This window comes from Microvirga puerhi, assembly GCF_020089865.1.
GTDB lineage: Bacteria > Pseudomonadota > Alphaproteobacteria > Rhizobiales > Beijerinckiaceae > Microvirga > Microvirga puerhi.
Genome location: NZ_JAIRBM010000003.1, coordinates 226,783 through 342,125 on the forward strand (window position 1 = coordinate 226,783; position 115,343 = coordinate 342,125).

104 protein-coding genes, 2 tRNA genes and 1 pseudogene (2 of these 107 only partly in view) are annotated in these 115,343 nt (G+C 61.1%); 76 read left to right on the forward strand and 31 right to left on the reverse strand.

The window, feature by feature from the left end:
- From hemC to K9B37_RS05465, 5 genes are all read left to right on the forward strand, one after another.
- Positions 1–373, forward strand: the end of a protein-coding gene (hemC, locus tag K9B37_RS05445; protein WP_224311889.1) for a hydroxymethylbilane synthase. It extends 554 nt beyond the left edge of the window; 373 of the gene's 927 nt are visible here — the last part of the coding sequence; the start codon falls outside the window, past its left edge; it ends in the stop codon at positions 371–373.
- Positions 370–1,062 carry a uroporphyrinogen-III synthase gene (locus K9B37_RS05450; RefSeq protein ID WP_224311890.1) on the forward strand — a complete coding sequence of 231 codons (693 nt, stop codon included), beginning with the start codon at positions 370–372 and terminating at the stop codon, positions 1,060–1,062. The genes hemC and K9B37_RS05450 overlap by 4 nt, the downstream gene beginning before the upstream one ends.
- A gap of 90 nt (positions 1,063–1,152) precedes the next feature.
- Positions 1,153–2,496, forward strand: a complete 1,344-nt coding sequence (locus tag K9B37_RS05455) for a COG4223 family protein (protein ID WP_224311892.1) — start codon at positions 1,153–1,155, stop codon at positions 2,494–2,496.
- 13 nt (positions 2,497–2,509) lie between these two features.
- Positions 2,510–4,090, forward strand: a complete 1,581-nt coding sequence (locus K9B37_RS05460; RefSeq protein WP_224311894.1) for a heme biosynthesis HemY N-terminal domain-containing protein — start codon at positions 2,510–2,512, stop codon at positions 4,088–4,090.
- A 95-nt stretch (positions 4,091–4,185) separates the two neighbouring features.
- Positions 4,186–4,261: transfer RNA gene (locus K9B37_RS05465), tRNA-Thr, on the forward strand.
- A gap of 591 nt (positions 4,262–4,852) precedes the next feature.
- On the opposite strand, the gene K9B37_RS05470 is transcribed toward K9B37_RS05465, so the two are convergent.
- From K9B37_RS05470 to K9B37_RS05485, 4 genes are all read right to left on the reverse strand, one after another.
- Positions 4,853–5,125 carry a hypothetical protein gene (locus K9B37_RS05470; protein ID WP_224311895.1) on the reverse strand — a complete coding sequence of 91 codons (273 nt, stop codon included), beginning with the start codon at positions 5,123–5,125 and terminating at the stop codon, positions 4,853–4,855.
- 517 nt (positions 5,126–5,642) lie between these two features.
- Positions 5,643–6,026: a winged helix domain-containing protein gene (locus K9B37_RS05475; protein ID WP_224311897.1), complete on the reverse strand. Its 384-nt coding sequence runs from the start codon at positions 6,024–6,026 to the stop codon at positions 5,643–5,645.
- 741 nt (positions 6,027–6,767) lie between these two features.
- Positions 6,768–6,938, reverse strand: coding sequence for a hypothetical protein (locus K9B37_RS05480; RefSeq protein WP_224311899.1), 171 nt, complete (start codon positions 6,936–6,938; stop codon positions 6,768–6,770).
- 255 nt (positions 6,939–7,193) lie between these two features.
- Positions 7,194–7,475, reverse strand: coding sequence for a hypothetical protein (locus tag K9B37_RS05485; RefSeq protein ID WP_224311901.1), 282 nt, complete (start codon positions 7,473–7,475; stop codon positions 7,194–7,196).
- 293 nt (positions 7,476–7,768) lie between these two features.
- Here K9B37_RS05485 and K9B37_RS05490 point away from each other — a divergent pair.
- A pseudogene (locus tag K9B37_RS05490) lies at positions 7,769–8,092 on the forward strand (DUF1214 domain-containing protein); the annotation flags it as partial.
- A gap of 86 nt (positions 8,093–8,178) precedes the next feature.
- Here the strand turns inward: K9B37_RS05490 and K9B37_RS05495 are convergent.
- Both K9B37_RS05495 and K9B37_RS05500 read right to left on the reverse strand, forming a co-directional pair.
- Entirely contained in the window at positions 8,179–8,553 is a 375-nt protein-coding gene (locus K9B37_RS05495) for an Ig-like domain-containing protein (protein WP_224311904.1), read from the reverse strand.
- A gap of 131 nt (positions 8,554–8,684) precedes the next feature.
- Positions 8,685–10,289 carry an arylsulfatase gene (locus K9B37_RS05500; RefSeq protein ID WP_439651686.1) on the reverse strand — a complete coding sequence of 535 codons (1,605 nt, stop codon included), beginning with the start codon at positions 10,287–10,289 and terminating at the stop codon, positions 8,685–8,687.
- 1,227 nt (positions 10,290–11,516) lie between these two features.
- Between K9B37_RS05500 and K9B37_RS05505 the strand changes: the two genes are divergently transcribed.
- Together K9B37_RS05505 and K9B37_RS05510 are read left to right on the forward strand one after the other, a co-directional pair.
- Entirely contained in the window at positions 11,517–12,353 is an 837-nt protein-coding gene (locus tag K9B37_RS05505) for a hypothetical protein (protein ID WP_224311908.1), read from the forward strand.
- Positions 12,354–13,009: 656 nt separating this feature from the next.
- Entirely contained in the window at positions 13,010–13,903 is an 894-nt protein-coding gene (locus K9B37_RS05510; protein ID WP_224311909.1) for a hypothetical protein, read from the forward strand.
- A gap of 773 nt (positions 13,904–14,676) precedes the next feature.
- Here the strand turns inward: K9B37_RS05510 and K9B37_RS05515 are convergent.
- The gene (locus tag K9B37_RS05515) at positions 14,677–15,261 is read right to left on the reverse strand and encodes a site-specific integrase (protein WP_369414221.1); all 585 of its coding nucleotides are present in this window, start codon (positions 15,259–15,261) and stop codon (positions 14,677–14,679) included.
- 205 nt (positions 15,262–15,466) lie between these two features.
- Between K9B37_RS05515 and K9B37_RS05520 the strand changes: the two genes are divergently transcribed.
- Together K9B37_RS05520 and K9B37_RS05525 are read left to right on the forward strand one after the other, a co-directional pair.
- Complete coding sequence (locus K9B37_RS05520; RefSeq protein ID WP_224311910.1) at positions 15,467–16,312, forward strand: HD domain-containing protein; 846 nt, start codon at positions 15,467–15,469, stop codon at positions 16,310–16,312.
- A 324-nt stretch (positions 16,313–16,636) separates the two neighbouring features.
- Positions 16,637–17,167 carry a Spy/CpxP family protein refolding chaperone gene (locus K9B37_RS05525; protein ID WP_224311911.1) on the forward strand — a complete coding sequence of 177 codons (531 nt, stop codon included), beginning with the start codon at positions 16,637–16,639 and terminating at the stop codon, positions 17,165–17,167.
- Positions 17,168–17,364: 197 nt separating this feature from the next.
- Here the strand turns inward: K9B37_RS05525 and K9B37_RS05530 are convergent, their stop codons facing one another.
- From K9B37_RS05530 to K9B37_RS05540, 3 genes are all read right to left on the reverse strand, one after another.
- Positions 17,365–17,721, reverse strand: coding sequence for an AI-2E family transporter (locus tag K9B37_RS05530; protein WP_224311913.1), 357 nt, complete (start codon positions 17,719–17,721; stop codon positions 17,365–17,367).
- Positions 17,722–17,959: 238 nt separating this feature from the next.
- Complete coding sequence (locus K9B37_RS05535; RefSeq protein ID WP_224311915.1) at positions 17,960–18,214, reverse strand: hypothetical protein; 255 nt, start codon at positions 18,212–18,214, stop codon at positions 17,960–17,962.
- Between the two features lie 462 nt (positions 18,215–18,676).
- Positions 18,677–19,651 carry a LysR family transcriptional regulator gene (locus tag K9B37_RS05540; RefSeq protein ID WP_224311917.1) on the reverse strand — a complete coding sequence of 325 codons (975 nt, stop codon included), beginning with the start codon at positions 19,649–19,651 and terminating at the stop codon, positions 18,677–18,679.
- A 173-nt stretch (positions 19,652–19,824) separates the two neighbouring features.
- Here K9B37_RS05540 and K9B37_RS05545 point away from each other — a divergent pair, with 173 nt between their 5' ends.
- The 25 genes from K9B37_RS05545 to K9B37_RS05665 all read left to right on the forward strand — a co-directional run bounded on the left by K9B37_RS05545 (position 19,825) and on the right by K9B37_RS05665 (position 45,228).
- Complete coding sequence (locus tag K9B37_RS05545) at positions 19,825–21,417, forward strand: ABC transporter substrate-binding protein (protein WP_224311918.1); 1,593 nt, start codon at positions 19,825–19,827, stop codon at positions 21,415–21,417.
- Between the two features lie 51 nt (positions 21,418–21,468).
- Positions 21,469–22,191 carry a maleate cis-trans isomerase family protein gene (locus tag K9B37_RS05550; RefSeq protein WP_224311920.1) on the forward strand — a complete coding sequence of 241 codons (723 nt, stop codon included), beginning with the start codon at positions 21,469–21,471 and terminating at the stop codon, positions 22,189–22,191.
- Positions 22,192–22,218: 27 nt separating this feature from the next.
- Positions 22,219–23,103, forward strand: a complete 885-nt coding sequence (locus K9B37_RS05555) for an ABC transporter permease (protein ID WP_224311921.1) — start codon at positions 22,219–22,221, stop codon at positions 23,101–23,103.
- A 3-nt stretch (positions 23,104–23,106) separates the two neighbouring features.
- The gene (locus tag K9B37_RS05560; protein ID WP_224311923.1) at positions 23,107–24,057 is read left to right on the forward strand and encodes an ABC transporter permease; all 951 of its coding nucleotides are present in this window, start codon (positions 23,107–23,109) and stop codon (positions 24,055–24,057) included.
- Complete coding sequence (locus K9B37_RS05565) at positions 24,054–25,106, forward strand: ABC transporter ATP-binding protein (RefSeq protein ID WP_224311925.1); 1,053 nt, start codon at positions 24,054–24,056, stop codon at positions 25,104–25,106. The genes K9B37_RS05560 and K9B37_RS05565 overlap by 4 nt, the downstream gene beginning before the upstream one ends.
- Positions 25,103–26,134 carry an ABC transporter ATP-binding protein gene (locus K9B37_RS05570; protein WP_224311926.1) on the forward strand — a complete coding sequence of 344 codons (1,032 nt, stop codon included), beginning with the start codon at positions 25,103–25,105 and terminating at the stop codon, positions 26,132–26,134. Before K9B37_RS05565 ends, K9B37_RS05570 begins: the two co-directional genes overlap by 4 nt.
- Positions 26,131–27,618 carry an aldehyde dehydrogenase family protein gene (locus tag K9B37_RS05575; protein ID WP_224311927.1) on the forward strand — a complete coding sequence of 496 codons (1,488 nt, stop codon included), beginning with the start codon at positions 26,131–26,133 and terminating at the stop codon, positions 27,616–27,618. The genes K9B37_RS05570 and K9B37_RS05575 overlap by 4 nt, the downstream gene beginning before the upstream one ends.
- A gap of 27 nt (positions 27,619–27,645) precedes the next feature.
- Positions 27,646–28,674, forward strand: coding sequence for a dipeptidase (locus tag K9B37_RS05580; RefSeq protein ID WP_224311929.1), 1,029 nt, complete (start codon positions 27,646–27,648; stop codon positions 28,672–28,674).
- Positions 28,675–28,744: 70 nt separating this feature from the next.
- Positions 28,745–29,563, forward strand: a complete 819-nt coding sequence (locus tag K9B37_RS05585) for an ABC transporter permease (protein ID WP_224311931.1) — start codon at positions 28,745–28,747, stop codon at positions 29,561–29,563.
- Positions 29,564–29,580: 17 nt separating this feature from the next.
- A complete protein-coding gene (locus K9B37_RS05590) occupies positions 29,581–30,387 on the forward strand; it encodes an ABC transporter ATP-binding protein (protein WP_224311932.1) in 807 nt (268 codons plus the stop codon).
- Positions 30,384–31,361: an ABC transporter substrate-binding protein gene (locus K9B37_RS05595; RefSeq protein WP_224311933.1), complete on the forward strand. Its 978-nt coding sequence runs from the start codon at positions 30,384–30,386 to the stop codon at positions 31,359–31,361. The genes K9B37_RS05590 and K9B37_RS05595 overlap by 4 nt, the downstream gene beginning before the upstream one ends.
- A gap of 79 nt (positions 31,362–31,440) precedes the next feature.
- A complete protein-coding gene (locus tag K9B37_RS05600) occupies positions 31,441–33,084 on the forward strand; it encodes a phytoene desaturase family protein (protein ID WP_224311934.1) in 1,644 nt (547 codons plus the stop codon).
- 10 nt (positions 33,085–33,094) lie between these two features.
- Complete coding sequence (locus K9B37_RS05605; protein WP_224311935.1) at positions 33,095–33,388, forward strand: muconolactone Delta-isomerase; 294 nt, start codon at positions 33,095–33,097, stop codon at positions 33,386–33,388.
- Positions 33,389–33,430: 42 nt separating this feature from the next.
- Positions 33,431–34,792, forward strand: a complete 1,362-nt coding sequence (locus K9B37_RS05610; protein WP_224311936.1) for an MFS transporter — start codon at positions 33,431–33,433, stop codon at positions 34,790–34,792.
- Positions 34,793–34,821: 29 nt separating this feature from the next.
- A complete protein-coding gene (locus tag K9B37_RS05615) occupies positions 34,822–35,706 on the forward strand; it encodes a LysR substrate-binding domain-containing protein (RefSeq protein ID WP_224311937.1) in 885 nt (294 codons plus the stop codon).
- 96 nt (positions 35,707–35,802) lie between these two features.
- Complete coding sequence (gabT, locus tag K9B37_RS05620) at positions 35,803–37,080, forward strand: 4-aminobutyrate--2-oxoglutarate transaminase (RefSeq protein ID WP_224311938.1); 1,278 nt, start codon at positions 35,803–35,805, stop codon at positions 37,078–37,080.
- A 21-nt stretch (positions 37,081–37,101) separates the two neighbouring features.
- A complete protein-coding gene (locus K9B37_RS05625) occupies positions 37,102–38,589 on the forward strand; it encodes an NAD-dependent succinate-semialdehyde dehydrogenase (protein WP_224311939.1) in 1,488 nt (495 codons plus the stop codon).
- Between the two features lie 526 nt (positions 38,590–39,115).
- Entirely contained in the window at positions 39,116–39,868 is a 753-nt protein-coding gene (locus tag K9B37_RS05630) for a FadR/GntR family transcriptional regulator (protein WP_224311941.1), read from the forward strand.
- Positions 39,869–39,894: 26 nt separating this feature from the next.
- Positions 39,895–40,800: an NAD(P)-dependent oxidoreductase gene (locus K9B37_RS05635; protein WP_224311942.1), complete on the forward strand. Its 906-nt coding sequence runs from the start codon at positions 39,895–39,897 to the stop codon at positions 40,798–40,800.
- Positions 40,801–40,812: 12 nt separating this feature from the next.
- The gene (locus K9B37_RS05640; RefSeq protein ID WP_224311944.1) at positions 40,813–41,496 is read left to right on the forward strand and encodes an amino acid ABC transporter permease; all 684 of its coding nucleotides are present in this window, start codon (positions 40,813–40,815) and stop codon (positions 41,494–41,496) included.
- Positions 41,497–41,506: 10 nt separating this feature from the next.
- Positions 41,507–42,175: an amino acid ABC transporter permease gene (locus K9B37_RS05645; protein ID WP_224312146.1), complete on the forward strand. Its 669-nt coding sequence runs from the start codon at positions 41,507–41,509 to the stop codon at positions 42,173–42,175.
- 19 nt (positions 42,176–42,194) lie between these two features.
- Positions 42,195–42,932: an amino acid ABC transporter ATP-binding protein gene (locus K9B37_RS05650; RefSeq protein WP_224311946.1), complete on the forward strand. Its 738-nt coding sequence runs from the start codon at positions 42,195–42,197 to the stop codon at positions 42,930–42,932.
- A 39-nt stretch (positions 42,933–42,971) separates the two neighbouring features.
- Complete coding sequence (locus K9B37_RS05655) at positions 42,972–43,766, forward strand: transporter substrate-binding domain-containing protein (RefSeq protein WP_224311948.1); 795 nt, start codon at positions 42,972–42,974, stop codon at positions 43,764–43,766.
- Between the two features lie 71 nt (positions 43,767–43,837).
- A complete protein-coding gene (gene rpiB, locus K9B37_RS05660) occupies positions 43,838–44,284 on the forward strand; it encodes a ribose 5-phosphate isomerase B (protein WP_224311950.1) in 447 nt (148 codons plus the stop codon).
- 35 nt (positions 44,285–44,319) lie between these two features.
- Entirely contained in the window at positions 44,320–45,228 is a 909-nt protein-coding gene (locus K9B37_RS05665) for a ribokinase (protein WP_224311952.1), read from the forward strand.
- On the opposite strand, the gene K9B37_RS05670 is transcribed toward K9B37_RS05665, so the two are convergent.
- The 5 genes from K9B37_RS05670 to K9B37_RS05690 form a co-directional block, all read right to left on the reverse strand.
- Positions 45,225–45,854: an aspartate/glutamate racemase family protein gene (locus K9B37_RS05670; RefSeq protein ID WP_224311953.1), complete on the reverse strand. Its 630-nt coding sequence runs from the start codon at positions 45,852–45,854 to the stop codon at positions 45,225–45,227. The genes K9B37_RS05665 and K9B37_RS05670 overlap by 4 nt on opposite strands.
- Positions 45,851–48,427, reverse strand: a complete 2,577-nt coding sequence (locus tag K9B37_RS05675) for a TRAP transporter permease (RefSeq protein WP_224311955.1) — start codon at positions 48,425–48,427, stop codon at positions 45,851–45,853. The genes K9B37_RS05670 and K9B37_RS05675 overlap by 4 nt, the downstream gene beginning before the upstream one ends.
- Before the next feature lie 63 nt (positions 48,428–48,490).
- Complete coding sequence (locus K9B37_RS05680; RefSeq protein WP_224311957.1) at positions 48,491–49,456, reverse strand: TAXI family TRAP transporter solute-binding subunit; 966 nt, start codon at positions 49,454–49,456, stop codon at positions 48,491–48,493.
- Positions 49,457–49,493: 37 nt separating this feature from the next.
- A complete protein-coding gene (locus tag K9B37_RS05685) occupies positions 49,494–50,861 on the reverse strand; it encodes an aspartate aminotransferase family protein (protein WP_224311958.1) in 1,368 nt (455 codons plus the stop codon).
- A complete protein-coding gene (locus tag K9B37_RS05690; protein WP_224311960.1) occupies positions 50,858–51,751 on the reverse strand; it encodes a MurR/RpiR family transcriptional regulator in 894 nt (297 codons plus the stop codon). Before K9B37_RS05690 ends, K9B37_RS05685 begins: the two co-directional genes overlap by 4 nt.
- A 467-nt stretch (positions 51,752–52,218) precedes the next feature.
- Here K9B37_RS05690 and K9B37_RS05695 point away from each other — a divergent pair, with 467 nt between their 5' ends.
- Entirely contained in the window at positions 52,219–54,666 is a 2,448-nt protein-coding gene (locus tag K9B37_RS05695; protein WP_224311962.1) for a sensor domain-containing protein, read from the forward strand.
- 63 nt (positions 54,667–54,729) lie between these two features.
- Here the strand turns inward: K9B37_RS05695 and K9B37_RS05700 are convergent, their stop codons facing one another.
- The 4 genes from K9B37_RS05700 to K9B37_RS05715 all read right to left on the reverse strand — a co-directional run bounded on the left by K9B37_RS05700 (position 54,730) and on the right by K9B37_RS05715 (position 61,907).
- Positions 54,730–55,620 (reverse strand): cation diffusion facilitator family transporter, encoded by an 891-nt coding sequence (locus K9B37_RS05700; RefSeq protein WP_224311964.1) that lies wholly within the window; start codon positions 55,618–55,620, stop codon positions 54,730–54,732.
- 136 nt (positions 55,621–55,756) lie between these two features.
- Positions 55,757–57,733 carry a CHASE2 domain-containing protein gene (locus tag K9B37_RS05705; RefSeq protein ID WP_224311965.1) on the reverse strand — a complete coding sequence of 659 codons (1,977 nt, stop codon included), beginning with the start codon at positions 57,731–57,733 and terminating at the stop codon, positions 55,757–55,759.
- A 1-nt stretch (position 57,734) separates the two neighbouring features.
- Positions 57,735–61,373, reverse strand: coding sequence for a FecR domain-containing protein (locus tag K9B37_RS05710; RefSeq protein WP_224311967.1), 3,639 nt, complete (start codon positions 61,371–61,373; stop codon positions 57,735–57,737).
- Between the two features lie 156 nt (positions 61,374–61,529).
- Complete coding sequence (locus K9B37_RS05715) at positions 61,530–61,907, reverse strand: response regulator (RefSeq protein WP_224312147.1); 378 nt, start codon at positions 61,905–61,907, stop codon at positions 61,530–61,532.
- Between the two features lie 415 nt (positions 61,908–62,322).
- On the opposite strand from K9B37_RS05715, the gene K9B37_RS05720 reads away from it, so the two are divergent.
- Positions 62,323–62,793, forward strand: a complete 471-nt coding sequence (locus K9B37_RS05720; RefSeq protein ID WP_224311968.1) for a tellurite resistance TerB family protein — start codon at positions 62,323–62,325, stop codon at positions 62,791–62,793.
- Complete coding sequence (locus tag K9B37_RS05725; protein WP_224312148.1) at positions 62,786–63,526, forward strand: glutamine amidotransferase; 741 nt, start codon at positions 62,786–62,788, stop codon at positions 63,524–63,526. The genes K9B37_RS05720 and K9B37_RS05725 overlap by 8 nt, the downstream gene beginning before the upstream one ends.
- A 9-nt stretch (positions 63,527–63,535) precedes the next feature.
- Here the strand turns inward: K9B37_RS05725 and K9B37_RS05730 are convergent, their stop codons facing one another.
- On the reverse strand, positions 63,536–64,969 hold the full coding sequence (locus tag K9B37_RS05730; protein WP_224311970.1) for a helix-turn-helix domain-containing protein: 1,434 nt from the start codon (positions 64,967–64,969) through the stop codon (positions 63,536–63,538).
- A 188-nt stretch (positions 64,970–65,157) separates the two neighbouring features.
- Here K9B37_RS05730 and aceA point away from each other — a divergent pair, with 188 nt between their 5' ends.
- The 11 genes from aceA (at position 65,158) to K9B37_RS05785 (ending at position 77,272) form a co-directional block, all read left to right on the forward strand.
- Positions 65,158–66,477: an isocitrate lyase gene (gene aceA, locus K9B37_RS05735; RefSeq protein ID WP_224312149.1), complete on the forward strand. Its 1,320-nt coding sequence runs from the start codon at positions 65,158–65,160 to the stop codon at positions 66,475–66,477.
- A gap of 33 nt (positions 66,478–66,510) precedes the next feature.
- Positions 66,511–66,720 carry a DUF4170 domain-containing protein gene (locus K9B37_RS05740; protein WP_224311972.1) on the forward strand — a complete coding sequence of 70 codons (210 nt, stop codon included), beginning with the start codon at positions 66,511–66,513 and terminating at the stop codon, positions 66,718–66,720.
- A 184-nt stretch (positions 66,721–66,904) separates the two neighbouring features.
- On the forward strand, positions 66,905–67,816 hold the full coding sequence (gene osmF, locus K9B37_RS05745; protein ID WP_224311974.1) for a glycine betaine ABC transporter substrate-binding protein OsmF: 912 nt from the start codon (positions 66,905–66,907) through the stop codon (positions 67,814–67,816).
- Between the two features lie 58 nt (positions 67,817–67,874).
- On the forward strand, positions 67,875–69,077 hold the full coding sequence (locus tag K9B37_RS05750; protein ID WP_439651687.1) for an ABC transporter permease: 1,203 nt from the start codon (positions 67,875–67,877) through the stop codon (positions 69,075–69,077).
- On the forward strand, positions 69,074–70,012 hold the full coding sequence (locus K9B37_RS05755; protein ID WP_224311976.1) for an ABC transporter ATP-binding protein: 939 nt from the start codon (positions 69,074–69,076) through the stop codon (positions 70,010–70,012). The genes K9B37_RS05750 and K9B37_RS05755 overlap by 4 nt, the downstream gene beginning before the upstream one ends.
- The gene (locus tag K9B37_RS05760; RefSeq protein WP_439651688.1) at positions 70,009–70,752 is read left to right on the forward strand and encodes an ABC transporter permease; all 744 of its coding nucleotides are present in this window, start codon (positions 70,009–70,011) and stop codon (positions 70,750–70,752) included. Before K9B37_RS05755 ends, K9B37_RS05760 begins: the two co-directional genes overlap by 4 nt.
- A 67-nt stretch (positions 70,753–70,819) precedes the next feature.
- Entirely contained in the window at positions 70,820–71,386 is a 567-nt protein-coding gene (locus K9B37_RS05765) for a biliverdin-producing heme oxygenase (protein ID WP_224311977.1), read from the forward strand.
- Entirely contained in the window at positions 71,383–73,626 is a 2,244-nt protein-coding gene (locus K9B37_RS05770) for an ATP-binding protein (RefSeq protein ID WP_224311979.1), read from the forward strand. The genes K9B37_RS05765 and K9B37_RS05770 overlap by 4 nt, the downstream gene beginning before the upstream one ends.
- A complete protein-coding gene (locus K9B37_RS05775; protein WP_224311981.1) occupies positions 73,627–74,079 on the forward strand; it encodes a response regulator in 453 nt (150 codons plus the stop codon). It begins immediately after the preceding gene.
- Positions 74,080–74,117: 38 nt separating this feature from the next.
- The gene (locus tag K9B37_RS05780; RefSeq protein WP_224311982.1) at positions 74,118–75,140 is read left to right on the forward strand and encodes a sensor histidine kinase; all 1,023 of its coding nucleotides are present in this window, start codon (positions 74,118–74,120) and stop codon (positions 75,138–75,140) included.
- Positions 75,137–77,272: a sensor histidine kinase gene (locus K9B37_RS05785; protein ID WP_224311983.1), complete on the forward strand. Its 2,136-nt coding sequence runs from the start codon at positions 75,137–75,139 to the stop codon at positions 77,270–77,272. Before K9B37_RS05780 ends, K9B37_RS05785 begins: the two co-directional genes overlap by 4 nt.
- Positions 77,273–77,313: 41 nt before the next feature.
- On the opposite strand, the gene K9B37_RS05790 is transcribed toward K9B37_RS05785, so the two are convergent.
- The 7 genes from K9B37_RS05790 to K9B37_RS05820 all read right to left on the reverse strand — a co-directional run bounded on the left by K9B37_RS05790 (position 77,314) and on the right by K9B37_RS05820 (position 83,761).
- Complete coding sequence (locus K9B37_RS05790) at positions 77,314–78,279, reverse strand: isoaspartyl peptidase/L-asparaginase family protein (RefSeq protein WP_224311984.1); 966 nt, start codon at positions 78,277–78,279, stop codon at positions 77,314–77,316.
- A gap of 4 nt (positions 78,280–78,283) precedes the next feature.
- Complete coding sequence (locus K9B37_RS05795; protein ID WP_224311985.1) at positions 78,284–79,342, reverse strand: DmpA family aminopeptidase; 1,059 nt, start codon at positions 79,340–79,342, stop codon at positions 78,284–78,286.
- Entirely contained in the window at positions 79,339–80,238 is a 900-nt protein-coding gene (locus K9B37_RS05800; protein WP_224311986.1) for a polysaccharide deacetylase family protein, read from the reverse strand. Before K9B37_RS05800 ends, K9B37_RS05795 begins: the two co-directional genes overlap by 4 nt.
- A gap of 70 nt (positions 80,239–80,308) precedes the next feature.
- A complete protein-coding gene (locus K9B37_RS05805) occupies positions 80,309–81,064 on the reverse strand; it encodes an SDR family NAD(P)-dependent oxidoreductase (RefSeq protein WP_224311987.1) in 756 nt (251 codons plus the stop codon).
- On the reverse strand, positions 81,061–82,077 hold the full coding sequence (locus K9B37_RS05810) for a ketopantoate reductase family protein (RefSeq protein WP_224311988.1): 1,017 nt from the start codon (positions 82,075–82,077) through the stop codon (positions 81,061–81,063). Before K9B37_RS05810 ends, K9B37_RS05805 begins: the two co-directional genes overlap by 4 nt.
- Positions 82,077–82,772, reverse strand: a complete 696-nt coding sequence (locus K9B37_RS05815) for a creatininase family protein (RefSeq protein WP_224311989.1) — start codon at positions 82,770–82,772, stop codon at positions 82,077–82,079. The genes K9B37_RS05810 and K9B37_RS05815 overlap by 1 nt, the downstream gene beginning before the upstream one ends.
- Positions 82,769–83,761 carry a GntR family transcriptional regulator gene (locus K9B37_RS05820; protein ID WP_224311991.1) on the reverse strand — a complete coding sequence of 331 codons (993 nt, stop codon included), beginning with the start codon at positions 83,759–83,761 and terminating at the stop codon, positions 82,769–82,771. Before K9B37_RS05820 ends, K9B37_RS05815 begins: the two co-directional genes overlap by 4 nt.
- 177 nt (positions 83,762–83,938) lie before the next feature.
- Here K9B37_RS05820 and K9B37_RS05825 point away from each other — a divergent pair, with 177 nt between their 5' ends.
- The 8 genes from K9B37_RS05825 (at position 83,939) to K9B37_RS05860 (ending at position 92,659) form a co-directional block, all read left to right on the forward strand.
- Positions 83,939–85,519, forward strand: coding sequence for an ABC transporter substrate-binding protein (locus K9B37_RS05825; RefSeq protein ID WP_224311993.1), 1,581 nt, complete (start codon positions 83,939–83,941; stop codon positions 85,517–85,519).
- A 120-nt stretch (positions 85,520–85,639) separates the two neighbouring features.
- Positions 85,640–86,614 (forward strand): ABC transporter permease, encoded by a 975-nt coding sequence (locus K9B37_RS05830; RefSeq protein ID WP_224311995.1) that lies wholly within the window; start codon positions 85,640–85,642, stop codon positions 86,612–86,614.
- Complete coding sequence (locus K9B37_RS05835; protein WP_224311997.1) at positions 86,611–87,504, forward strand: ABC transporter permease; 894 nt, start codon at positions 86,611–86,613, stop codon at positions 87,502–87,504. The genes K9B37_RS05830 and K9B37_RS05835 overlap by 4 nt, the downstream gene beginning before the upstream one ends.
- A complete protein-coding gene (locus K9B37_RS05840) occupies positions 87,501–88,520 on the forward strand; it encodes an ABC transporter ATP-binding protein (protein ID WP_224311998.1) in 1,020 nt (339 codons plus the stop codon). The genes K9B37_RS05835 and K9B37_RS05840 overlap by 4 nt, the downstream gene beginning before the upstream one ends.
- The gene (locus tag K9B37_RS05845; protein ID WP_224311999.1) at positions 88,472–89,476 is read left to right on the forward strand and encodes an ABC transporter ATP-binding protein; all 1,005 of its coding nucleotides are present in this window, start codon (positions 88,472–88,474) and stop codon (positions 89,474–89,476) included. The genes K9B37_RS05840 and K9B37_RS05845 overlap by 49 nt, the downstream gene beginning before the upstream one ends.
- An 18-nt stretch (positions 89,477–89,494) precedes the next feature.
- A complete protein-coding gene (locus tag K9B37_RS05850; RefSeq protein ID WP_224312001.1) occupies positions 89,495–91,018 on the forward strand; it encodes a carboxypeptidase M32 in 1,524 nt (507 codons plus the stop codon).
- A 67-nt stretch (positions 91,019–91,085) separates the two neighbouring features.
- Complete coding sequence (gene gph / locus K9B37_RS05855) at positions 91,086–91,772, forward strand: phosphoglycolate phosphatase (RefSeq protein ID WP_224312003.1); 687 nt, start codon at positions 91,086–91,088, stop codon at positions 91,770–91,772.
- Between the two features lie 602 nt (positions 91,773–92,374).
- The gene (locus tag K9B37_RS05860; protein ID WP_224312004.1) at positions 92,375–92,659 is read left to right on the forward strand and encodes a hypothetical protein; all 285 of its coding nucleotides are present in this window, start codon (positions 92,375–92,377) and stop codon (positions 92,657–92,659) included.
- A 193-nt stretch (positions 92,660–92,852) separates the two neighbouring features.
- On the opposite strand, the gene K9B37_RS05865 is transcribed toward K9B37_RS05860, so the two are convergent.
- A tRNA-Ala gene (locus tag K9B37_RS05865) sits at positions 92,853–92,928 on the reverse strand.
- Positions 92,929–93,105: 177 nt separating this feature from the next.
- Between K9B37_RS05865 and K9B37_RS05870 the strand changes: the two genes are divergently transcribed.
- From K9B37_RS05870 to folD, 3 genes are read left to right on the forward strand one after another with little or no spacing between them, the layout of a single operon-like run.
- Positions 93,106–93,408: a YggT family protein gene (locus tag K9B37_RS05870; RefSeq protein ID WP_224312006.1), complete on the forward strand. Its 303-nt coding sequence runs from the start codon at positions 93,106–93,108 to the stop codon at positions 93,406–93,408.
- Between the two features lie 8 nt (positions 93,409–93,416).
- Positions 93,417–93,728 (forward strand): DUF167 family protein, encoded by a 312-nt coding sequence (locus K9B37_RS05875; RefSeq protein ID WP_224312008.1) that lies wholly within the window; start codon positions 93,417–93,419, stop codon positions 93,726–93,728.
- Positions 93,728–94,621 (forward strand): bifunctional methylenetetrahydrofolate dehydrogenase/methenyltetrahydrofolate cyclohydrolase FolD, encoded by an 894-nt coding sequence (gene folD, locus K9B37_RS05880; protein ID WP_224312009.1) that lies wholly within the window; start codon positions 93,728–93,730, stop codon positions 94,619–94,621. The genes K9B37_RS05875 and folD overlap by 1 nt, the downstream gene beginning before the upstream one ends.
- Before the next feature lie 39 nt (positions 94,622–94,660).
- On the opposite strand, the gene K9B37_RS05885 is transcribed toward folD, so the two are convergent.
- Both K9B37_RS05885 and K9B37_RS05890 read right to left on the reverse strand, forming a co-directional pair.
- Positions 94,661–95,344 (reverse strand): hypothetical protein, encoded by a 684-nt coding sequence (locus K9B37_RS05885; RefSeq protein ID WP_439651689.1) that lies wholly within the window; start codon positions 95,342–95,344, stop codon positions 94,661–94,663.
- A 138-nt stretch (positions 95,345–95,482) separates the two neighbouring features.
- Positions 95,483–96,370, reverse strand: coding sequence for a LysR family transcriptional regulator (locus K9B37_RS05890; protein WP_224312011.1), 888 nt, complete (start codon positions 96,368–96,370; stop codon positions 95,483–95,485).
- Positions 96,371–96,563: 193 nt separating this feature from the next.
- Between K9B37_RS05890 and sdhC the strand changes: the two genes are divergently transcribed.
- The 15 genes from sdhC to K9B37_RS05965 all read left to right on the forward strand — a co-directional run bounded on the left by sdhC (position 96,564) and on the right by K9B37_RS05965 (position 113,024).
- Positions 96,564–96,959, forward strand: coding sequence for a succinate dehydrogenase, cytochrome b556 subunit (gene sdhC / locus K9B37_RS05895; RefSeq protein ID WP_224312013.1), 396 nt, complete (start codon positions 96,564–96,566; stop codon positions 96,957–96,959).
- A gap of 14 nt (positions 96,960–96,973) precedes the next feature.
- Entirely contained in the window at positions 96,974–97,390 is a 417-nt protein-coding gene (gene sdhD / locus K9B37_RS05900; RefSeq protein WP_224312014.1) for a succinate dehydrogenase, hydrophobic membrane anchor protein, read from the forward strand.
- 11 nt (positions 97,391–97,401) lie between these two features.
- Complete coding sequence (gene sdhA, locus K9B37_RS05905; RefSeq protein ID WP_224312015.1) at positions 97,402–99,216, forward strand: succinate dehydrogenase flavoprotein subunit; 1,815 nt, start codon at positions 97,402–97,404, stop codon at positions 99,214–99,216.
- A gap of 116 nt (positions 99,217–99,332) precedes the next feature.
- On the forward strand, positions 99,333–100,115 hold the full coding sequence (locus K9B37_RS05910; RefSeq protein WP_224312016.1) for a succinate dehydrogenase iron-sulfur subunit: 783 nt from the start codon (positions 99,333–99,335) through the stop codon (positions 100,113–100,115).
- Between the two features lie 158 nt (positions 100,116–100,273).
- Positions 100,274–100,867: an AprI/Inh family metalloprotease inhibitor gene (locus K9B37_RS05915; RefSeq protein ID WP_224312017.1), complete on the forward strand. Its 594-nt coding sequence runs from the start codon at positions 100,274–100,276 to the stop codon at positions 100,865–100,867.
- A gap of 73 nt (positions 100,868–100,940) precedes the next feature.
- Positions 100,941–102,101: a cell division protein ZapE gene (gene zapE, locus K9B37_RS05920; RefSeq protein ID WP_224312018.1), complete on the forward strand. Its 1,161-nt coding sequence runs from the start codon at positions 100,941–100,943 to the stop codon at positions 102,099–102,101.
- On the forward strand, positions 102,098–102,730 hold the full coding sequence (locus K9B37_RS05925) for a TetR/AcrR family transcriptional regulator (RefSeq protein WP_224312019.1): 633 nt from the start codon (positions 102,098–102,100) through the stop codon (positions 102,728–102,730). The genes zapE and K9B37_RS05925 overlap by 4 nt, the downstream gene beginning before the upstream one ends.
- Positions 102,731–102,958: 228 nt before the next feature.
- On the forward strand, positions 102,959–103,921 hold the full coding sequence (gene mdh, locus K9B37_RS05930) for a malate dehydrogenase (protein ID WP_224312020.1): 963 nt from the start codon (positions 102,959–102,961) through the stop codon (positions 103,919–103,921).
- A gap of 109 nt (positions 103,922–104,030) precedes the next feature.
- Positions 104,031–105,230, forward strand: a complete 1,200-nt coding sequence (sucC, locus tag K9B37_RS05935; protein WP_224312022.1) for an ADP-forming succinate--CoA ligase subunit beta — start codon at positions 104,031–104,033, stop codon at positions 105,228–105,230.
- 13 nt (positions 105,231–105,243) lie between these two features.
- A complete protein-coding gene (gene sucD / locus K9B37_RS05940) occupies positions 105,244–106,131 on the forward strand; it encodes a succinate--CoA ligase subunit alpha (RefSeq protein ID WP_224312024.1) in 888 nt (295 codons plus the stop codon).
- A gap of 16 nt (positions 106,132–106,147) precedes the next feature.
- Positions 106,148–106,636 (forward strand): DUF1579 family protein, encoded by a 489-nt coding sequence (locus tag K9B37_RS05945; RefSeq protein ID WP_224312026.1) that lies wholly within the window; start codon positions 106,148–106,150, stop codon positions 106,634–106,636.
- Between the two features lie 12 nt (positions 106,637–106,648).
- Positions 106,649–109,609, forward strand: coding sequence for a 2-oxoglutarate dehydrogenase E1 component (locus K9B37_RS05950; RefSeq protein ID WP_224312028.1), 2,961 nt, complete (start codon positions 106,649–106,651; stop codon positions 109,607–109,609).
- Positions 109,610–109,669: 60 nt separating this feature from the next.
- A complete protein-coding gene (odhB, locus tag K9B37_RS05955) occupies positions 109,670–110,905 on the forward strand; it encodes a 2-oxoglutarate dehydrogenase complex dihydrolipoyllysine-residue succinyltransferase (RefSeq protein ID WP_224312029.1) in 1,236 nt (411 codons plus the stop codon).
- A gap of 106 nt (positions 110,906–111,011) precedes the next feature.
- Complete coding sequence (lpdA, locus tag K9B37_RS05960; protein ID WP_224312031.1) at positions 111,012–112,412, forward strand: dihydrolipoyl dehydrogenase; 1,401 nt, start codon at positions 111,012–111,014, stop codon at positions 112,410–112,412.
- A 6-nt stretch (positions 112,413–112,418) separates the two neighbouring features.
- Complete coding sequence (locus K9B37_RS05965; RefSeq protein WP_224312032.1) at positions 112,419–113,024, forward strand: thymidine kinase; 606 nt, start codon at positions 112,419–112,421, stop codon at positions 113,022–113,024.
- A 21-nt stretch (positions 113,025–113,045) separates the two neighbouring features.
- On the opposite strand, the gene K9B37_RS05970 is transcribed toward K9B37_RS05965, so the two are convergent.
- On the reverse strand, positions 113,046–114,026 hold the full coding sequence (locus tag K9B37_RS05970; RefSeq protein WP_224312034.1) for a tyrosine recombinase XerC: 981 nt from the start codon (positions 114,024–114,026) through the stop codon (positions 113,046–113,048).
- Positions 114,027–114,082: 56 nt separating this feature from the next.
- On the opposite strand from K9B37_RS05970, the gene K9B37_RS05975 reads away from it, so the two are divergent.
- Positions 114,083–115,343, forward strand: the 5' portion of a protein-coding gene (locus tag K9B37_RS05975; protein ID WP_224312036.1) for a primosomal protein N'. 902 nt of this gene lie beyond the right edge of the window; the window shows 1,261 of its 2,163 coding nt (coding positions 1–1,261); its start codon is at positions 114,083–114,085; its stop codon lies beyond the right edge, outside the window.

The window sequence follows — 115,343 nt, forward strand, 5'->3', positions numbered from 1 at the left end:
TGTGACGGCTGTTCTCGACGTGGAGGATTTCCTGCCGGCCGTCGGGCAGGGGGCGATCGCCATCACGATTCGGGCCGACGACGAGAAGGTCGCAAGAGCCGTTCGGCCGATCCTGCATGCCGAGACCGGCTATGCGCTGGCGGCCGAGCGGGCTTTCCTGACGGTCCTCGATGGGTCCTGTCGTACACCGATTGCCGGCCACGCCCGTCTGGTGGACGGAGAGCTTGAAATTCGTGGGCTCGTGCTCCGTCCGAATGGGTCCGGCAGTCTGGATGTCGTGCGGCGCGGAGCGCCGGAAGATGCCGCGGCTCTCGGTCGGGAGGCCGGGCTCGACCTGCGTGCCCGCATGCCGGACGGCTTCCTCGATCCATGATGCGCATCCTTCTCACCCGCGCAGAGGAAGACGCGGCACGCACGGCCGAGCGCCTCCGGGCGGATGGCCATGAAACGGTCGCGGCACCGCTGACGCGGATCGTCGACACCGACGATCCTCAGCCTGCCGGCGCATGGGACGCTCTGATCGTGACCAGCGCTCATGCGGAAAATGCCCTCATGTCGATCGCGGCCAAGCATTGCCCGGTCTATGCGGTCGGCGAGCGGACGGCCCAAGCGGTGCGGCAGGCCGGCTTTCAGACTGTCCTCCCCGCCGAGGGTGATGCGGTCTCGCTGTCCCGCCTGATCTGTAATCGGCTCGAACCGGGGCGGCTCCTGCTCCATGTGACGGGACGGCACCATAAGGATGAGCCCGCTTTGTCCCTCAGGGCCAGCGGCTTTCAGATCGAAACCTGGGAGGCCTACGAGGCCCGCGCCGTCGAAAGCCTTCCTCCGTCCGCAATCGAGGCACTGCGCTCTAGTCAGCTTGATGCTGCGCTCCATTATTCTCGGCGCCACGCCGATCTGTTCCTGTCTCTGACGAAGGAGGCGCATCTGTCATCGACCCTTTCCGCCCTCGTCCATGTCTGCCTTTCGGCAGACGTTGCGGCTCCCTTCGAGTCTCTCGGGTTGCCGGTGAGGGTTGCCGAGCGACCCGACGAGGATGCCCTTCTGGCGACGCTCCGGTGACGCCGGAGCGGTCTTCCTCTAGGATGCATCTCCTGGACGGAACGAATGGCCGTGCTCAAGCTTGCCTCATTTGTTCATCAAGAGTGACCCGTGACCGATTCTTTTGATCCCCAGGCCCCGAAATCCTCTTCCCGAAAGAACCGGCGCGAGCCGGCGACGATCGACCTTGAGGCGCGGGTCGTCGATGATGGCCGGCGCCCGGACGATACGATTGCGGACGGCGAGACGGAGCGCCTGGTGAGCGAGGCCATGGCCGAGACCGAGGCCAATGTCGATTCCGCGATCGGCACGGATTCGATCGCAGGTGCACTGCCGCCCGAATCTGAGACGCTGTCTGGTAGCCACGGTTCGACCGAGCGGTCGCCCCCTCCGCAGCCCGTCCAGCCGGACCGCAGGGCCTCATTGGGTGCATTGCTCGGTGCCGGCCTGATCGGCGGTATCATTGGCGGCGGGCTCGTCTACGGGCTCGGGGTCTGGCAGAAGGCGCCTGCCCCGAAGGACGATCCCCGTGTGTCGCAGCTGGAGCAGCGCGTGGTGTCGCTGGGACAGCCCGCCAATACGCAGGCTCTGGAGAATCGCCTCAAGACGCTGGAGGACGCTCGTGCCGCTCTCGACCGGCGTCTTCAGGCGGCCGAAGGCACCGCACGCCAAGCCGAGGCGCGTGCCGGCGAGGCTCTGAGCCGTCCGGCGAACACAGCTCCTGCTCCGCAGGACGAGGCGGCCCTGAAGGGCCTGGCCGATCGCCTTGCGGAGCTCGAACGGGAGGTCCAGGCTCAGGCCCAGGCAACCCAGCAGGCCGGCAGCTCCGCCCAGGCCCTGCAGCAATCCGTGCAATCCCTCGAAGGCCGCGTAACGGACGACAGCCAGCGTCTGGCGGCCCTGGCGCAGCACGTCGGCGAAGGGCCCGATCCGGCGACGCTTGCGGCCCTTCGGCTTTCCCTGACGGCTCGGTTGAACGAAGCCTTGCGCCGGGGCGTTCCCTATGCGGATACGCTTTCGGCGTTGGAGAAAGTCACGAAGGATCCCGGCCGTCTGGCGCCGCTCGCTCCGTTCGCTCAGCAGGGGGCGCCGACGGCGGCGGACTTGTCCCGGACTTTCGCTCCTCTGCGCACGACGATCCTGCGGGATGATCGTGCCGCGTCCGGTGGCAGTTGGAGCGACCGATTCTGGCGCATGACGGAAAAGGTCGTGACCGTTCGTCCGGTCAACGATGCGGCGGCGGCAGGCGTACCGGGCCTTGTCGCCCGGATCGACAATGCCCTGGCGCGTGGTGACATGGCCCAGGCGGCTGGGGCATGGCGGAGCCTGCCGGAGCCGTCCCGGCGCCTCTCCGAGGACTGGGGGCATCAGGTCAAAGCCCGCGCGGACGCGGAGGCTGCGGCGCAGGCAGCATCCGACGAAGCTCTTTCAGCGCTTCCGACGGCGCAACAGTAAGGATCAGGCCAGCATGTGGCGTGCACTTGTCTTCATCGGTCTTCTCTGCGTCGCGGCTTTTGCGGCCGTGTGGCTGGCCGATCGCCCCGGGACGGTTCTGGTCACCTTCGGCGGTTACGAGATGCAGACCTCCGTCGCTGTCGCGGCGGTCGCCCTCGCGGGCCTCGGCTTGGCCCTCGCGGTGCTCTGGGCCGTGGTGACGGCGGTTCTGCAGTTGCCGTCCCGTCTCACCTTCGCATCGCGCGCCCGGCGGCGCGCCCGAGGCTATCAGGCGGTTTCGCGCGGTATGGTGGCCGTCGGTGCCGGTGATCCCATTGCGGCCCGCCGCTACGCGGGGGAGGCCGAGCGGTTGCTCGGCCGTGAGGCCTTGACCCTCCTTCTCAAGGCTCAGGCGGCGCAGGTCTCCGGGAACCGTCAGGCGGCGGAAGCTGCCTTCACGCAGATGATGGAGGAGGACGAGACTCGCGTTCTCGGTTTGCGTGGTCTGTTCGTCGAGGCCCGCCGGCGGGGTGACGTGCCAGCCGCACACGAATACGCGGCGGAGGCCGTCCGCCTCGCGCCGGCAGCCACCTGGGCAAGCGATGCGGTTCTGGAATCGCGCTGCGCCGAGCGGAACTGGCGCGGAGCGCTGGAGGCCGTGGAGCGACGGACGTCCCTTGGTCTCCTGGACAAGGCGACCGCCAAGCGCCACCGGGCCGTGCTCCTGACCGCTGATGCCCTCGACCGGGTCGAGCATGACCGGGAAGGTGCGCTGAACAGCGCCCTGGACGCGCTGAAACTCGCGCCGACCCTCATCCCTGCCGCCGCTCTTGCGGGCCAGATCCTGTCCCAGCGCGGAGATCTTCGCCGCGCTGCCAAGACGGTTGAGACGGCCTGGCGCAGCCAGCCCCATCCGGACCTCGCGGAAGTCTATCTCAATCTGCGCCCCGGCGATTCGGCGCTCGACCGGCTCAAACGCGCCGAAACACTCATGAAGCTGTCTGGAGGAACTCCCGAAGGTCGCTTGGCCGTCGCCCGTGCAGCGCTCGAGGCCCGGGAGTTCGACCGGGCCCGCGATGCCCTCGAACCCCTTCTGGCCGACCGCCCGACCATGCGGGTCTGCCTGCTCATGTCGGACCTGGAGCAGGCCGAGCACGGCTCCACGGGGAGAGGTCGCGAATGGCTTGCCCGTGCGACGCGCGCCCGCCGTGATCCGGCCTGGATCGCCGATGGCATCGTGTCCGACCGCTGGGCTCCCATCTCGCCCGTGACGGGGCGTCTCGACGCCTTCGTCTGGGAAGCGCCGCCCGATGTCCTCGTTGGTCCCGAGATCGCCTTGAGCGATGATGTGACCGCCGATCTCGACGACACGGTCAAAATGCTTCCGATCGCCCCTGAGGCGGACGGCGGTTCCGTGCCCGAGTGGACGCTCGCTCATGAGACGCCCGTTCCGGAGCGCGAGCCGCCCCCGGCACTTTCGACGCAGGAGCCGGGCAAGGACGATGCTCCTGCGCCCAGGCCGGAGCCGGTCGTGTTTCCCGCGACGCCGCCGGACGTCCCTCGACCGAAGGAAGAGGCAGCTCCGGCCCGCCGCAGCGCCTTTTCGATCTGGTAGGGAGGGGCGCGCGACTTTGATCGCCGATCCTCCCTTGCCAAGCGCCCGACGTGAGGGTATGAGGTCGCGCTCTCCGATCACAACATGATCGCGACGCCGCAATAGCTCAGCTGGTAGAGCACCTCATTCGTAATGAGGGGGTCGGGGGTTCGAATCCCTCTTGCGGCACCATTTCTTTTCGTTGCAGAGCAAGGGTTTCACACAAAAGCCGCCTGAGGGCGGCTTTTGTGTTTTGGGTCTGGGGAAACACCAGGGAAACACGAGCCAAAAACGTGAAGCTGTTTGGCGCGTGCTTTTAGGATTGTCTCGTTGTCGGCCTCGTTGTCGGCGTAGATTCACCTCTCCACATCAGTGTGGCGGTTCCACCCTTCTGAAAATTCTGGACAAGACCCGGCCAAAATGCAGCCAAGCACATTCCGTCCGGGGCACAAACGGACGGATAGACAATGCCGTTTAAACCATCGCTCGAGCTTCGGCTGCGAGGCTTTAGCCAGCAAGGTAGCCAATCAAGCCATCGGCATGTAGGCAGTCTGAAGTTGGGTCGATATTACGAAGATCGGCAAATTCAGCGTCAAAATTGGAGCGAAGAGCAACATACGAACTCGCCGATTGCCTTAAGCGCTCTGATTTAATGAAGGGAAACCTTGTTCAGGGCAGTTTCGGCCTCTAAGGCAAATCACCCGCTGTCGCTGAGCAAAGCCCATTAGCGGCCCAAAGCCACTAACGGGCCTCTTAGAACTTCAGTTGGTGCCAAATGGGTCGTTAACGATGAACCGTTTGCTTCTTAATCTTCGTATGGTGCCGCTGGACGCTCCCAGTGTTCTGAGGGATCCCGAGCACACCCTTGACGCCGCCGACTACACCACCCGTCACACCACCCACCGCACCCCCGACAGCTCCCCCAACGGGGCCAGCCGCACGGTTCCCGACGGCTGCTCCCTGCTCGGCGCCACGTACAATTCCCTGCGCCTGAGCCGCAGCGGGCATAGAGAGAACAGCCGCGCCGAAGGTAGCCAACAGAATATATGATTTCATCGACCGCTCCTTTAGGTGTCTGAGAACATCAATTCCGGCGCGCAAGGCGGGTTCCTTATGGGTTGGCTGCTTGGCGTCTAGATCAAAGCGAGGGTTGCCACTCAGCTGCTCAACAGAAGCTTGAGTGCGTGTTCGAGGTCAGGCCTTCTGGAAGAAACGCTGCGGCACGACCGCGTTTGAACTGAAGGTGTCATCCAGTCACATCTGCGAGCGCTGCGCACGCCAAGACAGACCCATTGTGGAAACTGGATAACCGCTTGCCGGGAAATGGCCCGCAGACGGGCGAGCGCGTCAGGGGCATACAAGGGTGCCTTCCGTCCTTCCGACCGGCCTCTAGCCGCCTCTGACGCCATTTCTAAGGCGAAGTGGATGTCGGGAAGAGGCCTGGTGTCAGAATTGGACCTGCCGTCTGCTAGGGCCTGATGTCTCCAATGTACAGGCAGAGCCCCATGATCCTGTATGGCAGCGGCTCTTGGCCGACTCACGGCCTCAGTCTCGTGCGACGTGAGAGAGTGCTTCACGAGCGTCCAGCAAAAGCGCTCGGATCTGCCGGCACTCCTCTGTTGCGTACGAACTTGCGCGACGTGATTCGCACGCTGGCACGCGTTATCTTCACAACACCGGGTGGCGACCCGAGGACATAGCGTGCGTGTCGGTCGGCGAAAGGGCCGCTATGCGGTTCGTCAATGGTTTCGATCACGATCCCGCTCCGGCGCAGCAAAAATAGGTAGTTGCTCCAGCGCGGACCGACGGCATCGATCGGCGTTGCACCCAGCTCACCCCGCACAATCAGGATGTGCAGTGCCCAGGCTTCCCTGCCGTGGACAGTGATCACTCTTCCATCGAAATCGATGGACAATGCGACGACGGGATCGTCGTGGGACCGTGCGAGAAAAGTCATCGGCTTAACTCCTGATGCCCGGGAAATTGATTTTGCTTACGGGGCTTTCTCCTCTTGGAGACGCCCCAGGATCCGGATGCTGAGCCGCCGACCTCGAACCGACTCCGGATTCTACGTACTGGTCGATGGCTACTGCTCTTCCTGCCAACGTCAAAAACCCACCAAACCTATCCAGCTTGGTGGGGTATTACTTACACCGATGTTGTATTTGCGCGCTTATGCTGAGCCCACCAGGAGTCAAGGTCGTCGGGATCGTAGAGGACGCGCTTTCCCAACTTGATGTACCTGGGGCCGCCCATCAGGCGGCGTTTGTCCATAGTTGATTTACCGAGATGACAATATTTGGCGGCGCAAGGCGTGTCCATCATAGGGCGACGCCCTGCGCCGTAGTCCTGGGGGTAGAATCCGAGCTCATGGTGCTGTTCTCTCATCGGAACAAATGGGGAGCAGCGAGAATGTGATATGGCTTGCAGGGAAAATAAAGCGAGCAGAAGAGAATGACGCATTTGCAAAAGTCAAAACGCATGCGTCGTTCAATTTGAACCGTGGAACGTTTGCGGTGCGTCAAAGGTTTCGAAGTGCGAGACGGACTGGCTCTCGGCGCCAGACCGAGGCGGATCAACCGGCATCGCATTGCGCATGTCAAGCGGTTGCACGGATCAGGTACATGCCCGCGTAAAGGAGCGACGCCGATCCTTCGCGTTCGACCATGCCATTCAGTGAATGGACGGTGGAGCGGTCCTAGAGCTTGGCGATCCAGGCGGCGGCCACTGCTCCCACCAACCCGATGATTGCAACCACTACTGCCAGTACGACCGGTCCCATCGCGCTGATCAGTCGAGAGGTGTTGGATGGCATGCCCATGGCGGTCACGGTGACCGGCAATGCAATGTCATCGTTGCCGATAGGCACCGTTGACACTCAGATGCAGCCCGCTCACGCCTTTCAGGCGCAGTGTCAGTGCAGCTTCTCCCGTCTGTGTCGGCTGAGCAAACTAAATCAACTCCGCGGGTGTCGGCGTGCCGACACGGAGATGGCATTCATTGCCGTTGTTGCTGAATTTGAAAAAGGCTGACGCCGGCGCTATGCGAACCTGGGCAGTGAGTTGTGATAGCGCCGATCGCTCCTGCTGGCCCTGGAACGCCGACGTGGGCGACAGGTTTCTGATCAGTTCGGCTTGATCGACGAGAGCCTTGACGTGGTATACTGGTCGTCGGTGATTTTGGTCGCGTAGGTGATCTTGATTGAAGTGATGATCGTCTTGTGCACCGGACTCACGAGCGGACCTTCGTCTGCCGGTTCCTCGTAGGTGATAAGCACCTCGCTCCGTGGCACGTTTGGATCAGGAGGTTTGCCAGCTTGCTTCCATGACTCAAGCAGAAAGAGCGCGGATAGCATCAGGGCAAGGCCCAACAGAGCGTACGGAAGCCAAGTCAGAGCGCGCCTCATCGGTCCCTCCCCCGAGCACTCCGTCAAGTCATCGTAAGCGCTACGATAGGCCCGTGGAGACACTGAAACAATCAATCTCCAGAGCCCTTCCATCACTCATCGGGGGAAACCCCGGCGGGGGCATCGCAGAAATCTTTCCCAAGCGGGCGGAATCATCATGACCAGGACCGTGACGCCGTTTGTCAGGAGGAGCGAAGGCCAAGTGCTTTCATGTCGGACAAAAGGGGCTTGCTCGACCATGAACCGGTCCGAGGTTCCCCAGGCGATGCAGTTCGTGACGTCTTGTCGGGACGTCGTCCTATGCCGTGACTTTCCCGAAGGGGCAGGTTCCCCCTGTGAGAGGCTTCTGGTCGTTGATGATCTACAACCCCGACCACCTCTTTGCCCCGAACGCATTGAACCGCTTTGCGCTCAGCACGAAGAACAAGACACTGAAATACAACCCCGACGGCTCGCTAACCCTCTGCCTTGGCAATCAATCGCCGGGCCAGGACAAAGAATCCAACTGGGTGCCCGCGCCGAGTGGGAATTTCTCAATCTGGCTCAGGACCTATTGGCCCGACGACGCGATGCTCAACGGACGGTGGAAGCCGCCTGTCGTCAGCCGCTTGCAGTGAGCGGGCGCGATCGACGGCGACCATCACCGCAGGAACGTGACCGTGTGCCACGAGACTGACCTTGGCCGACTCGCGGGCGTCCGCCGCTACCGGACATTCACTCGATAGTTGAGCATGGATGTACCGGGCTTCTCGTCGATGCTCTGCCCCTGTGCGGTGATCACGAAGTTGTCGGGACCGCGGTAACCCGGCGCGGGGGTGTATGTCCATGTGTCCTTATCGATCATCTGAAGAGTGCCGTGCTGGGGACGCTGGCTGATTTCCGAACTGCTGAGCGTGCCGCGGGGTGTGATGTCGTACATGCATCCTTGCCCCGCCTGGACATCGAAGTCTGCAGTCATGTTCGCGCCCATGATGGGCTGGTTGCCTGCGACGATGCACATGGCCTGCGCCTGAGCGAGAGCCGGACCGACGGACAGAAGCATCATTGGGAATGCTACGATCGAAACTGACGGCTTCATGACGATTTCCTCTCGAGTTTCCCGACAAGCGGTCGAAGCTAGCCCCCTTTTCGAGGCCTTTGGCCTTCGCCTTGCGATCGGCGGACACCTGATTGGAAATGCCCGCCGACGTTAAAACGCGCCCGCTCAGGTTACTGGCTTGGGTTCGTCGTTCCCTTCCTGATCTGCTCGGTGACCTGATCCAGGTTCCAGCTCGCCGGATCCTGAAGGGGAGGGAACTCCTTGTAGCTCTCGAGCTCCTTGAGCCATAGCTGTTGGCCGATGGGCAGAATGTTCCAGTTGTAGACCCAGGACGTAACCGGACCCGCGATCGACCCGGCGTAGGCAAAAGGAGCTGCCTTGTTCCATTCGCCAACCGACGTCTCGAATGGATCGCGCCTGAGGTTGACCATGCTGGCCATGAACTGGGTCTGAACTCCCGGAACGTTGAAGCCAAGGGAAGTTTCGGGCGCGATCGCGAAATACAGCTTCCAGTTCCCGTAGCGCACTGCCGACGGACGCGGGCCGGAATAGTAGAAGAAGGTGTCGCGCGCGGACGTCTCCGAACGTCCCGAGAGGTACTCGGTCTGGTCGATGCCATCGAGCGTCGTTTTCACGATGCCGGGATACTGGCCCGCCTCGATCTGCTTCTTCAGTCCGTCACCCTTCGGCCCGCCGGCGATGTCGACCAGCGTCGGCAGCCAATCGAGCGAGGCGAAGATGCCGTCCTTGATTGTGCCGGGCTTGATGACGCCCGGCCAGCGGACGACCAAGGGCGCTCGCATGCCGCCTTCCCACGTGTTCATCTTCGAGCCCTTGAACGGCGTGGTGCCGCCGTCAGGGAAGGTGAAGACCTCGGCGCCATTGTCGGTGGTGAACACGACGATGGTGTTGTCGAGCTGGCCCATGTCCTCGAGCTTCTTCAGCACGTAGCCGATGTTGTCGTCGAGCTGCTTCATGCCGGCTTCATTGACGCCCCAGTCCTTTCCGCCTTGCTGGCCCACCATCGCCATGTACTTGTCCGGCAACACGGTCGTGATGTGCATGCGCGCCGGATTATACCAGACGAAGAACGGCTTGTTGGTCCGACGCGGATCATTGCGATCGAGGAAGTCGATGACCTTGGCCGAGATCTCCTCGTCCACAGACTTCGAGCGCTCGAGCGTCAGCGGGCCCTGGTCCGTGCAGCTCTGGTTCTTCGACGAGCCATCGGAAGACTTGCACGCCAGGATGTTGCGCGGGGGTGTGAGGCAGGTGTTGGTGTTGGGATCCACGGCGCCCGGCACCTCGGCGACGCCGGGGATCGGCGTGTTCTTGCACGGCGGCGCGATGCCCTGTTGCGTCGGGGTCTTGTTGATGTCGAGAAAACTCACCTGCTGCATCGCATCCAGGTGATACAAGTAGCCCCAGAACTCCTGGAATCCGTGCGCGGTCGGCAACGCATCGGTGTGGTCGCCGAGGTGGTTCTTGCCGAACTCGCCGGTGTTGTAGCCGAGATCGAGCAGGAACTTGGCGAGTGCCGGGGTTCCCGGCCGCAGGTAGGACGGGCTGCCGGGCAGTTGCGGCGGGATCATGCCGGTGCGCAGCGGATTCATGCCGGTGAAGAAGGCGTTGCGACCCGCCGTGCAGCTCTGCTCGGCATAGTAGGTCATGAACTTCGCACCTTCCTGCCCGATCCGATCGATGTTGGGTGTCTCACCGACCATCAGGCCCTGATGGTAGATTCTCGGCTGCATCCAGCCGATGTCGTCGCCCATGATGAACAGGATGTTGGGTCTTTGCTGCGGTGGCGTCTGGGCGGCGGCTGGGGCCACCGCTGCTGCTGCGACGAGGGCCGTGGCGCCGATCAAGGCAGCCTTTGTCTTCGTCCGACAGAAGTTGGCCCTTCCGTCTGACGATTGTGAGAACGCACGATCATGACTCATGGGGTGCTCCTCTCCCTGATGATGCAGCGGAGGCCGACATGGCTCGTCTAGGCGTCGCCCGTCTGCGGATAGCGCGCCGCCGGGTGATAGCGCCGGCACGCCGGACCATGTCGGACGGCGTTGGCGTGGTGGCACGGGAGCCAATGTGAATCCGGGTGTCGGCCTGCGACATGGGCGCCGCTCCTCATCCTGGCATCCCGCCAGTGACGTACCGTGCATGGACAAAGCAACATCGGAGTTCGCCGTGACATCACAGACGGAGAACCCTGATTGGTCTACACAAGAAGAACGGCTGCCGATTGCCCGTTGCCGTGGGGTCTATCTCGGAGCTTGAGGTCAGATCCGCCTTGGACGCGGACGGCACCGATCGGGCCGGGCATGTTGGATTGGCGGAAGGCGCCATGCCTGATCCTGGTCGATAGCGAAGCCACCGCCCGTTCAACTCGACCGACCACGCTACCTGCAGCCCATCCATTGCAGAGGTCTGGACCCGGTCTCCGGGTGAAGCGACACAGGCAACGTCACCTTTCCGGGCGCGGAGTGCGGCCGCAGCGATGGAGGTTTGCTGCAAGGCTCTGAATAACCTCTGACAATGCCATGATTAAGGCATCTAATCACGAAGGCAGAGCAGATAATCCTTCTGAGCGAAACCGCTACGTCGGTGCTGGCTCGTTCGGGGAGTACTTTCATTGAGCCAGATCACGCATGTCCGTCTCGTCGGACCGCTTCGCGTGTTGTTACGCCACATCACGAGCCACCGTCATGTGGGAGGAGCCTAGCAACGAAATCAGCGCAATTCGGATCACGAGGGACGACGGCCATATCCGCAGGCTGTGCGTGGGCAGCTGTCGTGGCATGCCCTAAAGGGCAATTTGGCTGTCACCGACAGGCGGCTAGATTTTCCTCTGTCGCATCGCGCCGGCGAGCCGCGAGAGGGCTTCCCCTTCAGGTCATGGGAGGAGCATTTCATGGGAGGAACATTGTGCTTCATGTTGTGCAGGACAACGGCTCCTGGGTGACCTACCGGAGTGGGCTGCGGCAGATCGGGGGAACGATCGCATGAAGCACAGACTCACGCGTTACAGTCACCTGGGAGCCAGTCTCGCCCTGGCCACCTTGGTCTCCTTGGCCGGCTCGGGCGCCTTTGCTCAGAAGGAGCACGGCGGCGCGGGCGATCTCGCCAAGGCGGCGCAGAACCCAATCGCCGACATGATCAGCCTGCCGTTCCAGAGCAACCTGAACTTCGCCGTCGGCCCGCACAGCAAACCGCAGAACATCCTCAATATCCAGCCGGTCATCCCGCTCCATCTCGACCAGGACTGGAATCTGATCACCCGCTGGATCATGCCGGTGATCTCGCAGCCGCCCCTGACGATCACCGGCGACCGCGAGGCCGGCCTCGGCGATTTCAACCCGAGCTTCTTCTTCTCGCCGAGGCAGCCGACGCACGGCGTCATCTGGGGCATCGGCCCGACCTTCGTGTTGCCCACGGGTACCGACAAGACGCTGACGCAGGGCAAGTATTCGATCGGGCCGAGCTTTGTCGCGGTCATCGACAAGGGGCCGTGGCTGTTCGGCGTCCTCATCAACAACGTCTGGTCGTTCGCCGGCAAGAGCAAACGCCCCGATGTCAACCAGATGCTGGTGCAACCGTTCGTGAACTACAACTTCGCGGGCGGCTGGTACCTGACCTCGTCACCGATCATCACCGCAAACTGGCAAGAAAGCGGCAGGGAGCGTTGGACCGTGCCGGTCGGCGGCGGGTTCGGGCGCGTGTTCAAGATCGACGAGCAGCCTGTCAACATGCAGCTCTCCGCCTACTACAACGTCGTGAAGCCGACGGACGGCGCGAATTGGCAGCTTCGGGCGGAACTGACATTCCTGTTCCCAGAATAGGCCATAGCCCGCGATGGCACACTAGCGCCGATAGTGAGCGGCGGCTCAGAGTGCCTGAGATGGTGCATCACTGCTGACGCTTGTACTACATGACGATGCCATGCGCGAATATGCCTATGGCCCGGCAGCAAGCCTACCCAACAGCAAGGTCGGCACCTTCGCCCCTGCGGTCTACAACGAAGCAACGGACAAGGGTAGGGTGGTGATTAGCATGAAAGACGATTGGAAGTGCATCTTCGTTCACATAGTGCCCGTGCCGCTATGCGCGATACACTCCGGTGTCACTGTAAAGAAAGTGCCCTGCCCTCTAGGAAGGTCTGGTCAGCTCCACCGTCTTGTGATCAGATGCCGCCATGCGATCCATGCGGAGGTTCGCGTGAGGCTTTCTTGCCACGACGCACCGACTGATAGCCCTCGTCTTACAGTCCCCTATCTCGCAATTGGATATCGTCCCTGGGTCTTGCCATCAGTTCGGACCCTCGGACACGAGACTGGGCCTGTTTGTGACGCACCGCGGCATCCGCAGGACCGGTCCTGCTCGAGGTGTCGGCTCGGTATTTCGCTATCTAAGTTTTCCTCGATCCGGACCAGCGAGCTTCTGAGCACGACGGGATGGCTCGGCTCTCCATTTTCCAAAATTGGCGGAGATTTCATCAATGGGGCTCACCTTCCGCAACCTTTCTCACAGTCTGCTCATGTTCCTTGGGGGCATCGTTGCGACCGGAGGAGCAGCGCAGGCCGCCGATCTCGCGCCGACGCCCGTTGAAGCCCCGGCTCCGGCAATCTCCGGATGGACGTACCGCTTCACACCCTATGGCTGGCTGGTAGGCCTGAAGGGCACCGAGACTATCCGGGGCCGCTCCGTGAAGGTCGATGCGAGCTTCATCGACATCGTCGAACATAGTGACTCTCTTGTCGCGTTGATGGGCGATTTCGAGGCGCGCAAGGGGCCGATCACCCTCTACGGTGATGTGGTCTGGGCCAGCATTGGGGCGCAGGGCGGCAATATCCGACAACGCAGCTTCGTTTCAGGGGCGACCGTCGTCGTCGATCCGTCTCTGAGCCTGAACATCGATTTGGCGATTCTGGAAGTCGGAGGCGCCTACGAGGTCCTACGCTCCGGACCATTGGCATTCGATGTACTCGCAGGTGCCCGCTACTGGTATCAGAAAGCAGAACTCTCGCTGGACGTCGCGGCAGCGGCCGATCTCGGCGATCTGGTAATCGTCGGCGGGCGTGGGTTCGCGCGCTCCGGTTCCGTCAACTGGCTCGATCCGGTGGTCGGTGCACGCATGCGCTACGCCGTCGCGCCCGGTCAGGAAATCTTCCTGCGCGGTGACATCGGCGGCTTTGGGGCAGGCAGCCGGTTCTCGTGGCAGGCCGTCGGGGGCTACAGCTTCGATATCGGGACCTATCAGGGCATCACATTCTCGGGTGTGGTCGGCTATCGGGCACTCTATGTCGACTACAGTCAGGGCGAGGGACGTCGCCGCTACGAGTTCGATATGCTCACCCACGGGCCGATCGTCGGCATCAGCGCAAGGTTCTAATCGGGCAGGACGTCCTGCAGTCGCGTTTCGGGTACGGTGTCGTATTCACGGGCAGAGCAGTGTGCCATGGCTCATTACTGGGCGCGTAAGCTCACTGCTCTGGGCCAGGTGGTGAAGCTCATGCCGCCAGGCCATGAAACCTCACTCGCGGCTGTTCGGCCTCTCCTTGGTGTTTCTCGCCCAAACCTCTAGGGGCTAATCCTACTGGTTCCAGCTGCGCCGATCCAAAGCGAGCGAAATCCTTGTGGGCAAGCAGGGGGCGGGCGCGCTGACGAGCAGCCAGCTTTGCGGTATCAGGATCTGGGGCGCCATGCGGAGCCTGCCCAGCTCGAATTCCTCTACCGCATCCGGGGAAAAGCCTTTCCCCTGGCAGGGCAGGAGTCCGGGAAGGGCCAATCAGCCCGCCGTGACCAGGATTCGGTTGTTCCGGGATCGTATGGCCTAACCACCTATACAATCGCGGGAGCATGTCCCGAGCCTCGGACTTCCGGCGCGTCCACCCTATCGATCCAAGTCGGCCTCTTTATGCCTGCGCCGTCGCGTGACATGGATCGCCGTTGACCAAAGGCGGTAGCAGGCGGATCTTCCGGGGGTGATGCATCCACTCCCGGTGAAACTCGTCACCGGTATACTGGACGCCGAAACACACGTTCCGGAGCGATCTGTGATAGGGCCAGCGATTTGTGCAGGGCCGAGAGGAGCGGTGGCCAGGGTCTTAAGTTGCCACCCAAGTGGGAAATTCCTTGGCCAGACTGCAAACTCTATTATGGCCCCTACGGATCGCTAGAGGAGAGGGTCCCGCCTGAAGGTGACGATCTCGCCCGTAGGCCTGCTTTCCGATGCGTTGACAATCGTCTCCGCAATCCGATCCGAGGCACGACGAAGTGGGTCGGCATCGAGGTGCGCATACCGCGGGCCGTTGTTGCGGCTTGTGAATGCCCAAGCAGCTTTCCAATGATCGGCAGGCCAAGCCCGCCGGCGGCTCCGATACTCGCAAAAGTGTGCCGCAGATCATGAAGACGAACGCCCGAGAGACTTGCCCGGCGCGAGACGGCTGCCCAGATCTTCTTGAGATCATGCTGGGGTCTCGTGGGATCGTCGCTCGGCACGACATAGGGTCCGACGCGAGGCAGATCGGCGAGCACGGCTAGCGCCGGCGCATTGAGCACTACAGGCTTCCGGCCGGTCTTCGAATCGGGGAGAAAGACTATGCCGCGCTCGAAGTCGACGTAATCCCATTTCAAATGCAGGACCTCACGAAGTCGGCAGCCGGTGAGCAGCAGCAAACGGAGTGCAGCGACAGGGAAGGGATCGAAGACCGTCCGCCGATTTTCGGCTTTCGGTGCGTGCTTGGACATTGGCCTGTTTTCATCGATCTCCCAGGGAATTCCGGTTGTCTCAGCCTCCCGAAGCGCGGCGCCGAGCCGGGCCAATACGTCTCTCTCTCGGCTCGTAGCGGACCGAGTGCGAAGATCAGCGTCCGAAGAGTAACGAGGCGGAAAGTTTCCAAGCGAATTCGGTTATAGTCTTCGGCCGAGGATAACCCGCGCTCGGGAGGCTTACATGATGACAATGCCTGCGATCATGGCGGACGAACTCGGAAGGCATATCGCAAGCGACTTTCGCCGATGGTTCGGCTGCTCGCACCAAGACAAGGCCGAGCGGCTCGACGGTGCTGCACGGATGGCACTGGAATGCATCGGCAGGAGCGATGCTCTCTATCACAACGTCGAGCATACTTTCCTGGTCACCCTCGTCGGGCGGGACATTCTCCATGGCCGGATGCTGACCGAGCGCCTGGAGGCCGACGACTACACGCACCTGATCGTCGCTTGCCTGCTGCATGACATCGGCTATGTCCGCGGCATCCTGAAAGGCGATGGCAAGGACAGGTTCGTCGTGGACGCACATGGCACGACCGTGACCGTGCCGCGTGGGGCATCGGATGCGGCGCTTGCCCCCTATCACGTCGACCGTTCCAAGCTGTTCGTCATGGACCGTCTGGCAGGCTCGCCCTTGCTCGATGCAGAGCGGGTGGCCCGGGCAGTCGAGTTGACCCGCTTTCCGGCCTGGGAACCGCCCGCCACCGACGAGAGCGATCATGAGGGACGGCTGGTGCAAGCCGCGGACCTGATCGGGCAACTCGGCGATCCCCTATACCTGAAAAAGGCCAATGCCCTATTCCACGAGTTTGAGGAGATCGGGATCAACCACCAACTCGGTTATGACACGCCGGCCGACCTGGTCGAGCGCTTCCCCGACTTCTACTGGACCAGCGTCTCACCGCGCCTGGTGGATGCGATTGCATATTTGAATGTAACGGCATCGGGTCGGCAATGGATCGCCAACCTGCATAACCACGTGTTCTGCGCGCAGCACGCTTTCGCTCTCATGGGACCTCAGCGTTGAATCTGTGTCGAACGGCGGGGGAGCCCTATTCCCAGATATCACAGAGCGAGAGCTGTCCCAAAATGCAAAGTCGACACTCGTATTCAAGGGAGGATGAGGGGGAACAGTTCAAAATCGATCTGGCGTTGGCCGGGCGCGCGACGGGCTTCCGCATCTGCGCCGAATACGAGCGATTTATGTTTGATTTGCATTCTAACGATGAGCCAGACGCCAGGGTGGATACTTGTGCTGCGTCCCAAACTGGCAAGCACGCGTCCCAAGCCATCAAGCAGGCTCTTGTCCCCTCCGTAGGCTGACGATCGATGGAATCAGGAGGAGACCGAGATGCGAAAGGGAATGATCGGAATCGTGGCGGCCCTGCTCGTCGGTGGCGCGCCCGTTGCCCGTGCACAGCAGACCCCCGCAGCCCCGGGCAGCATGCCCGACAACGGAGGGCTGAGCCAGCCCGAGTTCAAGATGTTGACCGATCTTCGGGTTGGGGTGATCAAGGCGGCTCTGCAACTCACACCGGAGCAGGAGAAACTCTGGCCTGCCGTGGAAGAGGCGATCCGCGCCAGGGCCGAGACGCGCTATCGCCGTTTGGCTGCGCTCGACGCACGCATGGGCCAGTGGCGCGAAATCGATCCGGTGCAGTTTTATCGCCAGCGCGCCGATGTTCTGGCGGAGCGGGCGGCAGGCCTGAAAAAGCTCGCCGATGCCTGGCAGCCACTTTACCAGAGCCTCACGCCTGATCAGAAGACGCGGCTGCGCCTCGTGACGGTGCGCGCCCTTGAGGGATTCCGGACCGCCCTGGACAACCGCCGCATGGACGCGGATGACGAAGAGGACATCGAACTCTGGATCTCCCCTCAATAGGCAGATCCAGAAATGTGCGCCCGACGTTGAGGGAAAGGGGCTGCCATAGACGGCTCGCTCTGCATCTGTCATCAAGCCTGACAAGCCCGATACGAGGTCGATGCCGACACCCGGTACGATCTCTTTCGGCATGCTCCCGACCCTGCAACAGGATCCAGGAGACGGCGAGCCCAGCGGTCCCGCATGCCAGAATTCCGTCAGCACGACCAATAAAGTATAGCCCGGGGAACTTGCATGACCCTCAGCAAGAGCGCGATGAGCGTCAAGGAGCCGGCGGCATGAAGCCCGACGATGAAGAAACCGAGTCCTAAGAGCAATGCCTGGATCAGCGCGACGCCGACCACCCCAAGCCCTACGCTGCGGATGGTGGCTGCGGTCAACGTGACCAAGTGCGCCGCGCGCGCCGTGCTGCCGGTGACTCGGGTCAGCAGACGTCGGGCGAATTTAGCGGCCCCCTCGCCATAGGCGATCGGCACGGCGGCGATCGCAAATGAGAGAACGAACGACAGCGCGCCGATGGCCAGACCGCCAGCGAACGACGCCAACCAGGCCAAGGGCCCGCTTAGCAGGTGACCGTATTGTGTGAGAGCCGCAGGCCGGTGGTGTTGAACATGGTCGAGGACACAGGCCCGGTGCCGAGTCTTGGCGCATTCTGGTCCATCGATTTGCCCCTTGCCCCACCCTAAGGTCCGTGCCCACGCGCATCCGCAGGATCACGTGCCGAGTTCGACGAAGGTTCGTCCCCGATCAAGGAGGGAGATTAGCCTCCGCCGGACATATCAGAACAACGACTCAGCGCCTGCCTGCCCGGTTGACCGGACCACCACGGTTCATGGGTGTTCCAGGGCGCACGCCTATCCCTGGAGCACCGACGCCCGGAGTCGCCACAGCACGCGCGACTGGCCGCGGCCGCAACACGACGCCAGGTCTCACGACGCAACCGGCAGGGTAATTGATGTACTGACAATAAACCACGGCATTGGCCTCGCCCGTACTCATGACGATGAGTCCAGTTATAAGCGCTGATAGTGCGATCGAAAGTTTCATTTCCGCCTCCATGGATCCACGCTTCATCAATCACTCTGGGACCGCGCGGGTCATGTCCTTGACCGCTTCAGGTCGACGCCTGTTGCTGGAAGTGCCGGCACTTGTCAGCAAGGCGTAGGCACTCTCGGCGTGTATCGGCCTGCGATGCACCACCGTGATAGGCGCACGATCCGTTCCGATCCGTTACATCCTTCGAATGAAGTCTAGACCCTCTATGCCGCCATGCTTGATCAATGAGGACAAGGCGTCGACAGTTTGGGTCAGTAGCCATTGGCGCGGACAGAAAGCTTGGCCAGCGGGTCCATGATGGCGAGAGGGTACTCGCTACGAATCGGGCGGCCAGATTCCCGCTCTCCCAAAGATCACAGATGATCTGCCGGCGAGTCTCTCATGAGTTACAGCTGATCGACATGCCGGGGGATGGGTCGCCGCGATGCTCCTCGGGTTCCAATCTCGCGAACCTCACAGGCTATCCGCCTCGATGAGACGGTGCTTGCCGGCGATCGACGCGACCTCCGCCCTGACGCGCCGCATGATCTCCATCGCCATTGGCGTCAATGTCCGTCCCCGCCGCGAAATGACGTAGACGTGCCGCCATGCGATCGGATCGTTGAGAGCCCGGAAGCGAAGGGGCTGATTCTGTTTGTTCTCGATCGACAAGGCTGGCGTGGTCGTTACGCCGATGCCGCTCTCCAGAAGTGCCCACAGAGTTGTATTCGTCGAGGCTTCGAACCGCGGCGCGATCACCGATTGAGGCAAATGCGGAATCTGACGGACGATGGGTCCCGTCGCCGTATCCGATGCGAGACCGACGAAGTCGTGTCCGGCCAAGTCCGCCCATTTCAGAGCCTTCTTCGATTTGATTAGAGGGTGATCGTAGCGCGCCAGAAGCCCCATCTGATCGCGAAACAGGGGGGTGAATTCCAGATCGGCATCCTCCTCGTCTTTGCTGCCAAATCCGAGGTCGACTTCGTTTTGCCGCACGCGGCGTCGGACGTCCGCTGAATTGCCGTCACGGAGTTGCACGTGAAGGCCCGGATATGCGGACAAGAGTCCGCCGAGGACACGCGGTAGAATCCGCGTTGCGACGGAGTGAACGACCGCAATCCCGACACGCCCCTTTCGCGCCGATGCCGCGACGCGGATGTTCTGCAGAGCAAGGTCGAAGTCGACGATGAGACGTTCCGCGACAGGTAAAAAATCCTCACCTTCGGGAGTCAGAAGGACATTGCGCGTCGTGCGGTCGAACAGGCTGCATCCCACGATGTCCTCCAATTGCTGGATCGTCATCGTCAAGGACGGCTGAGAAGCGTGAAGGGCAATGGCGGCGCGCGTGAAGCTGCGATGCTGGGCGAGACTAAGGAATGCCCGCAGATGCTTGATGGTCACGTTGTAGCTGACCGGCGGGTGCGCATTCTTTTCGTTCGAAGGTGACATCCTGAACACCATGCCTTCCGCCGAAGGCTGCTCGGCGGCATTTATAAGACAAGTTAATTAATCTCCGAATTATTTCAATTTGAATTATTCCCAAGCGTCACCTCTCATTGAGCCTAACGGAGCGCGCATTTCGCAGGTCGATCGCAGACGCTCCGCTCAAAGAGGGAATCGAGATGCTGAATTATCTGACTGCCCGCCGTGCGGCCGTTGCTTTGGCGTCCGTGCTGATGTTGGCTTCCGCAGGTTTCGCCACGACCGCCTCCGCGGCGGCGATCGTGATCGGTTCCGAAGGTGCGGTGCCGCCGCTGGACCCGCATCGGATGACCGGAACGCCCGGGCTGAGAGTCATCGACGCCATCTTCGATCCCCTCATTCGCGAGGACTTGAGCAAGCCTACGGAAGTAGCGCCTGAACTTGTGGGCGCTCTCGCCGAGTCCTGGTCCGTCTCTCCGGATGGCCTCACCTACACGTTGAAGCTTCGCCAGGGTGTTACGTTTCACGACGGCAAGCCGCTCGATGCAGCCGCGGTGCAACTGAACTTCAGCCGCATGATGGACAAGGACTCGCCCATATTCGACACCCGCGCGAGTGGCAACATGACGTTCCTGACGCGGTGGATCAAAAGCACGTCGGCGGTGGACCCATCCACATTCCAGATCGTTCTGAAAGAGCCATTTTCCGGATTGCCGCGTCTCTTGAGCGATCGCCGGGCAGGCATCGTCAGCCCGGCCGCCATCGAGCAGAACAAAGGCGATCAGCTCGGCCTGCATCCTGTCGGAACGGGCCCTTTCACGCTGCAGGCGTTTCAGCAGGGCCAACAGCTCAATCTATCGAGAAATCCTTCCTACTGGGGCCATAAGCCGGGTGTCGATCAGATCATCGTTCGCCCCGTGACCGATCCGACTGCGATGGCCATCGGCATGCAGACAGGACAAATCGACGTCATTCCGAGTGCGAGCTCGCAGCAGGTGGCTCAGCTGAAGGTCGATCCGAGCCTGCAGGTGCAATATCCCGAGCCGGCGAACGAATACTTCGTGCGCCTGAACACGCGGGCCGAGCTGACCAAGAATCCCCTGTTCCGGCAGGCGCTCAATTATGCGGTCAATCGCGACAGCTTGACGGCGCTTCTCGACGGTCAAGTGACCCCCGCAACGGGACCCGTCCCGCTCGGCAATGAGCTGCCGCGCGAGAAGATGGCCAATGCCTATCGCTATGATCCCGCGAAGGCGAAGGAACTCCTGTCTGCTGCCGGAATCGCCACGCCCATCACGCTGAAGCTCCTGGCACCAAACAGCGGGCCCGGCTTCGGCCAGGCAGCGCAGATCATCGCGTTGCTGCAGCAGGATCTCAAAGCCGTCGGTATCAATCTTCAACCGCAGTTCCTGGAATTCGCGACGCTCGTGACGACCGAAGGTCCGGGCTACAAGGATGATGTCCAGGGCTCATTCAATGGATGGACGACCGGTGCCGACAGCACGTACTGGCTGGAGCGCATGTTCAGCGGTTCCCAGCAGCCTCCAAGCGGCGTCAATCGCGGCTGGTACAACAACGCCGAGGTGGACCGCCTCTTCACCGCGGCGCGTGCCGAAACCGACGAGGCCAAGCGCAACGACCTTTATCGCCAGGCGGCCGAGCTGATCTCCAAGGATGCTCCCTGGATCTTTCTCTATCAGGACAAGCTGCCGCGCATCCTCCGTGCGCGTGTCACGGGCATCGTTCCGGCCCGCTCCGTTTTCTTCGACTATTCGAGGATCGGGGTGCGCTGAAGCCCCGGTTTCTCCAATGTTTCCAGAACATGCAAGAGAGGAGTCTATTCCATGATGCTAGGTTGGCGCGCACGTATTGGCCAGATGAGGCCCGCGACTGCGATCGAAGGGGCCGAGGAATGGCGTAGCGTCGCCCCCGTCGGTGTCGCCTTCGCCGATGCCCGTACGATTGTGCCGCGGGTGGACGATGAAGGCCTGAAGGTGATGATGGGCCAAGTGCTCGAAGCCGCGCGCCAGCTTGCGACGGCGAAGGTCGACTTGATCGTTCAATGCGGCGCGCCCGGTACATTCCTGCGTGGACCCGGGCACGACGAAGATGTCTGCGCCGAGATCCAGAAGACGACGGGCATTCCCGCGATCACCATGATGGGCGCTCAGATGGATGCCCTGAAAGCTCTCGGCGCCAAGACCGTCGCCGTCGGTACGATCTACACCGACGAAGTGAACAAGAAGATGGCGAGCTACATGGAGGCTTATGGCTTCTCCGTGAAGTCGATGATTGGTCTGCAGATTACCGATCCGTTCGACGCGAGCGTGCATGACGCGGACAGCGCCTACAGGCTGGGCAAGCAAGCCCTCAAGGAAGCCGGCCAGGCCGATGCCATTCTCATCTCGTGCGGGACGTATCGCACTTTTGCGACGCTGCCGTATCTCGAAATGGATACCCGGACGCCCGTGATCTCGAGCAATCAGGCGACTCTTTGGCGCGCGTTGCGAGCCTGCGGCTTGCCCGACCAGATCCCCAATCTCGGCAAGCTCTGGACCGTTGCCTGAGTGCGGATGCAGGTGAGGTAACAAGCAATGGCAGCGATTACACAGACAGCTCCGGCCACAAACAGTTTCGGTCGCACGGTCGTCAGGCACGTGTTGTCCAACCCGTCTCTGGCCGTTGGGCTTGCTATCATCGCTGCCATCGTCGTCCTCGCAATCTTTGCCGATTGGATCGCGCCTTTCGACCCGCTCCATGTGGATCCGCTGGCGCGCTACCAGAGGCCCTTGTCCGGATGGCATGTTCTGGGGACGGATGAACTGGGTAGAGACATCCTCAGCCGTCTGATCTATGGCGCACGCTTCGCCCTGCTGGTTGCGATCCTGCCGACCGTCATCGCGCTCCTGATCGGCGGAGCAATCGGTCTCTCGGCAGGCTATGTGGGTGGTCTATGGGACAGCGTGGTCATGCGCGTCTTCGACGTCATGTTCGCCTTCCCGGGCATTCTGCTTGCACTCGGCATCAGCGCCGCACTCGGCCCGGGACTCAGCTCGATGATCATTGCGATGGTCGTCGTAACGATCCCCGCTTTCGGGCGGATCGTTCGTGGTGTCGTGCTTGGTATCAAGGAGGAACTCTATGTCGAGGCGGCGCGCACCTTGGGCTACAGCCATACGCGCATCGCTCTTCGTCACATCCTCCCCAACGTTCTCGGACCCGCCGTGGTCTATGGAACGCTGCAGACTGGGCGCAATGTCATTCTGTCCGCAAGCTTGAGCTTCCTGGGCCTTGGCCCACAGCCGCCGACGCCCGAATGGGGGCAGATGCTCTCGAGCGGCCGGACGGCGATCGCGACCGCAGCGCATGTGGCAACCATTCCGGGGCTCGCCATCGTTCTCCTTGCCGTGGGCTTCAATCTGATCGGCGATGCTGCGCGCGACATGCTCGATCCCCGATTCACCAAGGATCGGAGTTGAATCATGCTGTCATTCATCTTCAATCGCGGCCTGCAGATCGTTCCCGTCATCATCGGGGTGACCCTCGCAACTTTCCTGCTAGCGCAGATCATCCCCGGCGATCCCGCCGACGTGCTGCTCGGAAGCATGGCCTCGGAAGAGGCGCGGCAGCAACTGCGCGTGGCCTTGGGGCTAAACGAACCGATCTATGTGCAGTATGCGATCTACCTGAAGAATCTCCTTCAGGGCGATCTTGGCCAGTCGTTTACCTTCGCGCAGCCCGTCACGCAGGTCATCGTCGAACGACTCTTCAACACATCACTCCTGGCGGTTGCAGCCATTCTCCTCGCGTCGGTGGCAGGGGTTGCTGCCGGAACCTGGGCCGCCCTTCGGCCTGGTTCTGTCAGGGATCAGGGTCTATCCGTCATCGTGCTGTTCTTCAACAGCATGCCGTCCTTCTGGCTTGGGCTCGTCCTGATCCTGATCTTCGGGTTGCACCTGCGTCTTCTCCCCATCGGCGGAATGCAGGACGCGACCGGCAGCAGTGGGATCGGCAGTCTGGTGGCTCACATGGCGCTACCAACCATTACCCTCGCGGCATGGTCCCTTGCCGTGATCGCGCGCATGACGCGGTCCTCCATCCTCGACGTGATCAACAGTGATTACATCCGCACTGCTCGCAGCAGAGGCGTGAGCGAAGTGCGGATCGTGCTCTGTCACGCTCTCCCGAATGCAATGCCTTCGGTGATTACCGTTATTGGCATGCAGATGGGCTTTCTTCTCAGTGGCGCCGTTCTTACCGAAACGGTCTTCTCCTGGCCCGGAATCGGTCTTGCGATGTACCAGGCGATATCGACCCGGGACATTCCGTTGATCCAGGGCGGCATACTCGTCCTTGCGGTTGCTTTTGTCCTGATCAATTTCGCCGTCGACATTCTCTACGCGTACTTCAATCCGAAGATAAAGCTGGGATGATGATACTCGCACAATCTTCCCCACTTCGTCCTATCAGTGCCAACGGGCCAGTTCTTGAACTTAAGAATCTGGGCGTCGCGTATGGCCGTGGAGCCGCCTCGGTTCAGGTCGTCCATGACGTATCTCTTGCGGTCGAACGGGGCGAAGCACTCGGCATCGTCGGCGAGTCCGGATGCGGCAAGAGCCAGACGATGCTGGCGGCGCTTGGACTTCTGCCACGCGGTGGGCGGATAACGTCAGGTCAGGTCTTGCTGGAAGGGCAGGATCTGGTCGGGCGCTCCCCCCGCCAGATGCGTCCGGTTCGTGGCCGTGAAATTGCGCTCATCTCTCAGGACGCGCTGACGTCTCTTAATCCCGCCATGACGATCGGCAAGCAGATGGCGGAGCCGATGATCCACTATGGCGGGATGTCACGCTCCGCTGCGCGGCAGCGTTGCACCGAGCTGCTCGATCTCGTCGGTATTCCGGGCGCAGCCGCGCGCCTTGCCAGCTATCCACACGAACTCTCTGGAGGCATGCGCCAGCGGGCGCTCATTGCCATGGCGATCAGCGCCAATCCCAAGGTTCTCATCGCGGACGAGCCGACGACCGCCCTCGATGTCACGACCCAGTCCCAGATTCTGCGCCTGATCGATTCCTTGCGCAAGGAACTGGGGATGGCGCTCATTCTCATCACCCATGACCTTGGAGTTGTGGCCGGCGTCGCGGACCGCGTCGCAGTTCTCTATGCCGGCCGTGTTGTAGAAACCGCTGAGACGGAAACGCTGTTCGCTGCGCCCAGGCATCCCTATACGAAGGCGCTGCTCGATTCCATCGCGCGCATCGAGGACGATGTTGCAGAGCGGCTCAACCCCATTCCCGGTCTTCCGCCGGACCCGCGCAACCCCGTATCGGGATGCGCCTTCCATCCACGCTGCGAATATTCGCGCGAGATCTGTCGAAACGCCTTGCCGATTCTTGAAGACGGCACAGGTGCGCAACACCCTGTTCGCTGCCATGTCGACCCGTTCGTGAGCTCATCCCTTAGAGCTGTCGGAGGAGCGCGATGAACACTCCAGCCATACAGCTGAAGAACGTGTCCGTTCGGTTTCCAATTCGGACCGGTATCCTGCGTCGCGTTGTGGGCGAGGTTCATGCGGTCGATGACATCTCCTTCGAGATCAATGAAGGCGAAACCCTTGGACTGGTAGGTGAAAGCGGAAGTGGCAAGAGTACGACCGGGCGCGCGCTGATGGGGCTTGCCCCACTCACCGCCGGGAGCGTCGCGTGCTTCGGACGGGACCTCAAGCAGCTGAAGTTGGCGTCCGGTGCGTTGCCGCGCATTTCGCAGATTGTGTTTCAGGATCCTTACGCAAGCCTTAACCCGCGGATGACCATCGGCGAGACTCTCCAAGAAGTCCTCGAGGTCCACGGACTTGCTAAGGGGCGCGACGCCAAACAGCGGGTCGACATGCTCCTCGACGACGTGGGGCTTCGCCGCGATCTGGCCGAGCGCCATCCGCATGCTCTTTCGGGCGGACAGCGCCAGAGGGTCGCGATCGCGCGGGCGCTTGCTATTGAGCCGAAGTTCATCGTCCTCGACGAGGTCGTCTCCGCGCTCGACGTCAGCATTCAGGGCCAGATCGTCAACCTGCTGCAGGATCTGCAGCGGGACCGGAAACTGACCTATCTCTTCATTACCCATGACTTGAGCATCGTGCGGCATGTCTCCCACAGCCTTGTCGTCATGTATGGCGGTCAGGTCATGGAGAAGGGGCCACGCAAGAGCATCTTTGCTGCACCGCTTCACCCCTATACCTCGGCTTTGCTCTCGGCCGTGCCCGTTCCGGATCCGAAGATCGAGCGCATGCGCCCACGCATCGACGTGCGGTCGGAGCCACCTAATCCCCTCGCGCCTCTGACGGGATGCCGTTTTCAGAAGTCTTGCCTTTTCGCCTCTGAGATCTGCCGATCCGAGCGGCCGCAGCTTCAATCGATTGAGGGGCACGATCCGCAGCATCTCGCTGCATGTCATCACATGAGAGAACCGCGGGTGCGCGAAGCGCTGTCGCGCGCGGCACGAGGAGCTTTGTCTTGAACAAGCCTGAAACGAAACTGGATCTCGCCTTCACGTCCTATGTCGGCGGCACGACGCTCGCGGCCCGGGGCGAGCCGCTTCCACTTGTCGATCCATCCACCGGCAAAGTCTGGGCGCGCTCCTATATCGATGAGAGCGCGGTCGACCAAGCCGTCGAAAGTGCATCGCGAGCTTATTCAGATGCGAGATGGGCTGACCTTGCGCCGGCCGAGCGCGCATCTCTCTTACGCAAATTAGGGGAACTCATCGCCCAGCATGCGGAAGCCCTTGGTGAGCTTGAGAGCCTTGCCAATGGGAAGAGCCATGCGGCGACGGCTGCGGAGATGCGAGGCAGCGCGCAGTGGTATCACTTCTACGCCAGTGCGCTTGAAACACATGACGATGTCCTTCGGATGGTGTCCCGCACCGCGGAGGCGCGGGTGATCCGCGAGCCGCTCGGTGTCGTCGTTGCCATCACGCCCTTCAATGGTGCTCTCTCGTTAGGCACCTGGAAGTTGGCACCTGCCCTGGCGATGGGAAATGCCGTCATTCTCAAGCCGCCGGCCGATGCACCCGGCTCCAGCATTATGCTCGCCGAGCTCGCACTCCAGGCGGGCTTCCCAAAAGGGATCGTCAACGTCGTCATTGGTGATGCCGCGGTCAGCGAGAAGCTCGCAACGCACCCTGGCGTCGCAATGGTGAGCTTTACCGGGAGCACGGCGACGGCTCGCGTTCTTGGGGCAAAAGTTGCCGCCGGCATGAAACGCTTTGTCTGCGAGGCCGGGGGAAAGTCGGCACACATCATCTTCGAGGACGCTGATCTCGATTCCGCTGTGATTGCCGCAACGCAGGGCGCGTTCTCAGCCACGGGCCAGACCTGCGTCGCAGGCTCCCGCGTCCTCGTTCACGCGTCGTTGTATGAAACCTTCCTCGGCCGCTACATCGCATCGGCGCAGCGCATCAGGGTCGGACATCCGTCGTCACCGAGAAGCCATATCGGACCGGTCGCTTCGCGGCGCCAGTTCGACCGCATCAATGCCTATATCGCCGACGCCGTGGCTGCCGGTGGGCGGATCGCGCTGGGCGGCGGCATGCCTTCCGTCGAGACAGAGCTGGCGGATGGTTTCTGGATCGAACCGACCATTATCGTGGGCGTGACGAGCGACATGCGCATCTGTCGCGAGGAGATCTTCGGCCCCGTCGTGACCGTGCAGAGCTTCGAGACGGAGGACGAGGCCATCGCCATCGCAAATGGCGTCGAATACGGGCTCGCAGCCGGATTCTGGACGAAGGATCTTCATCGCGCACGCCGTGTGTCCAAGCGTCTCCAAGCCGGAACGGTCTGGGTCAACACCTATCGCGCCATCAATCTGCGGGTTCCATTCGGCGGCTTCAAGCAATCCGGCCTTGGCCGCGAGAACGGCCTCGAGGCCTTGGACGAGTTCTCGCAAATCAAGGCTGTCGTAACGGATTACGGGCCGGCTGCCGATCCGTTTGCTCAATAACTTTTCCGGAATGAGAAAGGATCTGAAATGTCATACGCACTTTTGCACAAACCGATCGTCGTCGACGCTCTCCAGTACAACAAGCCGGAGCGTGCCCGGTTCAAGGAATGGCGTGATGGCGGCATCGGCTGCGTCCATGTCACGCTCGCCATCTGGGAAAATGCCCGTGAGACCCTGACGGCAATCGGTGAATGGAATCGGCTGCTGGAGCAGAACAGCGATCTCATCGCGCTGGCGACGACCGCAGAGGATGTCGAGCGTATTGCGGCATCCGGACGCACGGCAGTGGTCTACGGCTTTCAGGATACCTCGCCCTTCGAGGATGACATCGAGCTTGTCGAGATCTTCTACCAGCTCGGCGTTCGTATCGCCCAGCTGACCTACAACGTTCAGAACAGGGTCGCCTCCGGATGCTGGGAGCCGGATGAGAACGGTGTTTCAAAATTCTTCGGTCGTAATGTCATTGCGGAGATGAACCGCCTCGGCATGCTCGTCGACGTCTCGCATTGCACCGAGCGGACCTGTTTCGATGCCATCGAGTACTCGTCTCGCCCCATCGCAGTTACACATGCGAACCCGTCCGAGTTCGTTGGGACGGACATCGAGCTGAATCGCAGGAACAAATCTACGCCCCTGATCAAGCGTCTCGCCGAGACGGGCGGTGTCATCGGCCTGAGCATGTATCCCAAGATCATGCGCGACGGCTCGAACTGCACGCTCGATACCTTCATCGACATGATCTCCTGGACCGTTGATCTCATCGGTGTCGATTCGATCGGCTTTGGGACGGACTATTACGATGGTTGGCCCGAATCTCAGATCAAGTGGTGGCGTGCCGGCCGCTGGGCGCGGGAAAGCGCAATCCCGATCAAAGGATTTTCTGCCTGGCCGACCTGGTTCAAGTCGTCGGCCGATTTCCAGAACATCCTTGAAGCCATGGAGAAGCGGGGCTTTTCGAGCGAAGAGATCGCGAAGATTGCCGGAGGAAACTGGATCCGCCTGTTCAGGGAGGGTTTCGTTCCACTTCAGGTTCCGGCGACCGCTAGTGCCGCCTGAGACATCAAACTCTTGTTAGTCGCGTGTGACCCGTTGAAGATGGGTCACACGCCCGATCACGGAGGAGCTCATGGGACACGCCGACACCACCATTCCGATCTCTGTTACACCGGTGCCGGTGTGGCGAAGGATGCGCGCCTTTTATCCCATCGTGTCGCTTTTTGTGCTCCTTGGAATGTGGCAGGCCACGGTCATGCTCTTCGAGCCCGCGCCCTATCTGCTGCCGCACCCGATCGCAGTGGCCAACGTGATCGTCAGCCAGTTCCCAGCGCTCCTTTATCACACAGGGATCACGGCCTTCGAGACGAGTTTGGCCTTCACCCTGAGCATCGCGGTCGCAATGCCGATTGCCTTCCTCATTGCACGGTTCCGTTGGTTCGAGGAAACGGTCTATCCGCTCTTGGTCGTCAGCCAAGCTGTGCCGAAAGTGGCTCTTGCTCCCCTCATTCTCGTCTGGCTCGGTTTCGGCCTGAGCACGAAGGTGATGATCGGTATCCTTGTTGCATTTTTTCCTGTCGTCATCAGCACGGTGGTCGGTTTGAAGAGCGTGCCCAAGGACATGATTTTCCTCGGACGCTCCATGGGCCTGTCGGCGCGTGACATGTTCAGGAAGATTTACTTTCCCTTTGCGCTTCCCAGCATCTTCGGGGGACTGAAGGTCTGCATCACCTTGGCGGTCGTCGGCGCCGTCGTCGGCGAGTTCGTGGGCGCGGACAAGGGGCTGGGCTACCTCATCCTCTTGGCAAGCGGGCAGATGCAGACGGCACTGATGTTCGCTGCACTCATCTTCCTCGTCCTGATCGGCGTGGTGAGCTTTGCTCTCGTTCAATGGGCCGAGGCACGTCTCATGCCCTGGCACAGCTCCGTCCGTCAGGACGCCGGACATTGAGGGAGGGGAGCAGCATTATGGGTAAGCCAGTTCGCATCGAGCAAGTGACCAAGAGCTATCATGGCCTGGAAGCTCTCTCCCCCACCTCGCTCTTCCTCGAAGAGGGAGAATTCGTATCGATCGTCGGGCCGAGCGGCTGCGGCAAGAGTACGCTTCTGAGAATTGTCGCTGGCCTCGACACGCCGACGACCGGCCGAGTCTCTGTCGCGGATCGGGTCGTGACGCAGCCAGAAACGGATATCGGCATTGTGTTTCAAAGCCCGGTCCTTCTCGACTGGCGAAACGTCCTCGACAATGTGCTGATTCAGGCCGAAGCCCGTAAGCTTCCTCACGATGTGTACGCTGCCCGCGCTCGGGACTTGCTCGCTGCGGCCGGCCTAAAGGGCTTCGAGAACGCCTATCCGCATCAGCTGTCCGGTGGAATGAGCCAGCGTGTCAGCGTATGCCGGGCCCTGGTTCACAATCCATCGCTTCTGCTGATGGACGAGCCCTTCGGCGCGCTCGATGCGCTGACCCGCGATCAGATGATGGTCGATCTTCAGAAGCTGTGGCTGCGCTCGCGCCCGACCGTCGTTTTCGTCACCCATAGCGTTCAGGAAGCCGTCTTCCTTTCCGATCGCATCGTCGTGATGGCCCCCCGTCCTGGACGGGTCGAGGCGGTTCTCGACGTGCCGCTGCCTCGCTCGAGGCGCCTCTCCATGAGAGGAACGGCCGAGTTCAACGCGATTGTCGATGAGATTCTGCACCATTTTCAGCGGATGGGTGTGATCCGCGATGAAGAAGATGAAATTCCAGAGAACACCACCGTGGAGATGGCCCTATGAGAGCGACATTGCGAAATGCCCTGTTTGCGACCGTTGCATCAATGCTGAGCATCGGCGCTGCGCAGGCCGCTGACAAAGTCAGCGTCCGGCTCGATTGGAGCTGGTGGCCCGGGCAGACTCCCATGCTCGTCGCCAAGGAAAAGGGCTTCTACAAGGATGCCGGCATCGATATCGACATTCAGCAGGGGCAAGGGTCGAAAACCACGACGCTCGTCGTCGGCGAGAATCGGGAACCCATCGGACACGCAAGCCTTTCGACCGCCGCGCAATCCATATCGGCCGGAGTTCCCATCACCGTGGTGGCAGGATTCTGGCAGAAGGGGCCGATCTCTTTGATCTGCTCCGGCGAGGACATCAAAAAGCCCGCCGATGTGAAGGGAAAGCGGATCGGATCAACGCCCACCGGATCGGACGGCCAGGTTCTGCCGGCGTTTTTGCGCGCCAACGGCCTCGATACGAAAGATATCTCTCTCGTCAATATGCCGGGTGACGCGAAGTTCGCAGCCATCACATCAGGTCAGCTCGACTGCATCAGCGGCGACGACTACTATTATGCTCCGCAGCTTATTGCCCAGGGGAAAAAGGTCTCCGTCCTCCGCTATGCGGATTGGGGCGTGACAAATCTCAGCTTCGGAATCATCGCGAACAACGCTTTCCTCAAGGAGAAGCCTGATGTCGTCCGCCGCTTCCTGGAGGCGACGCGGAAGGGCCTCGACTACACCCTCGCAAATAAGGACGAAGCGATTCAGATCTTCTTGAAGGCAACAGGAAACACGCAGCCTGCAAGCTTCCACAAGAGCGTTCTGGAAGCCTATGAGAGCTCGCTCCATACCAATGCAACCCAGGGAAAGCCTGTCGGTTGGATGGCCGCCGAGGATTGGGACTCGATGAACAAAACACTGCAGCAATATGGCGGCATGACAGAACGCAAGGATGCCAGCGCGTATTTCACCAACGACTATCTGCCTAAATAGTGAGGTGCCGCAGGGCTGTTGCAGCGGCTCTGCATTTTCAAGACGTCGAAGCGCCAGCGCGCCTCGCAAGAGGTGATCGGTGACGCACGCCAGGATGGGAATGATGTCGAACACTTTGAATACGCCGACGCATCGGTTTGATGCGATCGTCATCGGCGGGGGCCATAATGGATTGATCTCGGCTGCCTACCTCGGGCGGGCAGGATTCAAGGTTGCCGTTCTCGAGGCGAGGGACAGTCTCGGCGGCCCCTGCGGGACTTATGAGTTCATGCCGGGATACCGCACGGCCTTCACCAATTCTCCTGGAAGCTTCGAGCCGCGGTTCATTCAGGAACTGGATCTGCCGAAATTCGGCCTGCAGTTTGTTCGGACGGATCCGACGGTCGTTCATCCTTTCCCAAGCCGCTGTTTCCTGGGTTGGCGTGATCGCGATAAAATTGCCGAGCAGCTGAATGCCTATGCGGCAGGTGAGGCCGATCGTTACTTTGGCCTCCTGAGTTCGCTCGAGGAACTGGGACGTCATCTCGGGACATCCCTCTTTCAGGCGTCTCCAGATCCGGTGGCGATTGCGCGGAACCTTCCGAAGGATCAGGAAAGCCTGTTCCATCGCGTCTTCTTCGGAAGTCTTCGCCATCTCCTCGACGAGGAACTGGAATCGGAGGAAGCGAAAGCTCTTCTCGGTATGGTCTCATTGAATGCGACGCTTGCTCCTCCATCCGCGCCGGGCACGGCCATAGGCTTGATGCTGAGGCCCCTTTCTCTGGCGTCATCGCCCGCTCTCGATGCGGACGATCCCCGCAGGGCCGCACTGCGAGGCTCGACAGGCCTGCCTGTCGGCGGGATGGGCGCGATCATCGACGCGCTTGCGGCCTGCTGTCGCTCCCAAGGTGCCGTCATCAAAACGAGCACGCCGGTTACGAGAATTCTGCATCGCAATGGGCAATCCGTCGGCGTCGTCACCGATAACGGAGACGAATATCAGGCGCCGGTGATCGTCTCGGCGATGAACGTATCCCGTCTCTTCGCCGATCTTCTGGATGACGATGCTGTCGGAACCGATCTCCGCAGAACGGTCTCCGCGGTTCCCATGCGCGGGTCGGCATTCAAGCTCGCCCTCGCGCTGGACGGCCTGCCCCGTTATGCGGGACTGCCCTCCGGGGTCGATCAGCAACAGATCGCCGGTGTCCAGTTCAGGATCGCGCCGTCGCTTGCCTATATCGAGCGCGCCGTTGCCGACGGATTGAGTGGCGTATCGGCGCGCGAACCCATCATGTGGGGACTCATTCCCTCCGTATCTTCGCCTGATTTGGCGCCGCAAGGACATCACATCCTCAGCGTCAATGTCTGGCACGCACCTTATGAGCTGCGTGAGGGGGCCTGGGAAACGGAACGGGACGTGTTCGGCAATCGCTGCATCGAGATTCTGTCCAGCCTCATGCCTGATCTGCATGAACGCATCGTGGGGCACCGTTTCATAGATCCTGTCGAAATGGAAGACGAGTTGGGACTGGTGCAGTCCAACATCACACACGGCGACATGCTTCCGGGAGCGCTGTTCGGTGCCCGGCCGCATCGGTCCATCCATAATTATCGAACCCCGCTGAAAGGCCTGTACCTGTCTGGGGCAGGAACATGGCCAGGCGGATACGTCACGGGCATTCCCGGCTTCAACGCCAGCAATGCCGTACTCGAGGATCGTGCGCGGATGCGTGCGAGTGCATAAGGAGAAGACCATGGAATTTCTAGTCAACATCAAGCTGCGCTGGTCGGAGAACATGGATCCCGACTTCAAGAACAAGATCATCAAGGAAGAGCGTGCTCACGCAGCAGAACTCATCAAGCAGGGCCACTTGGTCCGCATGTGGCGTGTTCCGTGCCGGTTCGAGAATTGGGGAATCTGGCGCGCGAAAGATGCGACCGAGCTACACGACATCATCACCGGACTTCCGGCAAATCCCTGGATGCATGACGTCACGGTCCATCCTCTCGCCAAGCATGCCGTCGATCCGACGCCGTATAATGCGTAACTGAGAAGAGCTGAAACGTCGGTGTTGCCAAGACCTCAAGCGATGGACGGATTGCCGACACCGCAGCGTCATTGGGCCATGATGGCGGTCGCTATCGCCATCATTATGGCTGTTCTGGATGGAACGCTGATCAACTTGGCGCTGCCTCTGATGGCGCACGATCTCGGCGCGAGCCCATCTCTGGTCGTATGGGTGGTCAGCTCCTACCAGCTCGTCATTACCGTCTCTCTGTTCCCCTTTTCGGCGCTCGGCGACCGGATCGGCTATCGGGCGGTATTCATCGGCGGGATGTTGCTCTTCACGAGCGCATCCCTTGCTTGTGCCTTGGCCCCTTCCGTCTTCTCTCTCATCGGGGCCCGTGTCGTTCAGGGGCTGGGTGCTTCAGCCCTGATGAGCGTGAACATTGCGCTCATCCGCTATATCTTTCCCAAGCATGCGCTCGGACGCGGCATCGGTTACAACACGCTCATCGTGGCGCTCTCCGCCAGTGCCGGACCCTCGCTCTCAGCGGCGATTCTTTCGATCGCGCCGTGGCCGTGGCTGTTCGGCATCAACGTGCCATTGGGAATTGCGGCTTTGATCATCGCCGTTCTCTCCTTGCCCAGAACGCCCATCCGTATTCAGAGCTTCGATCTGTCCGGCTCGATCTTGAGTGCGGTGGCGATCGGGTCTCTCGTCATCACCGCCGATGGCCTGGATCGGCGGAGCGAGAACCATCTCTATGCAGCCCTTCAAATTCTCGTCGTTTGCGGACTTCTCCTCTGGCTTTATCGCGATCAGAGCCGCAAGGCCCATCCCGCCATTCCGATCGACATTCTTCGGATTCCGAGTGTAGGCCTCTCGGCGCTGACATCGACACTGTGCTATGTGGTGCAAAGCCTCAGTTACGTTGGCTTGCCCTTCCTGTTTCATTCTGTCATCGGCTTCTCCGTGCCGGAAGCCGGCCTTCTAATGACTGCATGGCCCCTCGCGCTTGCCCTGATTTCTCCCGTGTCGGGTCGTTTATCGGATCGATATTCCGCCGGCCTTCTCGGCACTCTTGGGCTCACGCTTCTCTCTCTAGGCCTTGCCCTGCTCATTTTCATGCCGCACCAGCCGGCCGTTGCAGACGTTTTCTGGCGCATGGGAGTGTGCGGGCTCGGTTTCGGTTTGTTCCAGGCGCCCAACAGCAAGGCGATCGTCGCGGGCAGCCCGCTCCATCGCACGGGCGCGGCGAGCGCGCTCCAGTCCGCGGCTCGCCTCCTCGGTCAGACCCTGGGCGCGGCCCTGGTGGCGGCCCTGCTGACGCAGGACTTGGGAGAAGCTTCTGCCGAGCTTCTCGCCATTGCCCTTGGATTTTCCCTCGTGGGCTGTGCGGCGAGCTTCCTGCGAACCATTCTTAAAGATAAAGAAGGAGCTACATGACGAGGTTGATGCCCTAGGAAAATGGATTCATGCGGCTTCCTTCTTTGACAGCTCTGCGGGCCTTCGAGGCCGTCGGCAGAACGGGGAGCATCCGTGCCGCAGGTGAGGAGCTGGCGATCAGCCCGACCGTTGTTTCAAGACATATCCAGAATCTGCAGGCGGACTTGGGCGTGACGCTGGTGGAGCATCGGGGCAGAGGTGTCGTCCTGACTGCTGTGGGCGAGCAGTACCACAGGCAGATCGAGCGGGCTTTCGATCTGCTGCGGCGGGCGACGCATGTCGCCAAAACCAAGAGCCGGGAGAATCTGACCATCTGGTGCATTCCCGGACTGGCAACGGTCAAACTTCTCCCACGCCTGCCTGAGCTCGAGGCTCGCCTGGGTGGCGGAAACATCACCTTGCAACCCACCTTGTCCCGCCCCGACTTCTCGCGTGACGAAGCCGATGCGGAAATTGTCTATCTGAGCGATCCACCCAGCAATGATGGCCTCCGGGCAGAGCGCTTGGCGAATCCACGGGTTTTTCCTGTCGCCAGCCCGGCCCTACTTGCCCGGTTCCAGGACATCCAATCGCCTGCCGACCTGCCGAAGCTTCCGCTGATCCATGAGGATTCGACGGCGCAATGGGAAATCTGGCTCAGGCGCGCCGGTGTCGCCGATATTCCCATGCTCCAGGGACCGCGCCTGTGGCATGCCCATCTTGCCATAGAGGCGGCCAAGATCGGGCAGGGCGTCGCCATCGCCAATGCCCTCCTCGTGGAAGAAGACCTGAGGCTCGGGCGGCTGGTTGAGATCGTGCCTTCCGAGGTTTATCTCGGATCGTACTATCTGATCGCTCCTCACGATGCATGGAGCAGCCGGTCCATTCAAATGCTTTTCGACTGGCTGGTATACGTTCTCAAACCGCCTCCCTGATTGCTGCATTGAATGCAGCAATCAGGGCCAAAGAAGCTGATTGTTGAAGAAGGCTTGGGGCCATTATCTCGTGAAGCGCAGCCACATGAGGTTCCCATGACGACGAATGCCGATCTCCTTACCCGCCGCAATGCCGCCATCGTGCGCGGGGTTGGTCATACGACGCCGATTTCGGCATCGCGGGCGCTCAATGCGGAAATCTGGGACGTGGAAGGCCGGCGCTATGTCGATTTCGCTGGCGGAATTGCGGTCCTGAATACCGGTCATTGCCACCCAAAGATCATCGCCGCGGTGCAGGAGCAGATGGCGCGGTTTACGCATACCTGCTTCCAGGTGCTGATGTACGAGCCCTATATTGAGCTGGCGGAGCGCCTGAATGCTCTAGCGCCTATTCCCGGTCCCCTCAAGTCGGTCTTCTTCACGACGGGCGCGGAAGCGACGGAGAATGCAGTCAAGATCGCGCGTGCCGCGACGGGACGCACGGGCGTGATTGCTTTCACGGGCAGCTTCCACGGACGCACCATCCTGGCCTCCGCTTTGACGGGCAAGGTCGTGCCCTACAAGAAAGGGTTGGGGCCGGCTCTGCCGGAGGTTTGGCATGTCCCGTTCCCGACGCTGCACAATGGCGTCACGACAGAGGACGCCCTGAAATACCTCGACTTCATCTTCAAGGCGGATGTCGATCCCTCGCGGATTGCTGCGATCATCATCGAGCCTGTGCAGGGCGAGGGTGGTTTCCATCAGGTGCCGGCAGACCTCATGCATGCTCTTCGAGCGGTGTGCGATCAGCACGGCATCGTCCTCATTGCGGACGAAGTGCAGACGGGTTTCGGGCGTACTGGCAAGATGTTCGCCATGGAGCACTATGATGTGTCTCCGGACCTGATCTGCGTGGCGAAGAGTCTGGCAGGTGGCTTCCCGCTCTCCGGCGTGATCGGCAAGGCGCCCATCATGGATGCAGCGGATCCTGGCGGCCTCGGCGGGACTTATGCGGGCAATCCACTGGCCTGCGCCGCTGCTCTGGCCGTTCTCGATGTATTCGAGGAAGAAAGGTTGCTTCAGCGCGCCGTGGCCATTGGCCAGCGCCTTGAGGCATGGTTGAAACAGGCGCAGAGCCGCAATGACCTTCTGCCGATTGCCGACGTTCGGGGACCGGGAGCGATGATCGCCTTCGACATCGTGAAGGATCGCGGTGGCCGCGAGCCTGATGCTGCAGCGACCAAGCGGGTCATTCAGCAGGCCTACGAAGGCGGTCTGATCCTTCTCTCATGTGGCACGAACGCCAACACGATCCGCATCCTGGTACCATTGACAGCCGAGGAAACGATCGTCGATGAAGGATTGGAGATTCTGGGACAGGCGCTTGCGGCCTAAATTCGAGATCGGAGTTACGTGATGACTGCGCATTATTCTCCTGCGGAGCGCCGCATTTTGGATCTGCAGGATCCGGCTCTGTTGACGGATCGGGCCTATGTGGCGGGCGAATGGATCGAGGCTGCGTCGGGTCGATCGATCCCGGTAAGCGATCCGTTCGATGGCGCCGTGCTGGCTCATGTTCCCGATCTCGGACCGGAGACGGTACGTACGGCCATCGACAAGGCCTACGAGGTGCAAAAGGACTGGGCAAAGCGTCCTGCCAAGGAGCGCGCCGCAGTGCTCCGGCGGTGGTACGATCTCATCGTCACTCATTCCGATGACTTGGCTCTGATCCTGACCAGCGAACAGGGTAAGCCGCTGGCGGAGGCCAAGGCCGAGATCCTGTCGAACGCGGCCTATCTCGAGTGGTTCGCGGAAGAGGCCAAGCGGATCTATGGGGATGTGATCCCTTCAGCGCGTTCTGATCAGCGGATCGTCGTGCTCAAGCAGCCGGTCGGTGTCTGCGCGGCCATCACGCCCTGGAACTTCCCGAATGGCATGATCACCCGCAAGGTCGGGCCCGCTCTTGCCGCCGGCTGCACCATGGTGCTCAAGCCGGCAGCGCAGACCCCTCTATCGGCCCTCGCCCTGGCGGTACTGGCCGAGCGAGCTGGTGTTCCGAAAGGCGCTTTCTCGGTCGTGACGGGTGCTGCCGAGCCGATCGGACGGGAGTTCTGCCACAATCCCAAGGTGGCCAAGATCACCTTCACAGGTTCAACCAAGGTCGGGCGCTGGCTCATGAAGGAGGCGGCGGACGGGATCAAGCGCCTGTCCCTGGAACTCGGCGGCAATGCGCCGTTCATCGTGTTCGACGATGCGGATCTCGACGCTGCGGTCGAAGGCGCGATGATCTCCAAGTTCCGCAATGCCGGCCAGACCTGCGTGTGCGCCAACCGCATCTACGTCCAGGCTGGAGTCGTCGAGGCCTTTACGCAAAAGTTGAGCGCGAAGGTCAAGGAGCTCAAGCTCGGGCGTGGTACGGAGGCCGGCGTGGTCATGGGGCCGCTGATCGACGACCGCGCGGTCGCCAAGATGGAGGAGCATGTCGCCGACGCCTTGAGCCATGGCGGGACGCTCGTGCTCGGAGGTCAACGCTCGTCGCTGGGCAGCACGTTCTTCGAGCCGACCGTGATTACCGGCGTGACGCAGGCGATGAAAGTGGCGAAGGAAGAGACCTTTGCGCCTTTGGCACCGATCATTTCCTTCCGCGACGAGGCGGAGGTCATCGCCATGGCCAACGATACGGAATTCGGCCTTGCGTCGTACTTCTATGCCAAGGAGCTTGGACGGGTGTGGCGCGTCGCGGAGGCGCTCGAGAGCGGCATGGTCGGCGTCAACACGGGCCTCCTCGCCAATGAGGCCGCGCCCTTCGGCGGCATCAAGCAATCGGGCCTGGGGCGCGAGGGCTCCAAGTATGGCATCGAAGGTTTCCTCGAAACCAAATATCTCTGCCTCACAGGGATGTGAATGATGTTGCGGATCGCGCAACCATAATGCGCGATCATCGAACCAGACTGTGTATCGATAAGGATTTGGAGGAGGCCAACGCCTCCTCCAAAATTTTTTGATTGCTGCGCTGACAATTCCAACTGGGGGAGCATGGTCGAATTCTTTTTTGTTCGGCCGTAGCGCTTCCCCAAGCCATCCTCCGAAAATAAATTTCGCCCGGCCGATCTGTGGATTCCGCCGCCATCGACGCGCTGCGCTGCGAGTCGAAATTGCTGTTTCCACGATTTGCCGGGCGTTGGATTCCGATCTCCAAGACGCTGAAAACAAACGCGGTTTCTTGAAGCTTGCGGCCCGAATCGGGCTGCGTCCGGCTCCAGCCGAATCGTCGATCCAGCATGCCTTCCTGTCTTCCAAGATCCGTGTCGGAGATCCCGACGCGCCGAGCGGTTTCGAGCCGGAATCTCCGAAAAGAAGAGTTGATCTGACGTAGGGGAATTGACCCGTGTCCCGTGGTATGTATTCTGGTCTGACCAAGGAATGATAAATGACCGCTGATCTTGAAATCACGCGGCTTGGGGAGAGCGGGAGCAAGGGCTTTGAGAAGGTGTTCGCGTTTCTGCGCGAGCGGCTGCTCGAAGGTGCTTTGCGTCCTGGTGATCAGCTCATCCCCGAGCGAGAACTCGCTGCGCAGCTTGGCGTCAGTCGACCGATCTTGCGGGAGGCGCTTCGGGCGCTGACCGTGCTGGGGGTCGTGGAAATCCGAGGCCGTGCCGGTACGGTCGTCCGGCGTCCGGACCTTTCCGTCCTCAACGAATTCTTCACCTTCGCACTCGCGCAGCAGTCGGATGTCATCGACGACGTCATGCAGGCGCGTATCGCCATCGAATGCCAAGCGATCAGGATTGCCGCGGAGCGGGCCACCATCTCCGATTTCGAAAAGCTCCAGAGAGCGCTCGGGCGCATTGCCGAGACGATCGACGATCCGGATGCAGGCAGCGCCGCGGACTATGAATTTCATCGCACGGTCGTTGCGGCTTCGAAGTCCGAAATGTTGATTGCCCTTTATGACTCCATCGCCGGAATCTTGAGGCGGTCGCATCATGATCGCCGCGAGCTCCTTCTGGCCTTCGACACCATGAAATCCTACCTCGTTGAAGATCACCGGCGGGTGTTCGACGCCATTGTCGCGCGGGATCCGGAGCGGGCGGACCGTGTGCTGCGCGAGCACTTCGCAATCGGCGACGAATTTCGCCGACGTGCCGCGATCGGTGACACGCAGCGGCGCAGCGCATCCTGAATCAATTATAAGAACGAGAAGACGTTATGGGACGAAACGAACAGAAGAAGGGCAGCGTGGCCTTCATCGGTCTGGGCACGATGGGCCATCATATGGCGCTGAATCTGCTCCGGGCTGGACATCCTGTCGCCGCCTTTGACGTCCGAAAGGAAGCGATCGACAGCCTCGTCGCTCAGGGCGTCGTGGCTGCCGCGAGTCCGGCCGATGCGGCAAGGAGCGCCGACATCGCTATCTCCATGCTTCCGGACACACCGCATGTCGAAGAGGTTATCTACGGCGAAAGCGGAATCCTGGCCTCTCCTCCCCCCGGTCGGCTGGTCGTCGACATGAGTACGATCTCGCCCGTTGCCGTTCGGCGGATGTATGCTGATCTCAAAGCGGTTGGCGTCGACTTTATCGATGCTCCCGTGTCGGGAGGGCCAATCGGAGCGAAGAATGCGGCGCTTTCCATCATGGCTGGCGGCAGCGCCGATGCATTCACGCGTGCAGAGCCGTACTTCCATGCCATGGGGACGACCATTGCTCATGTGGGCGAGAGTGGTGCTGGACAAACCGTGAAGCTCTGTAACCAGCTCGTCTGCGCCATCAACATTCAAGCGATCTGCGAAGCCCTGGCGTTGGGCCGAGCATCGGGTGTCGATCTCGACCAGCTCCGCGGCGTTCTGCTCGGTGGTTCGGCTTCCTCCTGGATGCTTGATAAGCTCGGGCCAGCTATGATCGCCGGTGACGCGTCCGCAGGTTTTCGCATCGACTTGATGTTGAAAGACCTGCGTCTTGTCCAGGAGCAGGCTCTGTCGCTTGCTGTACCTCTGCCGGCAACCGCTCTCGCAACGAGTCAATATGTCGAAGCCCGCGCACATGGCGAAGGGTCGAATGGCAATCAAGCGCTTTTCCGGGTCTACGATCGCATGATCAATCGGACGAATGTCTGACGAGCGGGCGGCATGAACCTGAACCTGGATTTCGGTGCCATCCTCGAACGATGGCCGATGTTTCTGGACGGGGCCATCCTCACGCTCCAGCTCGCGTCGCTCGCAACCATCCTGGGTGCCGTGATCGGCATTTTGGGAGCCATCGGCCGGCGTAGCCGCAATCCTGTGATCGTTCGGATTTGCGGTATCTATGTGGAGGCGATTCGCAATACGCCGCTGCTCGTCCAGATCTTTCTGGTCTATTTCGGGCTCGCCAGCCTTGGATTGAAATTCTCCGCCTTCGCGGTGGCGGCCCTGGCGCTGACGATCAACGTCGGAGCCTACGCCACGGAAATCATCCGCGCGGGCTTCGATTCTATTCCCCGCGGTCAGATCGAGGCGGCTGAAGGACTCGCGCTCTCACGCACGCAGATCTATTGGCACATTGTCCTTCTGCCGGCGATTGAGAAGGTCTATCCGGCGCTCACCAGCCAGTTCGTTCTGCTGATGCTTGCCTCGTCCGTGACATCGCAGATTTCCGCCGAGGAGCTCACGGCCGTCGCCAACTTCGTGCAGTCGGACACCTACCGCGCCTTCGAGACCTATATCCTGGTCGCTGTCTTGTACATTCTTCTGTCCCTGATCATGCGCCTTGGCTTCTGGCTGCTGGGTCTGGCGATCTTTCCGCGCCGCCGTCGTCTGCGCACGGCCCTGTGAGGAGGACATGATGGGCGGATCGCTGAATGCCAATCACTTCATGTTTCTCTTGCAGGGCGCGCTCTGGACAGTTGGGTTGTCCGCGATCGCTCTCGTTGGCGGCGGCATCGTCGGCTTCATAATCGCCCTCTGCCGTATCTCGCCCAATGCCATCGTGCGGATCATGAGCGCTGGATACGTCCAGCTCATCCAGGGGACGCCGCTCCTCGTCATCATGTTCCTCAGTTACTTCGGCCTTCCAGCGATCGGCATTCCGATCTCCCCGCTTGCTGCCGCGAGCGCCTCGCTGACGATCTATGTTGCGGCCTATCTCGGGGAAATCTGGCGCGGATGCATCGAATCCGTTCCACGGCCTCAATGGGAGGCGGCGGAGGGACTTGCCCTGAGCCGGACGCAACGGATGGCGAAGGTTATCCTGCCGCAAGCCATCCGGATCGCGACACCTCCCACCGTCGGCTTCATGGTTCAGATCATCAAGAACACGTCTCTCGCCTCCGTCGTCGGCTTTGTCGAACTCGCGCGGTCCGGGCAGATCATCAACAATTCTCTGTTCGAACCCTTCCTCGTCTATTCCATCATCGCGGTCGTGTACTTCGCTCTTTGCTATCCGCTGTCGCGGCTCAGCCGTCGGCTCGAAAGGCATGGTGGCCCGGGCCGTCTCGAACTCGAAGCCGCCTGACATGCGAGAGGTATCGCTCATGCAGACCAATGCTTCTGTCGTATCCTTCCGGAGCGTCGAAAAAAGCTTCGGCGCGTTGAAGGTCCTGGACGGCGTGGATTTCGAAGTCGCACGCGGAGAAGTCCTGGTCATTATCGGTCGCAGTGGATCCGGAAAGAGCACCGCTCTCCGCTGCATCGATCGATTCGAGACCATCGATAGCGGCGAGATTGTCGTCTGCGGGCACCGTGTGAGCGATCCGAAGCTCGATCTGCGGAGGCTCCGTCAGGACGTTGGCATCGTCTTTCAGAGCTATAATCTGTTTCCTCATCTGACCATCGAAGAGAACATCACCCTTGCGCCATGCGCGGTGAAGCGCATCAGCAAGGCCGAAGCCAAGCGGAAGGCTCGGCAAGTTCTCGCGCAGGTCGGGCTTGAGGATAAGCTCAACTCCTATCCCGAACAGCTCTCCGGCGGCCAGCAGCAGCGAGCGGCAATTGCCCGCTCCCTCGCCATGCAGCCAAAGGTCATGCTGTTTGACGAGGTGACCTCCGCCCTTGATCCCGAACTCACGGGCGAGGTGCTGAAGGTCATCGAGACGCTTGCTGCGGATGGCATGACCATGGTGATGGTCACGCACGAGATGGGATTTGCCAAGGGGATCGCCAACCAGGTGGTGTTCATGCATCGCGGGAAAGTCCGTGAGGCCGGCCCGGCAAGCATCCTCACCTCGCCGGCGACATCCGAACTCGCCCAGTTCGTCGGAACTGGGCTCTAACAGTGCCAATAAGCACGCAGAATATAGGGAGACGACCATATGGTGAAACGCTCAATCCTCGCCGCTGCCCTCACAACGGTCTGCATGGCCGCATTAGGTGCCACGGCTGCGAAGGCGGATCTGTTGTCCGACATCACGAGCGCGAAGAAGATCCGTATTGCGACGGACCTTGCTATCCCACCGTCGGGTATGATCGACTCGAACATGAAGCCGACCGGTTCCGACGTGGAAACTGCTCAGCTTCTGGCGAAGGATTGGGGCCTTGAGCTCGAATTCGTCCAGACCACGGGTGCAACCCGCATTCCCAACGTTCAGACCGGCAAGGCCGACATCATCGTTTCGACCCTTTCAGTGACGCCGGAGCGCGCAAAGGTGATCGACTTTACGAAGGCCTATGCTGCCTTGAAGTCTTCCGTCGGCTGCCTCAAGTCCGTCGATGTCAAGGGCTGGGACGATCTGAAGGGGAAGACGATCGCGGTATCCCGGGGAACCACCCAGGATACGGAATTGTCGAAGATGAAGGATCGCAATCTGCAAATTGCACGCTATGACGACGATGCCACCATGGTGACAGCAGCCGTTTCGGGCCAAGCCGATTGTGTCGCGACCTCCGATACGATTATCAACCAGATCGGCGTCAAGAATCCTGCACGGCCCTTCGAACCGAAGGTTCTGATCCAGAATTTCGATCTAGCTATTGGCGTGCGCAAAGGAGAGCCCCAGCTCGTCGAGAAGCTGAACGAGTGGATCGCGACGAACCTGAAGAATGGCAAGCTGAACGAGATCTACAAGAAATTTCACGGCAGCGAATTGCCGGCCGAAATGCGCGGTTGACCGCATATGACCCGAGCGGTGCCCCATGAGGGCACCGCTCAACCACTACTCCTCAAGCAAAGGAATAATAAATGCGTCTCGCCATTGGTTCGGATCATGCCGGCTGGGCCCTCAAGAAGACCGTCATCGACCATGTCCGCTCCCTGGGACACGAGATCATCGACGTAGGCTCTTTCGATGACAAGCCCGTGGACTTTCCCGATATTGCCCGCGAGGTCGCGCGCAAGGTAACCTCGGGCGAGGTCGAACGGGGCATCATGGTCTGCGGAACCGGGGTTGGTGCCTCCATCGCGGCCAACAAGATGAAGGGCATCCGGGCGGCCGTGTGCCACGACATTCATTCAGCTCACCAGTCGGTGGAGCATGATGATGTCAATGTCATGTGCATCGGTGCCCAGATCGTGGGGCCATGGCTCGCGCAGGATCTCATTTCGTCCTATCTTTCGGCAACATTTTCTACGGATGAGGACTTCCGGCGTCGCGTCGACAAGCTCCACGCAATGGACGCGAAAGGCTGAGGAAGCCCAGAGATCTGAAAAAGAAAGCGGCCGACATGATCCTTGTTTTCGGGTCAATCAATATCGATCTCGTTGCACGGGTGACTGCGATTCCGCGCCCAGGTGAAACGGTTCTGTCGGCGCGCTACGACACGTTGTTTGGCGGGAAAGGCGCGAATCAGGCAGTAGCGGCCGCACGGGCATCCGAAGCGGGGCGCGTCGCAATGGCTGGCCGCGTCGGAAGCGATGCGTTCGGTGCGTCTGCCCGCGCCAATCTCGATCATAACGGCGTTCAGACGGACCTTATCGCCATCGGCGAGGAGCCGACCGGCTGCGCCTTCATTACCGTGGACGAGCGCGGCGAGAACGCCATCACGGTCGCGAGCGGGGCCAATGCAATTGTGGCGGCTTCGATGGTTCCTGCATCAACGCTCGATGCCTCGACCCTCGCAGTGCTTCAGATGGAGGTGCCTTTCACAGCCTCGTTGGAGGTCGCGCGGCGTGTTCGAGAGGCCGGCGGCCAGGTCGTCTGGAACTTTGCGCCAGCTCCGCCGGCCTTCAGGACGGAGGATCTATCCAAGCTTCTCGGCACAACGGACGTCTTCATCGTCAACGAGCACGAGGCCATCGCAGCCGCGGAGGTGCTCGGTCATACGACGACAGATTTCGAGCAGGCAGGGGCCGTGCTGTCCCAGGCCAGCCAAGGGGTCTGCGTCGTAACAGCCGGCGCGCGCGGTGCCATCGCATGTTTTCCCAACGGTGAGCGTGTGATCGCGAAAGCCGAGCGGATCGTGCCAGTGGATACGACGGGCGCGGGAGATACGTTCGTCGGCATTCTGGCTAGCGCCCTGGACGAGGGTTTTTCTTTCGGCTCGGCTTTGGAGCGGGCAGTTCGCGGAGCCTCCATGGCTTGCCTCACCCACGGAGCGCAAACCGGAATGCCGACACGTCGCGAGCTAGACTAGGTCAGAAGCGCTCGTAGTTTTCGCACAGCACTGTCGGGTGTCGTGAGGACGGGCCGGCCACAGGCCGCAGCGACGGCGTTGGCTGCCCGGGCAAGGCTGAACTGGGCGAGTGCGACGACATCGCAGTCCCGGAGCTTTGTCGCAGCCTTTGCCGCAAGGCGGTCATGGGTAGGGCCATCGCCGCCATCCAGGGCAGCGAGGGCACCCTCGATGAGCATCGGCACGAGCGTGACACCAGGAGGGAACTCGGGTGGCATCGAGGCAAGCGTCGGTGCAAAGGTTGCCATCAGCCCGACCCGGGAGCCACGTGCACAGGCCTCCTCGATCATCGCCTCGTTCGGCTTGAGCACGGGGGTGTCCGGCAGATCCTCCTTCACGGCATCGATGCAGGGTCCGAAGGCCGAGCAGGTGAAAAGGATTCCGTCGGCTCCCGTGTCACGCGCATAGCGTCCGAGCCGCAGGAAGCGCTCCGTCATGGTCGGGGTGAGCGCGCCGTCCCTTGCGAGATCACGGGAAAGCGAGTCGTCGAGAAGGTTCATCAGCGTCGGCTCTGGCCAGAGCCGACGGAACGCATCCTCGATCGGGGGCGGCGAATGGCGAAGCGCATGAATGAGCGCGATCCTCATGCGGCTGCCCTCCGACGGCGTTGCAGACTGATGATGAGGCCGAGCAGCGCTAGGGCCGGCAAGGTCGCCCAATAAGGGCTTGGGCGGTCGGTAGGCACCAGCACGGACTGGACCGTATCTCCCGGCTGAAGCCCATATTTGGCAGCCTCGCTGCCGAGTGCCGCCGAGCGCACGATCATCTCGTCGCCCTGTTTGGCCAGGATGAGCCCGGTCGCCCGGAGCCGTTGGTCCGATGGGCCCTCGCTTCGCAGGCTGAGGCGGACCAGCTTCTCGACATCGTCGCCGGCACGGCTTTGGCTCTGAACGCGCAGGCGGAGTGTCCCGTCCTGCGGAACCGTGTCCACATAAGCCGCAATGGTGTCCGGTCCCTTGGGTTCATAGGCCGGCGCCAGAAGGTTGAGCCAGAAATGCGGGCGGAACAGGGTAAAGCAGATGAGAAGCAGCGCCAGCGTTTCCCAAATCCTGTTGCGGACGAGAAGCCAATTCTGGCTCGCAGCCACGAAGCAGGCCATGCCGACGATGGCGCAGGCAAGCACCAGGGAGAATTGCCACCAGCTCTGGATGTCGATGAGCAGGATCTCCGTGTTGAAGATGAAGATGAAGGGCAGGAGGCCGGTGCGGATCTCGTATTTGAAGCCCTGGATACCCGTCTTCACCGGATCGGCGCCGGAGATCGCCGCCGCGGCATAGGCCGCCAAGCCGACAGGGGGCGTCACGTCCGCCATCAGTCCAAAATAGAAGACGAAGAGATGGACGGCGACGAGAGGTATCGCAAGATCATTCTGTGCCGCGACCTCGATCAGCACAGGCGCCATGAGCGTTGCGACGACGACGTAGCTTGCCGTGGTCGGCATGCCCATGCCCAGCACCAGACAGATGCCCGCCGTCAACAGAAGCATGATGATCAGGTTTCCGCCGGAGAGGGCTTCCACGATCTCCGTCATCACGAGACCGATGCCGGTCAGCGCGACCGTGCCGACGATGATGCCGGCGGTCGCCGTCGCGATGCCGACGCCGGTCATGTTGCGCGCCGCAGCTTCGAGCGCATCGATGAATTCGCCGGCGCCGCGCCGCACGCCATCGGTCATGTCACGGCCGCCACGGAAGAAGGCGACGATGGGTCGTTGCGTGAGGATGACGAAGGCGAGGGTCATCGTGCCCCAGAACGCGGCGAGGCCGGGGGACATTTCCTCGACAAGCAGACACCAGATCAACACGATGACCGGGATGAGATAATGCAGGCCTGTCCGCGCCGTCTCATAAAAGTCGGGAACCGTCATGGTCGGTCGGGTCGGATCATCCTCAGGCAGATCGGGATGCCGGGCCTTGTTCCAGAGCAATCCAATATAGGCCGCGGCGAGGCCGATCCCGATGACGCCAGGCGCATGGGTGCCAAGAGCCGCCTTTACGGCGCTTAAGAGAAAATAGACCACACCGGCGAGAATGATGAGGCCGCACCAGGTCGCGAGCGCTTTCACCAAGCGTTGGGAGAAAGGGTGCCGGCGTGTATGGGGAGCACCGGCCAGACCCATCTTCATCGCCTCGATATCGACGATATAGAACAGGGCACCGTAGGTCAGCAGCGCCGGAATGAAGGCGTGCTTCACCACCTCGGCATAGGAAATGCCGACGTATTCGGCGATGAGGAAGGCAGCTGCTCCCATGACCGGAGGCATGAGCTGCCCGTTGACGCCGGCCGCGCATTCGATGGCGCCGGCCTTCACGGCCGGATAGCCGACTCGCTTCATCAGCGGAATCGTGAAAGTCCCGGTCGTCACCGTGTTGGCGATCGACGATCCGGAGATCATGCCCGTCATGCCTGATGCGACGACGCCGGCCTTCGCCGGGCCGCCGCGATAGTGGCCGAGCAGGGAATAGGCCAGCTGGATGAAGTAGTGGCCCGCGCCGGCTTTCTCGAGAAGAGTGCCAAACAGTACGTAGAGAAAGATGAAGCTCGTCGAAACGCCGATGGCGACGCCGAACACGCCCTCTGAGGTCAACCACATCTGCGACGCGGCTCGTGCGAGCGAGGCACCGCGATGGGCGAAAAGTCCGCCAAGCCAGGGGCCGGCGAAAATATAGACCAGCATTAGGGTGGCGATGACCGCGAGCGCAGGACCGACGGCGCGACGGGCGGCCTCCAGAAGGACTAGGATGCCCGTGACTGCGACGACGATGTCGAGAGTTGTCGGCAGGCCGGGGCGCTGAGCGAGGTCGCGATAGAAAAAGAAGAGATACAGAGCCGAGGCGGCGCCGAGGCCAGCCAGGATCCAATCGTAAAGCGGCACGTAGGCGCGTGGTGACGCCTTGGCGCGCGGGAAGGTCAGGAACGCGAGAACCATCGCGAAAGCAAGATGGATCGCACGGGCCTCCGAATCATTGAAGACACCGATTCTTAGGGTGAACGGCAGCGGGGATGCATACCAGATCTGGAACAGTGACCATGCCACCGCCGTCCAGAAAATGAAGGTTCGCGTCGTGCCCTTCGGTTTGCGGCCGCCCGTATCGGCTTCGGCCACCATCTCTTCCAGCTCGGCGCGTGTTGCCGTGGCGCTTTCTTCGATGCGCATCATTGTTATTCCCCCTTTGAATAAGAAAGGCGGGCCGCCCCCACGCGGCCCGCCTCCCATTGCGTCCTACATCCAGCCTTTTTCCTTGTAATATTTGGCTGCCCCCGGATGTAGCGGCGCCGAGAGCCCGTTCTTGATCATCGCCTTCGGATCGAGATCAGCGAAGGCGGGATGCAGTTTCTTGAACTCATCGAGATTGTCGAAGACGGACTTCACGAGCGCATAGACGGTCTCATCAGGAACTTTCGCCGAAGAGACGAGCGTCGCGACGACGCCATAGGTGTGCGTCGGATTGGGATTGTTGGCATACATGCCGCCGGGAATGGTCGCCTTCGCGTAATAGGGCTTCTCCTTCACCAGTTTCTCGACGGCAGGTCCCTCAATGGAAACGAGCTTCGCACCGCACGCCGTGGTCGGATCCTGAATCGCAGCGGAGGGATGGCCAACGCCGTAGAAGAATCCGTCGATCTTGTTGTCGCACAGTGCTGTGCCCTGCTCGTCTGCCTTCAGCTCTGCCGCAAGGGAGAAGTCGGCCTTGCTCCAGCCGAGCTCCTTGAGAAGTTCTTCCATTGAAGCAAGGGTGCCGGAGCCAGGATTGCCGACGTTGAAGCGCTTGCTCTTGAAGTCGGCGAACTTCTCGACGCCCGCTTCCTTGCGGGCGAGGACGGTGAACGGTTCAGGATGGACTGCGAAGACTGCGCGGAGATCCTTGTCGGCCCCCGTGTCCTTGAATTGAGCAAGTCCGTTCACGGCGTTGAACTGTACGTCGGACTGCGTCATGCCGAATTCCTGCTCGCCGGAGCGGATGGCATTGACGTTGAAGACGGAGCCGCCGGTCGACTCCGTCGAGCAGCGGATGCCGGTCTTCGCCCGGTCCTTGTTGAGGAGGCGGCAGATCGAACCGCCGACCGCATAATAGACACCCGTCACGCCGCCGGTACCAATCGTGACGAATTTCTGCTGGGCGGCGGCCGGCACGGATAGGACCACCGAGAGTCCAAGGGCGAGAAGCCCTGCAAGTTTCGCATTCATGTTTGTTCCCCTCTGGTTGAATGCAGTTTTTGCTTGGTTAGGTGATGGACTGGATGGCCGCATCCACTGCATCGCCCAGACGCTCGACGATGGTGTCGATGTCCTGACTTGTGCAGATGAAGGGCGGCGCCAGCATGTTGTGATCGCCGGCCTTGCCGTCGATCGTTCCGGGCATGGCGTAGCATGCCAGCCCCCGCGCCAGAGCTTCACGCTTGACGCGGGCATTCAGTTTGAGTGCCGGATCGAAGGGAGTTTTCGAACCTCGATCGGTCACATACTCGATGGCCCAGAAAAGGCCGCGTCCACGAATGTCGCCAACGAAATGATGATTGCCGAAGCGCTCCTTGAGCCGCCGCTCGAGATGCGCGGCCTGCTTTTGCACGTTGCCGAGCAGGTTCTCTTCCAGAATGGTCTTCTGCACGGCGAGAGCTGCTGCACAGGCGAGCGGATGAGCGAGATAAGTATGCCCGTGCTGGAAGAAACCGCTACCGTCCCGGATCGCAGCGAAGATCCTGTCGCTCAAGAGAACGGCTCCGATCGGCTGATACCCCCCGCCGAGCCCCTTGGCGATCGCCATCAGGTCTGGCGCAATGCCCTCCTGCTCACAGGCATGCAGCGTGCCCGTGCGGCCTATGCCGCACATCACCTCATCAAGAATGAGCAGAATGCCGTGGCGGTCGCAGATCTCACGGATGCGCTTGAAATAGCCTGGAGGCGCCGTGGTGCAGCCCTGCGTGGCACCGCCGACGGTTTCGGCAACGAAGGCGATTACCGTCTCGGGGCCGAGTTCCTCGACCTTGGTTTCGAATTCGGAAGCGAGTCGCTCGCCATAGGCTTCAAGGGTCTCGTCAGAGCGCTGGTCGCGATAGGCATAAGGCGGAGAGACGTGATAGCTGTTGAAGAGCAGAGGCGCGAATTGCTGACGGCGCCAGAGATTGCCGCCGACCGCGAGGACCCCGAGAGTGTTGCCGTGATAGCTCTGGCGGCGCCCGATAAAGTTGACGCGGCCGGCTTCGCCCTTTTCCATGAAGTATTGCCGCGCCAGCTTGAGAGCGGCCTCCATGGCCTCCGATCCGCCCGACACGTAATAGACGTGGTCGAGGTCCCCGGGGGCATGAGCGACCAAATGATCTGCGAGCTCCTCGGCGACTTCGGTCGTGAAGAAAGAGGTGTGTGCGTAGGCCAGCTGGTCGATCTGGGCTTTGAGGGCTGCGTTCACACGGGGATGTCCGTGGCCGAGGCACGAGACTGCAGCTCCGCCCGACGCGTCGATATAGACCTTTCCTGTCTTGTCGATGATCTCGATGCCTTGCCCCGAGACAGCAATGGGCAACTGGTCGCTTCCGGCGATCTGCCGATGCAGGATGCGCGTCGTCCTCGCGCCATTGGGTCCATCCCCCGTCACGATGTCCGTCCTTTGTTCGTCTTGTCCGTGTAGTAGGAGCCGAAACGCTCCAGGTGATCTTCCGCCGCGGCAATGGCAGAAACCGCCTTCTTGCCGCGGCGGGCCGCGACGAGTGCGGCAATGCATTCGATGACGATCAGCGCCGGGGCGACCGTCTGAAGGAAGGACGGGGTGCTCGTTGGAACGATGATCGTGGCTTTGGCCTGCCGGGCGATCGGAGACACGTTGCTGTCGGTGATCGCGATGATGCTCGCCCCACGCTCCCGAGCGAAGGCTACGGCCTCGACCGTCACCCGGGTATAGGGAGCGATGGTCATCGCCAGCAGCGCGTCGTTCGGGCCAATGTCGCGCAGCGCATCGAGACCGATCGAGCCAGCACCGTCCGCGAGGACTGTTTGTTCCCCGATGAGCGAAAGAAGATAGGCGGCGAGGTGGGCGCTCGAGAAGCTGGAGCGCGCGCCGATGCAGAAAAGGCGTTCGCGTTCGACGACGATGTCGGCGGCTCTTGCGATGGCCGAAAGGGTCGTGGCGCTGCTCAGCAGCTTCAGGTGTCCCGAAAGATCGGCGAGAAGGTCCGAAGTCAGGGCAGCGTCACCGTCGAGAGCGCGACGCTGCAGCAACTTCTCCGTCCGGCCAGCAAAATGCTCCGCATGTCCTCGCAAGGAGGCTGCGTACATTTCCTTCAATTCCTCGAAGCCATCGTACCCAAGCCGCTGGGCCAGTCGCGTCATGGTTGCCGGCGGCACCCCCACGCGCTTCGCCTGCTCCCGCATGGAGAGAAGGGCGACGTCATGCGGATGGTCGAGCAGCCAGCGGGCTGCGACCTGATGCTGGGGTGGCAGATCATCGAAGATGGCAAGGAGCCGTTCGGCAATCGGAGCGTCTGACATAGCGCCACTCTAGCTTCCAATGCGTGCTTTGCAACAACTGTTTCATTTATGGATATATGTGAAACATATGGATAGATGTTTCACGCAAAAGCATTGCCTGGAAAGGCTTTCAGAGCCGCATCGCCTATCGCTAACGTAACGTTAATTTATTGGGGAGACAGATCCCATGACCGCACATCTCAGAGGCTCGCCTCGTTGGCGCCAAACCCTCTCACTCGACCATATTGATATTACGGTAGCAAAGATCGCCCTCGGCGACGCGCCTGATCCGAGGCTTGCATTCTAGGCTGTCGTTCCGCCGAGATTCCTTTGCAGCCGGATTGCGGCTACACTTCGCCGCACGAGGTGCTGACGTAGGAGAATCTCGAAAGCCTGGTGCGCCGGCAGACCAAATTCCTCTGGCCAGGGGCCTTGCATCATGTAATCTCCTGCTTCCTGCTGGCCGACCCACAAGAAGAACGACAATAGTGTCGAAGCTCCTCGGAATTTCTGTCCTTAATAACGTTCCCGCATTGATGAGCTACGTCGATCGGCACGAACGGTATTTGTTCAGCAACAATACCTATAAGGAATGGTACGGTGCTGCCCCGGAGGAAATACATGGGCGGACCATTCGAGAGATTGTGGGCGATGCGAACTACTCGCTTTTGAAGCCCTATATTCGGACTGTGCTTGCCGGCAAGCCGGTTCTGTACGAGCAGACGCTGATCACGCACTCTGGTCCGCGCTATGTCCAGGGAACCTACTCGCCCGATCGGGCGGAGGATGGGACGGTTCGCGGCTTCTTCGTCCTCGTATCCGATATCAGCGAGAGACGGACCCTCGAACTGCGGCTTCGAGAGAGCGAGATGCGTTTCTCCGGAGCGTTTCGATGGTCCAATGTCGGAATGGCCATTGTTGCGCCCTACGGTCGTTATCTGCAGGTGAACCAAGCCTATTGCGACATGCTCGGTTATTCCGAAGAAGAGCTCTTCAGCCTCAACTTTCAAGACGTAACGCATCCCGACGACCTTGCAGAGGATCTGCGCAATACTGAGGAGATGCTCGCTGGAACCAGAACGTCGCAGACGATGGAGAAGCGGTATCTTCACAAGATGGGGCATGAGGTTCATGCGATCCTCAGCGCCTCTCTTGTCCGGGATGCACAGGGTGCCCCCCTCTATTTCATTGCTCAGACACAGAACATCACGGATCGCAAGATCGTCGAGGAGCGGCTTTTCCGGGAGCACGAGCTGTCCCAAGTAACGCTGCGGTCCATTGCTGACGGCGTGATCACGACGGACGTGGATGGAGCGGTCACGTCTCTTAATCCGGTCGCGGAAGTGATGACGGGCTGGTCGTCCGACGAGGCCATGGGCCGCCCACTGCCGGAAGTGTTTCGGGTCGTGTTCGGAAACGACGAGCTGACCGGGATTCCGTCGCGACTGTTCGAGGCAGGTGACGAGGGACGCCTCTGGCCAGGCCGCAATACGATGTTGCTGCGCCGCGACGGCACGACGGTTCCGATCGAGGAAACGGCGGCCCCTATTCGCGACCGTGCCGGCGCCGCAATCGGTGGCGTCCTGGTCCTGCGTGATGTGACCGAGCAACGTGCGCTCACATCGAAGCTCGCCTATCTGGCGCAGCATGATTCACTCACGGCGCTCCCGAATCGTGCTCTGTTCAAAGATCGTCTCGAGCATGCAATCGCCCGCGCAGAGAGACAGTCCTGCGGTGTCGCCGTGCTGTTTGGAGACCTCGATCGTCTCAAGCTCGTCAATGATACACTCGGTCACGGAATCGGAGATCGGGTGCTTCAGGAGGTTGCCAAGCGTCTGCGGGCCTGCGTCCGAGAAGGAGATATCGTCAGCCGCTGGGCGGGGGACGAGTTCGGGATTTTGCTGCCCGACGTTGCGGAGCCCTCGGTCGCAGCAGGCATCGCCGAGCGCGCCATCGCAGCCATTGGCGAAAGTGTTCATCTCGACGGCGTGGAGCAGCCAATTCATGTCGGGATCAGCTTCGGCATCAGCCGCTATCCTTCTGACGGAACGGACAGTGACGGACTCATGCAGGCCGCCGATATTGCCCTCTACGACGTGAAACGGAGCGGGAGAGGCGCCTATCAGTTCTTCTCCCAGGCCATGAACGAGCGAGCTCGGGAAAGAACCGCCATCGAGGCGATGCTGCGGCAGGCAGTCAAGACGGGTGCCTTCGAGCTCCACTATCAGCCTCGGATCTGCCTGTCCTCCCGTCGCGCTGTCGCGGTCGAGGCGCTCGTGCGGCTGAAAAACGTGAACGCGCTGATTGCGCCGTCCCGCTTCATTCGTATCGCAGAGGAAACCGGCCTGATTGTTCCCATCGGAAGGTGGGTCATCGAGCAGGTTTGCCGGCAGCTCCAAGAATGGGCAGGAACCGATCTGCAGAACCTCCGCATTTCTCTCAACGTCTCGCCCGTTCAGACCCGGCGGGACGATTTCTATTCCTCTCTCGTTGCGATGGCGGCAAAGTACGGTGTCGATCCTGCTCAGATCGAACTTGAGATCACGGAGAGCAGCCTGGTCGAATCGGAGCTGAGCGTGACGACCTGCATGAAGCACCTGAAAGAGGCAGGCTTTACCATATCCTTGGACGATTTCGGGACAGGCTATTCGAGCTTCTCTTATCTGAACCGCCTGCCGATCGACACGCTCAAGATCGATCGCTCCTTCATCCACGAGGTCGGTTCTTCCCAGGGCGCCCTGGTCGTCGAAGCAATCCTCGCCCTCAGCCGCGCTCTGGGCAAGAGGGTTGTCGCCGAGGGTGTGGAGACCCTGGAGCAGCTCGAATGGCTTCAGGCACGAGGCTGCAATGAAGGGCAGGGGTTCTTCTTCGCCTTTCCGGCGATCGCCGAGGAACTTGCCGCCGGCCTTCGCATGAGAGGCTTCCTGAAGGCCTAGGGCATTCTTTGGAATATGATCCGTCTCGCCGAAATCGTCCCAGGATCGAGGCGCAGCCTGCTTCTATGACAGCACGACGATACCGGCGTGCTTCGCCTTGTTGTCGGGCTCGACATGGATCGTGATCAGCGCATCGTCGATGTCCGACCTCAGGGCTCGTTCGATCCGGTCGCAAATATCATGAGCCTCCGTCACGCTCATATGTCCGGGAACCACCAGATGGAAATCGATGAAGGTGACGCGCCCAGCATGGCGGGTGCGCAGGTCGTGGGCTTCGATGGCGCCCTCCGCGTTGACGGCGATCACGTCGCGCACGCGCTTGAGTTCCTCCTCCGGCATCGCCTCGTCCATCAGACCGCCGATGCTTTCCTTCATGAGGCCCCAGCCGGACCACAGAATGTTGACGGCGACCAGGGCTGCCATGGCCGGATCGAGCCAATGCCAGCCCGTCAGTGGCACAAACAGAAGACCGGCGAGGACACCCGCAGAGGTATAGACATCTGTCAGGAGATGGCGCCCGTCTGCATTCAGGGCCGGCGAGCGCATTCGGCGTCCCTCACGAATGAGGAGCCACGACCAGCAGGCATTGATGAAGGTGGCAATGGCGTTCACGCCGAGCCCTTCCAAAGGAATGTCGAGATTCCTTGGATGGAGGAGGCCGAAATAGGATTCCCGCAGAATCAACAGGGCGGCGACGATGATCAGCACGCCTTCGAGAACGGCCGAGAAATATTCGACCTTGTGATGGCCGTAAGGATGGTTCTTGTCCGCAGGCTGGGCGCTGAGCCGCACAGCCAGAAGCGCAGCCACGGCCGTGACGACATTGATGATGCTCTCCAGGGCATCCGAGTAGAGCGCGATGCTGCCCGTCATGTAATAGGCAGCATATTTCAGCGCGAAGACGATCACGCCGATCAAAATGCTGCCAACGGCAAGTTTCTGGATCTTGTCCATCGCGTCACAGATACTGGGAGGTGGGTTCGGGGCGACCTTATAGACGTCCCGGTTGTAGACGCAAGTTATTGTTTCTCTTTGCAAATCGCTTGCAGGAGCATGTCTTTTTCGCAAATTTCGAAAGGGCTTGATCAGGTCAGGTCGGGGACGACAGACGCTCTTTGATACGGGCGTAGTATTTGCCGAGAGAGGGGGCCAGAGCTGTGCAGGCATCGACCAGAGCCATGGCCTTCATTCGGTTTCCGGCACGCATTTCTGCCAGCATGAGCGCATGCTGTTCCTGAAGGGTTTGCAGGCCGGAAGCCGCTGAAGATTCCGCAGGAGCAACGACGGTGAAGATAGCGGAGGCCGTGGCTCGCCCTCGGACGGCAATCCGGTCGAGCTCGATCAGAATATATTTGTCACGCACCGCTTCGGCCGTTGCAGGTCCAAGGATCAGGGATACGCCGTATTCCTTCGACAATCCCTCCAGGCGCGAGGCCAGGTTCACTGTGTCGCCGAGCACGGAATAATCGTAGCGCCAGCGCGAGCCGACGTTTCCGACGACGCAGTCGCCGGTATTGATCCCGACGCCGATTGCGAAGGTCGGCGCGCCTTCTCCCTCCTCTTCTCGGAGAGTCGCATTGAGACGGTCGACCGCCTTCAGCATATGCATGGCCGCCTGTACGGCCCGCAAGGGATGGTCCGGACTGGGCAGCGGCGCATTCCAGAAGGCCATCACGCAGTCGCCCATGTACTTGTCGATGGTCCCCTTCTCGGCAAGCACTGCCTCGGAGAGAGGATCGAGCAGGCGGTTGATCAGGCCAGTCAGGCGTTCCGGCTCGTCCTTGAGGCGCTCGGACAGGGTCGTGAAGCCGCGCACGTCGCAGAACAGGATCGTCAGGTTGCGGCGCTCGCCTCCGAGCTTCAGTGCGGAAGGATTGCGGGCGAGCTGGGCCACCAGATCGGGCGAGAGATAGCGCGAGAACGCCTCCGACACGGCATGGCGCATCTGTCGCTCCCGGGCATAGTCGAGACCGAAACGGGCTCCGAAGACGCCAAGTGCGGCGGCAACGGGAAGGGCCGGTGGCGCCCAGATCCGTCCGAACCGGAGCAGGGCCCAAGCGCCTGCAACGAGAAGGATCAAAGCGGCGGCTGCGCTTAGGCCCGTGCGCCATGACACACCGTTTCGGCACAGCAATGCCGCCAGGAAGGCGCCGGCGATCAGAAGGCCGCACATGGTCAGCGGCGTGACCGGGATCACGTAAAGGCCGAGGCGAAGATTGTCGAAAATGGTCGCCTGCGCCTCCACGCCCGCGACGAGACTCTGACTGAAGAGCGTATAAGGAGTTGCAAAAGCGTCTGGTGCGCCGCTGTCGGGGGAGGTGGCGGCCTTGAGGCTCAGCCCGACGAAGACGACCTTGTCCTTGAAGCGGCCGGGCGGCAGAAACTCGTCAGGGTCGAGCGCCTGATAATAGGAGACCGTGGGATAGGTTCGGGCCGGGCCAAAATACTGGATCAGCGCATCCGCCGGAGCTGGTTCCACGGGCTGGCCACTCAGGCGCAGCGCAGTGGCGGCGAAACTATCCTCTCCCCGCGGCATGCGGCGCAGATAAGCATCACCGTCGAGATCGACGGAGGTGACGCCCGGATGGGCACCGGCGCCCAGGAAGAGATCGATAGGATTGACCCTCGTGATCTGCGTCCCCTGATCAAGGGGCGTCGTGACGTCGTCCGCCGCCAGGACGACGTCCTGCCCCAGGGTTTCTGCAAGGCCGCGGTCCGCATCTTCCGAGGAGGGCTCGGCGAAGATGATGTCGAGCCCGATCACCTTCGCCCCGGCCGCGCGAAGCCTTGAGATCAGCTGTCCGTGCAGATCGCGCGGCCAAGGCCAGCGCTGGCCCACTTCCGAAAAGGACGGCTCGTCGATTGCCACGATGACCACGCCCGGCTGCGCAGGGTGCGGAGGATAGATGGTCGAGAACAGATCGAAGAGCCGATCCTCGACGAGATCGAATGGCTTGAAGAAGGCAAACGGAATGAGCAGTGCTGCGATGAGGAGAGCGATGGCGTAGTGGCGCCAAATCGCCTTACCATGCTGGTCCTGTTCCGCCGAGGCCGTACCGCCGTCCACTCTAGAAGCGCGCCTTCATCGTTGCCGCGAAAGTCCTCCCCAAGCCTGGAATGCCTGGAGCGAGTTCATAGTCGCGATCGAACAGATTGACGACGGTGAGGCCAAGGAGCAGGCGTCGGTCGGGCGTCTCCCAAGAGATGGAGGCATCCGTCGTCCAGTAATCGTCCAGCTTGGTTCCGGCGAGATCACCGGTGCGGTCGCCCACGAAGGTTTCCGCAAGGGTAAGTCTCAACCGGCTCGGATGGACAAAGGTAATGCCCGCTCGTGCGAAGTGTCCGGCGATGAACGGAACGTCGAGACCAGGAGCTTCGTCGGAGCGTACTTCTGTCGTCGTCATGCCGACAGTTCCGAACACACCGATACCGTAGCCGAGCCAAAGATTTGCCGTTGCGGCAAGCCGCTCGATCCGCGCCTTTGCGATATCGAGAGTGTCGAAAGTATTCGACAGTGGCAAATCGAGGCTGCGCACATCCTGACGCTGATATTCGACGGCCGTGAAAACGTGCGGCGTCCACTCGGCATCCCAGCGCAGGGCCAGGGTATCCGTACGTCCGCCGATGGCCAGCGGCAGCACGTTCGGCACGAGCCCGACTGTCGAGATCGGCGACAGTGTAAAGCTCAACGGAAGATTGCCTTCTTGCCGGTAGGCAGCACGCAGCCAATGGCCTTCCAACGGCGAGACGGCAATACCGACTCTCGGTGAAAGCAAGGTATCGGAAGGTTGATGCTCGAGGTCCAGGAACGTCCGCTGCACCCCGACCTGTGCCTCGAACCGGTCCGAAGGGCGCCAAAAGAGATCCGCGTAAAGGCGGTTGGCACTGAAATCGGAATCGGTCCGGTCGGCCGTATCCGCCGAACGGCTCTCTCTCGACAGGGCGTTTATCACCACACCTTGTCCGAAGGCGCTGGCGAAGCTGCGTCCGAACTGACCTTCATAGCCATAGTGCAGCGTGAGATCGTTGAAGCCGACCGAATGGCTCAAAGCGGCGACCACACCTTCGGTGCGGGTGCTGGTCCATTGCCGTTCGCCCAGGATGAGCGGCGGAATCTCGGCATTCAGGGTCTCGAAGGCGCGTCGGTCGAGCCCGCGATTGGCATAAACGGCTGCAGTCAGCACATTGCGGTCGGCGAAACTATGACTCCAGCCTGCGCCGGCCTGCATGGAGGTCAGTTCCTGATTTCCCGCGAAATAGCGGGTTGCCTGATCGATCCGGATGAGCGGCGGCTCTACCTTTGCGGCTGAGCCGAAGATGAGGAATCGGTCTGTTGCCGACGGCGCCATGCCGATGAACAAGGATGCCGTATCGGCAGCCTCCTTGTCGATGGCTTCACGAGCATTGATATTGGTGCGCCCGGCGGTGATCGAGAAGGACGTCGGGAGAGGCTCGTTCGAAAATCCCTGAACCGTCGCATCGGCGCCCCAGCCGACACGGTTGTCTTTGACGAACAGACTGCCGCCGACTTCCGTGTCGAGGAATGGCCGTCGCAGCAGGTCCTGCCGGCGGACACGCCCCGAGACGGCAAGCGGATCGAAGAACAATCCCTGGATCGTGAGATTGAAAGCGGCCAGATCGAAGTCGTCGCTCGTAACGGAGGAGATGTTGGGGCGTGTCGTCAGAAGCTTGGACCGCCGCGCGACCGCCTCATCGAAATAGCTCGAGGCGGTGAACGGATCGAAGACTCGGTCACCATAGAAACGAGCCCATTCGTTGAGATCGAGAAAGCGATAGGCCTGGGCCGGATAGGAGCCCGCTTGCTTGTTCACGGCGAGGCCCGCAAAGTCGCCACCTCTCTGCCGGAAGCGTTTTACGGCTTCGCGCGCTGCCAAGATGGCCTCATCGGCGCGATACTGGTCGAGGGCGATGGCGGTCCGCGCGATGGAGACGATCGGGTCGTTCGGATCGAGCCTGTCGGCATTGTCCAGAGCCTGAAGCGCGAGCTCGTCATCGCCGTTCTGGTAAAAGGCGATGGCCGTGGCAAGCAGTCCTTGGGAATAGGCCGGGTTCGCGGTCGAGCCTGCGAGGATGGCTTCGATGCCCTTTGCCGTCTCGCCGGTCTGGAGGAAGTAGCGGCCGAGCGCGATGTAGCCGGTACTGAAGGCTGGATCGATGGCAAGAGCCTTGTCGATCAGAACACGTGCCTCGTCCACCCTGCTCTGATCCAGAAGCAGAATCGCGAGATTCGCATAGGCGACCGGGCTGTCAGGATCCATCGCGATGGCGCGCCGCAGAGCTTCCTCAGCGGCGATCGGGGAATCACCCGTGGATTCGAAAAGGCCGATCGTATTCCACAGGTCCGAGTGCCCAGGAGCGATGGCCGTTGCGCGTCGGAGGTCGCCGACGGCGGCTTTGAACTCTCCGTCGATCTCGGCACGAATGCTGCTGTCGGCGATAATGACGTCCGGATCGTCTGGATCGATCGCTTTTGCCCGGGCGATCGAGGCGCGCATCTCCTCACGGCGATTGAGGGCGAAGGCAATCCGCGACGCCGTTACGGCGATGCGAGTATCATTCGGAAAGCGTTTCTCCGCCGCTTTGATCACCTCGGCGGCGGCCGTCAAATCCTGCTTGAATGCGACCACATAGGCGTGCGCAAGAGCCGAAAGCGGATCGTTGCCGGGAGTCTTCGGTTCGGCATAGACCTGTTTTGGATTAGCAAGCGACAGGGCGATATAGCGGCCGTAGGAGGCAATGACGCGCCGCTTGGCATCGAGTCCCCGCTCAGCGCGGGTATAGAGGTTTGCAGCGTCTTGCCAGCGCCGCTGGAGGCTGGCGAGAACAGCCTCTACCAGATCGGCGCGAGCCCGTTGTGCCGGAGAGAGCGAGCGGCTGCGCGCTTCTGCGAGAGCCTGCTCAGCGACGGTCCTTCCGTCGAGGTAAAGCGCAATCTCTGCAAGACTGAGCCAATCTTCGGCGCGACGCGCCTGAGGCGGAATGCCTTCGATCCGGGCCCTCTCTGTTCGCAGAGCCGGGCCGGTGAGAGCTGATGTCGGCAGCGCCGAGAACGCATCGCGCAGCGTCATGTAGAAAAGCATCTGCTCGCGGTCGTCGGAATTGACGAGGACATACTTGGTCGGCGCCTGTCCGATGGAGGCAATCGCGCCTTCGCCCTGCCGTACGGTAACGGACCCCTGCGCGTTACGCAGCTCGACGACGCCCTCCAAGACCACCAGGGCCGTCTTGCCTGATCCATCCACTGAAAGGGACCAGTCGGTCCCTCGGATCGCCGCAACGGCTGCCGGCGTCTTGACGTCGACGCCGGATCCGCCACGGGCGGCCCGGGCCCAGATCGTACCAGCCTCTAGGGTAAGATCGGTCGTTCCGTTGGCGCTGCTTGCCACCTCGTTGACCGTCAGCGTCGAGTTGCGGCCGACACGGATCTGCGTCTTGTCGGCAAACAGGATCGCCAGGTTGCCGATGGCATTGGTGCGTAGCACGTCGCCGCCGATCACATCCTGTCGGATCTCGGCGGCGCGCCACAGGCTCTCACGCACGAAACGCAATTCCTCGCCACCCTTCGCAGCGACGATGGACCCGGCCACAGGGGTCGAGCGGGGTACGGGAGATTGCGCGGCAGCGCCGGTGAATCCAAGTGCCAGAGCACTCGTTGCGGTCAGAAGGCGAAGGAGGGAGGGCGGCATCTGTGGTCGCGCTACAAGGTTACAACATATCCTGAATGAAGGCGGAGCTTACTCTGGGATAACGTAACTTAAAAGCGGATTCAGAGAACCTTAGCCGTGTTTTCCCGCACATGATGAATGTGCGGTGATAATATAGCGAACAAGATAAGCTTATTCCTAAGCACCCTTGCTGCGCGCTATCAGAAGCTTCTGCTTGAGATCGTTCTGGGCGAAGGGTTTCTGCAGCACGGGGCGATCGCGAAAGGCGTCACGAATACCGGCGCTGCCGTAGCCTGTAGAGAACACGAAGGGGATCGAGCGTTGTGCCAGGGCTTCCGCAACGGGATAGATCGGTTCGCCCGCCACGTTCACATCTAGAATGGCGATGTCGACCTTTTCCCGCGCCACCGCATCGAGGGCAGCAGACAGGCGGGCGGCTGGGCCGATGACCTCACAGCCGAAGTCGAGAAGCATATCCTCCAGCAGCAGAGAGATCGCGGCTTCATCCTCGACAACCAGGATACGCAGGCCGTTCAGATCGCCACTGCTCGTCATGCTTTCGGTCACAGCTTCACTTTCTCTCATAGGGCGTGTCTGCCAAGCATTCACACCAGAACATTGCCACGAGAATGCCTCAGACATTACCGGGAATCAGTAACATGTACCATCTTCCCGGCCAGTCCCAAAGCATGCTTCACGCGCATGGAGCGCCCTTTCTGCCTGGGCTCCGCACTTCGGAAGAGCCCGCCGTCGCTAGGCCTTAGTCAGCTTGGCATTATCGGACTATGTCTTGGGGAATTCGTCTGCTTTTTCAAGGCCTTTGTGATCGGCTTCCGCTTTTCTGAAAGTCCTGGGCAAGCCTGTCCGTCCGTTGCCGCGAGGGCCGCGACAAAACTGCCTTTCCGGTAGCGCTGATGTTGCTCCGTGAAGCCTCTTGCGGAGATGGCGGACTCTCCTGAATAATTGGGCCATGTCCTTCATGTCTTATCTTCGCGATTTCTTCGAAGCGGAAGCGGCCCCGGAAGGGGGTGCCGAGCATGGAGAGCCGTTTACGGTTGCTGCGCTTCTGACATGGGTCACGCATGCGGACGGGCGTGTCCTCAAGGTCGAGGAAGAGGCGCTCCGCACGCTCCTGCAGAGCCGTTTCGGCCTGAGCGAGATCCAGGCCGAGCGCCTTATCGTCAAGGCGCGCGACATTGGGGGTGCTCTCGACCCGGCAACGACCCTCGTCGACCGCATTGCCCAGGATCTGCCTCCATCGGAGTGGCCGCGCCTTATGGCCCTCGCGTATCAGATTGCCGCCGTCGACGGGCACGTTCACGAATTCGAAGACGATCTCATCTGGCGCACGGGGCGCCGTCTGGGTCTGTCCGATGCGGAGCTCGGAGCGATCAAGCGCGATGCTCTGAAAGCTCCTGAAACGGGTATGGATGATGCTTGAGGCGTCACAATGCGCGCCGATCCTGATCGTACTGCACCAGGAGCATTCCACGCCGGGCCGCGTCGGGCGTTTGCTGCTGGAGCGCGGGCATAGTCTCGACATCCGTCGACCGCGCTATGGCGATCCGCTGCCGGAGACCCTTGCCGGTCATGCGGGAGCGATCATCTTCGGCGGCCCCATGAGCGCCAATGATGAAGATGATTTCATCAAGGCCGAGATCGACTGGATCGGCGTTCCTCTCCGCGAGAACAAGCCTTATCTCGGCCTTTGTTTGGGCGCTCAGATGCTGGCCAGGCACCTGGGCGCGCGGGTGTGGGAGCACCCGGATGGGCGGGCCGAGATCGGCTATTACCCGCTTCTGCCGACCGAGGCCGGGACCGCCCTGAGCCGGATCTGGGGTGTGCCGTGGCCGACACATGTGTATCACTGGCATCGGGAGGGCTTCGACTGCCCGTCCGGCGCCGAAATGCTCGCCACGGGCGACGACTTTCCGACCCAGGCCATCCGGGCCGGGCAGGCGGCCTACGGCCTGCAGTTTCACCCCGAGGTGACGCACGCCATGATCTGTCGCTGGACGGTCCGTGCCGCGGAGCGCCTTGCCATGCCCGGCGCTCAGGACCGCGCCCGGCAGATCGAGGGGCGCTTCCTGTACGATCCGCAGGTTTCGCTCTGGCTCGACCAGTTTCTCGACCATTGGTTGGAGACGCCGGGTCGGACCGATCTGGCCGCTTGATCCGGAATATCAGGTCGGGTCGAATTCGAAGGGCGAAACGCCCCGTTTCATCTCGTCGACGATGAGCGCATGCATCAGGGGCGGCGCTGCGCGCTGCGGGCAGGCGACGCGTTCGCACAGGCGGCAATTGATCCCGATTGGCGTCGGATCGGGCACCGAGAGGTCGAGGCCACGAGCATAGACGAGACGGTGGGCGTATTTCAGTTCGCAGCCGAGCCCCACCACGAATTGCGGATCTGGCATTCCCCACGCGGTCGAGGCGCGCTTGACCGCGCACGCCACCGAAAACCAGCGCGACATGTCGGGCAGTTCGATGATCTGCGTTGCGATCTGACCAGGGGTCTTGAACGTGGCATGCACGTTCCAGAGCGGACAGGTGCCGCCATATTGCGCAAACGGGAAACGCCCCGACGAAAAGCGCTTCGACACGTTTCCGGCGGAATCGACCCTCACCAGGAAAAACGGGATGCCCCTGGCTCCGGTACGGGCAAGGGTGGTCAGGCGATGAGCTACCTGCTCGAAGCTTGCGCCGAAGCGGGCACCGAGCACGTCCACGTCGTAGCCTAGGGTTTCTGCTGCGCTGTGAAACTTGCCGTAGGGCATCATGAGGGCGCCGGCAAAATAATTCCCCAGCGACACCCGCAGCAGGCGTCGTGCAGGTCCCTCGGTGGGTTCGAGACGTGTCGAAAGCTCGTCGATCACCTGCCGCATCTCGGCGAAGGCCAGCTGATACGCCGCTTGAAAGGTTCGCCCCGGAGGGTCGACCATTTCGGAGATCAGAAGCTGGCGGCGATGATGGTCGTAGCGGCGCAGTGAGTCCGACATGACATCGACCGGCATCACGCGCACCCGGATGCCGTGTTTGGCCCGCAGGCGCTCGGCGATGGCAAAGAAGGGTTCGTGACCCGTTACCTGCAGATCGGAGGCCAGCGTTTCCGCTGCCTCGTCGAGCTCCGGAAAATAGTTGCGGGCATCCTGGATCACGTGCCGAACACGATCCACTGGGTTGTCCTGCGACGCATCCTCGGCCCTGTCGCGGTCGCTCATCTCCGGAGCCTGTGCCTCCCGCATGCTCCGCAGGGCCACATAAGCCCGGTAGAGCCGACTGACCGCATCGATGAAGCCGGGGGCCGCCTCGATGGTTTCTCGGAGTTCGAGGCGCGGAACCGGCGTGCTGCGAAACAGCGGATCGGCAAAGATCTCTTCAAGCTCCGACGCCGTCCGCTCCGTATCGTGGGCGGCGAATTCACGCGGATCCAGGGAATAGGCATGGGCCAGGCGGATCAGGACCTGCGCCGTGATTGGACGCTGATTACGCTCTATCAGGTTGAGATAACTCGGTGACAGGCCAAGCTCCTCCGCCATGCCGGATTGGCTCAGGTTGAGCTCACGGCGCAGGCGCTTGAGGCGGGGGCCGACGAAGAGTTTCTTGCCATCATCCATTTGTAAATTTCTTTACAGATTTACAGACAGGTTGCTGTCTGAGTTTTACACGGCCACTTTTATTTGCAAAACAAGCGTTGAAACAAGTTCTTCCTTGGCCGTTACTGAAGTTGAAACGCCTATCTCCTGAGCGTCGATTTTGGATGGTGGGGCGGAATTGTCAACGATTGTAAACGGAAGGATGTATGATGACCGTCCCAACGAACCCGAGTTCCTTCGACACGCTGTTTGCCGCTGCTCCAGCAGGGCGCTTCGATGGAATTCGCCGTCCCTATACGGTCCAAGACGTGCTGCGGCTGAGGGGCTCTGTGCCGATTGCCCATACATTGGCCGAGCGGGGTGCCGAGCGCCTGTGGCAGCTCCTTCACGAACGTCCCTATGTTCATTCCCTGGGCGCCATGACCGGCAATCAGGCGATGCAGATGGCTCGTGCCGGACTCGAGGCCATCTACCTCTCCGGCTGGCAGGTGGCGGCTGACGCCAACGTGGCTGGTGCGATGTACCCGGACCAGTCGCTCTATCCGGCGAATTCCGGACCGGAACTGTGCCGACGGATCAACCGGACCCTGCAGCGGGCCGATCAGATCGAGCACGCCGAAGGCAGAGCGAAGCGGGATTGGTTCCTGCCCATCGTGGCCGATGCGGAAGCTGGGTTCGGCGGTCCGCTCAACGCCTTCGAGATCATGAAGGCCTATATCGAGGCGGGCGCTGCCGGCGTGCATTTCGAGGATCAGCTCGCCTCGGAAAAGAAGTGTGGTCATCTCGGCGGCAAAGTTCTGATCCCGACCTCGGCCCATCAGCGCAATCTGACTGCCGCGCGTCTCGCCGCTGACGTCATGGGAACTTCCACGCTTGTCGTCGCCCGCACGGACGCAGAATCCGCCCGTCTGATCACCTCCGATGTGGACGAGCGCGATCGGCCCTTCATCGAGCCGGACAGCCGCACGCCGGAAGGGTTCTATCGATTGCGAGAGGGGACAGGCCTCGATCATTGCATCGCCCGCGGCCTGGCTTTTGCGGAATACGCGGATCTTCTGTGGTGGGAGACCTCGCATCCGAATCTCGACGATGCCAGACGCTTTGCCGAGGCTATCCACAAACGCTATCCGGGCAAGCTTCTTGCCTATAACTGCTCGCCCTCGTTCAACTGGAAGAAGAAGCTCGACGACGCCACCATCGCCAAGTTCCAGCGGGAGCTTGGCGCTATGGGCTACAAATTCCAGTTCGTGACGCTCGCTGGTTTCCACCAGCTCAATTACGGCATGTTCGATCTGGCGAGCGGGTATCGCGACCGCGGAATGGGCGCCTATTCCGAGCTTCAGGCCCAGGAATTTGCCGCTGAGGTGGCGGGTTATACGGCGACACGCCATCAGCGCGAAGTCGGCACCGGTTATTTTGACCAGGTGTCTCTGGCGATCACGGGCGGCGCATCGTCGACGACCGCCATGAACGACTCCACTGAAACAGCCCAGTTCCGGCCCTCGACAAAGCTTCAGGCGGCCGAGTGAGCCCACACGCAACCTGACCGACGGAGAACAATCATGCATAAGATTCGCTACTGGGTGGTGGGAGGCGAGTACACCTCCACCGATTTCGAAACCCTGATCCAGGGCACCGAGCGGGTGCTCGGTCCCTTCGAGAGCCGCAGTGATGCCGAGCGGACTTGGCGTTACCTATCGGAAGATCATCGGCCTCAAGCGCAGGTGCGCTTCACCATTGCGCAGGAGCCGCAGGGTGCGTTTCCGGCGTAGGGTTCCTTGACGCCGCTCTGGAAGCCGCCCCGATCCCGCATCCGCATGCCCCCCGGATGCGGGATTGCTCCGTCAACCATAACAAGAGAGGTTCTCCGGAATCGTGATAAAAGGTCTGTCGGAAAGCGCTGCCGGCCCTAAAACAGGGGGGCCGGATCGCCGGAGCTTCCGAAGGGGTCGCGTGATGAAAGCTGTTTTCAAATCTCTGGCGCTGGCCGCCACCTTGAGCCTTTCCGCCATGGCTGCACAGGCCGACGTGGTGGTTTCCTCGAAGATCGATACGGAGGGGTCGGTCCTCGGAAACATTATCTTGCAGGTGCTAAACGCCAACGGGATCAAGACCCAGGATCGGATCCAGCTCGGCGCGACGCCTGTGGTGCGCAAGGCCATTACGGCGGGCGAGATCGATATTTATCCCGAGTATACGGGAAATGCCGGGTTTTTCTTCAACAAAGCCGACGATTCGGTTTGGAAGGATCCGGTCAAAGGTTACGAGGCCGCGAAGAAGCTGGACTATGATGCCAACAAGATCGTTTGGTTGACGCCCTCGCCGGCGAACAACACTTGGGCCATCGCTGTCCGCAAGGACGTCGCAGAACCGAATAAGCTCGCGAGCATGTCCGATTTCGGTAAATGGATTGCGGGCGGCGGTAATGTGGTGCTCGCGGCATCCGCCGAATTCGTCAATTCCGCAGCGGCACTTCCAGCCTTCCAGAAGGCCTATGATTTCAAGTTGAAGCCGGAGCAGCTCATCGTCCTCTCCGGCGGGGATACCGCTGCGACCATCAAGGCGGCAGCGGAGCAGACGAACAAAGCCAATGCGGCTATGGTCTATGGAACGGACGGTGGAATCGCTCCGTCAGGGCTCGTGGTGATGACGGACGATAAGAACGTGCAGCCGGTCTACGCTCCTGCGCCGATCATTCGTGAGGCCGTATTGAAGGAGAATCCGCAGATTGCCGAAATGCTGAAGCCCGTCTTCGAATCCCTCGACTTGAATACCTTGCAGGACCTGAATGCGCGCGTGCAGGTGGGTGGCGAGGCTGCAAAAGCGGTCGCGACCGATTATCTGAAATCCAAAGGCTTCATCAAATAGGCAGCCGGACTTCGATGTTGTGGAGCGAGACACGAATGCAAGAGCGACCAGGTTTCTCGTGACGACATCGTCTGCTCGGGCGAGCGTCCCTGGCGCATCGCCTTTCCGGCTTGGCGTGTCTTTCGACCGCCTTGGAAGCGTCATTGCGCTTCTCGCCGGAATCTCAGTATTCGTGTTGCCATTCGTGACCTATCGCGCCAACCGCATCGTCTCGGGTGAACCGCGCTTGCTTCTGCATGCGCTTCCGACAACGGTTGCGGTTGCGGTGATGGGTGCTGTGGTCGCTGTCGCGCTTGTCGCGGTGTTTATTCGCTGGCCAACTGTCCGGTTGACTGCGGCGGCCTTGGGATTAGTCGTCGTCGTGCCTGCGGTCGGTCTGTCGGCGGGATTCATGACGCCGACCGGGAATAATTTCGCCCGTATATCGCCGGCCTCCGGCTTCTGGTTGCTGACGTTGGCGCTCGGCCTTCTTGTTGCCGACTCGCTGACGCGCCTTCGATTCGGGCCCTGGGCTCGCCTCGGCGCCCTTGTGATCGCAGCCGTCGCCGTGGCGATCCTTCTTGTCTCCGGAGCCTGGCACAATCTTTCTCTTCTGAAGGAATATGCCACGCGGGCCGACAGTTTCTGGCGTGAGGCCGATCAGCACATTTTTCTGAGCCTCGGCTCAGTCGCAGCCGCGGCCGCTGTTGGTCTGCCGCTCGGGGTTCTCTGCCATCGAGTTCGGGCAGTAAGAGGGCCGACGCTTCAGGTCCTCAACATCGTGCAGACGATACCGAGTATCGCTCTGTTCGGCATGCTCATGGTTCCTCTCGGTTTCCTTGCGGCAAATGTTCCCGCAGCCGCGGCCATTGGCATTCGGGGAATCGGTGCGGCGCCCGCTTTCGTCGCGCTGTTTCTCTATGCGCTCCTTCCCATCGTCGCCAACACCGTTGTTGGCCTCGATCAGGTTCCGGCGAATGTCGTCGATGCTGCGCGCGGGATGGGAATGTCGCGACGCCAGCGCCTCACGCAGGTAAAGATACCGCTCGCTCTTCCGATCATCCTGACAGGGATTCGCATCGTGCTGGTTCAGAACCTGGGACTCGCCACGGTCGCGGCTCTCATCGGCGGTGGTGGGTTCGGTACTTTCGTGTTTCAGGGTGTGGGACAGACGGCGATGGATCTCGTGTTGCTTGGAGCAATCCCGACCGTCGCCCTATCTTTCGCCGCCGCAGTCATCCTCGATGCGGTCATCGATCTCGCCGGGAGAGTGCGTAAATGATCGAGATCGAGCACCTGTCCAAGCATTACGGCGAGACGATTGTCGTCGACGATGTCAGCCTGCGTGTCGATGAAGGCACCATCACGGTGGTCGTCGGCACGTCGGGTGCGGGCAAATCGACTTTGCTGCGTATGATCAACCGTCTGGTGGAACCAAGCGCAGGCCGGGTCCTCATCGACGGGCAGGATACGATGTCGATCCCCGAGGACGAACTCCGCCACCGCATCGGATATGTGATCCAGGGCCATGGGCTCTTCCCACATCGGACCGTTGCCGGGAATATCGCGACGGTGCCCCGCCTGCTGGGTTGGGACGCGAAGCGGATTGCCCAGCGGGTCGAGGAACTGCTCCTCCTCTTCCAACTCGATCCGGCCGAATTTGCGAAGAAATATCCTCATGAATTGTCCGGCGGACAGCAGCAGCGTGTTGGTGTTGCACGGGCGCTTGCGGCACGGCCGGCCCTTCTTCTCATGGACGAGCCGTTTGGTGCCCTTGATCCGCTCATTCGAAGCAAGGCGCAGGACGACCTACTGACGATTCAGCGGCGCCTCGGCACTACCGTCGTTCTCGTGACGCACGACATGGAGGAGGCTTTCCACCTCGGTGACATGATCGCCGTCATGGATGAGGCTCGCTTGCTGCAATACGGAACGGCCGCCGAATTGCTGACCCGTCCCCTGCCGGGATTCGTCGAGCGGCTGGTTGGCACCGCCGAGAGACCCTTCCGGCTCCTATCGCTGGCCAAGGTGGGCGATGCAGTCGAGCCGGGCTCAGCTGAAGGCGAGCCGGTCGACGTCTCCAGCAACCTTCGGGACGCGCTGTCCAGGCTCATCTGGATAGGCTCTCCTACCGCTCCTGTCGCCGATGCCTCTGGGGCCATTGTCGGACGGATCAGCGTCGATGGTATTCTCGCCCATGGACGGAGGCCGACATGAAGATGTCGGCCGCTTCCCTCAGGATAGCCGCCTTCGTTCTGCTCGTCGCGTTCGTCTCCGCACCTCAGCTCTTCGCGTTCGTGTTCGAGCCGCTGACGGAGAACGGGGCGCCGGCGATCTACAACCAGGGCAGCCTGCTCTCCTTGACGCTCGCGCATTTGCGGACGGTCTTCGGCGCCGTCGTCGCCAGTACGATCGTGGCGGTTCTGCTTGGGATCTTCGTGACAAGACCTGCCGGAATGGAGTTCCTGCCGCTGTCGCGGAGTATCGTCAACATCGGTCAAACCTTTCCGCCAGTTGCCGTTCTCGCGGTGGCCGTCCCGATTGTCGGCTTTGGCGAGGCCCCGACTCTCATCGCTCTGTTCCTCTACGGTCTGCTGCCCATTTTTGAAAACACCCTCAGCGGTTTGACGCAGGTGCCGCCGCTGGTCCTCGATGCAGCCAAGGGGATGGGAATGTCGCCGCGTCAGCGACTGCTGGGCGTCGAGCTCCCATTGGCGCTTCCCGTGATTCTTGCCGGCATCCGTCTTTCGGCAATCATCAATTTGGGAACGGCCACCATCGGTTCGACCGTGGCGGCAAAGGGGCTGGGTGAGGTCATCATTGCAGGGCTTCAGTCAAACAATGTTGCGTTCATTCTTCAGGGCGGATTGGTCGTGGCCCTTCTTGCTGCTCTGCTTCACGATGGATTGATGACCCTAGAGCGCACTATTGCCTCGCGGCTGGGACGATCCATGTAACGGGCCTAGGGTTGCATGCCCGCTCCGAAGCACTTGTATTCCTCAGTAAACTCCGCCCACTCGCCTCATGACCCTTCTCGAACGTCTCAAAGTGGAAACTCGATCCGCGCACGAACGGATCGAGAAAGCCTTCGATCTGGAGCGGCATACAGCCACGCTTGCCGATTACAAAAAGCTTCTAGCCCGCTTCTACGGCTTCCACAGTGCCTGGGAGGAAGCCGCAAGCCAGACCATGATCGACATGGCGTTCTTTCAGCAACGCTGCAAGGCCGAGCTTATCGCGAGCGACCTTCGAAGGTTAGGCTTGGCATCGTGGGAGATCGCGCAATTGCCACGATGCCAACCTCTGATGCCGCTATCGCAAGAGACCGATGTGCTGGGGAGCATGTACGTCGTCGAGGGATCGACTTTGGGTGGAACTATCATCGCACAGGCGGTCAAGCGCCGCCTCGGGCTCACGGCAGAGACGGGCTGCGGTTATTTCCAAAGTTACGGGCGGGATACCGCCCGGATGTGGAAATCGTTTGGAGAGCGGCTTTTGGCGGCTTCTTCGCCGATCGCAGATGACAGGATCGTTGTCTCGGCGCAGCGAACATTCGCGGTGATGCAGGATTGGCTGGGCGGAAAACAATGACCCTTGAAACCGCCTCACGTGATCTGGATCTGACAGCCTGTGACCGGGAGCCCATTCATATCCCAGGCAGCATTCAGCCCTACGGCATCCTTCTGGCCATGCGCCCGTCGGATCTCGTGTTGACCTATGCCAGCGTGAATACGGCTGAGACCTTCGGTCTTGAGCGGCAGGTAGTTCTCGGGCGAACCCTTCGGGAGGTCCTGCCGAAGGTCGCGAGACTGCTGGAGCCGGACCTTGCACAGCCGGAGGAACGGGGAAGCACCCGCTTTCTTCGCACCCTCGCGATCGGAACGGCTCGGGGAGAGCGGGTCTTTGATGCCATTGTCCACAATGGAGCGGATCAGACAATCCTTGAGCTGGAGGAGACGCCATCTGAAGTCGCAACCACGTTGGATACGCTCTATCCGACGCTGCGACGGTTCGTCGAGCAACTGCAGGCGGCGTCTTCCGTCGAGGAGTTATGCCGCTTGGCGGCAGAGGACGTGCGTCGCATGACGGGGTTCGATCGTGTGCTCGTCTACGAGTTCGATCCGGAATGGAACGGAAACGTCATTGCCGAGGACAGAAACGACGTCTTGCCGTCCTATCGGGGACTTCGCTTCCCGGCATCCGATATTCCCTCTCAGGCACGCGAGCTCTATCGCCGCAACCGGCTGCGGATCATCCCGGACGCAAACTATACGGCAGTTCCAATTGAATCTCTCAGTCCTGAGCCGCTCGATCTGAGTGACGCTGTGCTGCGGAGCGTTTCGCCTGTTCATCTCGAGTACATGCGCAACATGGGTACCATGGCCTCCATGTCGATCTCGATTCTGAGGAACGGCAGGTTATGGGGATTGATCTCATGCCATAGCGGGGAGCCGCGGCGTGTCCCGCTCTCTGTCCGCAATGCCTGCGATTTCCTTACGCAGATCTTTTCGCTGCAGCTCGAGGCTCGAGAGCGCGCGGCGATTGCGGAAAATCGCATGCGTCTCGGGTCGGTACAGGCTCGTCTTCTGGGACACATGGCAGCAGAGGATGTCTTCATCAATGGGCTCGTGAATAATCCCTTCGAGCTCATGGAACTCGCAGGCGCGCAGGGCGTCGCGATCATCGATGCGGAACGGTGTCAGTGCCTCGGGCACACTCCTACTGAAGATCAAGTGCAGGCGCTCTTCCACTGGCTTTCGAGCGAGCATCCGGAAGATATGTTCGTCACGGAGGTTCTCTCCGACCACTATCCGGAAGCCGCCTCCTATGCCTCGGTCGCCAGCGGCGTCCTTTCCATCGCCATTTCCAAGATGCATCCGAGCTATGTCATCTGGTTCCGGCCGGAGGCCGTGCAGACGGTCAGTTGGGGCGGTGATCCTCATAAGCCTGTTCACGGTGAGGTTGGCGCCACGCGCCTTCACCCGCGAAACTCATTCGAGATTTGGAAGGAAACGGTCCGTGGGCGTTCATCGTCTTGGAATCCGAGCGAGATCGACGCTGTCAAAGAGCTGCGAAATACTATCGTAGGAATTGTGCTGCGCCGGGCCGAGGAAATGGCCTCTCTCGCCGAAGAACTGCATCGCAGCAACAAGGAGCTGGAAGCATTCTCCTACTCCGTCTCGCATGATCTGCGGGCCCCATTCCGCCATGTCGTCGGCTATGCGGAGCTTTTGAAGAAACAGGAAGGCAGCCACATCACCGATCGCGGGCGCCGCTATATCGACACCATTATCGAGTCCGCTTTCACCGCAGGCACATTGGTCGACAATCTTCTCAGCTTTTCCCAGATGGGACGGACGGCCCTCAAGCCTCGTCTGATACATACACAACCGATCGTCGACGAAATCCGGCAAAAGCTCCTCCTGGAAACAGAGGGGCGGCACATTGTATGGAAGATCGGTGATCTTCCACCGATTCAGGCCGATCCGTTCATGATCCAGCTGGTCTTTGAGAACCTCGTCTCGAATGCGGTGAAATACACCCGCCCTCGGGATCCCGCCGTGATCGAGCTTGGTTCCTATCGGAAGGATGACAACGTCGTCTTCTTCGTACGCGACAATGGTGTCGGATTCGATATGGCCTATGTCGGAAAACTCTTTGGCGTCTTCCAACGTCTGCATCGCATGGAGGAGTTCGAGGGAACCGGGATCGGACTTGCCAACGTTCGGCGCATCATCGAACGCCATGGAGGCAAAGTCTGGGCCGAGGGTGCCATCGACCGCGGAGCGACGTTCTCTTTTTCTCTACCGAATGCCATAGGAGCGGCGTGAATGCCGGAACTGAAGCCCATCCTCCTCGTCGAGGACAATCCCAAGGACGTAGAACTCGCTCTCACAGCGCTTGAGCAGAGCCAGCTCGCCAATGAAGTTGTGGTTGTTCGTGATGGCGCAGAAGCCATCGATTTTCTTTACCGTCGCGGAGTGTACGAAACGCGGAACACCGCTGATCCTGCCGTCGTGCTCCTCGATTTGAAGCTTCCGAAAGTGGACGGCCTCGAAGTTCTGCAGAGAGTCAAGACCGACCCGGAAATGCGCCATACGCCGATTGTCATGCTGACGTCGTCGCGAGAAGAGAGTGATCTGGTTCGAAGCTATGAACTCGGCGTCAATGCATTCGTTGTAAAGCCGGTGGGATTTCGGGAGTTCTTTGAGGCTATTCAAGATCTGGGTGTCTTCTGGGGCATCCTCAATGAACCTCCGCCGCACCGTGACCGAACGGGATGATGATGGTCGATCCAGGAGCTGCGTTATCGGAGCATGCCTTGCGCGTCCTTCTCTTGGAGGACAGCACGCTCGACGCCGAGCTCGTGCAAGAGGCTCTCGACGGTATAGGTCGCTCCGTCTTCATAAAACGGGTCGTCTCCTCCGAGGAGTTTTGTGTTGCCGTCTCTTTCGAGGAATGGGATCTTATCCTCGCTGACTATGTCCTGCCTGCGTTCGACGGTCTTTCGGCCCTCTCATTTGCACACCAGCATTGTCCCAATACGCCATTCATTTTCGTCTCCGGGACATTGGGGGAAGAGATCGCCGTCGAGGCGCTCAAGCTCGGAGCGACCGATTACGTCGTCAAGCAGCGTCTCGAACGGCTCCCAGCGACGGTTCTGCGGGCGTTGGCTGAGGCCGGCGAGCGCAAGCAAAGGCGGCAAGCACAAGCTGATCTCCACCGGCTTCTGGAAGAGAGAACGACGCTGCTTCACGAGTTGGATCATCGGGTGAAGAACAACTTGCAGCTTCTTCTCTCTCTTGTCAGCATCGAAATGAGACAGGCAGGATCCGATGAGACGCGCAATACTTTGTGGCGCATGAAGGAGCGCCTGCAAGCTCTCGGGATGGCCCATCGCGATCTTTACGACGGTAAAGGAGCACGACTGTTCGATGTGGCTGCCTTTGTACGCAATCTCAGCGATGAACTGATCTCCACACTGAGAGGGCTCGACGTCACCCCGGAATTCGAGCCGGATACGATCGAGGTCGAGGCGGCAAAGGCGGCGCCGATCGCGCTCCTCTTTAATGAACTCGTCGTCAATGCACTGATACATTCCTATGATCGTCGAGCGGGAAAGCTGAAGCTGCAGATGAGGAGGGAGGGTAGATTTCTAATATTCACCCTGTCTGACGACGCCTTCTCTCGCGAGGAAAAAAGGAACGCTCGCGCCGGCAGTACGAGCACCATTCTCAGAGCACTGAGCCAGCAGCTTGAAGCCAATATTGTCTGGCCCGAGGATGATGCCAAGATCCTCGTACGCGTGACGATGCCGCTCGATGAAGCGGGCGTAAAGTCATGAATGCGTTGCGTGGCATGATGCGGGAGCGCAGGAGCGCCACGGACGCCGGCACGTCAGTGCGGCAGCTCCTTTGGGGGCTCGTTCTGGCTCTTGCCATTCCAACTGTTCTGGTGACCAGCGCTGGAATCTACTCGGTTTATCGGGCCGAGCGGGAGGCGACCGATTTGCGGCTGCGCGAGACGACGCGAGCCTTGGCGCTCTCCCTCGATCTTGAAATTGAGAAGGCCGAGGCAGCCTTACGTATCTTGGCGGTTTCGCCCCATATCGAGAGTGAAAACTTCGCTGCATTCCATGATCAGCTCGTCCGGACTCCGCTTCCGAATGCAATTTGGATTGCCCTGTTCGAGCCGAATGGACGTACCGTCGTCACCAGTCGGCGTCCATTTGGTGAAAGCCTCCCCGACAGTCTGCGTCCGGAGACGCTTCGTCGAGTTGGTGAGACAGGCAGGGCAGAATTGTCAGATCTCGTCGTAGGCCCCGTGACGGGCCAGCCTATCGTGACGCTCGATGTACCGATCAAGGTCGGAGACAAGGTCGCTTACATTCTAGGGATGGCTATCGATCCGGCCGTCTTCCAGAAGCTTATCACAGACCAGCGGATTGCCGAGAACTGGCGCGCGGCGGTGGTCGACCGCAGCGGGAGGATCGTCGCCCGGTCCTTCGCACCCGAAACGTTCGTCGGCCAGACGATCCGCCCGGAACTGCTGCAGGCGATCACTACCTCCCAAGAGGGAGATATAGAGAGTACGGCGCTCGACGGGCTTCCCGTAAGATCCTATTTTACGCGCTCGTCGGACTATGGATGGTCTTTCGTGATCGGCTATCCGAAGGCCGAGGTTTTTGCGGCCCTGAGCCGGGCTCTCATATGGCTGCTCGTGCTCGGGACTGTCATCCTCACAGGCTTTATCCAGGCAGCGCTGTTGTCGCGATCCATAGCGCGGCCGGTTCAACGTCTTGTGGCAATTGCTCGCAACCTCGGAAAAGGACAACGGATCGTTGCATCCCCGATGCACGTTCTCGAGTTCGACACCATACAAACGGCCCTCGCTGAAGCGGCATCCTCCATCGCAAATCAAGCGCAGGAGCGCGAGGACGCGCTGGAAAGGATTGCGGAAAGCGAAGTCCGCCTTCGCCTTGCCCTCAACGCAGGAGATCTCGGGTCCTGGGAGTACGATCCCGAAGCAGGAAACTTGAACACATCTGCGACATCTCGGCGGATCTTCGGACGGGATTCGAATCTGCCGTTCTCTTACAGGGACCTGCTCGATGCCATTCATCCGGATGATCGTGAAAAGCAGACTGCCGCAGTTCACGATGCTCTTTTGAGCCGCTCAGATCTTCATGTGGAGTTCCGCGCTATATGGCCCGACGAAAGCGTGCACTGGGTGAGGGTGAGCGGACGCACGCGAACGGAGCCAAGCGGGAACGTAACCCTCGTCGGGGTCTGTCAGGATGTCACCGCTCGAAAGCTTGCGGACGAGCGGCAGGCGCTCCTCCTTCACGAACTCAACCACCGCGTCAAGAATACATTGGCCACGGTCCAATCGATCGCATCGCTTACGCGCCGATCGGCTGAAGCTGGGGACCCTGCCGTATGGGATGCGTTTCTCGGCCGCTTGCAGGGGCTAGCGAACACCAATGACCTGCTGACCGCGACCAACTGGAACGGCGCTTATCTGGAAGACGTTCTGTGCAACGAGCTGGAGCCGTATCAGGACGCCTTGAAACGGCGCATCAAGCTGCGTGGACCGCGGGTCAGCCTGCAAGCCAATGCGGTGCTCGCATTAGGACTTGCCGTGCACGAGCTTGCCACCAACGCTGCCAAATACGGCGGCTTGTCGAGACCGGATGGACGAGTCTTGGTTACCTGGGCGGTCACCAAAGGTTCAAGTCCGCGCTCCCTGCTGGTCGAATGGGTCGAGACCGGCGGTCCGCCAGTGGTCTCCCCACAGCGTCAGGGCTTCGGATCAAAGCTCATCCAGCGCGGATTGGCGCAGCAACTCGGCGGCGAGATCAAACTCACCTTTGCGACGTCCGGCGTGCGGTGCGTCATCACCTTTCCCGTTGCAGGCATCGTCGCCGAGTTGGATGAGCCAACCGAAGCTGACGACCGTGAGCTGGCCGCGTCGTAACGAGGCACCTGCCGACCCACGGCAGATGCCAGCCCCTGAGCCTATCGGTCTTTATGATCTATCAACGGTTCGTCATAGATCGCCGTGCGCAGGATTCCGTCGGCTGTCACGACACCGCGGTACATGCCGGCACAGTTGAATGGCAGTGCAAAGGATCCATCCTGACCGACTGCAATCACGCCGCCTGAGCCTCCGGCCGGCGCAAGCATATCGACCACAACCGTGCGCGCCGCTTCTTCAAGAGAGCGTCTGGCATAGCGCATTAGAGATGCAATCTCATGGCCCGCGGCATAGCGGATGAAGATCTCTCCGTGGCCGGTTCCGGAGACCGCGCACGTCTCGTTGTCCGCCCAGGTTCCTGCGCCGATCACGGGGCTGTCGCCGACGCGCCCTGGCATTTTGGCCGTCATGCCGCCGGTGGAGGTTGCCGCAGCCAGATTGCCCTTACGGTCCCGTGCCACCGCGCCGACCGTGCCGTGCTTGCGCGATTCGTCGCGGTCGTCCGCTCCCGTTTGGCGCATAGCAAGCGTTTCCTGAAGAGCGTTCCAGCGCTGCTCAGTGAAGAAGTACGATGGCTCTTCGAAGGCAAGGCCTTGGTCCCGGCAGAACTCCAGAGCGCTTGCGCCAATGAGGAACACGTGATCGGTCTTTTCCATCACGGCTCTGGCCGCGAGAACCGGATTACGCGGGCCGCAGAGACCTGCGACTGCTCCAGCCGCCCGGTTGCGGCCGTCCATGACGGCTGCATCCATCTCCTGCTTGCCGGCAGAGGTATAGACCGCGCCGCGTCCCGCGTTGAACAGAGGTTCGTCTTCCAATGCCATGACGGCAGCCGTCACAGCATCAAGCGCTGTCCCGTCGCTGGCCAGAACCGAGCGCCCTGCCTCCAAGGCGCGCCGCAATCCGGCGTGATAGGCGGCCTCTCGTTCAGGTGTCATCTTGCTGCGCAGGATAGTGCCTGCGCCGCCATGGATCGCAAGGGTGAAGTTGTTGTCTGAGGAGGTCATGATCTCAAGTCCTTGATGAGGGGGACCGATTCAAAGCATCACGAAGGCTTGGACGAGAATGACCGTCCCGCCCCGTCATAGGATCGGCAGCGATGAGGGCGTCGAGAACAGCTTCCTGCGTGGCATCAGCCATGGCCTCGAACAGAAGATCGATCCGATTTTCGTTGAGCACGCATTGCTCAACCAGCGCGGCGTTCTCATCGTGATGTACGATGTTGGCGGTTGTGAAGCCGAGTGCGATGTCGCCACTGCCATGGCCCCAGAAGGAGCCGAGGCGGGCAAGGCCGACACCGGAGCGGCGGATGACCCGCTTGAGTTGTCGATCGCTGAGCGGAATGTCGGTCGCTGCGATGATGATGATGGAGCCTTTCTCCGTCTCCAGGGTCGAATTCTTGGCCATCGCCGGCGTGACATTCGTCCCGTCGGGCAGGCGCAGATCGCCGGCCCGACCGAAATTCGAGAGTACGAGTACGCCGAGGTGAAAATCCTTGCCGGAGAGGGCGAGATGGCGAGACGACGTTCCGATGCCACCTTTGAAGCCGAAGGTGCTCATGCCGCAGCCCGCACCCACGGCGCCGACGGCGAAGTCGGGCGAGGCGGCCTCCAGGGCGATGCGAGCGTCCTCCTCAGTTACGGCGAGGGCCTGAATATCGTTGAGCCAGCCATCGTTGCATTCGAAGACGAGCGGGTTCACCGTCGCAGTCTCGCGGCCGATATCGGGATTGGCGGCGACGGCATGTCGGATCAGAGCCGTCGCACAGGTACCCACCGAGAGCGTGTTGGTGAGAAGGATCGGCGTTTCGATAGAACCGAGTTCTTCGACCTGCACAAGGCCCACGCTTTTGCCGAAGCCGTTGAGAACATGAACGGCTGCGACGGGTTTCTCCCGATAGAGATTGCCGGAATGGGGCAGGATTGCCGTCACACCCGTCCGGATGTCGTCATGAATAAGTGTCTGGTGGCCGACTAGTACGCCCGGCACATCGGTGAGGCTGTTGTGCGGACCTGTTGGCAAGTTCCCGCAGGAAAGGCCCATGTCGCGGGCGCGCAAGGTCTTGCTCATCGGGGACACTCCGCCTTCACGTAGGCTGCGATTTCTGCATGGGTTGCGATCCAGACATCGGAGCGTTGAGAGATCTCGGCCAGAAGTCGCTCCAGGATCCAGATGCGCGACCGATAACCCGTTACGTGCGGATGCATGGTGAGCAGGAAGAGCCCACCTTCCTCGTATGCGCGCTCGAATTCGCGGAAGAAGATGTCGTAGACCGCGGTCGGCGGCGTATGGGGGCGAAGGCCGTTAAAGCGGTGCATGTTGAAATACACCGCATCGTCGCGGATCCACTCTACCGGCAATTCCACGATCCCCGTCGGCTCGCCCTTCTCCACGAGCTCGTAAGGATCGTCGTCAGCCATGAGCGAGGAATCATAAAGCAGGCCGAGTTCGCGCTCGATGCGAAGCGTATCAGCACTGAAATCCCATGACGGAGTTCGAAGCCCGACGGGCCGCGTGCCCGTGATGCGCTCCAGGGCATCGGCGGCCCGGAACATCAGGTCGCGCTCGATTTCATAGGGGAGCTGGCTGTTGAGCTCATGAATCCAGCCATGGATCCCGATCTCGTGACCCTCGGCCGCCACCCGACGCTGCTCGTCCTCATAGAGCATGGCGGCAACGGCAGGCACGAAGAAGGTCGCTTTCGCATCGTACTTCTTGAGGGCATTGAGGATACGTGGGACGCCCTGGCGGTTGCCGTATTGTCCCTGCGACATGCGGCCGATCGACTTGCCTCCGTCGCGCAGCTCATTGGTTTCGTGATCCGAATCGAACGAGAAGGCCACGGCACAACGTGCGCCGTTCTTCCAGCGGGCGGGCTTCATCGACCGACCGGCTCGAACGTGATCGACCTTTCCGCGCCATGTCTCTTCCGACCATGTCCACGGCTGGCTGCTGACGTTGTCCATGAGCTTTCCTCACCTGTTTGTTGTGACGGACCGGCGTTGCCAGTCCTAAAGGAGGTCGATGTCGGCGCGTTCAGGAACGCCCGCCATCCACGGAGATGATTTGACCGGAAACCCACTCGGCCACGTCAGAGGCCAGGAACATCACCGTGTCCGCGATGTCCTTCGGTCGCCCGAGGCGTTGGGTATGAATGCTCTCGACCAGCCGAGCCTGGCCTTCGGGGCCGTAGCTCTCCCACTGCCGTTGAGTTGCAGGATTGGAGAGCACGAAACCCGGGGCGACGCTGTTGACCGTGATTCCAAATGGACCAAGTTCGAAACTCAGCTGTTTCGTCAGACCAACGAGAGCGTGCTTGGCAGCCGTATAACCTTGGATCCCGGTCAGGCTCGGGCGTAGGCCCGCCCCTGATGAGATATTGATGATCCGCCCGAACCCAGCGCGCTTCATGTGGGGAGCAACACTCTGGGAGCACCAGAAAGCGCCGTGGACATTGGCCTCGAACAGGACGAGCCAATCCTTTTCGCTCACGTCTTCGATCGGCTTGGCGACCTGCCCTCTGACACCGCCAGCGCAATTGACCAGGATGTCGATGCCCCCGAGGGTTTGCGCCATTTCGCTCATCGCATCGGTGACGGCGGATCGGTCAGATAGGTCGAGAACGCGGGTGGCGTTGGCGCCGGTTTCGGCCGCAACGCGCAGGCCCTCCGCATCAAGATCCAGAGCCCAGACCTGTGCTCCTTCTGCTGCGAATGACTGAACGATGGCACGGCCGATGCCTTGAGCAGCACCGGTGACGACGACGCGACGATTCGTGAAATCGAGCTTCATGCTTCGAGCAGCCGATCAAGAGTGGCCCAAGACTGTTCGCGGCGATTCTCCTCGATATCGTGAATCAGCGTGACCAGCCTGTCGATCGTTGGCGTGGAAATGCCGGCCTCCGCACCCAGCTCCGCAATGATCGCGATCTGTGCATCGACCTCCGTCTTGCGCTTGCGCACGGCGAGGTCGCGCCAGATTCCCGAATGCGTCTTGGCCGTGTGGCGATTGAACTCTGCCATGGCCGCGACGGAGCGGCGCGTCGCTGTCTCGTCCGCGTCCGGCATGAATGCCGCCGGATCGAAGCCGTTGAAGCCCAGGGGCTTCACCCCGCGTGCGACGGCAACGGCCATGACTTCTCGGCCAAGCCGTTCGAACACCGGGAAATGTCGCTCCGAAGCCAAGTTCTCCGACATGGAGGCGGGCGTCAGCGCGGTTGCGAACAACATCGCCCCGTATCCGAGTTTGCCCCAGAGATAGCCCCAAATGTTGTCCGTGAGAATGGCATTCGGCTCGAAAATCGAGAGAAGGCGATGGTAGTCCTGCGCCCGTGACGTCGTGTCGCCAGAGATTTCGCCAATGGCGACCGTGGCGCGATTGCCAAAGAGAATACGGCCGGGTTCAAGCCAATCGGCGCCAAAATTCACGAAACATCCGACTGTCCGCTCGGAGCCGATCTCGTCGGCAATGGTGAGCTCATTGAGCCCGTTCTGAGCCGACAGCACGGAGCCATCTGCGGCAAGATGCGGTTTCAGCGCACGTACGGCATCACGCGTATGGTGCGCTTTGACGGCCAGGATGATACGCCTGAACTGTCCCTTAACGTCTTTGGGTGTGACAGCACGTACCGGCTGGCGGAACGCTTCCACAGGGCCTTCGATCGCGAGGCCCTCGCGGTTCATCGCTTCGATGTGCGGCTCGACGATGTCGACAAGCAATACGTCCTCGCCGGCACGGGTGAGATAGGCGCCGAGTGTGCCGCCGATGGCGCCGGCACCCCAGATCAGAATCGTATCGCTGCTCATCACCAGGTCTCGATCAGCGCGCGGGTTTCCGCGATGGCGACGGACCAGATGGCGTTCATTTCTTCATCCGACCGCTGGTAGCGGCCGCCGAAATTGCCATCTCCAAGGATTTCGCGAACGCCCTCCGGGCCAAAGGTCCGCATGCGCTCCAGATCGACCATCGGCTTCTGATGATCGGGCTGGGCGATATTCGGAAGGCGCGTCCAAGGGAAGTTTTCCATCCAGGAAGCATGCGAGGCAACTGGATCGATTTCCTTCACCTTTTCAAGGGTCTTCGGTGCATTCCACCAGTTATGAAAGCGCACGCGGCAATCGGAGTTGTGGTTCATCCACTCGATGCAGGCTGTCTGCGCCGGGCTGTTGCCGCCATGTCCGTTGACGAACAGGATGCGACGGAAGCCCGTACGGTGCAGGGAATCGAGAATATCGGTAATCAGCCGGAGATAGGTTTCTGCCTTCAGGGAGACCGTTCCAGGATAGGCCATGAAATAGGGCGTGATGCCGTAGGCCTGCACGGGGAAGACCGGAATGCCGAATGGCTCTGCAGCCTCTACGGCGACGCGCTCTGCCAGAATGCTGTCGACCGACAGGCTCAAGTAGGCGTGTTGCTCCGTGCAGCCGAGCGGAACAACGGCGCGGTCGTCCGTCTTCAGGTATTGTTCGACCTGAAGCCAGTTCATCTCGCTGATTTTCATTCAGTTTTTTCCTCTTTGGCGGAATGTGCCGAACGCAGGCGTTCGATTTCCGGCAGAAGGATCTGCCGGACGGCGTGGGGATCCGGGACGTAGCGGAATTCGATGGCCTCGCGGCCGTCGGGAAAATCCTTCAGAATTGGCTCGGCGCCGCTGGCATAGACCAGGACGTCGACGGTCTTCAGGAACTCGATGAGATCCGGTTCGGTGATGAGCCGGACCTCGACCTCCGAAACATGGGGCGTAAATCGCAGGACACCTGGTTTCATCAGCGCCATGAATTCCGGGAAGATCGACACGATGCCGATTTTCGCCATCGGGTCGATGATGGCGAGCCTCGCGCGTGTCTCCTCGGCGGGGATGAAACTCAGATTGACGATCGGCGTGTTCGCCGGGACGAGATTTTCCACCTCGCTGCGGCGGTGGGGAAATGTGACGCAGAGATCGCAGGGCAGGGGCAGGGGCTCACCTGCCTGAAGCGCCGAAAGCGTCGTGATGGCGATCGAGTCATCCGGCCCGAGGTGCTCACGGATGCGATCCGCATATTGCTGCGTCGTGTCGAGGAAGTGGCCGACAATCACGATCTGCATGAGTTTTGCCGGAGGACGACCTCGCGCAGCTCTTGCATTCACGAGCGAAGAAATGACCGCGGGAGAAAGACCAAGCTCCTCGGCTTCGTTGAAAAGCGCATCGATCCGGCGCTGGATCTTGCGCATGGCGCTGGAGCGCAGCCCGTCCCGCGTACGGCCATCGCTCACGTAGGTTCCGGCACCGGGTTTTGCCTCGATAAGCCCCGACTTGCGCAGTTCCTGGTAAACGTTTGCCACGGTCATTGGAGCGATGCCGGCGCGGTCGGCGAGTTCGCGGACCGAGGGCAGCTTTTGTCCGGGAAGCATTTCACCGAGGCTGATTCCAAACTCGATCAGTCCGCGAAGCTGAATGCCGAGAGGAACGGGCAAGGTGCGATCAAGGGCGCTGGCAAGATCTGCCAACACGCGCTCTTGCGTACTTTGTTCTATTTGGCTGGTACGCTCGCCCGGTGCAACAATGGAACTATTCGGCTTCATTTATACGTTCTAGTTGACTTAAGGCGGGTTGGCGACCTACCGTCATAGTCGGCAAGTACACCTTGGACGAAAAGTCCGGTTCTTAGCAAGAGGGGACATCACGTGAAACTTAATTTCAAGCTTGGCGGGGCGCTGGCAGCGGCCCTTCTCGCCGGAACGATGCTGGGCGGCTCCGTATCGGCGCAGACGCTGACCATGGGTCTGCGCGCCGGTCCGGATTCGATCGACCCGCATTGGTCGACGCTTGGCAGCCAGGCAGAGGCTCTGCGCCATATTTTCGATACCGTCGTCATGGCCGACGAGAACCTTCAGCTGAAGCCGGGTCTCGCGACCTCCTGGAAGCCTGTGGATGATACCACCTGGGAATTCAAAATCCGCGAAGGTGTGAAGTTCCATGACGGCTCGGAGCTCACCGCGGAGGATGTGAAGTTCTCCATCGATCGTATTCCGGTTGTGACCGGACCGATGAGCATGACGATCTATACGAAGCAGGTGAAAGAGACGAAGGTCGTCGACAAGTATACCCTGCATGTGATCACCAAGGCTCCCGCGCCGACGCTGCCGAACGATTTCGTTCGTCTCTTCGTGGTGTCGAAGTCGGTCGGTATGGATGCCCGCAACGAGCAGTTCAATTCCGGCAAGGCCGCCATTGGAACCGGTCCCTACAAGTACGTCTCGTGGGAGCCGAAGGGTGACCTCGTGCTCGAACGGTTCGACGGCTATTGGGGCGAGAAGCCTCATTGGCAGAAGGTCATCCGCAAGGAGATCCCGAACGATCCGGCGCGTATGGCTGCTCTCAAGTCGGGCCAGGTCGACCTCGTCAACTACGTGCCGGCGACCGACTACGCCGCCATGCAGAAGGACAAGGCCGTCGATACCTTCATTGCTGACACCGTCTACTTCTTCAACCTCACGCCCAACGTGAAGGATACCCTGCCGAAGCCGGTGAAGGTCGAGGGCAAGGAGATCACGGAGAATCCGCTGCGCGACCCGAAGGTGCGTGAAGCGCTCGATCTCGCCATCGATCGCAAGACCCTCGTACGTGTCGTGCTCGAAGGTCTCGGTAAGCCTGCAAACCAGCTGATGCCGACGAACTTCTTCGGCGGCAGCAAGAGCCTGCCGGAGCGTCCCTACAACGTTCAGAAGGCAAAAGAACTCTTGGCCGCCGCGGGCTACCCGAAGGGCTTCGAGATCGATTTCTTCTGCACCAACAACCGTCTGCCTGGCGACGCAGCCGTGTGTGAGGCTCTCTCTCAGATGTGGGCACGCGCAGGCCTGAAGGTGAACGCCAATGCCCTCAACGGCACGGTGTTCTTCCCGGCGCAGCAGAAGGGCGAATTCCCTCTGTGGATGAGCGGCTGGGGCACGCTGACGGGTGAGGCCAGCTATACCTATGGTTCGCTGGTTCATACCGCCGATCCGAAGACCGGCCTCGGCGCGTTCAACAAGCAAGGCTACTCGAATCCGGAAGTGGATACCCTGCTTGAGGAAGGTGCGCGCACGATGGACGACGCCAAGCGTCGTGCCCTGTTCGAGAAGGTCACCGATGTCTCGATGAATGATCGTGCTCTGATCCCGACGGTGCAGCTCCAGACGGTCTGGGCCGCGAAGAAGGGAACGATGGTCATTCCGCCGCGCGTGGACCAGGAGACCCTTGCCTACGAGATCAAGCCGAAGAGCTGATCACGTAACAATTCGGCCGGGTGACCCCGGCCGACTCTCTTCCCGGAGCGGCTTCGGTTTCCCAGAGCCGCTTCGCTCTTTTTTGTCACGGAACGATTTCCAAGCCATGCACGAGCCAGCATGATAGGTTTTCTCATCCAACGCCTCCTGCAGGCGCTTTTGGTCATCGTCGCCATGTCGATCATCGTATTCCTGGGCGTCTACGCCATCGGGAATCCGATTGACGTCATGATCGATCCTGCATCCGACCAAGCGCTCCGCGAAGCATTGATTCATCGCTACGGCCTCGATCTGCCTCTGATCCAGCAATACTTCGTGTTCATGAGCAACATGCTGCACGGGGATCTGGGCGAGTCCTTCATCTACAGGCTGCCGGTGCTGAGCCTGATCTTCTCGCGTTTCCCGGCAACGCTGGAACTTGCGCTGACCGCCATGCTGATTGCCACTTGCCTTGGCATTCCGCTTGGTCTCTGGGCCGGATACAAGCCCGATGCCTTGTCCTCGAAAGCCATCATGGCATTCTCCGTGCTCGGTTTCAGCGTGCCGACCTTCTGGATCGGTCTTCTGCTCATCATGACTTTTGCAGTGGAGCTCGGCTGGCTTCCGTCAGGCGGTCGTGGGCCGGTATCGACAGTGCTCGGCATGCCTTTGTCGATCGGATCGCTGGAAGGCTTGAGCTATATCATCCTGCCCGCCTTCAATCTTGCGCTGTTCAAGCTCGGTCTCCTGATTCGTCTCACGCGCGCCGGTACGGTGGAGGTGATGAGTTCGGATTATGTTCGCTTCGCTCGCGCTCAAGGGCTTTCCGAGAGCAAGGTCGTCGGGCTGCACGTTCTCAAGAACATCTCCATTCCCATCGTCACCGTATTCGGCCTTGAGCTCGGCTCGACTCTGGCCTTCGCCGTCGTGACGGAGACCGTGTTCAACTGGCCAGGCATGGGTAAACTCATCATCGATTCCATTACCGTGCTCGATCGCCCCGTCATGGTTGCCTATCTCATTCTCGTGGTGTTTCTGTTCGTCCTGATCAACCTTGTGGTCGATCTCGTTTACGGGCAGCTCGACCCTCGTATTCGCGTCAAGGCTTCGTCATGAGCGCTCCCGTCGAGACCCGCTGGGGCCGGCTCGCCAATTTCTGGTCGGACTTCCGGCAGAGCCCGGTTGCCGTCGCAGCCCTCATCGTCATCGCAACAGTCATTCTCATGGCTGTCCTTGCTCCTCTTGTCGCTCCACAGAATCCCTACAACCAGGAGACGCTCGACCTCTTCGACGCACGCCTGCAGCCCGGAGAGGTTGGGTCCGGTGGATATGTCCACTGGCTCGGGACGGACGCAGCCGGGCGAGATGTCTTCTCGGCGATCCTTTACGGTCTGCGCACGAGTCTCATCGTGGGTATGATGGCCGGCACCTTCGCCCTGGTCCTCGGAGCGGTCGTCGGTCTGATTGCCGCCTACTACGGCGGACGGGTCGAAGCCCTGATCATGCGCGTCATCGATCTGCAGCTCTCGTTGCCGGCGATTCTCCTCGCTCTCGTGCTGGTGGCGATGCTCGGGCAGGGATTGCCGCAGCTTGTCGCCGCTCTTGTGGCGGCGCAGTATGCCTACTTCGCCCGCACGACGCATGGTGCCGCAAGCGCGGAGCGGCGCAAGGATTATATCGAGGCTGCCCTGTCGACGCCGATCCCGGCGCGTCAGGTTCTGTTCCGCCATCTGCTTCCGAATGCGCTGCCGCCATTGATCGTGGTGGCTACGGTGCAGGTGGCCAACTCCATTGCACTCGAGGCAACTCTGTCCTTCCTCGGTCTTGGCTTGCCATTGACGCAGCCGTCCCTCGGCTCGCTCATTTCGAATGGTTTCCAGTTCCTGCTGTCCGGCCGTTACTGGATCTCCATCTATCCCGGCATCGCGCTGATGCTGACCGTGGTCGCGATCAACCTCGTCGGCGATCAGGTGCGTAACGTTCTGAACCCGAGGCGTAGCCGATGAGCGAACCTGTTCTCAGCGTCAAAGACCTGCGCACACAGTTCAAGATCCGGGCCGGTGTTCTCAACGCCGTCGATGGTGTCAGCTTCGAGGTCGGACGTGGCCGCATTCTTGGACTGGTTGGTGAGTCCGGCTCTGGAAAGAGTGTGACCGGATATTCGATCCTCGGTCTGATCGAACAGCCTGGCTTTATCGCAGGCGGCTCGGTCCTTCTCCATGGGCGCGACATTACTCGTCTGACCGGCGAAGAGTTGCGTCGCGTTCGTGGCGCGCAGATCGCGATGGTGTTCCAAGATCCGATGATGACCTTGAATCCGGTCCTCAAGATCGGAACGCAGATGATCGCGGCTGTGCGCGCGCACGACAATGTTTCTCGTAAGGTTGCTCGGGGCCGTGCACGGGACGCCCTCGCGAAAGTCGGCATTCCAAGTCCTGAGGAAAGGCTCGACGCCTACCCCCATCAGCTCTCCGGCGGCATGCGCCAGCGCGTCGCGATTGCAATCGCATTGCTGCACCGCCCGGCTGTGATCATCGCGGATGAACCGACGACGGCTCTCGACGTCTCGATCCAGGGGCAGATTCTTGCAGAGGTAAGACGCCTCGCAGACGAAACCGGAACAGCCTTCGTGTGGGTCACACATGACCTCGCGGTGGTTTCGAGCCTCGCTGACGACATCTGCGTCATGTATGCCGGTCGTATTGTCGAGACGGGTCCCGCTGCCGAGGTCATTGCCGCGCCGCGTCATCCCTATACCGCAGGTCTCCTTGCTTCCGTTCCCGCGGAACACGAACCGGGAGACCGGCTGCCTCAAGTTCCGGGATCGACGCCCTCGCTGGCCAACCTTCCCCGGGGCTGCGCCTTTGCCCCGCGATGCTTCAAGGCAGGGCCGGCGTGCACGACGACGCCATCCATTCAGCAATTCGAGGACGGACGCTCCGCCCTCTGCCATTATCCGATCGAGTCCGATTCATGTCAGCCGCACTCCTCGACATCGACCACGTATCGAAGCGCTTCGTAAAGCAGCCGTCTCTCGGCGAGCGCATCGCGGGCGTTCTTGGAGCCGGATCGAAGGCGGAGATCGTCCGCGCCGTCACCGACGTCAGCCTCTCTGTCCGAAAGGGCGAAGTCGTGGGGCTCGTCGGAGAATCCGGCTGCGGAAAGTCCACGCTCGGCCGCATCGTTGCAGGCATCTACGCGCCGAGCGACGGCAAGGTTCTGTTTGACCAGAAACCGGTTGCGAAGCAGCAGGGCCGCATCACCAACAAGCTGACGACGCGGATCCAGATGGTTCATCAGGATCCGTTCGCTAGTCTCAATCCACGCATGCGCATTGGGGATACAGTGGCCGAAGGGCCGGTGACGCATCGGATCGTCAAGGCGCGTGAAGCGGACGCCTACGTGGCCGATCTTCTGGAGCGAGTGGGCCTCGATCCCAGCTACCGGCGTCGCTTCCCGCATCAGTTCTCCGGCGGTCAACGCCAGAGGATCGCTATCGCCCGCGCACTCGCGATGAAGCCCAATCTCTTGGTTCTCGACGAGCCGGTCGCTTCCCTCGATGTCTCGATCCAGGCGCAGGTGCTCAACCTGTTCATGGACCTGCGGCGGGACCTGGACCTGACTGCAATCTTCATCAGCCATGATCTCGGCGTCGTTCGTCATGTCTCGGATCGGGTCGCGATCATGTATCTCGGTCGCATCGTCGAATTGGCGGTGACGAGCGAACTCTACGCGGCTCCCAATCATCCCTATACCAAAGCTCTGTTCGAGAGCGTTCCGCGCATCGGCGTCGGTCGCAAGAGCTTCCATCCCATTGCCGGGGAAATCCCGTCGCCGCTTCATCCTCCGAGCGGGTGCCATTTCCATCCGCGCTGCCCACTTGCGGGGCCGCGCTGCAAGTCCGAAGCGCCAGCGCTGACCGAAATTGCGCCTGGCCGCTTCTCTGCCTGCCATCTCAATACCGGCGGAACCGCCTGACCCTGGATCATATGCGCCATGACCTCTGATGCTTCCCTGGCCGCTCTGAACGAGCGTGTCGCAGCCGTGAACGATGTCCTGAACGCGGTCTCCGTGCTGACTTGGGATTCGCGCACGATGATGCCTCCGGGCGGGGCAGAAACGCGAGGGCAGCAGATCGCGACTTTGACCCGTGTTGCTCGTGACCTCCTGCTCGCGCCCGAGACTGAGCGAGCTCTTGATGAGGCAGAGAAGGCCGTGGAGGGACTGGCGGAGGATTCCGCGGAGCAGCGCCTCGTGATGCAGACGCGCCAGGCCGTTGCTCATCATGGCCGCGTTCCTGCTTCCCTGATCCAGGAACGGGCGGCTCTGCGCACCGTTGCCCAAGCAGCGTGGATCGAAGGCCGCGCCAAGAGCGATTTCTCGATCTTCTCGCCGCATCTCGAAAAGACCATCAAGCTGGCGCGGTCTTATGCGGATTGCATCGGCTGGAGTGAGCACCCTTACGATGCGATGGTGTCGATCTACGAGCCCGGCGAGACGGCAGCGAGCCTCAAGACCTTGTTCGCGACGCTTCGCTCCGGCCTATTGCCGATTCTCGAGGCAGCCCGCTCCCGGCCTGCTCCTCGCTCTGACTTCCTCTTCCGCGATTTTCCTGAGGAGGGGCAGCGAGCCTTCGGCCTGAGCATGGCACAGAAGCTCGGCTATGATCTTCGTCGCGGGCGGCTCGACACGACGGTCCATCCGTTCGAGGTATCCTTCACCCGCAACGATGTGCGTATCACGACCCGTTACAACCGTGCCTATCTCCCGGCTTCGATCTTCGGCACCGCACACGAGACCGGCCATGGTCTCTACGAGCAGGGCGTCGATCCAGCTTATACGCGCACGACCCTCGCCACGGACCTCGTGGGACTCTACGCCGTCGGCGGCACGAGTTTCGGCGCCCACGAGTCGCAGTCGCGCCTGTGGGAGAACCACGTGGTGCGCAGCCGGACCTTCTGGCAGCTTCACTTTCCGGAGTTGCAGCGCCATTTCCCGGAGCAGCTCGGCGATGTAGATGCCGAGGCCTTCTATCGGGCTGTCACTCGCATCGAGCCGGGCTTCATCCGAGTCGAGGCGGACGAGCTGACTTACGATTTCCACATCATGTTGCGCGTCGAGATCGAATGCGCCCTAATGGATGGCTCGCTCGCCGTGGCGGATCTGCCCGCGACGTGGAATGCGGTCATCAAGCGGGATCTTGGCCTGAACGTGCCCGATGATGCGAAGGGCGTGCTGCAGGACGTCCATTGGTCGACCGGCTATATCGGGTCCTTCCCGACCTACACGATCGGCAATGTCATGGCGGCCCAGATCATGGAAACGCTGCGCCAAGACGATCCGTCGCTCGACCGGGCCATCGAGGGCGGCGAGTATTCCGGTCTTGCAGAGGCGCTACGCACCAGGATGTGGCAGCACGGCCGCCGCTTCCAACGCGAGGAGCTGCTTATGCGCGAGACCGGCCGCAGCCTCGATCCCGCACCTTACCTTTCTTATCTCAAAGGAAAATATGCGGGCTGAGCGGGTTCACGCCGCTGCGGCTCATGGCGAGGGTGACATGAGCCCGCCAAAGCCGTAGATCGGGAGCATGACTCCCGTGAAAGCCATCCTCTTCGATCTCGACGGCACGCTCGTCGACAGTGCGCGCGATCTCCAGAGCGCAACGAATGCACTTCTCGCCGGCGAGGGCTTGAGAGAGATCAGTCTCGGCGAGACCAAAGCCATGGTTGGTGACGGCGTCACCAAGCTTGTCGAGCGAGCGCTCCTGGCAACGGGTGGAGACGTGACGCGTCTCGCAGCGCTGACTCGCCGCTTCCTGGAGATCTATGAGGCGAATCCTGCAAGGCACACGCGAAGCTATCCCGGAGTACAGGGCGTTCTGGAAGATCTGCACCGGTGTGGCCTCCGTCTCGGCGTCGTCACCAACAAGCCGCTGGTCGCGACCATGGACATTCTGAAGGCGCTCGGACTTGCCGACTTCTTCGGCGTCGTCGTGGCGGGGGACGTTCTGGCCGAACGCAAGCCGCATCCCGCCCCTTTGCTGCATGCCCTTGAGCGCTTGGATATCTCTCCGGGCGAAGCGCTGATGGTTGGCGATAATTATCACGACGTTCAGGCAGCACGCGCGGCAGGGATGCGCATCATCGCAGTCACCTACGGCTACAGCCACAAGCCCCATTCCGACCTTGGAGCCGATGCGCTCATTGCCACGATGCCTGATCTGCTCGCGATCTTAAAAGATGGATTGTGCATGAACCAGCAGGGACGCATGTAAGCAGCAAGATCCATGCTCCCGCTACGTGGCGAGACTGTCGTCAAGCTAAGCGGTGCGCTTTCGGGGTCTTCACATCCTGAGGCTCGGCATTTCTGCCATGAGTTTTGGGAGATCCTTCGTCATCCACCCGACCATCTCGTCCGAAGTTCTCAAGTGGTCCGGCATCGCGATAAATTCGCGTGAAGGCATAGTGCCCCCGGTCAGATCTATTGCATCCAAGTCCGAAGAAAAGTCGCTCTCGGAGACTGTCCTGCCGTCTCCAAGCCACAACAAGAGCACGTATAGAGCCGTGACGAACCCTGCGATCGGGGCCAGGAGGAGCAGTATGGCATGGGTCATCGACGGGCGGCCTCCCTGTTGAAAGGCAGCTTACCACAAATCGGGCGGTTGTGCTCGGCGTAGAACTGCCAGCAGCAAAAGCACAGGACTCACGGTGGCGATCATGGTGGGAACGATGCATTGCGCGTCCGAAGCTTGGCGGCCGGCAGCTAGGTGGCCTCCTGTATTGACGGGCCGCTGGAGTAACAAAGAAAACTCCTTCAGGCATGAAACATAAATCAAAGTAAGTCGTTGCCTTTTCACGTTACCGTCGAGGAGCATTGATGATGAGAAAGGCTATTTGGGTCATTGCAGCAACGTTGATCGGTGCAGGTACTATTGCAACACCGTCGTTGGCTCAGGTTCAGCTTGGAGTGAGTCCGAACGGTCCTAGTATTCGCATCGGACCCGACGATCATCGCTATGAACGCCGCTATATTGAGCGCCGTCGCGTCTATGACGACGACCGCCTGACGACCGGTAGCGTACGCGGCTGTCGAACCGTCGTGATCCGCGAGGAAAACGACGATGGGGATATGGTCACGCGTCGCATACGTCGCTGCCGATGATTTTTGTCGATCGAGCTCATAAGAGCATAGGAGCGCCCGAGCACTTTACCTCGGGCGCTCTTTCATTGAGAGCGATCTGATTTTCGACACGCGCAGTGTCATATACGACGCCGTACCTGCCGACGAGGGCAATGGCGCTGGTCGATGCTTATTAAGCGATTGAAATAATTTATGTAATTCTGCTGGGCGAGCTTGGTGGAGCTGAGGGGATTCGAACCCCTGACCTCTGCAGTGCGATTGCAGCGCTCTCCCATCTGAGCTACAGCCCCGGTCCGTTCGATAGACCAAGCGGCGGACTTTTAGGCCTGAGGCCTTCCTTCTGTCAATCGGGCTCATGGGTCCACTGTCGGCGATTCGGGGCTGGATATGGCGTTGGAGAATCTGGCGGGTTGTTCGGCAAAGCTAGGAACGCTACATGACGAACGCCCGATCCTGATGAGTTCCCCATGCGATCCCTGCTCGAAGTCATTCTTTTGGCCCTGCAGCTCTACACATATCTCATTATCGCCTCGGCGATCCTGAGCTGGCTGGTAGCCTTCAATGTGATCAACGCCCGAAATGATGTTGTTCGGTCCATCTGGCGCTTCCTGGATGCGGTAACGGAGCCGGCCTTGCGTCCGATCCGCCGGATCCTGCCGAACCTGGGTGGTATTGATATCTCGCCGGTGATTTTGATCCTCATCATCATCTTCTTGCAGAACCTCATCGCTCGGGTCATGCAGCAATATATCCCGCCAACTCTTCTCTAAGGCGCTCCATGCCCTGCCGGGTCCTCAAGGATGGCCTAGAAATCCGGGTCCGGGTCACACCGCGCGGGGGAAGGGATGCGATCGAAGGAATCGCGCACCTTTCCGATGGCACGGATGTTCTGAAAGTCCGGGTTAGGGCCGTGCCCGAGAATGGAGCCGCCAATGACGCCGTCGGCCGGCTTCTCGCCAAGGCTTTTGGCGTTCCGGCCTCGACCGTACGCCTGGCGGCAGGCTCCACGGCCCGGCTAAAGACATTTATCATCGAAGGCGAGGCCCAGGCTCTGGCCGCCCGGTTCTCCGCTTTGACAGGACAGAATTGATGAGCGCGACCATCATCGACGGAAAAGCCTATGCGGCAGGATTGCGAGCCCGCATCGCGGATGCGGTGAAGGATCTGGGACAGCGCGGCGTACGCCCCGGCCTCGCCGTCGTTCTCGTCGGCGAAGATCCGGCCAGCCAGATCTATGTCCGCAGCAAGGCGCGGCTTACGGTCGAAGCAGGCATGGCGTCCTTCGAACACGTTCTGCCGGCCTCTACCAGAGAAGCGGAGCTCCTCGCCTTGGTGGCGAAGCTCAATGCGGATCCGACCGTCGACGGCATCCTCGTGCAGCTGCCCCTGCCGAAGCAGATTGATGCGCAGAAGGTGATCGAGGCCATCGACCCTGCTAAGGACGTCGACGGTTTCCATCCGATCAATGCCGGCCGTTTGATGACCGGCGTGCCAGGCTTCGTCTCCTGCACCCCGCTGGGCTGCCTGCTCCTAATCCGCTCCGTACGTCGGGATCTCGCGGGGCTCGACGCGGTCGTCGTCGGGCGGTCCAACATCGTCGGGAAGCCGATGGCACAGCTTCTCCTCTCCCAGAGCTGCACGGTGACCATCGCCCACTCGAAGACTCATGATCTGCGGGCCGTCTGCCGGCGGGCCGACATCCTGGTGGCGGCGGTCGGGCGGCCGGAGATGGTCCGGGGCGATTGGATCAAGCCCGGAGCCATCGTGATTGATGTCGGCATCAATCGTGTCCCTAACCCTTCAGCCGGCGAGGGCAAGACGAAGGTCGTCGGGGACGTGGCCTATGGCGAGGCCGCAAGAATTGCCTCCGCCATCACTCCAGTGCCGGGAGGAGTCGGGCCGATGACGATTGCCTGCCTCCTGCGCAACACGCTGGAGGCAGCCTGTCTGAGGCGTGGCTTGGCGATGCCCGCTCTCCACTGAGAGGGGAGCATCGATCATGCCGTTGCAGCCGGCGCTGATTCATCTATCTGCAGCAAAGCAATAAAAGAGGCCGGCTCCCCCTGTGCTTTTCAAGGCGTCCTGGCTGCAGCCGCCGCGGGAGAGGTGGGATGAATTCCAGGACTTTGCGGGGGGCTGCTCGTCGAGACCCATGCGGTCATGATGGCCGAGCATCGTGGCTCCCTCCGTGCCGCTTCTCGTCCAATTGCCGCAGGTTCGATCCTCTCCGGCGGGAAAAGCCGTGCCGTCGGGCTGCGATCCGGTCAGCATGTCATGGGTATTGGGCGTATCGCCACGACCCTTGACCATCTCACCCTTCTCGGTGAGTGCCGTTTCCTTGGTGATGTTGTTGGCGGCGTGCAGGTCCGTCACATCCTTGGCGATGACGACACCCTTGGCATTCTGCCACGGGCCGCGACCGATGCGATCTTGGGCATTGACCGCTGGCACATTGCCAGAAGCCTGGGTCGATAAGTACGCGCGCCAAGTCTTGCCCCCTGCTCCGGCGGCCTGTGCCAGCGCTTGGCAATGTCGATCGGCACCTTCGAGACCGCCGAGATCGGCGCCTTTGCCCGATCCGACGCTGGTAACGAAGAACGTCATGTTCGCTGATCCGCCCGCACTCTGGCTGTATGCGGTATCGAATGCAGCCGGCGCCATCAGGCCAAGGCCGGCTGCCAGACAAATCTTGCCGATTTCGCGCATCGCTTCCTCCTTCGTCTCCTTGCCCCCGCTTCGTTGGCTGTGGCGGGAGATCGATGGGAGGCTAACACGGTGTCTTGTCTGGGCCGGATTGAAAACTCCGTGAAGGTTCGGAAGACCCATGTCTCGGAATTGCCCTCTTTAGGCAGCCTTTCGCAGGTGCTCGACCAATTGTCGGGCCGATGGAGCAAGCCCGTCCATGGCCCGGATGCACAAGGTCAAGTCGCGAGTTGCCCAAACGTCGTCGAGAGCCACCGCGATGATCGCCATCGTGCGGGCCGCCCGACGCGCCGTGGTTTCCGGGACGATGCCAAGCCCGACACCGGCCTCGACCATGCGGCATACGGCGTCGAAGCTGCGCAACTGGACTCGCAGGCGAAGCGGCCGGCCGATCCTGCTTGCCTTGTCCGCGAGAAATCGTTGCAGGGCGCTGGCCCGATCAAGGCCCACGAAGTCGAATCCCAGCACTTCGGCGAACGTGAGATGGTTGCTGCTGGCGAGCGGATGATCCCTGGCTACGACCAGGACGAAGCGGTCGCTTCGGAACGGGAAGGTCTGGAGCCGGCCCGTATCGACGGTTCCTGCCACGATGCCGATATCGCCAACACCCTCTGCGATCATCCCGACGATCTCATCGGAGAGCCTCTCTTCCAGGTCGATCGAGACCTGCGGGTGCTCCGCCAGAAAGGCGCTGAGTGCCTCAGGCAGGAACTCGGTCAAGGCATTGGTGTTGGAGAGAATCCGGATCTGCCCGGTAAGTCCGCCCATATAGGCGCCCAGATCTTCACGAAGGCGCTCTGCCTGGGACAGGAGGGTGCGGGCGTGCTGGAGCAGCGTCCGTCCGGCAGGCGTCGGCACCACGCCTTGCCGGTTGCGCAGCAGCAGCGGTGCTCCGAGGGATTTTTCCATGTTTCGGATGCGCGTGCTTGCCGCGGCGAGGGCCAGATGGGCACGCTCAGCGCCATGGGTGATGCTCCCGGCCTCGACGACATGTCGGAAAAGGCTCAGATCGGTCAGGTCGAACTGCATGGCATCCTTCGTGATTCGCGAAGGCAGATTAGAATAATGACAAATTGTGCAAAGAGCGAGCCTAGAGCAAACTTCGTCGCTGGCGAAGTGTGTAATGGGTTGCCGGGTGCAGAAGATGCATTGCAGTGGTCCGGCGCTTCAGATACGAACCATTCCAAACTAGTGCGACATTTCGTCGATCAGGAGCGAACGCATGGCTGAGGTGAAGGTGGCCCCGCGGCCCTTGTCCCCGCATTTGCAGATCTATCGCTGGACCTGGACCATGGCCATGTCCGTTTTCCACCGGATTACGGGCATTGCCCTCTATGGCGGGATCGCGCTCTTCGCGATCTGGCTCGTGGCTTTGGCGTCCGGCCCGCGCGCCTTTGATGCCGTGCAGTGGTTCTTCGGCTCGCCGATCGGTCTTCTCATTCTGTTCGGATATACCTGGGTGCTGATGCATCACATGCTGGGCGGCGTCCGGCATCTGGTGTGGGATTTCGGCTACGGCATGGAGCCGGGCGTCCGCATCAACATGGCGCGCTTCACCCTCATCGGTTCGATCGTCCTGACGGTCCTGATCTGGGTCGTCGCCTTCCTGGCATTTTAAGAGGAGACCGGACCATGGCCGACAACAGGGCTGAACCCCGCGTTTCCATGCGCACCCCGCTTTCCCGCGTGAAGGGCCTCGGCGCCTCGGGACATGGTGTCGAGCATTGGTGGCTTCATCGGGTCACCGCAGTCGCGAACATCCCCCTCATCATTTCCTTCGTCATCATCGTGGCCGCCCTTGCCGGCCGCACGTACGACGAGGCCATCGCCATCATCTCGCATCCGCTCATCGCGATCATTCTCATCCTCGCCGTCATCTCCGTGACGAACCACATGCGTTTGGGCATGCAGATCGTCATCGAGGATTATGTCCACGACAAGGGACCGAAGATCGCCGCTGTGATTGCGAACAATTTCTACGCCGTGATCATCGCGGTTGCGTGCCTCTACGCGATCCTGAAGGTCAGCCTCGGCCGGATCCTGATTTAAGGAGATCACTCATGGCCCAAGGAGCCAACCTCAACGGCAAGGCCTACACGATCGTCGACCACACCTTCGACGTGGTGATCGTTGGAGCCGGTGGCGCCGGACTTCGTGCAACCGTCGGCTGCTCTCAGGCCGGATTGCGCACTGCCTGCATTACCAAGGTGTTCCCGACGCGCTCGCATACGGTAGCGGCTCAGGGCGGCATCTCCGCATCTCTCGGAAATATGGGCCCGGACGATTGGCGCTGGCACATGTACGACACCGTCAAGGGATCGGACTGGCTCGGCGACCAGGACGCCATCGAGTATCTCTGCCGCAATGCGCCGGCCGCCGTCTACGAGCTCGAGCACTGGGGCGTACCCTTCTCCCGTACGGAGGAAGGCAAGATCTATCAGCGCCCCTTCGGCGGCATGACCACGGATTACGGCAAGGGCACGGCCCAGCGCACCTGCGCGGCCGCTGACCGGACAGGCCATGCAATCCTGCACACCCTCTATGGGCAGGCCGTCCGCAACCAGACCAATTTCTTCATCGAGTATTTCGCCCTCGACCTGATGATGAACGACGAGGGTCGCTGCATCGGCGTCGTCGCCCTCAACCAGTCAACTGGTGAGATCCATCGCTTCCGCGCCCATATGACGATCCTGGCGACCGGTGGCTATGGGCGCGCTTACTTCTCGGCGACGTCGGCCCATACCTGCACGGGTGACGGCAATGCCATGGTCCTGCGGGCCGGCCTGCCGCTCCAGGATATGGAATTCGTTCAGTTCCACCCCACCGGAATCTATGGTGCCGGCTGCCTCATTACCGAGGGAGCACGCGGCGAGGGCGGTTACCTGACAAATTCGGAAGGCGAGCGCTTCATGGAGCGCTATGCGCCGTCCGCGAAGGATCTGGCCTCCCGCGATGTGGTCTCCCGCGCCATGACCATGGAGATCCGCGCCGGTCGCGGCGTCGGAAGGAACAAGGACCACATCTATCTTCACCTCGACCACCTCGATCCGAAGATTCTGCACGAACGCCTGCCGGGCATTTCGGAGAGTGCGAAGATCTTCGCCGGCGTTGATGTCACCAAGGAGCCGATTCCGGTCCTGCCGACCGTCCACTACAACATGGGCGGTATCCCGACGAATTATCACGGCGAGGTTCTAACCCTGAAGGACGGCAACCCGGATACCGTAGTGCCGGGCCTCATGGCCCTGGGCGAAGCGGCCTGCGTGTCGGTCCATGGAGCGAACCGTCTTGGTTCGAACTCGCTCATCGACCTCGTGGTGTTCGGTCGCGCGGCGGGATTGCGCTGCGCTGAGATCCTCACGCCCAACGAGAAGCATTCGGATCTGCCCAAGGATGCCGATGCTCTTGCTCTCTCGCGTCTCGATCGCTTCCGGTATGCCAACGGCTCGACGCCGACGGCCGAGCTGCGGCTGGAGATGCAGAAGACCATGCAGAACAACTGCGCGGTGTTCCGCACCGGCGAGGTTCTGGCCGAGGGCAAAGACCTCATTCACAAGGTCTGGGGCGCCGCTGCCGACATCAAGGTCACCGATCGTTCGCTGATCTGGAACACCGACCTTCTGGAGACCCTCGAGTTCGACAACCTGATCGGTCAGGCGGTCGTGACCATGGAGGGAGCGCTCAATCGTCAGGAATCTCGCGGCGCGCATGCCCGTGAGGACTTCCCGGATCGCAACGACAAGGACTGGATGAAGCACACCCTGGCCTGGCTCGACGACACCTCCCACAAGGTGACCATCGATTACCGGCCGGTGCACACCTACACCATGTCGAACGAGATCCAGTACATCGAGCCGAAGGCCCGCGTGTACTGAGCAACCATCATGGCCGGATGCGTCCGGCCATTCACGTCTTTTCCGCGCCACGCGAGAGGCAGCGTGGATGCCCGGACCCGCTTCGGGCGTGACGAAACAGAGGCAGGTAAGACCGAATGGCCCAGTTCTCTCTTCCCAAGAATTCCCGATACACCGAAGGCAAGAGCTGGCCGAAACCGGCCAATTCGAACCATGTTCAGGAGTTTCGGATCTATCGCTGGAACCCGGACGATGGCGCGAACCCGAAGATCGACACCTATTATGTCGATCGGGACGATTGCGGCCCGATGGTGCTCGACGCCCTGCTCTGGATCAAGAACAAGGTCGATCCGACCCTGACTTTCCGCCGCTCCTGCCGCGAGGGCATCTGCGGTTCCTGCGCCATGAACATCATGGGGCAGAACACGCTGGCCTGTACGCTCGGCATCGACGACTGCAAGACCGACAGCATCAAGATCTATCCTCTGCCGCACATGCCGGTGCTGAAGGATCTGGTGCCGGATCTCACGAGCTTCTTCGCCCAGCACGCCTCCATCGAGCCTTGGCTCCAGACCGAGACGCCGGAGCCGGAGAAGGAATGGCGCCAGACTCCGGAGGAGCGCTCGAAGCTCGATGGGCTTTACGAGTGCATCCTGTGCGCCTGCTGCACTACGTCCTGCCCGAGTTACTGGTGGAACGGCGACCGATTCCTGGGGCCGGCCGCACTCTTGCAGGCCTATCGCTGGCTCATCGACAGCCGCGACGAGAATACGGGTGAACGCCTCGACAATTTGCACGACCCGTTCCGGCTCTATCGCTGCCATACGATCATGAATTGCGCCAATACCTGCCCCAAGGGCCTGAACCCGGCGAAGGCCATCGCCGAGATCAAGAAGATGATGGTCGCGCGCGTCGTGTGACGCTCGGCTGCAACACCTTCGCAAAAAGGCGCCATAGGCGCCTTTTTTTGTTACGCTTGACGCCATACTCTCCGCCCGATCCGTCCAGGCTCTCAATTCTGGAAGGGGCGGCGGCTCTGCGCATTTCTGCTGTCGATACCGCCAAGTATGTGAGGACGATGATGAAGAGTTCCTTCTGGATTGTGACGGCGACGCTTTGCTCTGCATTGCCCCTTGGCGCCTGCTCGTCCGCGCGCCTGGGCGGCGGGCCGATCCCCGGCGCGGCGGCTGCGCCGATTGTCAATCCGGCCCCCGTGGAGGCTGTGCCGTCCGGTCCCGTGACCGCCGAGCCGCTGCCGCCACTTGATGGACAGCCTCTGCCGCCCGTCGCAGGCGCTCCGATGTCCGGCATGCCTGGAGCGACCCCGGGAGGCACCGAAGTTGCGGGCCTTCCGCCCGTTACACCGCCGGCTCCGGCCGCCGCGCCTGCACCGACCAGCCGCACGGCCATGGTCGGCAACTGGACCGCGAATGTTGCCGGCGGCACTTGCAGGATTCAGCTGAGCAGTTCTCCGTCTCTCGATCTCTATCGCGCTTCCGCATCGGGATGTCCGAGCCAGGACTTGTCGAAGATCTATGCTTGGGACTTCCGGGATGGCGAGGTCTATCTCTATCAGACCGGCGGGGCTGTCGCTGCGCGCCTTCGTGGATCCTCCGGCTCCTTGACAGGAGTCCTCGCCAAATCAGGCGCTCCGCTAAGTCTATCGCGATAAGGCGTTTGCGCTCGGAAGGTTGGGAAGGTATCGCTCTCGCGTGACCGACCATCGATCTTTCCCTCCCAAGCCCATGGCAACCCGTTACGACGCGCTCGTGCGGTCTGGAGCCATTGAACGAGATCCGGCGCAAATCAAGCTGATCGCTCACCTCGACGCTCTCGCCGAGGAGCTGGGCGGCTTTCGATTGGCCCGGAAGAACAGCGCGCTCGGCTGGCTGTTCAGCAAGCGCAATCCGGTCTCTCCCAAGGGCCTCTACGTCTGGGGCTCGGTCGGGCGTGGCAAGACCATGCTGATGGACCTCTTCTTCGAGACTCTTGCCGTCAGGCGCAAGCGTCGGGTCCATTTCCATGCCTTCATGGCTGATGTTCATGATCGGATTCACGCGTTCCGCCAGAGGCTGAAGGCCGGAGAGGTAAAGGGGGACGATCCCATCGGGCCGGTGGCCGAGGATTTGGCCAAGGAGGCCTGGGTTCTCTGCTTCGACGAGTTCACCGTGACGGATATTGCCGACGCGATGATCCTCGGGCGTCTTTTCACGGCACTTTTCGCTCAAGGCGTCGTGGTCGTGGCAACGTCCAACGTGGAGCCGGACCGGCTCTATGAGGGAGGGTTGAACCGGACGCTTTTCCTGCCATTCATCGCCTTGCTGCAGGAGAGGATGACGGTCCTGAAGCTCGACGCGCGGACCGATTTCCGGCTGGAGAAGCTTGCAGGCAGCCCGGTCTTCTATACGCCGGCCGATAAGCATTCTCATGAAGCTTTGACACGAGCGTTTCAGAGGCTTGCAGGGAGGGACAGGGGCGTTCCCGAGACGCTGACGGTCAAAGGGCATCCCGTGGAAATTCCTGAGGCCGCCGGTGGAATCGCACGCGCCACCTTTGCAGATCTCTGCTCCCAGCCTCTCGCGGCGGCCGATTACCTTGCCATCGCAGAGAAGTTTCACACGTTGATCCTGGAGGATATCCCAAGGATGACCTTCGAGCGGCGCAATGAGGCAAAGCGCTTCATCATGCTGATCGATGCCCTCTACGATTCCCATGTGAAGCTGCTGGCCTCTGCCGAGGCTGAGGCGACCGAGCTCTATCAGGCGGATACCGGGCGCGAAGCTTTCGAATTCGATCGAACCGTGTCGCGTCTCATCGAAATGCGCTCCGAGGAATACCTTTCTCTGCCTCATGGACCTGTCGACTCGACCGATGTCGGCCACACGACCGGATTGGTCGAGACATGAAGCGATCCCGCAGCGGATCCTCGCGCTTTCTGGATGCCGCTGCGCCGGCCGATACCCGTCTCCTCGCCATCGCGGCGGATCATCTGAAGCGCTTCGGGCCCCGTCAGGTCACTGTCGTCAGTATCGCCGATGCGGCGGGCATGACTCATGCCAATGTCTACCGATACTTTCCGTCGAAGGCAGCGCTCATCGACGCCGTTGCCGGACAGTGGCTGCGGTCGCTGGAGGCGTTGATTGCCGATATTGCCGATGCTCCCGATCCGGCCGACGACAAACTGGAGCGTCTGATCCAAGCCTCTGCCCGGACCCATCGCGAGCTTCTCAAGGACAACAGGCATCTTTTCGACGTGTATTGCACCGCCGTCGAGACCTCCCGGCCCTTGATCAGGAGGCACAGGACGCGCATGCGCCAGCTGATGGAGCGCGTGCTCGATGAGGGAGTGGCAACCGGAAAGTTCGATCCGAGAGACCGGGAGCGGGCTCTCGGGCTGATCACCGACGCTTCCTATCGCTTTATTAATCCTTTGACCGTAAGGCTCGACGCGGACGTGCCGCAAGAGGTCCTCGATCAGCGCCTTGCCGCTGTCATCAAGGTTACCCTACGAGCCCTCTCAATAGGTATTATCTAACGTTAGTTACAAATTTCAATTTTTGTAACAAGAAAAATGGCGCTCAACGTCGCAGCCTAACGCGTTGTATCACAAGAGAAATTTCCTTCGGAGCGGCTGGTTAGCCGACGCGTTAAGACGCAAACCCTTACGGTTTAACCTTTTGTTGGCTTGAAGAAGGCCCATTTCTGAGTCAAACAGCGCCACCTTTAGAAGGCTCGCGCCTCTCCATTATCCAAGGATTTCTCCATGGCTCGTTCCAAGATCGCGCTTATCGGCGCCGGCCAGATCGGTGGCACGCTCGCCCATCTGGCAGGCTTGAAGGAACTCGGCGACGTCGTGATGTTCGACATCGCGGAGGGTGTCCCTCAGGGCAAAGGTCTCGACATTGCCGAATCTGCGCCGGTCGATGGGTTCGATGCCAAGTATGCGGGCGCGAACGACTATTCCGCCATTGCGGGCGCCGACGTGGTGATCGTCACCGCCGGCGTGCCGCGCAAGCCCGGCATGAGCCGAGACGACCTTCTGGGTATCAATCTGAAGGTCATGGAAGCCGTCGGCAATGGCATTAAGCAATATGCTCCTGACGCCTTCGTGATCTGCATCACCAACCCCCTCGATGCCATGGTCTGGGCGCTGCAGAAGTTCTCCGGCCTGAAGCCGGAAAAGATCGTCGGCATGGCCGGCGTGCTCGACTCGGCCCGCTTCCGCCACTTCCTGGCAGAAGAATTCAATGTCTCGGTGAAGGACGTGACGGCCTTCGTGCTCGGCGGCCACGGCGACGATATGGTGCCGTTGGTGCGCTACTCGACCGTCGCCGGCGTCCCGCTTCCCGATCTTGTGAAGATGGGCTGGACCACGCAGGCCAAGCTCGACGCCATGGTCGAGCGCACCCGCAAAGGCGGCGGCGAAATCGTCAACCTGCTGAAGACCGGCTCCGCCTTCTATGCTCCGGCCGCCTCTGCGATCGCGATGGCCGAGAGCTACCTCAAGGACAAGAAGCGTGTTCTGCCCTGTGCCGCCTATCTGACGGGCCAGTACGGCGTGAAGGACATGTTCGTGGGCGTTCCGATCGTGATCGGCGCCAAGGGCGTCGAGCGCATCGTCGAGGTCGAGTTCTCGGGCGATGAAAAGGCGATGTTCGAAAAGTCCGTCGCCTCCGTCCAGGGTCTGGTTGACGCCTGCAAGCAGATCAACGCGGCGCTTGCGTAACTCTTGGGCCGCCATGGTCGGGCCAAGCCCGACCATCCACGCCATTTCAACCGCCACGTCGGCAAGGCGTGGATCCCCGGAGGCCCGGGGATGATGCGGAGAAAAACGAATGAATATCCATGAGTATCAAGGCAAGGCCGTCCTGAAGGAATTCGGCCTGCCTGTTTCCCGGGGCAAAGCCATCTTCTCCCCGGATGAGGCCGAGGCTGCCGCCAAGGAGCTCGGCGGCCCGCTCTGGGTCGTGAAGTCCCAGATTCACGCGGGCGGTCGCGGCAAGGGCAAGTTCAAGGAGGCCGCTGCTGGCGAGAAGGGCGGCGTGCGCCTTGCCAAGTCCGTCGACGAGGTCAAGCAATTCGCCAAGCAGATGCTCGGCAACACTCTCGTGACCGTGCAGACGGGCGAGGCGGGCAAGCAGGTCAACCGTCTCTACATTGAGGACGGCTCGGACATTGAGACCGAGTTCTATCTCTCCATGCTGGTCGACCGCGCCACCGGCCGCGTCGCTTTCGTCGTCTCGACGGAAGGCGGCATGGATATCGAGCAGGTTGCCCACGATACCCCTGAAAAGATCATGACCTTCTCGGTCGACCCGGCAACCGGCGTCCAGCCCTTCCATGGCCGCAAGGTTGCGAAGGCTCTCGGTCTGACCGGCGCCCTCACTAAGGAAGCGGGCGATCTCGTGACGAAGCTCTATGCCGCCTTCATTGCGAAGGACATGGAGATGCTTGAGATCAACCCGCTGATCGTCACCAAGGACGGGCATCTCAAGTGCCTCGACGCGAAGATCTCGTTCGACGGTAACGCGCTCTATCGGCATCCGGATATCGTCGCGCTGCGCGACATCACGGAAGAGGACGAGAAGGAGATCGAGGCTTCGAAGCACGATCTTGCCTATATCGCCCTCGACGGCACCATCGGCTGCATGGTCAACGGCGCAGGCCTCGCCATGGCGACGCTCGACATCATCAAGCTCTACGGCGAGGAGCCGGCGAACTTCCTCGATGTCGGTGGCGGTGCGTCGGAAGAGAAGGTGACGGCGGCGTTCAAGATCATCACCGCCGATCCGAACGTGAAGGGCATTCTCGTCAACATCTTCGGCGGCATCATGAAGTGCGACGTGATCGCACGCGGCGTACTGGCTGCGGTCAAGGCGGTCGGCCTTCAGGTCCCGCTGGTGGTTCGCCTTGAGGGCACGAACGTCGAAGAAGGCAAGAAGATTATCCGCGAGTCCGGCCTCAACGTCATTCCGGCGGACGACCTCGACGACGCTGCCCAGAAGATCGTCAACGCCGTGCGCGGCGGGAAGTAAGGTTTAAGCGCTGATGTCCATCCTTATCGACAAGAACACCAAGCTCATCTGCCAGGGCTTCACCGGCAAGAACGGAACCTTCCATTCCGAGCAGGCCATCGCCTACGGCACCAAGATGGTCGGCGGCACGTCTCCCGGCAAAGGCGGTTCGACCCATCTGGGCCTCCCCGTTTTCGACACGGTGATGGAAGCCCGCGAGAAGACGGGTGCCGACGCTTCCGTCGTCTACGTGCCGCCTCCGGGCGCTGCGGATGCGATCTGCGAGGCGATCGATGCCGAGATCCCGCTCATCGTCTGCATCACGGAAGGCATTCCGGTGCTCGACATGGTGCGCGTGAAGCGCGCGCTGGAAGGCTCCAAGTCGCGTCTCATCGGCCCGAACTGCCCCGGCATCGTCACGGCCGGCGAGTCGAAGATCGGCATCATGCCGGCCAACATCTTCAGGCCCGGCTCGGTCGGCATCGTGTCCCGCTCCGGCACGCTCACCTACGAGGCCGTGTTCCAGACCACCAACGAAGGCCTCGGCCAGACGACGGCGGTCGGCATCGGCGGCGATCCGGTGAAGGGCACCGAGTTTATCGAGATGCTCGACATGTTCCTGTCCGATCCAAAGACCGAGTCGATCGTCATGATCGGTGAGATCGGCGGCTCGGCGGAGGAAGAGGCGGCCGAGTTCATCGCACGCGAAGCCAAGAAGGGCCGCAAGAAGCCGATGGTCGGGTTCATTGCCGGTCGCACGGCTCCTCCCGGACGCCGCATGGGCCACGCCGGTGCCATCATCTCCGGTGGCAAGGGCGGCGCCGAAGACAAGATCGCCGCCATGGAGGCCGCGGGCATCCGTGTTTCTCCCTCTCCGGCGCGTCTCGGCAAGACCCTCGTCGACGTGCTGAAGGGCCGCTAAGGTAAAGGCTCATCCCATGGCATCGCAACCGAGAGCCGAGCATCTCCGTCTTCAGGCCCTGGCTGGGCTCTGGATCGGCGAAGAAGTGCTCTCGGACACCCCCTGGATGAAAGGGGGGCGTGCCACTGGACATGTGGATGCTCGTGTGACGCTCGGCGGCTTCGTCCTGGAGCAGGATTACCGCCAGGAGCGGGACGGTCGCGAGACTTTCCAGGCGAAGGGTCTGTTCACCTTCGACTCAGATCTGAGCGAGTACAGGCTCTTCTGGTTCGACGATCTCGGGTTTCCGCCAGCTGAGCCGGCGGGCGGAACCTGGGAGGGGGACACGCTGACGGTTCTGCGGCGCTCGCCACGGGCCATTGCGCGCCACACCTTCGCCATCCGCAATGCTCAGGAATACGAGCTTGCCATCGAGAATTCATGGGATGGCGGCGCCAGTTGGGCGCCTGTCATGACAGGCCACTACCGGCGCCGTCCCGAGGACCACCCATCCTCTGTCGCTTAAGGAAGAACGATCATGTCCCGCCAGGACGCCAACGAAACTTTCCTCAACACAGCCTTCCTGTATGGCGCGAATGCGCCTTACATCGAGGAACTTTATGCCCGCTACCAGAACGATCCGACGTCGGTCGATCCGGAATGGCAGGCGTTCTTCGGTGCCCTGAAGGATGACAAGCAGGCCGTTGCACAGAACGCGCGCGGTGCCTCTTGGAAGAAGCCCAATTGGCCGCTCACCGCCAACGGCGAACTGATTTCCGCGCTCGACGGGAACTGGGCTCAGGTCGAGAAGGCGGTCGGAGACAAGATCAAGGCGAAGGCCGAGGCGAAGGGCGGCGAGATCAGCCAGGAGCAGGTGCTCCAGGCGACGCGCGATTCCGTTCGCGCGATCATGCTAATCCGGGCCTACCGTGTGCGCGGCCACCTGCATGCGAAGCTCGATCCGCTCGGCATCAATCCGCGCCCGAACGATCAGGAACTGCATCCCTCCCATTACGGCTTCACGGATGCCGACTGGGATCGCAAGATCTTCCTCGACAACGTGCTCGGACTTGAATTCGCGACCATCCGCGAGATCGTGGCGATTCTGGAGCGGACCTATTGCCAGACGCTCGGCGTCGAGTTCATGCATATCTCCGATCCGGCGGAGAAGGCCTGGATCCAGGAGCGCATTGAGGGTCCGGACAAGGAAATCACCTTCACCCGTGAAGGCAAGCGCGCGATCCTCAACAAGATCGTCGAGGCGGAAGGCTTCGAGAAGTTCCTCGATCTGAAATATACCGGCACCAAGCGCTTCGGCCTCGATGGCAGCGAGTCGCTGATTCCGGCTCTGGAGCAGATCATCAAGCGCGGCGGTAATCTCGGCGTGCAGGAGATCGTGCTCGGCATGGCCCACCGCGGCCGCCTGAACGTGCTGACGCAGGTCATGGGCAAGCCGCATCGGGCTCTCTTCCATGAATTCAAGGGCGGTTCCTTCGCACCGGACAACGTGGAAGGCTCGGGCGACGTGAAGTATCACCTCGGCGCCTCGTCGGATCGATCCTTCGACGGCAACAACGTGCATCTGTCGCTGACCGCCAATCCCTCACACCTTGAGATCGTCGACCCGGTCGTGCTCGGCAAGGTGCGCGCCAAGCAGGATCAGCACGGCTGCTCGCCGGACAACCGCACTGTCGTTATGCCGCTCCTCATCCATGGCGATGCGGCCTTCGCGGGCCAGGGCGTCGTGGCCGAATGTTTGGGGCTGTCCGGTCTTCGCGGCCACCGCACCGGCGGCTCGATTCACTTCATCATCAACAATCAGATCGGCTTCACGACCGATCCGCGCTTCTCGCGCTCGTCGCCTTATCCGTCCGATGTGGCGAAGATGGTCGAGGCGCCGATCTTCCACGTGAATGGCGACGACCCGGAAGCTGTGGTCTTCGCAGCAAAGGTCGCGACCGAGTACCGGCAGAAGTTCCAGAAGCCAGTCGTGATCGACATGTTCTGCTATCGCCGTTTCGGTCACAATGAAGGCGACGAGCCGTCCTTCACCCAGCCTCTGATGTACCGGAAGATCCGATCGCATCCGTCGATCCTGGAGCTCTATTCCAAGAAGCTCCTGGCCGAAGGAGCTGTCACGGAAGCAGACATCGACGAGATGAAGGACGCCTGGCGTTCGAAGCTCGAAGCGGAATTCGATGTTGCCCAGAGCTACAAGCCGAACAAGGCTGACTGGCTCGACGGTCGCTGGGCCGGTCTCAAGGCGGTTCGCGAAGATCAGGACGATCCGCGTCGCGGGCAAACTGGCGTGCCGGTCGAGATACTCGCGGAGATCGCCGATGCCCTCACAAAGGTGCCGGAAGGTTTCCACGTTCATCGTACGATCCAACGCTTCCTCGACAACCGGAAGAAGATGATGGAGACGGGCCAAGGAATCGACTGGGCGATGGCGGAAGCCCTGGCCTTCGGTTCCCTGCTCCTCGAAAATCACCGCGTGCGCCTCTCCGGTCAGGATGTGGAGCGCGGGACCTTCTCGCAGCGTCATTCCGTGCTGGTCGACCAGGAGAACGAGGAGCGTTATACGCCCCTCAACCACATCAGTGAGAACCAGGCCCGTTATGAGGTCATCAATTCGATGCTCTCGGAAGAGGCGGTTCTCGGCTTCGAATACGGCTACAGCCTGTCGGAGCCCAACGCTCTGACGCTTTGGGAGGCCCAGTTCGGCGACTTCGCCAACGGTGCCCAGGTGGTGTTCGACCAGTTCATCTCCAGCGGCGAGCGCAAATGGCTACGCATGTCCGGTCTCGTGTGCCTGCTGCCGCACGGCTATGAGGGGCAGGGACCGGAGCACTCCTCCGCTCGCCTTGAGCGCTGGCTGCAGATGTGCGCGGAAGACAACATGCAGGTGGCGTATTGCTCGACCCCGTCGAACTACTTCCACATTCTGCGTCGTCAGCTGAAGCGCGAATTCCGCAAGCCGCTGATCCTCATGACGCCGAAGTCGTTGCTGCGCCACAAGCGTGCGGTTTCGTCCTTGGATTCGATTTCGGAGGGGACCTCCTTCCATCGCGTTCTGGCGGACGATGCGCAGCGTGCTGCCGACGGCATCAAGCTCGTCAAGGACGACAAGATCAGGCGCGTCGTGATCTGCACGGGCAAGGTCTATTACGATCTCTATGAGGAGCGTGAGAAGCGCGGTATCGACGACGTCTATCTGATGCGTGTCGAGCAGCTTTATCCTTTCCCGGCGAAGTCGCTGGCGGCCGAGCTTGCTCGGTTCAAGAAAGCCGACGTGGTGTGGTGCCAGGAGGAGCCAAAGAACATGGGCTCCTGGACCTTCGTCGAGCCCTATCTCGAATGGGTGCTCAAGACCGCCGGCTCCAAGGTGGATCGTCCCCGCTATGTGGGCCGCGCCGCTTCCGCCGCCACGGCCACCGGCCTCATGTCCAAGCATCTGGGCCAGCTGCAGGCCTTCCTCGATGAAGCTTTCGCGGCTTAAATGCTGCGAAGGATCTCAAACCTTTCCAACGGGCCCCGGCCCTGAAACGATAAGACGATCATGGCAACCGAAATCCGCGTACCCACCCTCGGTGAATCCGTGTCAGAGGCCACCATCGGCCGCTGGTTCAAGAAGCCCGGCGATCCCGTGAAAGCCGACGAGCCCGTTGTCGAACTTGAAACCGACAAGGTGACTCTTGAGGTCAACGCTCCTGCGAGCGGCACCCTCGGCGACATCCTAGCCAAGGATGGTGAGACGGTGGGACCGGGCGCCGTGCTCGGTTCGATCGTCGAAGGAGGTGCTGCAGCCGCCGCTCCCGCCGCGAAGGCAGAAACACCCAAGGCCGAGGCTCCCAAGGCTGCCCCTGCCGTTGCCCCAGCTCCGGCTGCACCGTCCGCTGCCAGGGATTCCGGCCCAGCCGTTGCGCGGATTGCCGCCGAGAGCGGCGTGAATCCGGCCCAGGTCGCTGGCACCGGCAAGGATGGTCGCGTGACCAAGGGCGACATGCTTGCCGCAATCGCCACCGGTGGCGCAGCCGCCTCGGCCCCGGCACCGGCTCCCGTTCAGGTGCGTGCGCCTTCCGCTCCGGACGATGCCTCCCGTGAGGAGCGCGTACGGATGACCAAGCTGCGCCAGACCATCGCGCGCCGCCTGAAGGATGCCCAGAACTCGGCCGCCATGCTCACCACGTTCAACGATGTGGACATGAGCGCGGTGATGGCTCTTCGCAGCCAGTACAAGGACGTTTTCGAGAAGAAGCACGGCGTGAAGCTCGGCTTCATGGGCTTCTTCACCAAGGCGGTGATCCAGGCGCTCAAGGACGTTCCGGCGGTGAATGCCGAGATCGACGGACAGGATCTGGTCTTCAAGAACTACTACCACATCGGCATTGCTGTCGGCACCGATAAGGGTCTCGTTGTGCCGGTGGTGCGCGACGCCGATCTCCTGTCGGTGGCTGGCATCGAGAAGAAGATCGCCGATTTCGGACGTCGTGCCCGTGATGGCAAGCTCTCTATCGACGAGATGCAGGGCGGCACTTTCACCATCACCAACGGTGGCATCTATGGATCGCTTCTGTCGACGCCGATTCTCAATGCGCCGCAATCGGGCATCCTCGGCATGCACCGCATCGAAGAGCGTCCGGTCGTGCGCAACGGCCAGATCGTCGCTCGCCCGATGATGTATCTGGCGCTCTCCTACGATCACCGCATCGTCGACGGCAAGGAAGCCGTCACCTTCCTGGTCCGCGTCAAGGAGGCCCTGGAGGATCCGGCGCGCCTCGTTCTGGACCTCTAATAGGCCTTCTGTCCTGCCCGGCTTTCGAGCCGGGCATCCCTAATTCTCGCCAGGCTGTCGTCTCACGTTGGACGCGCCTGGCCTTCGTGTCCAAGGGGCGAACGTCATGTCCTACGATCTCGTTGTCATCGGAACCGGCCCCGGCGGCTATGTCTGCGCCATCCGCGCCGCGCAGCTCGGCCTCAAGACCGCCGTGGTCGAAAAGCGCAAGACCCACGGTGGAACCTGCCTCAATGTGGGGTGCATTCCCTCCAAGGCACTGCTTCACGCTTCGCATATGTTCGAGGACGCGCGGGACCATTTCGCCAAGCTCGGCATCGGCATCAACCCGCCGAAGCTCGATCTCAAGCAGATGCAGTCCTTCAAGCAGGAAGGTGTTGACGGCAACACCAAGGGTGTGGAGTTCCTGCTCAAGAAGAACAAGATCGACGTCTTCCAGGGCACTGCGCGCATCGCAGCTGCGGGTCAGGTGGAAGTGACCGGTGAGGACGGCTCCAATCAGCTCGTGCAGACCAAGAACATCGTGATTGCCACGGGTTCGGACGTCGCGCGCCTGCCGGGAATCGAGATCGACGAGAAAACGATCGTTTCCTCGACCGGTGCGCTCGAACTTCAGAGCGTTCCGAAGCGCCTCGTGGTGATCGGTGCCGGTGTCATCGGTCTCGAGCTCGGCTCCGTATGGCGCCGGCTTGGCTCCGAGGTGACGGTCGTGGAGTATCTCGATCGTATCCTGCCTGGAATGGATGGCGACGTCGCCAAGAATTTCCAGCGTATCCTCTCGAAGCAGGGCTTCCAGTTCAAGCTCGGCGCGAAGGTGACGAAGGCCGAGAAAGGCGCGAAGGGCGTGACTCTGACCTTCGAACCTGCTGCTGGAGGAAATCCGGAAAAGATCGAGGCTGACGTCGTCCTCGTCGCCATTGGCCGTGTGCCTTATACGCAGGGCCTTGGACTCGATGAACTCGGTGTTCAGAAGGACAATCGCGGCCGCATTCTGACCGATGCGCATTTCTCGACCAACGTCACCGGCATCTATGCGATCGGCGATGTGATCGCTGGTCCGATGCTCGCTCACAAGGCTGAAGACGAGGGTGTTGCTGTTGCCGAGATCCTTGCCGGAAAGGCAGGCCACGTCAATTACGACGTGATTCCGAGCGTGGTCTATACGTTCCCGGAGGTCGCGTCCGTCGGTAAGACCGAGGAAGAGCTGAAGGCAGCAGGAATCGCCTACAACGTGGGCAAGTTCCCCTTTACTGCGAATGGCCGCGCCAAGGTGAACCATACCACGGACGGATTCGTGAAGGTTCTCGCTGATGCCACCACCGACAAGGTGCTGGGCGTCCACATCATCGGCGCCGAAGCCGGCAATCTGATCCATGAGGCGGTGATCGCCATGGAGTTCGGCGGTTCGTCGGAAGATATCGCTCGCTCCTGCCATGCGCATCCGACCCTGGCGGAAGCTGTGAAGGAAGCCGCACTCGCGGTCGAGAAGCGCGCGATCCACATGTAACGGCCGATGGCGAAGCTGCACTTTCTCTATTCGGTGATGAATGCCGGAAAGACCACGCATCTCCTGCAGGTCCGGCACAATTACATCGAGAACGGCGGCCATGTGCTGCTGTTCACGAGCCTCGTCGATGATCGGTTCGGCGTCGGCAAGGTCAAATCCCGCATCGGCCTGGAGGCCGATGCGATTCCGTTGATGAAGAACGACGACATCGGCGCGATCGTGGCGGCAGAGCACGCGACGAATCCGGTGACGGTCGTTCTGATCGACGAAGTGCAGTTCATGGAGGCCGATCAGGTCCGCCAGCTTGCCTGGATCGTCGACGGGCTGAAGATCCCCGTCATGGCCTATGGCCTGAAGAACAACGTCTACGGTGTTCTCTTCAGCGATGCGATCGCCGTCATGATGGCGCTTGCTGACGATTTTCAGGAGATCAAGCAACTCTGCCATTGCGGTCGCAAGGCCACGATGATCCTGAAATACGATCGCAACGGAGAGGCGGTACGATCAGGCGAAGTGGTGGAGATTGGAGGCGAAGGCCGGTACGTTTCCGTCTGCCGCCCGCACTGGTTCGACGGCGAGATCGGCGCCGCCGCTCGCAAGCTGCTCGTCTAGGCTATCTGGCACGACGAGGATTCAGTTCCTCACGTTTGCCCGAGGATGCGCCGAATTGAACGCGTCCAGCAAGCGAGCCGCATCCACCTTCGTATAGAGTTGCGTGGTGGACAGAGAGGCATGGCCGAGAAGTTCCTGGATGCCGCGAAGATCGCCGCCGCGGGCCAAGAGATGAGTTGCAAACGAATGGCGTAAGGCATGAGGCGTGGCGCTGTCCGGCAGGCTCAGGGCGCCGCGCAGTTCCTCGACAGCCAGCTGAATGATACGCGGCGACAGCGGCCCGCCTCGGGCACCAACGAAAAGCGGGCCTTCAGGGGGCAACGCGTAAGGGCAAAGTTCCAGGTAGTCCTCGACTGCCTGTTGAATGGGCGGAATCACCGGAACGCTGCGCATCTTGCCGCCCTTTCCCGTGACCGTGATTGAATCCACCCCGCGGACAGGGGCATCACGACGCTGGAGGCCGAGGGCTTCGGAAATGCGCAGGCCCGCGCCATAGAGCAGGGACAGGACCGCGGCATCCCGCGCTAGAATCCACTGCTTGCGGCTTTCTCCCGCTCGCACGTCGGCTTCCGTAACGGCGACTGCGGAGGACGCGGATAGAGGGCGCGGCAGGTTCTTATCGACCTTGGGCGACCGAATCGCCGCGAAGGCGGAGGCGGTGCCGTGACCTTCGCGCTCCAGATGGCGGGCGAACGAGCGAAGGGCGGCCAGCTGGCGCATGAGGGAGCGGCTCTGAACCGCTTCCATGCGTCGGGCCGCGAGGAATGACCGAATATCGAGAGGCTTGAGGCCGAGGATCGCCTTTACGGTCGGCGGCTCGCCAAGGTGATTGGTCAGAAAGGCAAGAAATTGCCTAAGATCGCGGCCGTAGGCTTCGACAGTCTTCGCCGAGAGGCGTCGCTCCTTGGCGAGGGAGGCGAGCCACTGCATCGTCTCCTGGCGCGTATCCGCGGCGCCGGGGAGGGCAAGGTCGAGAACCGTCCTGGAATCGCTGCTTGACATGGTCCTGCTTTATGCAAGGGCAGACAAACTAGCAGGGAGAGGTTAATTCGATCCGAATGACGAGCCGCATCGCCGATGTCCTCATCCCTCTCGCGCTGGATACCGCCTACAGCTACGCGGTGCCTGACGGTTTGGCCCTGCAGGAGGGCGACGTGGTGCAGGTACCGCTCGCGACCCGTGAGGTTGCCGGTGTGGTGTGGGGTCTGCGAAACGGCGCAGGCTCCAATTTCAAGCCGGTGACCGGTCGAATCGATGCCCCGGCCTTATCGCCGAAGATGCGCAAGTTCCTGGACTGGATCGCCTGGTACACGCTTGCTCCCAAGGGATCGGCGCTCGCCATGGGGCTCAAGCTCGTCGATGGCGACAGGCCGGAGGCGATTCGGATCGGCGTCCGACTGACCGAAAGCGTGCCCAAGCGCGTAACGCCGGCGCGCCAGCGGGTCATGGATGTCGCGAAGGATGGCCTCGTCCGCTTGAAGCGCGAGCTCGCCCAGGAGGCCGGGGTCAGTGCCGGGGTTGTCGACGGCCTCATCGACGAGGGAACGCTGGAAACGGTGACGCTGCTGGCCGAGCCGATTGCCGAGCCGCCAGATCCGGATTTCGGGCAGTCACAGCTGTCCACCGACCAGCGGAAGGCCGGAGATACGCTCGTTTCCATGCTTTCCGAGAATCCGGCTCCCGTGGCCCTGCTCGAGGGTGTCACCGGCTCAGGCAAGACGGAAGTCTATTTCGAGGCGGTCGCCGAGGCCATTCGGCAAGGGAGGCAGGCGCTGATCCTGATGCCGGAGATCGCGCTCACGGCTCAGTTTCTCGACCGATTCTCGGCGCGCTTCGGTGTCAAGCCAGCCACCTGGCATTCCGGCGTCTCCGGGCGGAAGCGCGAGCGTCTCTATGCGGGTATCGCCTCCGGCGAAGTGAAGGTGATCGCCGGCGCGCGCTCCGCTCTCTTCCTTCCTTATGCGGACCTTGGCCTTATCGTCGTCGATGAGGAGCACGAGACGGCCTACAAGCAGGATGACGGGGTTCATTATCACGCCCGCGACATGGCGGTGGTGCGGGGGCGGATCGAGAATGCCCCGGTCATCCTGGCATCCGCGACGCCTTCCATCGAGAGCCGGGTCAATGTCGAGCGCGGGCGCTATCGTCACGTGCATCTCCCGGAGCGGTTCGGGGGGCGTCAGTTGCCCCAGATCCGCGCTGTCGATCTACGGCAGGAGCAGGTTCCCCGGGGGCGATGGCTGTCGCCGACCCTCCTGGCCGGCATGGAAGAGAATCTCGGGCGAGGGGAGCAGGTTCTGCTCTTCCTCAACCGCCGCG

Bases quoted from the DNA above. Each gene is read 5' to 3' on its own strand.
- K9B37_RS05800 (WP_224311986.1), bottom strand. From the start codon at position 80,238: ATGGACAACGTCAGCAGCCAGCCGTGGACATGGTCGGAAGAGACATGG.
- gabT (WP_224311938.1), top strand. From the start codon at position 35,803: ATGACGACGAATGCCGATCTCCTTACCCGCCGCAATGCCGCCATCGTG.
- zapE (WP_224312018.1), top strand. From the start codon at position 100,941: ATGGCAACCCGTTACGACGCGCTCGTGCGGTCTGGAGCCATTGAACGA.
- K9B37_RS05720 (WP_224311968.1), top strand. From the start codon at position 62,323: ATGTCCTTCATGTCTTATCTTCGCGATTTCTTCGAAGCGGAAGCGGCC.
- K9B37_RS05810 (WP_224311988.1), bottom strand. From the start codon at position 82,077: ATGAGCAGCGATACGATTCTGATCTGGGGTGCCGGCGCCATCGGCGGC.
- K9B37_RS05505 (WP_224311908.1), top strand. From the start codon at position 11,517: ATGAAGCACAGACTCACGCGTTACAGTCACCTGGGAGCCAGTCTCGCC.
- K9B37_RS05840 (WP_224311998.1), top strand. From the start codon at position 87,501: ATGAGCGAACCTGTTCTCAGCGTCAAAGACCTGCGCACACAGTTCAAG.
- sdhA (WP_224312015.1), top strand. From the start codon at position 97,402: ATGGCCCAAGGAGCCAACCTCAACGGCAAGGCCTACACGATCGTCGAC.
- K9B37_RS05595 (WP_224311933.1), top strand. From the start codon at position 30,384: ATGAGAGCGACATTGCGAAATGCCCTGTTTGCGACCGTTGCATCAATG.
- K9B37_RS05625 (WP_224311939.1), top strand. From the start codon at position 37,102: ATGACTGCGCATTATTCTCCTGCGGAGCGCCGCATTTTGGATCTGCAG.
- K9B37_RS05775 (WP_224311981.1), top strand. From the start codon at position 73,627: ATGCCGGAACTGAAGCCCATCCTCCTCGTCGAGGACAATCCCAAGGAC.
- K9B37_RS05590 (WP_224311932.1), top strand. From the start codon at position 29,581: ATGGGTAAGCCAGTTCGCATCGAGCAAGTGACCAAGAGCTATCATGGC.
- K9B37_RS05585 (WP_224311931.1), top strand. From the start codon at position 28,745: ATGGGACACGCCGACACCACCATTCCGATCTCTGTTACACCGGTGCCG.
- K9B37_RS05715 (WP_224312147.1), bottom strand. From the start codon at position 61,907: ATGACGAGCAGTGGCGATCTGAACGGCCTGCGTATCCTGGTTGTCGAG.
- K9B37_RS05500 (WP_439651686.1), bottom strand. From the start codon at position 10,289: ATGGGCGACGACATCGGCTGGATGCAGCCGAGAATCTACCATCAGGGC.
- K9B37_RS05545 (WP_224311918.1), top strand. From the start codon at position 19,825: ATGCTGAATTATCTGACTGCCCGCCGTGCGGCCGTTGCTTTGGCGTCC.
- K9B37_RS05655 (WP_224311948.1), top strand. From the start codon at position 42,972: ATGGTGAAACGCTCAATCCTCGCCGCTGCCCTCACAACGGTCTGCATG.
- aceA (WP_224312149.1), top strand. From the start codon at position 65,158: ATGACCGTCCCAACGAACCCGAGTTCCTTCGACACGCTGTTTGCCGCT.
- K9B37_RS05555 (WP_224311921.1), top strand. From the start codon at position 22,219: ATGGCAGCGATTACACAGACAGCTCCGGCCACAAACAGTTTCGGTCGC.
- K9B37_RS05835 (WP_224311997.1), top strand. From the start codon at position 86,611: ATGAGCGCTCCCGTCGAGACCCGCTGGGGCCGGCTCGCCAATTTCTGG.
- sdhC (WP_224312013.1), top strand. From the start codon at position 96,564: ATGGCTGAGGTGAAGGTGGCCCCGCGGCCCTTGTCCCCGCATTTGCAG.
- K9B37_RS05630 (WP_224311941.1), top strand. From the start codon at position 39,116: ATGACCGCTGATCTTGAAATCACGCGGCTTGGGGAGAGCGGGAGCAAG.
- mdh (WP_224312020.1), top strand. From the start codon at position 102,959: ATGGCTCGTTCCAAGATCGCGCTTATCGGCGCCGGCCAGATCGGTGGC.
- K9B37_RS05640 (WP_224311944.1), top strand. From the start codon at position 40,813: ATGAACCTGAACCTGGATTTCGGTGCCATCCTCGAACGATGGCCGATG.
- K9B37_RS05570 (WP_224311926.1), top strand. From the start codon at position 25,103: ATGAACACTCCAGCCATACAGCTGAAGAACGTGTCCGTTCGGTTTCCA.
- odhB (WP_224312029.1), top strand. From the start codon at position 109,670: ATGGCAACCGAAATCCGCGTACCCACCCTCGGTGAATCCGTGTCAGAG.
- K9B37_RS05665 (WP_224311952.1), top strand. From the start codon at position 44,320: ATGATCCTTGTTTTCGGGTCAATCAATATCGATCTCGTTGCACGGGTG.
- K9B37_RS05795 (WP_224311985.1), bottom strand. From the start codon at position 79,342: ATGAGCAAGACCTTGCGCGCCCGCGACATGGGCCTTTCCTGCGGGAAC.
- K9B37_RS05550 (WP_224311920.1), top strand. From the start codon at position 21,469: ATGATGCTAGGTTGGCGCGCACGTATTGGCCAGATGAGGCCCGCGACT.
- K9B37_RS05730 (WP_224311970.1), bottom strand. From the start codon at position 64,969: ATGGATGATGGCAAGAAACTCTTCGTCGGCCCCCGCCTCAAGCGCCTG.
- K9B37_RS05605 (WP_224311935.1), top strand. From the start codon at position 33,095: ATGGAATTTCTAGTCAACATCAAGCTGCGCTGGTCGGAGAACATGGAT.
- K9B37_RS05875 (WP_224312008.1), top strand. From the start codon at position 93,417: ATGCCCTGCCGGGTCCTCAAGGATGGCCTAGAAATCCGGGTCCGGGTC.
- K9B37_RS05510 (WP_224311909.1), top strand. From the start codon at position 13,010: ATGGGGCTCACCTTCCGCAACCTTTCTCACAGTCTGCTCATGTTCCTT.
- K9B37_RS05945 (WP_224312026.1), top strand. From the start codon at position 106,148: ATGGCATCGCAACCGAGAGCCGAGCATCTCCGTCTTCAGGCCCTGGCT.
- K9B37_RS05965 (WP_224312032.1), top strand. From the start codon at position 112,419: ATGGCGAAGCTGCACTTTCTCTATTCGGTGATGAATGCCGGAAAGACC.
- lpdA (WP_224312031.1), top strand. From the start codon at position 111,012: ATGTCCTACGATCTCGTTGTCATCGGAACCGGCCCCGGCGGCTATGTC.
- K9B37_RS05755 (WP_224311976.1), top strand. From the start codon at position 69,074: ATGATCGAGATCGAGCACCTGTCCAAGCATTACGGCGAGACGATTGTC.
- K9B37_RS05495 (WP_224311904.1), bottom strand. From the start codon at position 8,553: ATGAAGCCGTCAGTTTCGATCGTAGCATTCCCAATGATGCTTCTGTCC.
- K9B37_RS05765 (WP_224311977.1), top strand. From the start codon at position 70,820: ATGACCCTTCTCGAACGTCTCAAAGTGGAAACTCGATCCGCGCACGAA.
- K9B37_RS05740 (WP_224311972.1), top strand. From the start codon at position 66,511: ATGCATAAGATTCGCTACTGGGTGGTGGGAGGCGAGTACACCTCCACC.
- K9B37_RS05460 (WP_224311894.1), top strand. From the start codon at position 2,510: ATGTGGCGTGCACTTGTCTTCATCGGTCTTCTCTGCGTCGCGGCTTTT.
- K9B37_RS05520 (WP_224311910.1), top strand. From the start codon at position 15,467: ATGATGACAATGCCTGCGATCATGGCGGACGAACTCGGAAGGCATATC.
- K9B37_RS05870 (WP_224312006.1), top strand. From the start codon at position 93,106: ATGCGATCCCTGCTCGAAGTCATTCTTTTGGCCCTGCAGCTCTACACA.
- K9B37_RS05615 (WP_224311937.1), top strand. From the start codon at position 34,822: ATGCGGCTTCCTTCTTTGACAGCTCTGCGGGCCTTCGAGGCCGTCGGC.
- rpiB (WP_224311950.1), top strand. From the start codon at position 43,838: ATGCGTCTCGCCATTGGTTCGGATCATGCCGGCTGGGCCCTCAAGAAG.
- K9B37_RS05580 (WP_224311929.1), top strand. From the start codon at position 27,646: ATGTCATACGCACTTTTGCACAAACCGATCGTCGTCGACGCTCTCCAG.
- K9B37_RS05635 (WP_224311942.1), top strand. From the start codon at position 39,895: ATGGGACGAAACGAACAGAAGAAGGGCAGCGTGGCCTTCATCGGTCTG.
- K9B37_RS05525 (WP_224311911.1), top strand. From the start codon at position 16,637: ATGCGAAAGGGAATGATCGGAATCGTGGCGGCCCTGCTCGTCGGTGGC.
- K9B37_RS05785 (WP_224311983.1), top strand. From the start codon at position 75,137: ATGAATGCGTTGCGTGGCATGATGCGGGAGCGCAGGAGCGCCACGGAC.
- K9B37_RS05485 (WP_224311901.1), bottom strand. From the start codon at position 7,475: ATGAGGCGCGCTCTGACTTGGCTTCCGTACGCTCTGTTGGGCCTTGCC.
- K9B37_RS05950 (WP_224312028.1), top strand. From the start codon at position 106,649: ATGTCCCGCCAGGACGCCAACGAAACTTTCCTCAACACAGCCTTCCTG.
- K9B37_RS05475 (WP_224311897.1), bottom strand. From the start codon at position 6,026: ATGACTTTTCTCGCACGGTCCCACGACGATCCCGTCGTCGCATTGTCC.
- gph (WP_224312003.1), top strand. From the start codon at position 91,086: ATGACTCCCGTGAAAGCCATCCTCTTCGATCTCGACGGCACGCTCGTC.
- K9B37_RS05770 (WP_224311979.1), top strand. From the start codon at position 71,383: ATGACCCTTGAAACCGCCTCACGTGATCTGGATCTGACAGCCTGTGAC.
- K9B37_RS05535 (WP_224311915.1), bottom strand. From the start codon at position 18,214: ATGAAACTTTCGATCGCACTATCAGCGCTTATAACTGGACTCATCGTC.
- K9B37_RS05645 (WP_224312146.1), top strand. From the start codon at position 41,507: ATGGGCGGATCGCTGAATGCCAATCACTTCATGTTTCTCTTGCAGGGC.
- K9B37_RS05845 (WP_224311999.1), top strand. From the start codon at position 88,472: ATGTCAGCCGCACTCCTCGACATCGACCACGTATCGAAGCGCTTCGTA.
- K9B37_RS05565 (WP_224311925.1), top strand. From the start codon at position 24,054: ATGATGATACTCGCACAATCTTCCCCACTTCGTCCTATCAGTGCCAAC.
- osmF (WP_224311974.1), top strand. From the start codon at position 66,905: ATGAAAGCTGTTTTCAAATCTCTGGCGCTGGCCGCCACCTTGAGCCTT.
- K9B37_RS05760 (WP_439651688.1), top strand. From the start codon at position 70,009: ATGAAGATGTCGGCCGCTTCCCTCAGGATAGCCGCCTTCGTTCTGCTC.
- K9B37_RS05675 (WP_224311955.1), bottom strand. From the start codon at position 48,427: ATGATGCGCATCGAAGAAAGCGCCACGGCAACACGCGCCGAGCTGGAA.
- K9B37_RS05860 (WP_224312004.1), top strand. From the start codon at position 92,375: ATGATGAGAAAGGCTATTTGGGTCATTGCAGCAACGTTGATCGGTGCA.
- K9B37_RS05710 (WP_224311967.1), bottom strand. From the start codon at position 61,373: ATGCCGCCCTCCCTCCTTCGCCTTCTGACCGCAACGAGTGCTCTGGCA.
- K9B37_RS05850 (WP_224312001.1), top strand. From the start codon at position 89,495: ATGACCTCTGATGCTTCCCTGGCCGCTCTGAACGAGCGTGTCGCAGCC.
- K9B37_RS05910 (WP_224312016.1), top strand. From the start codon at position 99,333: ATGGCCCAGTTCTCTCTTCCCAAGAATTCCCGATACACCGAAGGCAAG.
- K9B37_RS05725 (WP_224312148.1), top strand. From the start codon at position 62,786: ATGCTTGAGGCGTCACAATGCGCGCCGATCCTGATCGTACTGCACCAG.
- K9B37_RS05925 (WP_224312019.1), top strand. From the start codon at position 102,098: ATGAAGCGATCCCGCAGCGGATCCTCGCGCTTTCTGGATGCCGCTGCG.
- K9B37_RS05560 (WP_224311923.1), top strand. From the start codon at position 23,107: ATGCTGTCATTCATCTTCAATCGCGGCCTGCAGATCGTTCCCGTCATC.
- K9B37_RS05540 (WP_224311917.1), bottom strand. From the start codon at position 19,651: ATGTCACCTTCGAACGAAAAGAATGCGCACCCGCCGGTCAGCTACAAC.
- K9B37_RS05815 (WP_224311989.1), bottom strand. From the start codon at position 82,772: ATGAAAATCAGCGAGATGAACTGGCTTCAGGTCGAACAATACCTGAAG.
- K9B37_RS05885 (WP_439651689.1), bottom strand. From the start codon at position 95,344: ATGCGCGAAATCGGCAAGATTTGTCTGGCAGCCGGCCTTGGCCTGATG.
- K9B37_RS05830 (WP_224311995.1), top strand. From the start codon at position 85,640: ATGATAGGTTTTCTCATCCAACGCCTCCTGCAGGCGCTTTTGGTCATC.
- K9B37_RS05915 (WP_224312017.1), top strand. From the start codon at position 100,274: ATGATGAAGAGTTCCTTCTGGATTGTGACGGCGACGCTTTGCTCTGCA.
- K9B37_RS05970 (WP_224312034.1), bottom strand. From the start codon at position 114,026: ATGTCAAGCAGCGATTCCAGGACGGTTCTCGACCTTGCCCTCCCCGGC.
- K9B37_RS05890 (WP_224312011.1), bottom strand. From the start codon at position 96,370: ATGCAGTTCGACCTGACCGATCTGAGCCTTTTCCGACATGTCGTCGAG.
- folD (WP_224312009.1), top strand. From the start codon at position 93,728: ATGAGCGCGACCATCATCGACGGAAAAGCCTATGCGGCAGGATTGCGA.
- sdhD (WP_224312014.1), top strand. From the start codon at position 96,974: ATGGCCGACAACAGGGCTGAACCCCGCGTTTCCATGCGCACCCCGCTT.
- K9B37_RS05790 (WP_224311984.1), bottom strand. From the start codon at position 78,279: ATGACCTCCTCAGACAACAACTTCACCCTTGCGATCCATGGCGGCGCA.
- K9B37_RS05450 (WP_224311890.1), top strand. From the start codon at position 370: ATGATGCGCATCCTTCTCACCCGCGCAGAGGAAGACGCGGCACGCACG.
- K9B37_RS05690 (WP_224311960.1), bottom strand. From the start codon at position 51,751: ATGTCAGACGCTCCGATTGCCGAACGGCTCCTTGCCATCTTCGATGAT.
- K9B37_RS05700 (WP_224311964.1), bottom strand. From the start codon at position 55,620: ATGGACAAGATCCAGAAACTTGCCGTTGGCAGCATTTTGATCGGCGTG.
- sucC (WP_224312022.1), top strand. From the start codon at position 104,031: ATGAATATCCATGAGTATCAAGGCAAGGCCGTCCTGAAGGAATTCGGC.
- K9B37_RS05805 (WP_224311987.1), bottom strand. From the start codon at position 81,064: ATGAAGCTCGATTTCACGAATCGTCGCGTCGTCGTCACCGGTGCTGCT.
- K9B37_RS05610 (WP_224311936.1), top strand. From the start codon at position 33,431: ATGGACGGATTGCCGACACCGCAGCGTCATTGGGCCATGATGGCGGTC.
- sucD (WP_224312024.1), top strand. From the start codon at position 105,244: ATGTCCATCCTTATCGACAAGAACACCAAGCTCATCTGCCAGGGCTTC.
- K9B37_RS05680 (WP_224311957.1), bottom strand. From the start codon at position 49,456: ATGAATGCGAAACTTGCAGGGCTTCTCGCCCTTGGACTCTCGGTGGTC.
- K9B37_RS05470 (WP_224311895.1), bottom strand. From the start codon at position 5,125: ATGAAATCATATATTCTGTTGGCTACCTTCGGCGCGGCTGTTCTCTCT.
- K9B37_RS05670 (WP_224311953.1), bottom strand. From the start codon at position 45,854: ATGAGGATCGCGCTCATTCATGCGCTTCGCCATTCGCCGCCCCCGATC.
- K9B37_RS05650 (WP_224311946.1), top strand. From the start codon at position 42,195: ATGCAGACCAATGCTTCTGTCGTATCCTTCCGGAGCGTCGAAAAAAGC.
- K9B37_RS05515 (WP_369414221.1), bottom strand. From the start codon at position 15,261: ATGTCCAAGCACGCACCGAAAGCCGAAAATCGGCGGACGGTCTTCGAT.